Consider the following 115,343-nt stretch of genomic DNA (forward strand, 5'->3'; position numbering starts at 1 on the left):
ATATTACCCAGCTGGCACAGCAGCGTGCTCTGATAACCGCCAAGGATGTCTGCATTGAGCTTACTGCCTTTGCGGATACCTTCAAAGAAGTTCTGGATATGCAGCGCATCCAGGCTTTCGGCCGGGTTCATCAGATTCCGCGGATCAATGATGACCTGGTTCTTCACTTCCTTCACCACTTTATTATCCAGGTCATAAATCGTATAGGCGTTACCATCGATCACCAGCGAACCTTTTTCGCCATAGAAAATAACGCCAACAGAGTTGCCTTCCACCGTGCGGCCATTACAGCTGCGGCCTTCCCAGGTCATGCTGGTATTGTTTGGAAACTCCAGCGTGATCACCTGCGTATCAGGTGTTTCCCAGTCATCGGAATAACGGTAACGGCCCCCCGCAGAAGTTACGCGGCTGGGATAATCCACCCCAAGGCCCCAACGCATCAGGTCAATCATATGGGTACCGTTGTTCAGCGCTTCACCGGTACCCCAGTTCCAGAACCAATGCCAGTTATAGTGAATGAGGTTATCTTTTAACGCGCGGCGGGGCGCCGGTCCCTGCCACAGGTCATAGTTCAGCCATGCAGGAACTGCTATTTCCTTACCACGGCCAATAGATTCCCGGTTGTTGGTATACCATCCTTTGGCGAAGTAAGCGCGGCCGATAGTGCCGCCGTGCACTTCGCGGATAGCCGCTTCCACATTAGGCCAGGAGCGACGCTGGTTACCCATCTGGATCACCGTTTTATATTTATCAGCGACTTTTACCAGCAGCTCGCCTTCATGCGGATTATGGCTGCAGGGTTTTTCGAGGTATACATGTTTGCCTGCCTTCGCCGCCAGGATAGCAGCCGGCGCATGCCAGTGGTCCGGAGCGGCTACCACCAGGGCATCCATGTTTTTATTTTCCAGCGCCTTACGGAAGTCAGGCACATTATTCGGTTTTTTCTGTGTGATCTTAAACACACTGTCAATACATTTGGCCGCTGCGCGGGTATCCACATCAGACACCGATACCACCTCACAGTTCTGCTGGCGGGAATAGTTGTTCGCCAGCGCCAGACCGCGGGAGTTAACCCCCATCATGCCCACCCTTATTCTGTCGTTGGCGCCCAGGATGCGGGCATAGCTGGCTGCGCTGATACCGGGCAACATGCTACCCAGCATGACCGCCGCGGTGCCTTTGGTTGTTTTCTTCAGGAAGTCTCTACGGGACGCCTTCATAAGTTATCTGATTTATTGGTATTGGAATTACAGGTTTATATATTATTGACATTCGCCAGCGCAACAGGTTTTCCTCCTTTGCGTTTGCTTTCATCCGCTGCTTCCATAAAAGCCAGGATCTCCAGTGTTTCTTCCGGTTTCACCGGCGCTATGCCCGTACGGAAAAATTGGGCGATTTCCTGCAACAGCGGTTCATAGCCTTTAAAAGGTCCCAGCAGCTGGTTACCTTTTTCTCCGAAAACGCGGCCGCCGAAGTCATCGGGACTGTTGCGCGTACCTCTGAAAGTGCCGATACGCTCATCTGCCCACTGCCCTACTACTACATCGCTGCCGGGTGTAGCGAAACGGGTAACGGTTTTACACCCGCTGCCCATGACCGCAAAGAGCGTTTCTACACCGTGGATACCATACCAGAAAAGATCGGGATGTGTTTTTTCCAGCGCAGCCGGACTGAAAGTATCCGCGCCCGTTACTTTACCGATAGCGCCCTGCTGCACCTGTTTCACGCTTTCCATAAACCGCAGCGCGGAGGAAGAAAAGACAGGTGCGTTATATTTTTTCGACGCTTTTACGATAGCGATGCCATCGGCCAATGAGGCGGCCAATGGTTTGTCGATGAACACTTTTTTACCGGCCTTGATGGCAGGCATCGCTTGCGCCAGGTGCGGACGGCCATCATTGGATTCTACCAGTATCACATCCGATTTATCCAGCAGTGCCTGCATGGAGTCCACGATCTCCACGCCCATTGCTTTTACCTGTTCTATATATCCAGGCAGTCTTTTTTTATTGAGTTCTATATCCGGGCTTGTTTGCGGGAAGGCCGCTACTACGCGCATTCCTTCGAGTCCGGGCACCGTTACCGGGTTATTGAAACTTTTGGTGAAGGCAATGGCATGGGAAGTGTCCAGTCCGATGATGCCGATGCGTATCCCCTTCGTTTCCTGTACAGGGCTGCTGCCATACAAAGGCCGGAGGCTGCTGAGTAGCCCGGTCCCGATGCCTGCCAGCGCGGTATTACGGATAAAATTGCGGCGACTGCTTTTCATGTTGGAATTTTTACGCTTGCTTTTTTTATTTGATCGGGACGAGTTGATAAATGTCCTTTTTATATCGTATTAACAGTTGGCCTGTTATGGTAGTTTCAGTTGATCGCTGCGCCGCCGGAAGTATGGAAATTTCATTTTCCGGGTACGTACCCGAAAAATAGTTCTTTTTTTGACAACACCCAATGTTTTTTTATGGGAGAAGGATTTTTTTATTTTTCCGGAGAGATGATAAACGGTATAAAAACAGCCATCCCCGGACCAGGGCCCGGGGATGGTATATAAGCGGCGATTTAGCCGGTTATTTATTGTACATAGTCTGCAAAATACGAAGGGCCCATAAAAGCGTCATCCTTCTGTGAGTCTATAAAGTTCCTGTAGGAATAAGGTTTCCCCTGGTGCTCCGGCTTCTTTTTTTCGTTCAGATAGTTGCCATAATAGGAGAATCCGCCACCAGTGGTAGACCACTCCAGGAACACGGGACTTTGTTCACTGATGACCGTTAAATTACCGGTAACGGTTTTGTTACTATAATACGCCACGGTACTGTTGGTATTCCACAAATAATACAGACCGTCCTTATACCATACCTGGTTGGTAAAGTCTTTATTCCGGTAATGGAAATCGGTTTTACCCAGTTTTTCATTCAGCAGTTTATCTAATGCCTCTGTTGTTTTTTTTGTTTCAGTACGAAGTGCGTAACCGCTTATCTTATTATTTTCCTTCGTCAGGAAAAAGTCAACCTTATTGGCAAAGCCATTGTCACCTTCACCACCGGGACCCATGCTACCGGTAAAAGACTGGCCATACAAGTGCAGCAGGTCCGGTTGTTCACTGGAGTACTGGATACATTCACCTATTTCCATATCTTTTTCCAGCTGATGTTTACTGATAAAGCTGGTATCTGCCATAGGCAGCTGGAGGGCAGAAAGGTCAAAATTGCTGCTATTCTTACAAGAGAACATAGACACACACAATACGAGATACAGGAAATTTTTCATCATTTATTACAGGTTTAATCAGCAGGATGACTATCCTAATTTCATTCCCGGCTGAAGGGTTAGCGCTTAAAAGTATTACTTTTCCCGCTTTTTTTGATGAGTGGGTGAAAAATTTCTTTTCTTTCCGAAAGAATGTGCCTATCTTTCGGTAACGTACCCGGAAAAACGCCGGTTATCATCCAAAATCAGTACTACAGGGTATTTCATCCCACCACAGCCAATTTCAGCAACACATCCGAAAAACGCAAAAAATCAACCTGATGTCATCAACTGGAACAACAACGGAAAAAACGCCTGTTCATACACAAAATGGCGTGCAAAAAGGCAAACAATATAAAGCATGGTTACAGTCCCTCGGTCCCGGGTTGATCACCGCCGCGCTGGTATTCGGTCCCAGCAAGGTAACGATCGCCTCCATCATGGGCGCCAGTTATGGTTTCTCGCTGTTGTGGATTGTGGCAGTCGCCATCTTTTTTATGATCATCTTCACCACCATGGCTGCAAGAGTAGGCATCGCCACCAATGAATCGCTGCTCAGCACCATCAGCCGCAAATGGGGCACACCGGCACGTATCGCTATCGGTGTAGGCGTATTCCTCGTAACGGCTTCTTTCCAGGCGGGCAACTCCATCGGTGCAGGTATCACCCTGGCGGAAGCTACCCATACCAACAAAACCGTCTGGATCCTGCTTTGTAATGTAGCTGGTATCAGTATCCTGTTTTTCCGTGCTTTTTATAAGATGCTGGAAAAAATCATGATTGCCCTGATCATCATGATGTTGTTTGCTTTTATTGTGACCATGGTACTCTCCCATCCGCCGGTGGCCGGCATTGCTTCCGGCTTTGTACCTTCTGCGCCGGCCGGTTCACAGAAACTGGTCATCGCATTCATGGCCTCCTGTTTTTCTATCGTGGGCGCCATTTATCAATCTTACCTGGTACAGGAGCGGAAACGTATCCGGCCGGATGTAAAACAAACCGGTAAAGAAACCTTACCTGGCATGCTGATACTGGGTTTTATGAGCGCTACCGTCATGATCTGCGCCGCCACCGTATTACACCCGGCAGGCATCAAAATTTCTACTGCCACTGATATGGCCATTGCACTGGAACCGGTGTTTGGTAATGCCGCTTCCGCACTTTTTCTCATAGGCCTCTTCGGTGCGTCCTTTTCCTCCCTGCTGGGCAACGCCGCACTGGGCGGCACCTTGCTGGGAGACGCCCTGGGTTATGGCGGTCAGCTCAGTTCAAAAATGGTCCGTACTTTCATTGCCGTGATTATGCTCATTGGCGCCGGGGTAGCCATCACCTTCGGCAAACTGCCGCTGGAACTGATCGTACTGGCACAGGCGGTAACGATTTTCATTGTACCTTTCATCGGTATTGCTCTATTCCTAGTAGCCAATGATGCCAGCATCATGGGACCCATGAAAAATAAAACCTTTACCAATATAGCCGGGGCCGCCGGTCTGATTGTGATGCTGCTGCTGGCGATCAGCAACGCTATCACGCTGTTCTTTTCTTAAACCAACCATCCTGTTACCACGTATGAAACGTACCAGTATTTTCCTGTTGTTTTTTATCACGATACTCACCTCCATCAGCACGGTTTTCCTGATGAAGCGGAAAAAATCCGGGTTTCGTCAGCCCATCGAAGCTACGCTGCAACTGGATAAAACAACGTTGGGCATCAGCACCATTGTCTCCGATCTCAACGTTCCCTGGGAAATCGCCTGGGGACCGGATAACCAGATCTGGTTCACCGAGCAAAGCGGCACCATCAGTAAAGTCAATCCGCATACCGGGGAGAAAAAGCTGCTGCTCACCATTCCGGATGTGTACCGTCAACGTACACTGGGATTACTGGGCATGGCCATTCATCCTGATAAGAACAAACCCTATGTGTTCGTAGATTATACCCATCTCAACAAAGATTCTTCCATCGTTTCCCGGCTGGTGCGCTACACCTATACCGCCGATACGCTGAAAGATCCTTTGCTGCTACTGGAACTTCCGGGTAATACCGGCCATAATGGCTCCAGGGTGGCTATTTCCCCCGATGGTAAAGTATTGCTTTCCACCGGCGACGCCGCCCGCGATCAGAACGCGCCCGATACCGCCTCTCTCAACGGCAAAGTACTGCGCCTCAATATAGACGGCACCGTGCCGGCAGATAATCCTTATCCCGGTAACTACATGTGGTCCAGGGGACACCGCAACATACAAGGCCTTGTCTTCACCAGCAAGGGAACCCTCTTCGCTTCCGAACATGGAGATGCTACTGACGATGAACTGAACCGCATCGAAAAAGCCGGTTACTACGGCTGGGCGCGTATCGAAGGATATGCCGACCGCCCGGATGAAAAAGCCCATGCGGACTCCTTCCCTTTCATCGCACCGCTGAAAGCCTGGACACCTACCATCGCGCCGGCGGGCATCGATTACTACCATTCCGATAAAATTCCTGAATGGAAAAACGCTTTGCTGCTGGGCACCCTCAAGGCTGCCAGTCTGCATGTGATCCACCTGAACGATGCACAGGACGCTGTTACCGGCGAAGACATCCTGTTCGCCGGCAAGTATGGCCGCCTGCGTGATATCTGCATTTCTCCGGAAGGCGATGTATATATCGCTACCAGCAACCGCGACTGGAACCCTGGCAAAGGTTTTCCGTTACCGCATGATGACCGTATCCTGCGCATCGCTGCGCTGAAGCCTGGTCAGGAGATACCGGCTACGGCTACACGTGAAACCGCGAAATCCGCCCCGGTAGCGGCTACTGCTACCAGCGGCGCCACCTTGTATAAAAATTATTGCGAGGCCTGCCACAAACCAGACGGCAAAGGCGTTCCCGCTTCTTTCCCGCCACTGGCCGGAAATGTGTTAGTCACCGGAAAAGCAACACCGCTGATACAGACCATCCTGCATGGCCGTACCGGCAACACCAAAAACAAAAACAGCGCTTATGGCGAGCAGATGCCCGCTTTCAATTTCCTGAAAGATGAAGAAATCGCCGCCATCACTACCTATATCCGTAACAGCTGGGGCAACCATGCCGACAGTATTGGCGCGAATGCCATCACCAAAGAAAGACAACCCTGACACCATGAAACAACGCATTATCTTTACCGGCATCACCGCAGCCATGTTGTCCTGCGGCACCCATACACAAAAACAAACCGCCATGCACCTGATAGCATTAGATCCCGGGCACTTCCATGCCTCGTTGGTACAACAACAGATGTACCCCGGCATAGATTCCACTATCCATGTATTTGCACCCGGAGGACCGGAAGTGAAACAGTACCTGGCCAGCATTGAACGTTTCAATCAACAGACGGAACCGCTTGTACACTGGGCGACCGACGTATATACGGGTCCGGATTACCTGGAGAAAATGTTGCAGGAGCCACCGGGAAACATCATAGTGATAGCCGGTAACAACCGGCTCAAAGCCACTTATATACGTCGCGCTGTCAATGCCGGTCAGCATGTACTGGCCGACAAACCCATGGCTATCGACGCTGCAGGCTTCGACTCCCTGCAGGCATCCTTCCGCGAGGCAGCCACCAAAAAAGTACAGCTCTACGATATCATGACCGAACGGTATGAAATCCGGAACACCCTGCAACGGGAGCTATCCCAGCTGCCCGATGTTTTCGGCACCCTGGAAACCGGCACCACTGCTAATCCTGCGGTAGTGAAGAACAGTGTGCACCACTTCAAAAAACTGGTAGCCGGCAAAACAATGGTACGCCCCGCCTGGTATATGGATGAAACACAACAGGGAGAAGGGATTGTAGATGTTACCACCCACCTGGTAGACCTGGTACAGTGGACCTGCTTCCCCGGACAGACACTCGATTTCCACCACGACATCAAAATCGATAGTGCCCGGCGCTGGGCCACTACCATGACTTTCCAGCAATACGCAGACATTACGGGGCAACCACAGTACCCGGATTACCTGCTGAAGAACGTGGATAAAGACAGTATTCTTCATGTATATGCCAACGGCGCCTTCGATTACACCGTCAAAGGCGTGCATGCCAATATCTCTGTTACCTGGAACTACCAGGCGCCCGAAGGCACCGGCGATACCCACTATTCACTGCTGCGGGGTAGCAAAGCATCGCTGGTAATCCGCCAGGGTGCGGAACAACAGTATAAACCAGTGCTGTATATCGAGTCTGCGGAGCATCACAATACCGCCTATGCGAAAACCGTCGCGGACCATATTGCCTCCCTGGCCCAAAAATATCCGGGGCTGGCCCTCAAAGCCAACGACAACGGTTGGGAGGTGATCATCCCGGAAGCATTGGCTAAAAAACATGAAGCGCTTTTTGGTAAAGTAATGCAGCAATTCCTCGAATATATCCGGCATAACAATATGCCTGCCTGGGAAGTACCCAATATGCTGGCGAAGTATTATACCACCACCCAGGCGCTGGAACTGGCGAAAAAACAGTAAACCGGCATTGTAGTATATTTGGAAAATATAATCATCAACCGATATGAAGAAACAATCGGGCGAACAACCCCTCGGTGTCAAGGAAATTGCACGGAGGGCTAATGTCGCTATTGCCACCGTGGACAGGGTTATCCATAACCGTCCCGGTGTCTCCCCCAAAACTAAAAGTAAAATAGAGGCTATTATACGGGAACTGAACTATCAGCCCAATATACTGGCCAGACGGCTGGCATCACGGCATGTGCTCCGGCTGGCGACCCTGCTGCCGAAAGTGTCCTCGGAAGAAACCGATTTCTGGACACTTCCCGTAGCGGGTATTCAGAAGGCGGAAGAAGAAATCAAACAGTTTGGTGTTAAAATAGAACCCTACTATTTTGATCTCAACAACCGGAAGTCATTCGCCAAAGTAGCCAAACAGATCCTGAAGAATCCGGCTGACGGCATTTTGCTGGCTCCTTCCTTTATTGAAGAATCTGTTTCGTTTATTCGTTCCTGTAAGGAACTCAAGATTCCCTACGTTTTTATCAATTCGGATATCCCGCAACAGGAGAGCCTATGCTACATCGGTCCTGATCTTTTCCGCAGCGGCTACCAGGCCGGACAGCTCATCCACTACTGTACGCCCCGCGATACCCGTGTGCTGGTACTCAACGTTTCCCACGAAATAGAAGACCATCACCACCTGCTTCGTAAAGAAGAAGGGCTGCGGGCTTATTTCGCCAATACGGCAAGGCCGATCGTTAAAAAGGATATCCAGCAAACCGATCCCGCTTCTATCGAAAAAGTCTTGACCAAAGCCCTGCAACAACATCCCGATACACGTGCTGTTTTTGTTACCAATTCCCGTGTAGCGGCTGTTTCCCGCTTCCTCGAAAAAAGAGCGCGGAAAAACAAGGACCAAAACATCCTGCTCATCGGCTACGACTTCACCAAAGAAAACGTGTCACGCCTCGATCAGGGGCATATCGATTTCCTCATTTGTCAGCAGCCGGGCGAACAGGGCTATCGTGGTATCATGGCCCTCTACCAGCACCTCGTTATGAAAGTGCCGGTAGAGAAAACACATTTTATGCCGATTGATATTATTACGAAAGAGAATCATGCGTTCTATATCTAGGCATATACAATGTAGAAATACAATACCACGGCCGTAATCAGTCCCCACCATAAGGTAGGGTTGCGTAGCCCGCGTGATTGTTGCAACAGATCCGGCGGCAGTTTCAGGCTGTCGCGGTTCCAGATCAGTCCTTTCAACTCCGCTTCCGGTACAGGTTTGGTAACCAGGCTGACCGCCACACAAAGTGCAATGCAGCTCCAGAAAACAATGCCGGTACGGTTAAAGAATGGCATGGATGGAAAAATGATCTCCATGGCTATAGACATCGGAATGGTGAGTATGCCTGCCGCCAGCGCGCCGGCATGGGTAGTACGTTTCCAAAGGATGCCCAGCAGGAACATGGCTGCAATGCCGGGAGTAAACAATCCATATGCATTCATCAGGTAGAGGAATATCGGTTTTTTTGAGTGCGTCAGAAACAGTCCTGTACACAAAATACCGATCACAATAATCACGGCGCCGGCTATACGGCCAAAACGCACGGCTTCTGCTTCTGTCGCCTTTTTACGGAAATAAGGCAGGTAGATATCTACTGTCAGGATGGTGGTGCAGGAGTTAATGGCCCCGGAGAGATGCGACATCACCGCCGCTATCAGTCCGGCCATTACCAGTCCCACAAGTCCTGAAGGCAACAACTTCTCTACCAGCGTAGGAAACAGCAGGTCCGGCTTTTCCAGGTTGGGAAAGAGTTTAGGAGCCACCAGTGCCGGCACCGTGATAATGATGGGCACCAGGAATTTCAGGTAATCACCAAATACTACCCCCATACGGGCATGCCATTCATTTTTGGCAGCCAGTACCCGTTGTACAATAAACTGGTTGGTAGCGCAGTAAAATACGCTGATACAAAGCACACCGCCCAGGTACATCGTCCAGGGAAAATCCTGGTCATTGGCGGGTAGAATCAGGTCCCAGTCCTTCACGGTATCGGTAATCGCAGATACGCCGCCGGCTGCATTTACAGTGGCGATAGTCAGCGCAATTCCCCCCATCACCAACACTATCAGTTGTAGCATTTCGGTATAGATCACCGCCCGCAATCCGCCGGCAATGGTATAAATACCCGTGATGACCGCCAGTATAATCACACTGGTCATAACAGAGATACCTAATAAGGAGTGTAGTGACAGCGCGCCCAGATACAGTACCGCGCTGATTTCCACGAGTACATACGTGAGTAATATCAGGCCTGCATAAGTAGTGCGGGCGGCGGTACCAAAACGTTTCTCCAAAAACTCCGGTACAGTATAAAAACCGTTACGGATATAAAAAGGCAGAAATATCCATAACAGCGCATTAAATCCCATCAGGATAGCGCCCCATTCCATCGCGATGGCTACAAAGCCGCGGCTGTAAGCCACACCCATAGCTCCTACCAGGTGGTGACTACTAATATTGGCAGCAATGATACTACCGCCGATCATCCACCAGGGCAACTTGTCACCCGCCAGAAAATAATCGCGTTTAGTCTGCTGTCCTTTACGGGAGGCGTAGATACCCAGGCCAATAACGCCGAGGATATACACGCCGAAGATGACAGCGTCGAGCAAAGTCAGGTTAAGGTTCATGCGGTTTGAATCAGTCGTTGTGAAATAGTGGTGGCAGTGCGGATCAATCGTTCCAGCGAGCCTTTCTCAAAAGGTGTTTGCCATACCGCATAACTTTGATGGTTAAACGATGTTTCCGGTGGCAGGTAACCGGCATAACCATTTACAATATTCATCACTGCCACCGCAGCCGGCGCCAGCTCCCGCCGCAGTTCCAGCTGAAAATCCGAGTAGGCTTCATTAGGCTGCCCGGCGAGAAGGGTATTGCCCAATCGCCAGATCCACAGCGGCATTTTAGCGACAGCACCCTCTCCTACCGTTTTACGGATACCCCGTTGCCGCCATAAACGTTCCTTGATGACATGGTCTTCACAGATAGCCCAGGCGGCTTCTATTTCCGCCAGCGATGGCATCGGTTTCAGCGCCAGCTCCACCTGCACCATTTCCGCTGCGAGCGTGGTATCTGCGTCCGCCGGTTTCTTTTGCCAGATCGCCAGCGAGGCGCCGGATTCCACGACGCCGGTATAGATCAGTTCCGTATCAGGCGGTAACATGCCTTCCAACGCAGACAATACCGCGTATCCCAACTGCCGGCCGTAACCATCCGCCAGCGAGGTATCGCCGCTGTATTGTTCTGCAGGCGACAGTTCACCGGAAGCGCCTTGTAAAAAAAGACAGGGAGCCCCGGTAGCCCCTTCCACCACGGTACGCATACCGCCGATATAATCAGGCGATAATAACTGGTTATCCCAGGCCAGCGTGGTAGGGTGACAGGCATAGTTAACGATCGTGCCGATCGTATATCCTTCTCCGTTAGTAATGCGTCCTACCAGTAAAGTGTCATCTGCTGCTGCCTTCGGATTATAACCGACTACCAGGCGGTTGCCGCCTGGTTCGGGAAAATCGCGGTTAACAGCCAGATTACAGTGGCCATATTGCCAGGTGAGCGTAGCTGATTGAGCCGCAGCCATGGCTTCACGGGCGGCGTTGATAGCGCTTTCCTGCACCTGTTGCAGGAAAGGAATAATCAGATGCCCACCGGGCTTACCGGCATCTTCACTGAAAGTGCTGGGACCTGCATGGGTATGTGTCAAACAGAACATCAGCCGTTCTTCCGGCAGGGACAATGCATGCAGGATACCCTGCCGCAAATTTCTTTCATCCGCAGCGCTCTTCCACCATCCCAGGTCAGCGGAAATGAGGAGCAGCGGCGGCGTATCTTTGTCCGTTTGAAAAGTAACAGCCGTCAGCGTGAGCGGCATATGTACGCCAGCGGCCACATCATGTGTGGCAGCGCCCCAGTTGCGGGCAAAGATGCCCACCGGCGGCGTAATATCTGCTCTTGCAATGCCTATGATTCCGTGATAGTTCGTCATGTATTCGGTTTGTTACAAAAGAGACAAGCCACCATCCATCAGCAATACGCTGCCGGTGATATGCCTGTTTTCCGGATCACAGAGGCGCACCACTTCCCGTGCTACCTGCTGTGGTGTAATCAGCTGCCGTACCGGCGTTTTCAACCGCGCCTGCTCCTTTTGATCCGGTGCCTGTTCCCATACCACGCGGCTAAGACCGGCATCTACATATCCCGGTGCGATTTCATTGACCATAATACCGTGGGGGGCCAGTTCCAGCGCCATACATTTGGACAACATCCGCAGACCGGCTTTGGATACCGAGTAGGCCGGAATATGCGCATGCGCTACCTCTCCGGCCCAGCTGCCTGCAAATACCACGCTGCCGGTTATACGTTGTTCCAGCATACGGGCAGTGACAGCACGCGTTACATGGAAAGCGCCGTCCAGGTTCACCTGCAGCTCTTTGCGCCATTGTTCCGCCGTAACCTGGTACAGTCCCGCTATGGTGACGGTAGCAGCATTGGCGACTACCATACTCACCGGTCCCAATGCCGCCTCCGCAGCCTGTAGCCAGCGGTCTACCGCCACCGCATCCGATACGTCTACGGATGTATAATGACAAGGTACACCTATCGTCGTTAGTTCCTGCAGCAAAGGCGCGGCGGCTGCTTCGGGTTGTATATCCCCCAGCGCTACACCGGCGCCCTGCGCAGCAAACGCGAGGGCCACAGCCCTGCCAATGTCGCCCAGGGCGCCACTGATCAGGACTGTCTTTTTCTCCAATAGTTTTTTCATAACTGCTGTTTTACCAGTCTCCTACACTGCCATCTTTATAGAATGTCCGCTGTAACACCTCTTGTTGAAAAGGATGTTTTTTCACGGCATCTTCGTTAATCTCAATACCCAAACCCGGACGGTGATTAGGTTTTACGATCCTTCCTTTTTTCTCTACGGTAAAGCCTTCGCTTACTACTTCCTCGCGCCATGGCACATCGTTGTGCACACTTTCACAGATAGCATAGGAAGGGGTAGCAAATCCCAATTCGATAGAAGCCGCTGTACTCACCGGTCCCTGTGGGTTGTGAGGCGCCACGGCTACACGATACGCTTCTGCCAGCGCGGCTATTCTTCTCACCTCACTCAAACCACCGCAGTGGGTAATATCAGGTTGAATCACGCTTACCGCCCGTTTTTCCAGCATTTCACGGAAGGCGCTCACGCCTACCAGTCTTTCGCCACTGGCGATCGGTGTTTTCACCGCCCGCTGTATGCGTGCAATATCTTCCATCGTTTCCGGCCAGCAAGGTTCTTCAAAGAAATACAATCCATATGGTTCCAGCGCTTTGGCAAACTGCAGGCCCATCAGCGGACTGGGGCGCGCATGGCAATCCACCATGATATCGATATCTTCTCCTACCGCATCACGCATAGCCTTTACACAGGCTTCCGCATAACGGATAGGTTTCAAACCTTCCAGCGGCATAGTTTCCGGTACCGCCATGGATTTAAAAGCAGTGAAACCATCCTCCACAGCACGCTGCGCCAGTTCGCCGAAACGTGCGGCATCGTCCGGTCTGGTTTCATAGAAGTCTTCCATCTTACCACCACCTAAATGGCAATACAGGCGGATATAGTCTCTTACGCGGCCGCCCCATAACTCATGACAGGGAACGCCGTGTATTTTGCCCAGAATATCCCACAACGCGATATCGATACCACTGATAGCGGTGCCCCGCACGATACCGTTGCCATGCCAGAAATGCTGGCGGTACATCATCTGCCATAAATACTCGATACGGCGCGGATCTTCACCAATCAACAGCTGGCTGATATCTTCCACCGCTCCTACCACCGCTCTCGTATGCCATTCCAGGGTAGCTTCTCCCCATCCCCACAGGCCAGGCTGATCTGTTACGATTTTAATAAAGATCCAGTTGCGCATGCGCGCGTGACAAACCTGTGTTTCTATCGCCGTTATCTTCATAGCGCTGATAATATTGATTTGGTTTTTTCTAATGTTTCTTCAATGTCTTTGGTCGTATGGGCATATGAAATACTACCTTGTTTGATTGGTAACGGGAAGTTAAAGATTCCTTTTTCAATCAGCTTCAAACGGTATGCTTTATCAAACGCAAAATCATGGTGTTTCAATATATCATGATAATCCACCGGCATATGATCCATAAAATACACACAAAAAGCGGAACCTTGACGGGCCACATAAAAAGGCCGGCCGGATGCGCTGAAAACATCTTTCAAACCATCTTCCAGCAGCTGTCCCAGCGCGTTTACATGATCATATACCTTAAATTCAGAAGAAGCTAATTTTCGTACGGTGGCAATGGCGGCTGCCGTTGTCATCGGATGTGCGTTGAAAGTACCGGCGATCAGTACTTTTTTACTTTTCTCAGGATGAATAAAATAACCCATGTATTTTTTCTTTCCTGCAATAACACCCACCGGATAACCATTCGCCACGGCCTTACCGAAAGTACTGAGGTCCGGCGTAACGCCACACAACTGCTGATACCCGCCCAATGCATGACGGAAACCTGTTTTCACCTCATCGAAGATCAGCAGGAAACCATGTTCATCTGCCAGCCTGCGCAGTCCTTCCAGGTAGCCGGGTTGCGGTTTCACGATACCGATATTCTGTAAGACAGGCTCCAGCAAAATACCTGCTACCGGGTAACGTTGCAGGATATACTCCACTGAAGCGAGGTCGTTATAATTGATCACATGTACCAGGGAAGAATGTTCTTCCGGAATGCCGGCAGAAAGGGAATCAAACGGATATTCACCCGGACTTACCCGCTCTCCCACATCTGCGAGGCTGCTGATAACGTTGCAGGCAACATCGTTGTGCCAGCCGTTATATCCACCCTGCATGACGATAATATGTTTTTTACCGGTAACGGCACGGGCTATACGAATAGCATGATAGGTAGCTTCAGAACCGGTGGTAGTGATTTCGATGCTTTCCGCGGACGGTACACTGTTGCAGAAAAGTTCAGCAAACTCACCCTCCAGATTGGTAGGTCCGGCGCCCATTAACAGCGTTTCCTGGTCCAATGCGGCACGTACGGCCTTGTTTACATCGGGGTCGTTATGCCCCAGGAAAGACGCCGCAAAACCGGCCTGGTAATCGATGTATTCATTTCCTTCGAGGTCTTTTACCCGGCTGCCTTGTCCGCTAACAAAACAAATATTGGGATCTGACTTACGGTTCAGCGATACCACCCCACCGGGTATCCATTGTTCATTGCTCTTTAAAAGCGAGGATGATTTGGGCCATGCGTTCATAATAGCGATGCTGTTAAAATTTTATGTAAAAATCTCACCTATTCCCTGGTTCCGATGGACACCCCGTTAATACGGCTGTTTTTAATGACCGCACCGGCAGCTTGCAACAATAGGTTGCCTTTTATTTGCTGATGCCGGATGTCTACCTGGTTTATGTTGAGAGAATCGATAACAGTGTGTTGATCAAATGAAAACTGAGGATTGGCATAACGGCGCTCATCGCGGCTTACCTGGCCGATGTCCAGCCGGTCAATGATCGATTGTTTCACGCAGATAATGCCGTATTCCGTGGGGAACCACGCCTGTGTGGAACGGCCATATACATTGGCGCCCGACACATCTTTCACCCGTACGTTGGAGAAATAACCGGTCTTATCAAAAAGTCCGTAAAACAGGACAGACGCCATAGCGGTGTTACCATGCACTTTTTCAATGGTGATATCGCTCACCTTCCTGTTTTCAAACGTATAAAAAGCCACTCCTTTCAGCGTGGGAATAGAATCGTATATACTCTCAGGATTTATATTACGTACGGTTACATCCCGGTAATCGACCGCAGGGAAAGCGGCCATTTTGCCCTGGAAACACGCGCCGCCAGCGGCGAAAGCGATCATATCATCGTTGGTGAATCCGGAGATATTTTCGATGAGTACGTGGTTGCCACCACCGGTGACACCGTCGCCGTTTTGTCCGAGGGCACTGGTGCGTTGCGCATCTTTAAAAGGGTTCTGCTGAAAACGTACATCATGTATATGCACGGTATCACATTCCATATAGGCGATACCCCAGCTCCGGGTACTGTCTATTTGCAGGTTTCCCACTTCGAGTTGCCGTACTTTATAGAAAAACATACCGAAACAAAAGGCGGAACTATCAACCGTACTGCGAAGCGTACGTGTCTGCGTCCAGCCGTTGCCGTTCCATTTACCACCGGTGACTTTAATATGTACGTTACCGTTTACCTGGTCTTCGTTTTGTAACAGGTACTGATTACAGGAAGGCTTCAGTTCAATATAGGCATCGGGACTGGCCTCCAGCGTAAAATAAGAAGGCAGTTTGATGGGCTGCGCGATCAGATAGTGCCCCTTAGGAATGAATATCTTGCGTGTTCCATTCTTTTGGGCCTTTACAATTGCTCGCCGGAAAGCTTTGCTGTCGTCTGTTTTACCATCCGCCAGGGCACCATGAGCGCGCACATTGGTCACATGCTGGGCACGGGACATCATACTGCAAAATATCATTATGCCGCATAGTATGATTCGTTTAACTGTTTCTTTGCTGTATAACATCCTGTACGGTTGAGCGTATGATTGGTATTTGATTTTAATAGCCGTCGTTTTGTTTTAACACACCGGGTGTATATTGATCGATTTGCCGTTGTGGTACCGGAAAAACCGCCATGTTGGCTTTGGGCACGAGGGTTACTTTAGTAGCAGTGCTGGTAGCCGGATTGTAATCCCTTTCTTCGCTGGTCATCACGGTCATAAAACGACCGGTACGTACCAGGTCGGGCCAGCGTTCATTTTCGTAGGCCAGTTCCAGTTGTCTTTCCAGTAACAGGATGTCCAGGAAACTGTCTGCATTGGCGATATCAGCAGCGGTATAATCGTGAGTAGCGTCCCCGAAAGCCCGCTCCCGCACTGCATTCAGCTGTATCAGGGCATTGGCTTTATCGCCGGTATTGTACAACGCTTCTGCATAGAGCAGGAGCACATCAGCCAGGCGTAACACCGGCAGGTCCTGCCCGGAAGTGGCGCCGGTAAATTTGGTAGCATATTTTTTCACGTAAGGGCCCCATGCAGGCGGATCATTGGGAGAGGTAGCCTTTACCACATAATCGGAAATAGTGGATGCTTTACGGCTATCACCGGCGATGTATTTTTTATTGAGGCTCCAGGAAGGAAAAGCATACTGGTTACCTGATCCCACGATACCGGCAATACCGCCTATAGGCGCAAAGTCAATACCCAGGGAGTGCCCGTTGGCGCCATCGGTATATTTGATTCCAAGGATGATCTCTTTATTGTCTTCTGAAGCCAGGCTCCACAAGGTGGCGAAGCTGGGTTCCAGCTGGTAACCGAAATCGCGGACTGCTTTTTCCAGGTAGGTTTTGGCATTTGCCCAGTCTTTACGGTAGATATATACTTTACCCAGCAGCGCCGTGGCGGCGCCTTTGCTGGCACGGCCGCGAACAGCGGTACCCGGCGCTGGTAACAGGTCAATGGCGTCTTTCAGGTCGGATATAATCAGCTCATAAATCTTGTCGGCCGATTCCCGCGGCATATTTTTCGCTTCGCTGATGGTAGGTGTTTTAGTCACCATTGGCACACCACCATATAATTTCACCAGGTCGAAATAAAACAAAGCACGCATGAATTTAGCTTCACCGGTGAATTGTTCCTTTTTGCCGGAGGCATAATCAGTCGGACGGTCAATGTTCTCCAGCACCGCGTTAGCGCGGCCGATACCATAAAAACATTTTTCCCAGAAATCGGCTACGGCGGTATTATCAGCGTTCACCGTCAGGTAATCCAGGTCGTTTACGCCAGGCATAGCGGTCCCCATGTACAGGTTATCGCCAGGCATTTCCATCAGCAGGTAGTCTTTCGGTTTACGGTCCTGCATACTGCTGTACACGCCGATGACTGCCTGGTCCATATCGTTGGACGTTTTATAAAAATTGTTGGTGGTCAGGGAAGAATCCGGCGTCATATTCAGCAGGCTGTTGGTACAGCTGCTACCTGCAAGCGCCAGGAGTATCACCGGTATATAAAGTTTGTTCTTTTTCATGGAATACGCTTTTGTCGGTTAGAAGTTAAAATTGAATCCCAGTGCGTAGATACGGCTAAGGGGTTCCGCACCATAGTTAGCGCCCGGCATGCTGGCTACGCCGTTCACCTCTCCTTTCGTATAACCTTCGGGGTTATATCCATGAAATTCTTTTTTGGTGAAGATGAACAGGTTGCTGGCAGAAAGGTATACCCGGAAGTTAGTCACCCGTAGTTTGCGGATCAACGTTTCAGGTAGGGTATACCCCAGGTTTACGTTACGAATAGCGAGGAAGGAGGCGTCTTCTATATAAGCGTCAGACATAGTCTGGAATCCCAAAGTATTGAGCGCGCTGGCAGGCACCTTGCCATTACCGGGATCGGAGGCAGACCACCACTGATTCTCTACCAGTGAGCGGCGCATAGCGCCCAGCAGGGAACCCTGGTAGAACTGGTTTTCATAGTTGTACATTTTAGCTCCCAGTGATGCCTGCATCGCGATGCTCAGATCAAAATTATTGTAAGAGAAATTGTTCACCATTCCAAGGATGGCCTTCGGCTGGAAGTTGCCCAGCAGCTGTTTATCGTTGGCATCAATTTTTTTGTCGCCGTTGGTATCTTCGAATTTGGGGTTACCCGGGCGGGAACCGGCGATACCCGGATTAGCAGCGATATCCGCGGCATTCTGGTAGATACCGGTGATTTTGTAACCGTAGTAGGAGAACATCGGTTCACCTACGCGGAGTATCCAGTTCATATTGGAAGAAGGGTCTGCCACGATCACGTTGTTCACACCGCCCAGGTCTTCAACTGTATTTTTGTTACGGGAATAGTTAAACGAAGTTTGCCAGTTGAACTTACCCACAATATTGCGGGTATTGATTTCAAATTCTATCCCGCGGTTACGGATTTCGCCAATGTTGGTCATGGTGTTGTTGAAACCAGTGGTAGCCGGCACCGGCATGCTGTACAGCAAATCGTAGGTACGTTTGTCGTAGTAATCAAACACGATGTTGATACGGTTGTCGAGCACAGACAGTTCAGCGCCCAGATCTATACCTTTGGTTTTTTCCCAGCCCAGCTGGCTGTTGGCATAGCTGACAGGCGCCTGACCTTTGGTAACCACGTTACCCGGTGAATAGAAAGTATTGCCCATCAGACCGAGGTATTGAAAGTCGCCGATATTGAAGTTACCCGTTACACCCCAGCTGGCACGCAGTTTCAGGTCGCTGACAGGTTTGAAGTCTTTCAGGAAGGATTCCTGTTTCACCCGCCAGGCGGCGGACAGGGAGGGGAAATAACCCCAACGGTTATCCGGACCAAAGCGGGAACTGGCGTCTGTACGGATAGAAGCAGACAACAGGTATTTATCTTTATAACCGTAGTTCACACGGGTGAAGTAGGAAATAAGGCCCCATTTACTTTTAAGTGTGTTGCTGTTGGGCGCCAGGGTAGCGTTGCCCATCGTATGTACGATATCGTTATTGTAACTGCCGGCAACCGCGTAGAGGTTTACCGATTTGCTGTCATTGCGCTGATAGGAAGCACCGGCAATGGCTGACAGATCGTGACCACCTTTAAAAGTAGTGTTGTAGCTCAACACGTTTTCATTGAGCACATTGATATTGTTACTGGTAATATCGGTACCGGAGTTTTTAGCGGCGCTGGTAGCCCAGGAAGCCTGGAACTCGTCGCGGTTGCTGAAGTCCATGGTAGTACCGACAGAGGAACGGAAGCTCAGTCCTTTTGCCAGGTTTAATTTCAGATAGGCTTCACCGATATTGCTAAAGCTGCTGCCGTAATATTCAGAGCCCTGTAAGGTAGCCATTGGATTTACCTGCCCGGTTACCACGGCGCCCCAGTAGTCGCGCGCAGTGGGATAGGTACCATTAGCCCGCTGTACTTCTACAAAAGAAGGGTATTTGGAATAGTTAGGAATTTCGGAAGGGTTGTAGCGGCGTTTGGAATAAGAGGGACTGAGCATAAATCCGACGCTTACTACTTTACTGGCCTGTACGTCTACATTAGCACGGATACCATAGGTTTTAAACCAGGTGTTGGTCATCGTGCCTTGTTCATCCTTATAGGTCGCCGCCACATAGTAGGTAGCTTTATCCGTGCCGCCGCTGGCGGAGATGTTATAGCTCTGAATCGGCGCGGTACGCATTACAGCATCCTGCCAGACAACATGACCGGTTTTCAGCACATCGCTAACCTGGTAGGCAGCGGGTCTTCTGGCATCACCCCATACCGGCAGGGTTACATCGCCGTTTACCCAGGCATATTCCCGGTTCTGGTATTTTACCGCGTAGTTGTAATAATCATCGCCGGTGAGCCAGTCGTTGTGAACGATGGCTTTACCCAGACCGGCATAACCGTTGAAGTTAAACTTCGGTTTACCGGCTACCCCTTTTTTCATGGTAACGAGGATAACGCCGCCGGCTGCACGGGAACCGTAGATCGCAGCAGAGGAAGCGTCTTTCAGCACTTCTACCGACTGTACATCGTTCATGTTGATCATACCAAGGTTACCGCCGGGAATGCCGTCGATCACGATCAGCGGATCGTTGCCGGCGCTGATAGAGCCGATACCACGGATGCGGATGGTGGGGGCCGATCCTACCTGGCCGCGTGACTGGGAGATGTTTACCCCTGCCATACGACCTACCAGTGCGGCTTCCGGCCGGCCTGCCGGCATCTGGTCCAGTATTTTATTTTCCACTTTTGCCACGGAGGCGGTCACGGAACTTTTCTTTACAGCGCCATAGCCGATGACTACCGTTTCATTCAGGGTAGTTTTATTTGGTGAGAGGGAGATAAAAATGTTGTTACGATTGCCTATCGCCGTTTCTTTTTTGTCATAACCGATGTAGGTGAAGGAGAGCACATCTCCACTGGCAGCACGGATCGTGAAGTGACCTTCGGCGTTGGTAGAAGCGCCGGTTTGTGTGCCTTTGATAAATACCGTAACGCCCGGAAGCGCGGCCTGCGTAGCACTGTCCAGCACAGTCCCCTTGATTTCCCTGACCTCCTGTGCTATCAGCTTTTGTGGTTTGCAAAGACCTGCGACGAGCGCCAGCAGGGTTGCAAATAGGTAAAGGTGTGTTCCTTTCATAATTCTGGTTAGATAAAATGTTAGATAATCCCGCGCGCATGGCTGGCATGCACCGGTGCTGTTGACATATCACCTGCCGGATACAGATTTAAAAAGCAGGATGAGTTTTTCGCGTTTCATTCACCGCTCACTGCCCTGCTGATGGCAAGAACACATGTCGGCATTACAGGTTGATAATACGGGCGCGACTACACGCTGCGCTGGCACCGCCCGCAAGTTTCACATAACGTTAGCTTTGGTACCGACCAGGAATAGTCAGTCGCTCGCTACTCTGTTTACAAATATATTCAAATTTTGTAAACAAAAAAATATTTGCGAAAAATTGAAAAGAGGGGGAAATATGGAGATGCTATCTGTCAGGAAGGGGGTTACTCTACTTCCAGGGTAGTTACTTCTCCCCGCAGCAAATGCTTTACCAGTGCTTCTTCCGCCTTTTTAATGTCTTTATTTTTCAGGGCTTGCAGAATAGTACGGTGTTCTTCGTCGGTTTGCTCATAGTCATCCATCTGTACCAGCATTTTGCCCAGCTTCATATGAAACAGGGGAATATTGCTGGACTGGTACATCTCCATCAGTTTGGCATTACCTGCCAGGGAAATGAGGGTTTCGTGGAATTTCATATCGGCTTCGCAGGCGCCGCCCATGTAGCCGCTTTTCACCATATTGGAAAAATCGTCACAGATCTTCTCCAGGGAAGCGATTTCGGGCTTACCGATTTTCTGGATAGCGATGCGGATAGCACCCAGCTCCAACAGCTCACGCAGTTCCCGTATCTGGCGGATATCTTCGGCTGTCATGGACTTTACGAAGTAACCACCCTTCTCTCCAAACACTACCAGGTTCTCACCCAACAACCTTGTCAGCGCTTCGCGGACTGCCATACGGCTTACTTCCGTCTTCTTGGCCCATACATCTTCTTTCAGGCGCATGCCAGGCACCAATTGATTGGAAAGTATCTTACGACGCAGCTCTACATACACTTTATTGGCTAATGAATCTGTCTTCATAGTAAATAATGTAAACGAAATATTTATTCAAAAGTAAACAATTTTGGGATAGCTATATGGGTTTAGCAGTTACCGCTCCCAAAATTTACAAAAAACTACTGCTTTTCCGCCATCAGCTGCTCAATATATTCCTTCAGCCGGTGGCTGCTATAGTTGGCAGCCCCTGTTTCCCGGAAAACGATCCGGCCTGCTTTGTCAACAATCAGCGTGGTAGGCAGGGTACCACTATAGAGATTACGAGGTATTTCTCCGGCCTGTAACGCTACGGGCAACTGGTAACCATGCTCCTTCATAAAGGCAGCGGCCTTCTCCGGCTGGCTATCTGCATCCACTATCAGAAATACGATGCCCGGATTATCTTTCCAGCGCAGGTACAATTCGTTCACAGAGGGCATCTCCGCCCGGCAGGGAGGGCACCAGGTAGCCCAGAAATTAATGAACACCACTTTGCCTTTCAAGGCCGACAAAGCTACCGGCGCTCCAACAGCATCACGGAAAAGCATCTCCGGCGAAGCGATAGCATCTGCCTTATTTTTGGGCACAGCAGGCTGAAACAACCCGACTTTCATCAACTGTTGCAAAAACCAAACTTTACCACCGGGGATAAATACAATGCCCAGCAACCCTGCAAAAAGCAGCGTATAAAGGATGTTGGATAAAGAGAAAGAAGAACGGCGCATAGCCGGCAAGATACTAAAAATACCCAGGCCGGAGGAGCCTGGGTACAGCTATCAGCAGATTACATCTTAGCGTTTGTTACGCCAGGTTCCGCTATTAAGAATTAAACAAACTAGCACCTGGTTTCCGTTTCAGGGCCAGGCTGGTATTGCGGGTCCAGGTATTTCGCCAAAGAATTGTTGATAATATAATTCCAACCGCCTGCAAAGCTCTCCCTGGTAAAAGATTTCAGATGTTGCGGGAAAGTTTCCAGTCCCTCATGGGTCAGTACCAACTTTGTTTGATCGCCTTCCGGCTGTAGTTCAAAAGTTAATAACGACTCTCCTTCATAATTATCATATTTCCAGGTGTAAGCCAACCGCTTATTTGGTTCCACAGCTGTGACCCTGCAACGATGAACATACTCCACCCCATTGTCGCTAGCAGCGAAAGAAAACTGAAAGCCTACTTCCGGTTTAAAATCGGATACATCAAAGTACCATTGTTTCATTTTCTCTTTGATGGTCAATGCCTCCCAAACTTTTTTAACAGGTGCATTCAATAGCCGTTCAACGACCAGTGGCTGATTTTTCATAAAAGCGTAGTTTATAGGTTTATATTATTTGCTTCTCTTCTTCTTTTTCTTCCCATCTTCCGTCAGGAAAGCTTCCAGGGCATCCAGTTTATGGTTCCAGAACTTACGGTAATGCTCTACCCATTCTGACACCTCTTTCAACTGCCGCAGATCAGCCTGGCAATGGCGTTCCCGTCCTTGCTGCCGGATAATCACCAGCCCACATTCCGTTAATATTTTCACGTGTTTGGATATCGCAGGCCGACTTACATCAAAGTGCTCCGCTACCATATTTAGGCTCAATGACCGGTCTGCCAGCAGATGAATAATTTCCCTTCTGGTGGGGTCTGCTATTGCCTGAAAAACGTCTCTACGCATACTGCTAATTTTTATCTGTAACCATTCAGTTACAAATATAAGTAACCAATCGGTTACAAAAAAATTTTATCCGGAAAAATTTAGTGTCGGCCACCGGGTACAGTTGGGGCGAGGCGTTACGTATCAACCCATAACAAACAAAACCCCCACAGGTATAAAACCTATGGGGGTTATATTTATCCGCTCTAATCTACACATCTATTCTCCGCCAATCATGGCCATCAGGACTAATCATGAAAATCATAATTCCCTGATCCTACCTTGTACACCGCATATCCATCTTCCATCTTCACAAACTGAATATCCTTATTGTCCGCTACAGGCTTCCCTCCTTCTTTCACATTCTTCGCATCTTTCGTTGGTACATACACGGTAGCCTCGGTATTAACAGGGACGGTTATACGCCATTTAAAAGCGTTATCTGTTTTCTCCCAGTTGCTTCGTATCATACCATAACCAGAATGATAAGCGGCATCCACTTTCTTCAGATCACCTACCACCAGTGGTTTCATGATGATCTTTTTAAAACCGGGTGCAGCAGGATCTGGTTGTATAGCACCTAAATGCTGATAGTACCATACTACCAGATCGCCCAGCAGCATAACGTGGTTACCGGAGTTCATGGCCGGATCAGCCGTATTACCATTCCATAGCTCCCATATGGTGGTGGCGCCTTCTTTAGCCATGTAGCCCCAGCTGGGATAAGTAGTGTTAGTGGCCAGTTGATAGGCGATGTCTCCCCTTCCGTAATTGGTGAGTGTACGCATCAACCATTCCGCGCCTACCAGACCGGTACTGATATGCCCCTTATAATCCTGGAGCGTTTTATCTGCGATATGCCGGAACACTTGTTGCTGCTTCGCTTCCGGCGCCAGTTGATAGGCCAGTGAGAAAATGTTCGCTGTAGGCGTATTGTTGGCATAAAAGCCGCCATCATTGTTGAGGAATTTTTTATTGAAGGCTGTTTTTACTTTTTCGCCCAAATCTTTGAAAGTCGCCACATCAGCGGTATTTCCTGTGAGGGTAGCAAAACGTTCCATCAGCGTAAGCAGATGATAATAAAAGGCCGTACCCAGAAAATCACCGGCAGTTTTACGGGCCGGATCTTTGGAATGGATCAGCTCCGGTGATTCCGGCGGCATACACCAGTCGCCGTAGGTGTCTTTGGTGAGGATATAGTCTTTCATATACTTATCCTTCATATAAGCCATCCATTTTTTCATAGAGGCATAATGCTTACGGATAGGCTGATCATCTCCATACTGCTCATACAGCAGGTTGGCGATAATCAGGTAAGCGGCAGGCCAGGTCATGTTATCAGAGTACATACGCCAGTAGGAAGGCGCGACGTCAGGCACACTACCCTCAGGCTTTTGGGTATCTTCAATATCCTGCAACCATTTAGCATACAACAAATGATTATCGAAGATAAAGCTCTCTCCTCTTGCGCCTACGGCGCGATCACCCAGCCATCCCATGCGTTCGTCGCGCTGCGGGCAGTCAGTCGGCATACCCCGGTAGTTACCCCGGATACCCCAATACGCGTTTTTATATACCTGGTTAATCACTTCATTGGAAGTGGTAAACTGGCCGGTAGTGGCCATATCATCATACACCACCCGGCCTTCGATGGCCGCGAGATCCGGTTTTCCAGGGTAACCGGTCACCTCTACATAACGGAAACCATGATACGTAAATCGCGGTTCCCACACTTCTGTGCCGTTACCATTCAGTGTATACTTGTCCGTTACTTTTGCAGAACGAAGATTGGCCATATACAGTGAACCGTCGTCGTTGACCCTCTCGGCAAAACGCAGCGCTACCTGTGTTCCACGGGAACCTTTCACTTTCAGCTGAACCCATCCTACAAAGTTTTGCCCCATATCGTAAATAAAAACACCGGGTTTTATTTCCTTTATTTGCTGTGCCTTAACGGTATCCATTACACGAATATTATTATTCATCTGTGCCACCAGCAGGTCGCCAGGCTTGGATACCAGTTGCACCGGCAGCCAGGAAGCGGCATTAAAACCGGGTTTGCTCCATCCGGGCATTTCTTTGGTAGCATCATATTCCTCTCCGTCGTATTCGTTATTGGCGCCCACAGGTCCTGCTGCCGTTACTTTCCAGCTGTTGTCGGTGACAATTTTATCGGTAGACCCATCTTCATACAATACATTTACCTGGCAGATCATTTTCGGATACCCGAAATTGGTGATGGGCGGTAAACCGGAGCCATTGCCTCTCATGCTGAAATACCGGCCGTTACCGAGGACAGCGCCAATGGTGTTATCTCCCTGCTGCAGCTGGGAAGTGATGTCGTACGTGTTATAGAACGTGCGTTTGTTATATTCCGTAGGACCGGGCGCCAGCACATCTTTGCCGGTTTTGCCACCGTTGAGGTATAACTCATACAACCCTACGCCGCTGATATAAGCGGTTGCTTTTTTTATTTTTTTAGAGAGATGGAAATCTTTTCTGAGATACCTGGCGCTGAGCCGGGTAAAGGTATCGGTCGGTTTATCCCCTGCGAAGGCGCTATCCAGGCCTATCCATATCGCCTGCCAATCGGATGGCTGCAGCAGTCCCATGCTCCAGGAAGCCGGTTCACTCCAGGCCGATTCTTTCCCGTCGCTGGTCCATACTTTTACTTTCCAGAAACAGGCATCACCACTACCCAGCGGTTTACCGGCATACACTACGTTGAGCGACTGATCTGAACTTACTTTACCGGAGTTCCATAAGTCCGCCTTATCTGCTTTCAAATCAGCCAACGAAGAAGCTACCATCACCTGGTAAGCCTGTTGTTTCAGGTTACGTTGATCGCTGTTGATTTCCCAGCTCAGCCGGGGCGTAGTAGCATCAATACCAAGCGGGTTTTCACGGAATTCACAACGCAAACGGGTAAGCGCCGAATGGCCTGTTTGTGCGGTACAGGCAACCGTGATAAACAATAACAAAAGAACATACTGTCTGATCATGATAAAAAATTTAGAATACTATTGCGGATTTTGAGTCAGGTTATCCAGGTTGATATCAGTCTGTGGAATAGGCAACAGCAAACGATTAGCGGTTACCTGGTAGGCATTGCCCGGTATATAATTTTTCTGTTGTTTTTCGCGTACACCGTGGGCATTCATGATTTCCACCGCCTTACCGGTACGTACCAGGTCGTACCAACGATGGTTCTCAAAGGCCAGCTCCACTTGTCTTTCATGATACACCGCTTTCCGGAAATCCTCCTGGCTGGCTATATTCAACGCTGGCACCGCATTTCCGGCAGTCTTTTGTGGCAAGCCTGCCCGAAGGCGCACCTGGTTTAACAGATCAAATGCTTCTCCGTTGGGTACAAAAGCCTGTTCATTCAAACATTCGGCGATCATCAGCACCACATCAGCATAACGCAGTAATGGGAAATTATCGTTGGTACGTCCTACTTCCGTAAAGCCGTGATTAAATTTTTTCACATAAGGTATCGCTACAAAAGAGCCATCAGCCGCCTTGTATCCTTCCGCCAGGGATATGTCCCTGCGCTTGTCGCCCTGCTCATAGGCACTGATCATATCTGCCGTTGGTATGTTCCAGCCGGAACCGCTGCCGTTAATGCTGGTCTTGGTATCGCCGGTAACCGCGCTGCCGGAAGTATACGGCGCAAATATGTACATAAAAGTGCTGAACAATCCTGTCTGCGAGCCCAGGTACTGGATCTCAAAAATCGATTCCGCCCCGTTCTTTTTTCCCGGATCAAAATTATCCGCGTAATTGGGCAGCAGGTTGTAACCTGTTACCTTCTTCAATGCTGTCAATGCTTCACCATACTGGTGGCGGGTAAGGTACACCTTACCCAGCAAGGCCCAGGCAGCGCCGGCAGTGGCCCTTCCTACCGCAGCGCCGGTATAGGAAGCCGGCAGCCTGGCCGCGGCATCGGTCAGGTCTGCGATAATGCGTGCATATACATCGTCCACCGAAGCCCTTCCTTTAGACAGCGACCCGCCCGGAGCCACCACCGCATGCTCCCGCAGCGGCACCCCTCCGAACTGACGTACCAGGTTAAAATAGTGAAAAGCACGGAGAAATTCAGCTTCTCCTGTATATTGATCCTGTTTACCGGCAGAGAAACCTGACTTTACATTGGGTATGTTGTCCAACACGTCATTGGCCCTCGAAATACCGACGTAACTGTTTTTCCAGAGATTGGTGATACACTCGGCGGTAGCGCCTACCAGGAACTCATCCGCAAACTCCCATTGTTCATGCCCTCTGTCGGCGGTATTGTACTGGAAAGCGGTATTGTCGGAACGCATCTCGCCGAAAATCCAATAGCTTTCAGATCCCAGCGGTTGCAAAATATTATAGGCGCCGTTGACCGCCTGTTCTATCTCCGCCTCCGATTTATAGAAAGAAGCGCCGTTGATGGACGTTTCCGGGTTAAGGTCCAGGAAACTCTTACCACAGCTGCATAAACATATGCTGATACCTAAAAAATAACGAAGCCTGTTCATAGCAACACAATTTTTCTGTTAAAAAGACAGGTTAATACCCAGGGTGTATGTTCTTGCCAACGGATAGTTGGTAAAATCTTCTCCCGGCGTTAATGCCGTGCTGGTAGCGTTTCCAGACACTGTTTTACGGCTCACTTCAGGATTGGCGCCGGAATAGCCGGTGAACGTATGCAGGTTCTGTACGCTGGCGTATAACCGTGCCCGTGAAATAAAGCGGGTACGCTGCAACCATTGTTTGTTCAGATTGTATCCCAGCGTGATGTTCTGTATACGCATAAACGAGCCATCTTCCACCCAGGAGGAGTTTACATCCCGGTAAATCACACGGGCGCCGTTGGTGGTAGGCGTTTTACCATCTCCCGGATTCTGGGGAGAACGCCAGCGGTTCAATACGCTCCTGTCGGTATTAAAAATACCATCGATATTCTGCAGGTATTGGTTAGCTGTTTTTAATACCTGTCCGCCCTGCGCTCCTACCAGCACAATACCGAGGTCAATGCCTTTAAAAGAGAAGTTATTGGTGAGGCCCCATACAAACTTAGGATTCGGATCACCGATGATCGCAAAATCATTCACCGGCTCAATGATACCGTTGCCATCCACATCTTTATACTTAATAGAACCCACTACAGAAGTGACATGTTTGGGCGATTTATCCAGGTCAGCCTGATCTTTATAAATCCCTTCCACTACGTAACCGTAAAACAATCCTACGGGCTTCCCTACTTCCGTGATATGCGTAAAGGAGCCTTCCCCGCTTCTGCCGCTGTAGATAGGATCGTTCCGGTCGTTCAGCGCCAGCACCTTGTTCCGGTTGAAAGCGATGTTCGCGTTGGTGGTCCAGGTGAAAGCCCCGGTGAGGTTTTCACTGTTCACCCCAATCTCCAGCCCATGGTTCTCCACCTTGCCGGCATTGATGATCACATTGGTATAACCGGAAGACAAGGGTATCTCTGAATTATATAACATGCCTTTGGTGATACGTTTGTAATAGTCTACGGTAACGCTTACACGATTACGCAGGATACCCACGTCGATACCCGCATCCAGCTGCGATGATTCTTCCCAGGTGAGATCCGGGTTGCTAAGGGAAGAAGTGGTACGGCCGCTTGCTATCTGGCCGCCCAGCACATAGTTGTTAGTCACCACATTAGACATATACGTATAGTTGCCGATGTTATAGTTACCGGACAGTCCATAGCTTACACGGGCTTTCAGGTCGCTAAGCCAGGACACCTGTTTGAGGAACGGTTCTTCCGAAGCTCTCCAGGCCACTGCCGCTGAAGGGAAGGTACCATAGCGGGTATTGTACCCGAAGCGGGATGAGCCATCAGAGCGGACCGTAGCGGTGAACAGGTATTTATCTTTAAAGGCGTAGTTTATCCTCCCGAGATAAGAAAGGATGGCCCATTCCTGTACATCCTGGGAGTAGGAAGGAATGGTAGCCGCCGCCCCGATGGGTTTTATCAGGTCATCCGGATAGTTGCTGGCATTGATCACCAGCACATCTTCCCGGGATTTCTGCGCTGTATAACCCAGTACCACGTTCAGGGAATGATCTTTATGGAAAGTACGGTCGTAGGTCAGCAACATTTCCCCCAGCCAGTTAAGGCCGTTGGCCTTGGATTGGGAAGAATTCGGGATACTGGGCGGCGGATTGTTCACCCCACCCAGGAAAGAAGGATTGAAGACAAACGTAGATCCATTACCGTAGCTTACGTTAAAACTGCCTTTTGCTTTCAGTCCGGGGATCACTTCATATTCCGCATAGGCCGTGGCCAGTCCTGTCAGCGATTTGATTTTGGTAGCGCCATATTGCAGGGAATTCAGCGGATTGGCCGCGTTAAACATACCGGGCGAATTGATATAGGGCGTGCGGTTGCCGTTTTTGTCGTATACCGGTATCAGTGGACTTAACCACAGGCTACGGGTTAGCACGTCTGTAAAACCGTTCTCAAAATCATTGACAGACTGCGTATGATAGGTAGGCGCCAGGTTAAGGCCTATTTTTATTTTCCGCCCGATATTACTTTCTATATTAGCCCTAACGGTGTAGCGGTCATAGCCGGTATAGCGCAGTACCCCGTCCTGTTTAAAATACCCGAAGGAGAAATAATAGCGGGTATTGTCAGAACCGCCACTAACGCTGACGGTTGTATTATGTTGCGGCGCCTTGCGTAGTACAGTGTTGTACCAGTTGGTACCTTCGCCGTACTGCTCCGGGTTCCGGTATTCAGCCGGGATATCCGCATCGGTCGCTGTTTGTCCGCGGGAGGCAAAATCATCCACGATGATATCTTTTCTGAACTGGGCAAACTCGCGCGCATTCAGCATCTGCGGGCGGCCTTTCTGCGGCACCTCCTGGAAACCATAGTAGCTGTTGGCCTGTACCAACGGCTTGCCCCGCTGTCCTCTTTTTGTAGTAACAATAGCTACACCGTTGGAACCCCGGCTACCGTAGATAGCCGTCGAAGAAGCATCTTTCAGGATGGTGATGTTATCGATATCATCCGGGTTGATGAATCCCAGCGGACTGGCTTGTTGGCCGAAGCTGGCTGCGATCGGGAAACCATCGATGACAAACAACGGATCGCTGCTGGCGCCGAAAGAGCCGGAACCGCGGATTTTAATGGCCGCTCCGCCGCCCGGGGTACCGGAAACAGTGCTGACCTGTACGCCGGGAATCTGTCCGGTCAGTTTCTGGTCTACTCCCGCTACCGGCAGGTCCTGCATTTGTTTGCTGTTCAGCGTAGCCACCGCACCGGTCAGGTCTTTCTTTTGCCGGGCACCGTAGCCGATGACCACCACTTCACTCAAGCCTGCCGTATTGGACTGCAGCTGAATATTCATGACCGGCTGGTTGCCCACCACCACTCTTTTTTCTTCATAACCTATAAAACGGAAAGCCAGTGTTTCACCAGGCGAGGCCATAATCGTATAGGCGCCCTTTGCATCGGTTTGGGTACCGATCGATTTTCCGATTACCTGCACCGTAACACCGGTTAACACACCCGATGCGGAATCCGATACGATGCCGGTAATCTTTTTCTGCTGGGCCAGTACCAGCTGGCAGCACAGTAATGGCAACAGACCACATAGCCAGGCACGGCGGTGCCATTGCCGTAGACGTGCATAACGTTTAGACATAACGTGAAATCTTAGGTTAGACAATAAATTTTCGACTATCGGACAATTTTCAGGCACAACTGTCCCGGCACGGGCTACAGCACCGTGTAACAGCAACGGTTATACGACGAATATTCTTCTATGGAACCAGGCTATGGCAGCCTGTTGGTTGATGTTATCATTGGCTTTTCCGGCATAACGTGGAATTTTAGTATGCAGTAATATGAAAGGTAATTTAGAACAAAATTCCAGGGCAACTATCCTGTCCCATGCTGAGATAGGTAAAACAATGGGTGGAGGCATAATTGTTGGAGCCTTTTGGAGGTATCAATCTGTGGAATTATGGGGCCATCATTAGCAGCAAGCGGACTCGTTCCGGCACAGCATCAGGGCGGACAATCCAATACCAGCTATCGTCATCGTACCGGCAGTGAAGAAGCAGCCATCGTGCTATACGAAGTGGCGCGGCGCAGACTGCTCGACATCAATCACTGGCACCTGCTCAGCGGACCTCTCAGCGGCCGGTTCCAGCTGGTTACCCCTGCCGGGGCGTTATTGAACCGCAGGGCACAGGAAGGCGATTATATCCGTATCAGTCTCCCTGGTCCGCGTACGCAGACCGGTCAGGGTTACGACTGGGTACAGATCGAAGAAATCCTCAGCCAGGAAAGACGTTATACCGGTATTCGCGTACGTCCGTTGCCGCTGCCACAATCAGCGGACCGGGAGGCAGCCCATTTTTTTAAACATTATGCTACCAGTTCGTTTATTGTAGAGAAAAACGGCCTGGAAATAAAAGCAAGTGTCTATGGCAGAAACGAAATTCCCAATACCGGTGTGCGGCGGCTCCTGGACAAGGTGAGAAATTTATTAACCGGTATAGGCGCCATCCTGGGACTATCCAAAGCCCAGTGGGGAGCCCTGGTAAAAGGTATTGTAGAAGGATGACAAACTATTTATATAAATGCTGGTCCTGTATATAATCGATACCGTGTTTTTTCAGATAACGGACGCCCCACTCACTCACAAATTCGTATAGGGGAGCCAGTGACTTCCCTTCTCCCGACAGGGAATACATCACGCGGTAAGGTTTCCTTGAAACTACCTGCTTTGTTATCAGTAGATCCCGTTCCAGCTCCTTCAACTGCTGGCTGAGCATTTTTTCCGATACGCCCGGTAAATTTTCCTTTAAACGCGTGTAACTGCTTTGCTCCTGCCAGTGCAAATGCGACAATATCAGCAGTTTCCATTTACCACCAATAAACCCCAGGGTAACGTCCACCGGGCAGGTATACTTTTTATCATGCAACGTGATCATACGGTTCCCTACTTTTTGGTAAGTTGTTGCTCCCCACACCTATCTTCCCTACATTTGACAGCAAATTAACAAGATGGCAGCCGATAAAAAAATTCCTACTTTATATGAATGGGCCGGCAGCATGCCCGCATTTGAGAACCTGACTAACATTTTTTACAGCAAAGTACTGCAAGATCCCTTACTGGAGCCTGTTTTTAAACACATGAGCCCGCAGCACCAGCAACATGTGGCGCACTTCATCGCAGAAGTATTCGGTGGGCCAACTACTTACAGCGAGGGCGAAGGATCTCACTATCAAATGGTACAGAAACACCTGGGCAAACATCTTACCGAGCAGCACCGCAAAAGATGGGTAGAACTGTTACTCCAAACCGCCGATGAGCTGGGTATGCCGGATGATCCGGAGTTCCGGTCGGCTTTTGTGGGATATTTGGAATGGGGAACCCGTATTGCGGTGATTAATTCGCGGGAAAATACATTGGAAATGGATGAACAGCAGCCGATGCCGAGATGGGGCTGGGGAGAGACAGGAGGACCGTATGTGCCGTGAGCGAACGGCCACACCCTTGCAGGGTATGACCGCTAATGGTTTCTATTTTTGTTTTTCCTTCAGATCAGCCAGTTCCTTTTTCAAAGAACCAATTTCCTGTTGCAGGCCATCTACTTTCTGATTCAGTTCCTGCATAGCCTTCACCAACAGGGCAACAGTATTGGCCTGGTCAATACCCAGGCGTTGTGGCGCCGCCATTTCTTCCGGTGCATCTTCTGCTATAAAACCGATATGGGTAATGGCATTCTTATCGGCCTTATACTTAAATGTCTGTACAGCCGCACTATTCAGGATACTTAACGCAGACTTTTCAAATGGCTGAATGTCCTTTTTCAGCTTGCGTTGAGAAGATTGATAAATTCCCAGTACTTCCAATTCCCCGTTAATTTTTGTGGCTCCATACTGGCTGACATAGAGAAGTGTGTCTTTGGTGGCACCTACCTCTTTCACAAACGAAATCCTCGAACTATCCAGCGTAAAGAGCAAAGCATTAGCGGCCTGGGACCAGCTCATCCGGGCACCGGTATTCCTATCGGCTTCCAGCTGAGCAACGCCACCTGTTGCAACCGCACCAAATTTAACTCCTGTTGAACGTATAAGCATATACGAAGAATCCGTCATACCGTTCCTTGCCCGGAACAGCAACGAACGTCCGCCTGCATCCAGCGTTCTATCGGCCGTTAGCGCTCCGTCTGTTGTATATATATTGTTGCCGCCGGTGATAAACTTCAGTCGTAGATTACCGGCAGTATCTGTAGATAACACACCATCGCCGGCCAGGGTATTTTTGTATTTTCCCAATACCACGCTGTCTTCGATTTTTGCCGTACCGCTGATCCACAAGTGGGCCATCTTTTGGGCGCTGTCTTTCTGGTTTTGGATAAAATTGGATTCCGCGTAATCTTTAAATAAAACCTCCCGCCACTCGCTCCAATGCGGTTTAGTATCATCTTTTACACGGAAGAAAACACCATTGGGCCCCCATAGTTCGCCATCCCAGTTCACCGCCATATCAAAACCTGTACTACCGTTACCTACCATTAAACCATTGTAGTACCGCATATTTCCGACGCCCTGAAACGCCTGCCTCGATAAACGGGGCATGTCCAAACCGGAATAAATATCATAACCCACCACCTTAAACATAGGCCATTGTTGAAACGGCGCGATGGTAGAATCCTTTATCTTCCAGTAATTGGTACTTTTCAGGTCATAACGCTCATCGCCCCACGGACTTAAATCCAGGGTATCCTGCCCCACGATAGACAAGGTATTGGGCCCCGTCATTTTCAGCCGTAGCTTTCTAAACTCCGTGCGGCCCATTCCTTTATTAAACAGGAACCCCTGCGTATGCTGGGTATGGTTTTCAATAATTAGTTCAGCCGTATCGCAGGCACTGTATATCCGGACACTGTCGGCCCGTATCTGGTAGGTTTGCTGCGCGTGAAGCGCCGTGTTCCATCCTGTAATTAACAAACATAATAACCACCATCGTTTCATAGTTCTCATTTATAGGGATTCATTATTTCTTTTCTGCCAGCAACTGTTTCACCAATGCTTTCAACTCAGCCACCTCCTGTTTTAAGGCTTCATTCTGTGCACTAAGTTCTTGTACAGCTTTCATCGTGATAGCCAGGGAACTGTTGGTATCGAAACGGTCTCTTTTTTTGGTAGAAAAATGCCAGTCAGTGTTATCCGCAATGATACCGACCCTTACATTTTCTTCCTTATCATCTTTATAAATAAATTGTTGGATGCTCACGTTATTCAACAATGACAAGGCATTTTCCCTAAACGGGTGGATATCTTTTTTGAGGATAGCTTTGGAACCCTGGAAAAAGCCGTTGGCGGTGAGGTTGCCGTTGCCGTCACGCAGTGCAGCACTATTGGCGACAGCGGTGACCTGGGGATTGAGATTCCCGGCATGCCATAAGACGTTGTCATTTGTTGTCCAGGTTTGTATGCTATCATTCCATAACAGTATCCATTTTTGCGTTGTTTGTTGATAGAATCCACCATTATTATATTTATCAAATAAAATAGAAGGTACTTTGCTGCCATAGGAAAAGTTAAGTCCAGACCAGTATCCCCAACTTCCATCCAGAATCCAGCTTCCAAAATTGTATACATTGGTATTGGTACGGAGGCCAAATATCTTTCGTTCATCCGGTGTATTGGAGGAGATGTTGATTTCACTTCCCAAAAGATAAGTGGGAAGATACGTTTTCGCAGAACGGTCATATCCCTGGAGATAGGTGCCGCCACCGAATGTACCAACTTCCATGGATTTACCTTCTCCGCTGTTATACCAGCCTTTAAAGCGGCCCATCTGATCACAATCAATCTGCTGTGCGAAATTATGATTACCTATTTCAGCGTTGTAGAACATTCTGTCCTGCTTTGCACCGATATACCCAACTCTTTTATGGGATGGTTCATAAAGGCTGATATAACCAGACTCGGTGGTAAGTCCGGGGCATAGTTCAACAGAACCGATGCCCGTAGTGCCTCCCACGATAGAGTGATCGCTTACCCAGAGCGCTCCTTTTTGTGCAGTATTTTTCTGATTCCATATATATTGCGGTGCTCCCTCGCTGGTAAGATATTTCCTATCCGCATAATCCTTAAACACCAACTCCCGCCATGGGCTCCAGGTAGTGCGGTTATCATCTTTTCCGCGGATAAATGCGCCTCTTACACCCAGGTCCTCCGTGTCCCAGTTAACCGCCATTTGATATCCCTTATTGCCTTCCAGCACCGTATGCCCCACGTAATAGTCGCGTGTAGCCGGGCTGATCCCTGTCGACTGCTCTGAGGTAAGTGGCATATCCGGAGAGTGGTACGCCCCGAAACCCGTTACCTTCCAGGGGTTAAAAATTTCGGGGCCGTAGGTCTGTCCTGCCGGGATAACATAAAATGGCGAGAACGGTGCATATACCTGGGTCAGCTTTCCGCGTTTACGGTAAACGATATTATCACCTTCGCGGTAGACCGTATCAATACCACCAATACCTGGCAGTGTACCCAGATCCAGTGTATCCTGTCCCGTTATAGCGATTTGGGTATCTCCTATCTTTTCCAGGCGTACTTTCCGAAACTCCGTACGGCCCGCACCTTTGTTATAGAGGAAGCCGTTAACTCCCTGTGTACGGTTTTCAATAATCAGTTCCGCCGTATCGCAAACGTTGTAAATACGGACACTATCAGCCCGGATCTGGTAGATTTGCTGGGCGCAAAGTGTGCTTGTCCATCCGGTCAGTAACAACAATAGTAATTTCTTCATAACAATCATTTCTTCTCCTTCAGTAATTGTTTCAACAGGGTTTCCAGTTGCATTACCCGTTGCTGCAAAGCTTCGTTCTGTTCACTGAGTTCCTGCACGGATTTCACCAGCAGGCCCACTGTGCTGGCCTGGTCCACTCCGCCTCTGCCGGGAATAGATATTTCTTCCGGCACTTCATCAGCGATGAAACCTACATTTACTTTACCGGTGGTATCTGCTTTAAACCGGAATGACCGTACCTGTGTTTTTTTCAGGATAGGCAATGCCGCATACGGTAACGGCTGTATGTCTTTTTTAAGGCTCCTTAACGAAGTCTGATAAAAAGAAGTTGCCTGCATCTGGCCGCCGATATAGGCGTTGCCGGCAGCATCTGTTCTTAGTCTCCAGGTATGGGTACCACCGTTAACAAACCCAATATCATTGTTGGCGTCTGCATAAAAGCAACCACGTTCGGCGCCCTCGCCTGTTTGCAGGGAAAGCCAAACTGAATTAACAACCCCTTGCTCGGCGCGGATTGCCCAGCTATTGGGACTGTCGTTGAACAGGTATCGGTAACTCGGTGTATAAAGCCCCGTATTCTCTCCTACACGCACCCAATTCTCTATTCCCAGATGACCGTTGTTGTCCGTTTTAATGGCAACGTTGGTTCCTTTTATGGCTACCGAAAGATTGCCTTCATGCCATATTTTATACCAGGGTTTCCAGATATTCGCATCTCCATTTCTTACCCTGAAAGCAATTTCATTGGTTTCGTTATAACTGGCATTCAACTGGCAATCGTAACCACCGTTCAACCCACCAAAAGACAATAGCGGTCCATGATATGGAGTATTACTCATGTAAGAAAAAGTAGATCCCTGGTAAAAATGATCGGCATTCATACCATCTGATGCTGGTATACTAAAATAGGATTGTCCTATTGGCCGATTGAGGTTCCAGCCATTCCACACCGGCTTTCCCATATAGCTAAAGCGGTTAGAGGCTAATGAAAGTACATCTGTTTTAACAGGATCACCGTAGCCCCAGCTTCTGAATATCCATCCTTCGTCCCCGTTATCTCTGGATTCAAAAATCAGGTTACCCGACGGCGTGTCTTGAAATGATTCGACAAATATTTTCCAGGTATCTGTATTATATCCCCAGTAGAGCCCATTCGTAGAGTCGCTCCTGGAGGATAGGAACTGAATATTATTCGTTAGCGTATACCCCCTGTCTGTAATACTTTGAAGTGTTTCAGGACCCAGAAAATTCCGCACTGCTTCGGCATTAAATGCCCGAATATAATTGTCGTAGCTACCGAAGAGCTTTATAGGAGTAACAGACTCTATTGGAGTATCCGTATTAAAATGGGTAGCGAATATCTGTCCGTATTGATTACGCCGGGGGATAGTATTGGGCACCGCCTCCTCACTCACATTTAACGCCGGAGCATACACGTTATACGTCAATCCTCTCTTTATATAGGTAATATTATCTCCATTGCGGTATATCGTATCCACTCCGCCAATACCCGGCAGCGTGCTTAAGTCCAGGGTATCCTGTCCGGTGATGGCGATTTGTGATTGACCGATTTTCTCTAATCGTACCCGGCGAAATTCAGTCCGGCCGGCGCCTTTGTTATACAGGAATCCACGGGTACCCTGGGTCCTGTTTTCTATGATCAGTTCCGCAGTATCGCAAACATTATATATGCGGACACTGTCGGCCCGGATCTGGTAAATTTGTTGAGCATGGGCACCCTGTACCAGCAATATTGCTACCATCAGTAAATAGAAGTATTTCATAGGTAATATTTTATTCACAACCATCTCCATATTCAAAAAGCTCAAAATAGCTACCATCACTAAACTTGTAGCGATACGTAAGCTTACAGTAACTTTTTCCGTTCTTTATGATGAGTTCACTGTTCCACAGTGTCTTCTTCGCCGTCTCACACACACCATTGATAACCTTTTGATCAAAACCATTGCAAACCGGCGCCACCGCTTTAGGAACCAGTTCCTGCCATACCGGCAACCGGCCATTAGCAGGCAACTTTGTCTCATCGATACTCAGCCATAACTTCGCATTGGCGGACGTGATACAGGCGTTATCCTGCGGAATCGCCGCGAGGTTCAACGCTGTAAAATATCCCTCCGCTACCTTCTGACGGATTTCATTATGGGTAACGAGATAATTATTCTGCGCCACCCATACTTTATGCACATTCAGGCCGATCACTAATGTGGCAGGTTGTAGTTGTGCATAGGCGCCCTGCATCAGCAGGATGGGTAATAACAATGAAAAAATATGTTTCATAGGATGATCAGGATTTTTTTTGTAGCAGCTGCTGAATAAGCTGTTCCTGCTGTTTCAGTTGCTGCTGCATATCTTTCAGCTGTTGCTGTAAATCTTTTAACTGTTGTTTTAAAACAGCTTGTTCTTCATTCAGTTCCTGTGCTGACTTTACCAGTAAGCCTACCGTACTCGCCTGATCCACTCCACTTCTTCCCGGTGTAGCTATCTCCGCCGGCACTTCATCTGCAATAAAACCAATGTTGGTTTTCCCGGTACTGTCAGCTTTGAACTTAAACGAACGGACCTGGGCTTTCATCAGTACCGGCAAGGCAGCATACGGTAACGGCTGTATGTCTTTTTTCAGGCTTCTTAATGAAGTTTGAAAGAAAGAGGTTGCCTGGACTTGTCCGGTTACGTAGGCATTACCAGCGGCGTCCGTTCTCAGTCGGTATCCCTGCGCCAACGCGTTAACAATACCCATATTGCCCGTACCATCAGCGTAAAATCCGCCGAGGCTATATCCACCTGAATTCTGTAACTCCAGGAACATCTCAGCGTTGCCCGCCTCTGGTCTAAATGACCAGATCACGGGTGTTCTGGGATAAAAGTGACTGCCGGCAGCAGTATAAATACCGGTAACAGGCGCTACACGTATCCAGTTATCCAGGCCGAGGTAACCATTGGCCTCCGTCCGGAGAACCATATTAGCTCCTTTGGTGGCTACTTCCCCATCATGTATAAACCGTCTCCAGGTATCCCATGCCTGACGATCACCATTTCGTACGCGGAAAGCAATCAACCCGCTACTTCCATAATCTGCATTAATCTGACAATCATATCCTCCGTTCAATCCTCCAAATGATAATAAAGGGCCGATATAGGGGGTACTGGCGCCATACGAAAACGTAGCGCCTTGTGCAAAATAATCCGCGCTGGTACCATCATCAGGATGTAATCTGTAATTGTGCTGCACCAGGGGACGGGGCGCATTACCGGAATGCCAGAAGGTAACATCCTCTCCATGATTACCACGGCCTTTGAGACGCAGGTAATCATCTGAATATAACGTCCAGCCAAAACGATTCGGCCGGTGAAAACCGATACCGGGGTTATTAGCAGACCTTAGCTCCAGATTACCCATATGATAGGCTTCATTGTCAAAAACGTAGTCATTTACAATGGCTCCCTGCCCTTGTATCTGGAAGTTGGCAATCTGTTTGGCGGTATCGTTTTTAATGTACCCGTTGTCGGCAGCGTCTCTAAACAATAACTCACGCCATGCCCCCCAGGTCTGCCTGGTGTCATCTTTGTTCCGGAGAAATGCCCCCAGGACACCCCTTTCTTCACCGTCCCAGTTAACCGCCATCTGGTATCCACGGCCATTTGACAGGACAGTATGCCCCGTATAAAATTGCCTGGCCTCTAATGGCGCTGTTTTTAGCCGTTCCGCTACAGGCGGCATATCCGGAGAGTCATAAGCATCAAAACCAACCACCTGGTTGTTGGCAAAACCTTCCACACCGGTAGCTCCCTTATGCGGAACAAAGACAAATGGAGGTAATGGCGCATATACGCTGTAAGACTGTCCGTTTTTGATATAAACAATATCATCTCCCTGGCGGGAAATGCTTTCAATACCACCGATGCCACTTAAAGTCCGGAGGTCTATCGTATCCTGTCCGCTTATGGCAATGCGGGAGTCGCCTATTTTTTCCAGGCGTAGCCGGCGGAATTCCGTACGGCCCCCACCTTTGTTGAATAGGAAGCCCAGCGTGCCCTGCGTCCGGTTTTCGAGAATCAGTTCAGCGGTGTCACAGACGTTGTAAATACGGACACTGTCAGCGCGGATCTGGTAGATCTGCTGGGCACGGGTGGTGGCGGTTAAGAGAACAATGGTGATGAATGGGAATAGAAATTTCATGGTATAGGAAATAGGGATATACTTGTTTATTTATACTTCCTGATATATCTTCAAAATAAAAAAAAAGGTCTCAGAGTTTTTTTCTCCAGGAAGTTACATTGCAAGGTTAAATCTCTAGAACATTTGAAGCATATCGAAGCATTCTTATACGACATGACTCTTGTTGAACGCTGACAATGGAAATACATAAGGTATTTTACACATTAAATCTAATAAAAAAAGAAAGATTTAATTGGCTCGAATTGTAGTCCTGACATCTTTCGTTCCAAATAAAGACGGTAAAAATTTGCGGTGGCATACAAATCTATTCCATACTTAGGAAACGAAAACAGATCAACCTTATCAATTAATTCCTTTTTCAAATACACTTCATCAGGGTAAACCGCAAATAGACTTTGCCTCTTAATCTGCAAATATCTTTCCTCAAAGCGCTGCCTATCCTCCTCTTCTATCAATATATCGCTATCCACAAAACCTTTTGCTATAAACCGGGACTTAGCATAATCTATAAAATCATAAAAATTATGATCAAATAAATTCACCCAGTAACTTCTTGACAACTTTTTTTTATTTAATGCATTAATCCTTAAGGATTGTTTAGGAGGAAGCTTAAGTTCCTGTATCGACAACAGTGCTTCTTCACTACATATAAGTCCTTCATGGCAACCGCAGTCGATTACATTTAAAAAATCCGTAAAATTTGCCCCTGCCACAACTTTAATCCCACTAGTCACTTTAGACAAATCTGAAAAATAGCTTATATCGTCCGAATCGACACCTTCAAAATAGCTAAAACTAGCTTGCGGAAAGACCCCTATTTCTAACGGATCTGTAGAATAACTTATGCGATAAATATCACCTTGTATCATAGCATTATAATTTTCTTCCTGATTCATTTAGCTCTCGAAAATATTCATTTATTCTTTTATCAACTTTATTTTGATCTTGCATTATTTCCTCAAAAGCATTGATAATTTTTTCGTTCATTTTGCTAACTCTCTGTCGAGCTTCACCTAAGGTGATTATGGAGTTTTTAAGATCGTCGTTTATCAATGTTAACGTATTTGCCACATACTTGTTATACTCCGGATGACTTGCATGCATACCATCTGTCAAACCTCTGGTTGAACTGTATTTTGGTAGAATTGTACCATTCTCAAGTCCTTCAATATCAAACAATCCAGCTTTTGTTAATTTCTTAACCAATGGATGATCAGCCAACCCTTTGGGTATTATATGATGAATCTCCCATGAAGATGAAAAATCAGCCCACTTCGTTCCGAATTTTTTAGCCGCTTTGTCAAAGTTACTAATAAACTTGTCCTGAAGGGTACCTTTAAGTTTGCCAAGTTTAACACCCGGCAGGAGAACTGCGGCAGCGTCTAACCCTCCTGCCACCATTACATCTTTCTTAGTGGCTTTGGGGTTTATCAGAGCAAATAACGTACTTCCTCCAGGAAAGAAAGCGACCAAATTCCCTTGTAGTTCTAAGACCTTCTCCGATTTCTCGGCTATATCAGCGACTGCAGCACGCCCACTCGCTAATGATGACTGCCGTTCTGCCTCTGCCTCCCGATCGTTTGAGTGATTACCTCGAACTGAAATAAACATTCGGACAAATCGACTCCATAGAGAAGCAAGGCCCTCTTCGGCTCCGTTCACATCAACAAAGGCAATTGGCTTATTTCCCGCAAAAGAGTATGGTGTATAATGTGGGTACTGTTTGGTCAAAGGATCTACACTCAAAAACCGTCCTGTTCTCGGATCATAAATCCTCATTCCATAATCCTGCTGGTTCCCCTCTCCTTTCACTTCATTATCATTCTCCTGCCCATTAAATCCATAACGATATCCACCACCCGCACTCCATTTCCTACCCGCCATCATCATCCCAAACGGATAATAATCCTGGGCAGATACAATATTCGCTTCGTAATGATCAATCACGCCGCCTGTACCGGCAACTGCTCGTTTGTCGTCTCCTACAGTAGCCAGAACATTCCCCAGGTGGTTACCCAATTCAAAGAACTTATCTCCTCTGGTAAATGTAGTAAAAGTTCCTGATCCCAGTGTACCTAGCCGCACAGATGTAGGTGGCTCTGGATTATCGACCAAGGTAGTAAAATTACTAATCCCCAGTCTACCGCTACCATACAGATGCGTTTCTGATTGTGTCAGGTGACCGTTATTAACAGCTGTATTACCAGATTCATACACGCTCATCACATTGCCTGAAGCATCCCACACATACCGCGTAAGACGGTCTCCCACCTTTTTGCTGATACGGTTGCCAGCTACGTCATAGGTATAATAAATCTGCGTGTTATCATCTTTGGTTATCTGGCTGATTTTACCATAAACATTCCATTTAATGGAAACACCAGCCTGCTTGTCATGAACAAGGTTACCAATACTGTCATAGGCATAGTTATTATCATCCTGACTATCAATATCGATATCGTATTGTTCTTTCGCTACCTGGTCTTTGATATGCAGTAACCGGTTGGTACCATTAGTATAAGTGTAACTCAACTGGTCCATTTCCAGGGGCTTACCAGCCCATGTTTTATTACCGTTACGGTTATAGTCCCGGATGTTACCATTCGGATCGTAGGTAATCCGCTCTGCAAAATCATCCACTGTTATGGGAGACCAGGTATTGGTAGTGACATCCAGGTTATGCGCCGCCTTCATTGCTTTGAGGCGGTTCAATATATCGTAGGTATAAGTATAGAACAACGGTACCCCTGCTTTCGGCAGATTCACGGTCATACCGGCGATGTTACCATTATACAGGGCAGGGAGACCGGCTCCCGCGGAAGCAAATGGCTTCACAGCCGGGTCCAATGGCTTATAGTCGTTATCACCAAAGTAATGTAGGGAGAAACCAAACGCATCTTTAGCGGTAATGCCGTTGGCAGCCCCATCATGGCCCATATCAAAACTGGGTGTGAGGGCGGTGCTGTTCACGCCTTTCAACCAGCCCTGCAACGTATAGGCGTAATCGAGGCCCTGTACCTGTTGCTGACCGATCACCGTTCTTGCCAGTGGTCCGTGTTTATAGTATTGATACCTCGCGTCTTTTTCCCAATACACGCTGTCACGGCTTGTTTCCACATCTGTCAGCCTGTTCTCAGCATCATAGGAGTACCGGTGATAGAAGGCATCCGGCATGCCGCGTTGGTAGCTGACATTATTCACCTTACCGCTAACCAGGTCATACCCGTAATCGATACGTTTGAAACGGTTACCATCGTTACCGGGACCGTTATTGTATTCCTGCACCAGCGTACGTACGTTACCGTGAATATCATAACTGTAGAAGCTGGCGGATGCCTGGTTACCAGGCAGGGTATCGGTAATACTGTTATATACCGCGCTCCAGGAAACCCGGTTACGCAGGTTGGTCGCCTTCAGGATAGGTCCGTCGCCTGTATAAGGCAGATCATATACAGTACGGGTGATCTGTGACCGGTTGCTGCCGGCATTTAATACCCACTGCGCCAGATCGGCTGCACTTCTGCTGATGGCATCATTCATCGGCGAACTGCTAAGCAGCTCCCCTACTTCTGTAATACGGCCTAATCCGTCGTACAACGTATAACTGTATGCGTTATTCTGCGCCTGTTGCAGGTTCTGGGAAACCGCCAGTCTGCCCAAACGATCGTACCAGAAATGAGAAGTTCCACCATCGGGGCTATGCTGTGCCACCACCTGGTTGAGGGTATTATACCGGTAGTCGGTGATCAGTCCATGCTCCGGAGTAAGCGATTGACCGGTCTTTCTGGCATTGGCTACCCGGTCTGTCCAGTCTTTTGAACGGTCAATTTTCACACCGGCTGGAGGCACCGTTTTCACCAGGTTACCTGCCTGATCGTAGTAATATAGCGTATGCTGGTATTCTGCGGAGGTATAGGATACCGCGAACTGCTCCAGTTTATCCGCCCCCAAAACGGCGCTGATATAGGCGATATCAAAATCATTACGGATAGAATCCCGGTAGATGAAGTACAACTCCATACCCTTGGTTTCCGACATGATGGTAGTGTCTGAACAAGCCGTAATTTCCGGTACTTCTATTTCTTCAAAGGCGCTGGTAACATTACCACAGAGCATCGGTCCGTCGTATACGAGGAAACAGCTGTCGATACCCGGACAACCCTGGGCAGTGATGATCGGAGTTGTCAACAGGCCTCTGAGCGCTACCGTACTGATATTGTTGGTATTGAGGTTGACGGTAGTCTGTGTTGCAGGGGCTTTCAGCACCACATTACTCCTTATATCAGTAACAACGATATTCTCCGTGGCATCATTACAACCGGTACGACCTTCTTTATTAGCCCGCATCAGCAGCCCATGATTTTTAGCCGCCTGGGATTCACCAGCGGCAGCGTAGGTACCGTCGGGATGTTGTACCACACGGCGCACCTGTTCGGTCTGACCATTGATAACACCGCGGCGGTTCCATTCCAGGTTGTTACCTGCATTGAACTTATACCAGTAAGCATCGATATTGGCATGAGCGGCTATTACGCCACCATCGGCTGTAGCGGCGATGGTCCAGGAGTCAGGATCGGTTTGCCCTATTGCCGGCATCGGTAGCTGACGGGCAGCGGTAATACCGCCGTTTTCAGCAATATCCATCAGGACACTGTTGTTCCCACTGCTCAGGGCTAACTTGTAACCATCTGAAGCAGCAAGGATATTGCCGGTAGTATTGGCTTTACCGTCAATGTCATATTGCTGGGAACTGATCTGCTGACCATCTTCTTTATTGATTTTCAAAATCACCGCATCGTAATCGCTGCCTTCCATAATGGAGCTGGCTGCAATCAGGGTATTCCCCCTTTCCGTCAGACTGATATTTTTACGGGTTTGAGAAGAGCCGGTTTGTTTCATCCAGCGTAATTCCCCTGTATTCGTGAGTACACCGGTTACCCAGTCGGTGGCAGCTGTACCGGTACGGCGAAGACCCGCCAGTGCAATATCTCCTTCAGCTGTCTCCAACACATCTTTACCTTCACCACCATGGTCCGAACCAAAGTCAACGACTTTATTCCAGAGCACATCACCATAGGCATCTACTTTAACCACCAGCATGGCCCCGTTATCATAACAGTTGGAGTTGGTGGTACCAATGGCAATGTAACCGCCATCGCGGGTGGGCGTGATCTTGTTGAAAACATCGTACATATCGCCACCATAAGTCCGGCCCCAAAGCAGGTCACCGGTCTCGTTGGTTTTCACGATATAGGCGGCCACAATGTTGTTGATAGTAGTAGAACCGGCCATGACAAAACCATTATCGGATGTTACCCGGACATCCCGGAAAATGCTGGCATTACCATTCATAAACGTGCGCACCTGTTGTTTGGAGGCGGCGCTACCCGGTACGCAGACCATCTTACCGCTGCCGGAAGGCACCTTACCACAGCTGTCGATGAATTTCAAATACTCCCAGGCTTCCATGGTATAACCTAAACGGTTATTCATATACTTCGCAAACAACAGGTTAATGCTCACCTGTACAGAATCCACGCTACCCACCGCCGGTTTCAGACCGGGATATGTGAGCTGGAAAGTTGTCACCAGTGAGTCCGTTACCTTACAAGGAACACAAGACGGCGCCACCCCACAATCCAGGAAGGCCGGGATACTGATCGGTTTGGAGTAATAGGTACAATGGTCGTTTTTACTTTCGTTACAGGCATTGATCACCTGGTCCAGTGTATACTGGGATATTTTAATATTCCTTACCCGTTTCAAGTAGGCGGCCAGTGTAGTGTCTGCACTTCCTTTCCGCTGTTGGTACTCCATCTTCAGATTTGCCAGGTTTTCACACTCGCAGTCTTTTGGCCGGGTATATTTGCCGGGATCACCCATAGCCACCTGCTTGTCATAGGGTCTGGGTATAGTGATTAATTCGGTATTGCAAATTAATGGATCTGTGATCTCATGTTTATCATTATAGTCTTTTAATACCTCCTCAAAAGAATGATAGCGCGGATTCTTAGCCGCAGGGCTTACACTGCTGGCGCCACGTGGGTGGGCGCTGTCAGAACCAGCCTTACATACCGCCACCATCTTCTCCATGATCTCTTTCAGCGCTGTAGTGTCATACTTACAAGGGGCTAGTTGTTTCACCCAGTTGGCCACATAAGCGCGACAGTTACTTTCATACAGGCTATCCATCTGGCGCTCCAGCTCCTGCCTATCCTTGACCGTGATCGGTATATTAGCCTGCCTGGCGGCATCGGCCGCATTATTGAAACGGGTTGTTTTTCCCCAATTGATTACTGTTCTGGCATCATAGGGGCACTGCTGCCCATCCAGCCATTCCAATATGTACTGGCGCCGGTAAGCCAGATACAGGTTACGGAAACTCCGCCAGGCCATGTCCAGGTCACCTGCACACATGATGCTATCGTTAAAGGCATAGGCGTTATTCTTGTAATGCTCGGCACACTCGGGAGCTTTGTTCACACACATCACCATCTGAGTGGCAGCAGCCCAAAGAGAGTATCCCGGTTGAAACACCTTCAACTTATTTTTCATACTCGCTGCGGCTGGTGCGGGCAGCGGGTCTGGCGTTACAATAGGGAAAACCGTCATCTCACTCATTCCCATCGGGTTGAGGTAACCTTTCTGTTTGGCTTCCGCGTAACTATCTACTTTCTCAAAATCCTTAATCCACCGCTGCGCGCTTTCAATACGCCGCATAGCCTCCAGCTTACAGTATTCGGGGTGAAAACGGAGCAGGGTATTAGCCCAGGAGGGCTGAAAAGCATTGGCAAAATCCGCCGGGGTTAATGTTTGGGGAGTAACAAGTTTACCGGTTACCGGATCTGTGACTGTCATTGGTTCACCTTTTGCATTCAGATACTGAAGGCTCTCATGATTATAACGACCAGTTCCGTAAAAGATAGAATACACTTTGTCTGCCTCCGCTGATCTGGCATATTGGCCGGATGGCGGCGACACATCCTGCAACATGGCCTTCAATATATCATCCTGTTCTATCTTCGCGCTATCGCAGGTACCACAAGCAGGGCCACAGGGCAGTTGCTGGTATTCCAGTTTCTTTTTGCGGATCAGCGAGTCCATCGTGATGCACTCACTACCCGGCAGAAAGATACTGTCACGGTAAAAATCCATTACCTGTTTGCTTACTATCAACTGTTTGGTGACGATATAGGAACCTTTGGGTAACAGCTTCTTAAACGTCGCCGTGATAGGCGCAGGTGCCTCGCAATTATTCGTCAGCTGAAGCGCGTTATAGTTCTTTAAGGTGATCACATAAGGCTCTCCACCCAACCGCTGATTGAAGGCGTCGTCGGTGATGGTGATCTTCAGATCATAAGAACCAATATAACAATGCTCCAGCCCGTTGCAATCCTTTTTCTTTAATACCGGCGGGGTCAACTGATAGCTAAACGTATAGTCGCCAGGTTTAGGCACCAGCAAGGCATATTGACTTTCCAGTCCTCTTTCGCTGATGGTGTTTTTACCGGCGCCGGATAAACTATCGGTTACATGCTCTGATATTTTGTTATCCAGGTCTTCCAGGTTCAGGTTGTCTGCACGGCCTGCCAGCGCGGTAGCAATCGTTCTGCCATGCATATCCGTATAGCTCACGGACACCTGTCCATTAGCATCGGTCACCGCATTCTTGAAATAATGGGAGCTAAGCCCTACTTCTGTCCCGAACATGGCATCCAGTTCCTCCTGGGTGGGCGTATTGTAGGAATACTCTGTTTCATGACCACTCCCCAGTTTGAAAGTAGGTCCAACTCCACTCTGACGGCTGATGCGGCCGGTATTGTCCTGGGTATAGGAAGTTTCTGTGAAAGCAAAACCTTCCGCGTCCGGAATATATTTATTTAAGGGATAATTGTTCTTATTCGCCGGGGAATAGTACCAGTTAGCCCCACTGGTGGTATCCATAGGTGCGGCAGCGGCATTCAGGAAATCTTCCTCCCTGGCCAGATAATCATACTGGTCTTTGTCGTATTCCTGCCGGTTCAGGGCGGAGTTCAGGTTACGGGTATATTTGATCACCTTGTCCAGCGTAGGCGCCGGCAGTACCTGAATGACCGGCCTTCCCTGATAGTCATAAAAAGATTCAGCAGCCGTGATTGTATTGGTGGTATTCTCTTTGGTAACCGTCTGTCTGCTACGAAGACTACCATCAAAATATTGTACTACTACTTTGCGTTTACCGTCTTCCGCGAAGGAAATGGATGATTGCCAGTTTAACTTTGATTGATGACCATTGAAAATAAATTTACCAAAACCAGAACTATAGCTGCTGCTCCACGCCGTCTCCCAGCGCACATCATTACTCTTCTCCTGCACCGCCCTCACCCGGAAATACAGCACGCCTATTTTATCATACAAAAGCGGTATCGCATAGGTATTGCCCGGTACGGTAACGCGTGTCGTATTGTTGGCGAAAATCTTTGAAGCCATGACCGGGTTACCGTAACGACCGGATTCCAGCGCGCTCGAATCTACATAGGCCCACTCCAGGTCGTATACATCGGCCCCCTGAATCGCCGGCCAGGATACCACTAGCTCATCCGGCTCCGGTACATCCGGCGTTGTCAGATATACTTCCTTCACCGCATCCAGGTTGCATTCCAGCTTATATTTGGGATGCACCTCCATCTCATTGTCCAGCACCAGCACAGGGGAAATATCTTTCCCTGCGGTATGGGTAATGCCCATCACCTGCACCCTTACCTTATGCGCATTGTTGAACACAAAGCTCCGGCGCATGGTATATGTTCCGGCCGTATCATAATTAATCACAAAATCCTGATCGGTATAATTCTCGCCTCCGGTAGCGCCGGTATAGAAAACACGCGCTTTGAGCGTAGCTGTAAAAGGTACCCCAATGTAAAAGTTGCTGTGTTCATTGAGCCGGAATGTAACAATATTCCGTACCAGATAAGGGGTATCTAACTTGGGAGTAAGACCGGCATCAAAATAAATACTGTCTTGTATCGCCACCACAGAATCCTTCACCAGCTGACCGCGGGCGCCTTCCAGTGATTTTTTCAATACGATACCGGTACCAGTCTGCGCCTGGCTTTTGTTCATCATCAACAGTAGCAGTAACAACCAGCTTAAGCGGGATACTACTTTCAGCAAAATAGGTTTCATATATTTCTATAGGTCTGGGGATGCTTTAAATACCTGGTATCCGCTAAACGCCGCCGCCGGCTCGAGCGTTGTTTCCGTTTTACGGAAATAACGCAGTTCATCAAAAACAGCCATATCAGGTTTATATTTTTTATCCTGGGTATAGGTAACGCGCACAATGGCATAGTCGCCAAACTCCTCATCTTCGTTACTATGCCCGCTGCCAAAACGTTGTAGCTGGTTAGCTGGAATGAGATAACGCATTTCTGTCAGATAACCGCCGGCCATATCCCGTTTTACATCCAATGATATAAACGGAAGACCGGGGAGAAATTCTGCATGGAAGCTCCGTTCATTATCCTGCTGAATAACAGACCAGCTCTTTACTGCTGCAACGGGGAACCCCGCCTGCATCACTTTCAAGGTCTGATCACCACTGCGGGGTTTTGAAACATGCATTTTTTTCATGGTGGATTGCAGGATGATATTATACCGGCCATTGGTGATACTGATGCTGTTTCCCATGGTATAATAGCACTGCCCGTCAGCTACTTCCAGCCTTCCGGTGGTGGAATCAACGATCTTCTCCGGTTTGAGAGCTGAGGCAAAAGTATAGCGCATATCAAAAGCATACTGTTTACTGGCATATACCTTAAACATGACTGCCATCTCAGCTGCCAGTCCGCCGGTATCGCGTTGCAAAGGCTGCGCATATAACGGCGCCGCATAAACGATCACCAGCAACAGAAATAGGGTATACAAGGATTTTTTCATCATTGCGCGGTTTCTTTAAGGAGTGCGCTCCTGGTTTCTTTAATTGTTTTAACACCACGCTCCGTTTCTTTCTTTACCCGGATCAGGGTACCATCGTCATCATACTCATAGAGGGTGGCATAGTTATTCTCATCCAGTTCGGCCATCAGTCGCAGGTTTACAGGGTCGTACACGAAAGACTTCATGTTGGCGTTGTAGGGATGGATCCGGAGATCGTCGTAATATACGTTCACGTTATTTTTAGGTACAATCACCACGTTAAAAGCGGTGGAACCTTTCGGCACGTCAATCACCCCTTCATATTGTTGCCATCCATCGATGATGGCGCCTTTAGGCTGTGCCGTAGCAGTAACCCTCACCGGGCCGCCTACCAATAACGTGATTTCACTACTGGTATAGGTGGTGCACTTACAATCCTGTTCTTCTTTTACCCATACACTAAACAGGAAACGTTTACCCGCTACCGGTGAAAAATCAGGAACCAATACACCGGGATTCAGTCTCACTGCCTTTAGTACCGTCATGTTACATTTTTCTGCCTGCTGGAAGTCCGGCGCTGTCAATTGCCGGTCACTGTCAGTTACCAATGCAGATAACATAATACTGTCGCCTTTGGCTGCTTTCAGGCTATACCGGCCGGTATGGCTCTGCTCCGTGGATAATTTATTTTTGTAACGGGAGAAGTTAAAATGACGGCCTACAGGGCAAGGATCGTCTCCACAGTTGCCAGCCACAAAACTGTAGTCCTCGAAGCCATCAAAGCCTGACTCACGGTAACGGCTATTCTGTACTACGGCTACCGGTACAGCACCGTCATAACCATATAACCCGGCGTTATATCTTCCCAGCGGATCCTTGTTCTCCAATTCAAATCCCTTTTTACTGAAAACGGTACTTTCTGCATTCCATACCCAGCGGGTGGTATCCTTCCGGGGCGTCCAGGAAGCAGTCTGTTTTTCCCAGAAGTTCATGAAGTCGTTGTAGGCGCCGTCTTTCCGGATATCCGTTTTCACCCCCGGATCCGCTTCTGCCCTGGCGCCGTAGTAGACATAACTGCGGAAAGGACGCCAGTTGCCGAGTAAACCGTGGATATAGGGATTGACACTGGTATCGGTTACTGCGCTATAGCAGCGGACGGTATAGGGTGCCACTTTCATATCAAATTCACCCTTAATAGGTTGCCCACACAAATCGGAGTTGATAGTAACCTTATACTTACCAGCCCAGGAAGAATCAATATTGTAAATAATCGGATTTTGTATACTTTCTTTTATCTGGCCATTAGGAAATTCCCACCGGTATTGTTTAGCGCTGGTGGGTAGGTTAATTGCCTTCAAATAGGCAGTGTCACCCACACAGAACATGGGTTTGTCTGTTGTGATGATTTGATAGGTGGCGAAGTCCAGAATCTGAACATCCTGGACGATAGCATTTCCACAGTTATCCACTACCCTGATGGAATAGTTGGTGTTCTTCATGAGTGAATAACGACTATTGGATGTAAAGTAACCGGTAGTATTGCTATCAAGGAACGGACCGTCCTTACCTTTACCTTGTTCTGCCAGCTTATAGGTATAGGTGTTCAGGCCGCTATAACCACCTGCCGCAAAAACACGAATGGTACCCGTATTAGGAGCAGCCCCGGGGCAGACATAACCTAGCGTGGTGCGGCGGTCAATACTCAGTTCATTAGGCAGGTTATATTGAATTTTTTTTACGTTAACAATACGGTCACCGGGGTACGGACTCGCTCCGATTGCAATTCTATAGCTACCCGGTACAGAGACGGTAAAACTCCCGCCATTTCTTATAATAGCCCATTTTTGGTCAGGACCGTCAACGATGCGATAATAAACATCACTATCAGTCCTTCCTCCAAATGTTTTAGTTCCATTTGGTGTTATCCTCAAACCGCCACAAGTCTGTTGACTGGTGATGCTCCAGTTATATCTGTAAACATCCTTTTCTGCTACAACAAAGGGTACATCATGAACGCCACAGGAATCAGTTATCCTGAATAGATAACTTCCAGGCGTAAAATATTGAGGAGATGTATCCGTTGACTCACTTATGTAAAAGTATCCGGGTGATGGCGGATTATCCCCAAAATCCTTATAATATTTCATGTAGGAAGGGCTTATCAATTCCACCTTAGTATTCTTCTCCCATGTTCCCTGCTTAAAAATACCAAAGTTGGTTGCTCCCTCCTGCCCCATCGCACCCAAGTCATCAAATAATCTAACCAGGTATAACGCATCGGCCGAGATAGTTATGCCAGTGGTCAATTTCATACCATCTGCCGCCGTCATTTCGGCTGAAATGTAACCAGGATCCATGTTCTCAATCGTACGCAAAATGGTGCTGGTACTGTAGGACCATAGGGTATCATAATAGGATAACTGCCGGTCATTATTTGTTATTTTTATAGATACCGGAAAACAAAGCAGGTCTGCTCTACCTATTTTATATGAATAATCAATCTTACCGTTACATTCGAGCTTATAATCATTGGCTATATTTACTTCATAAAACCATGAATCGTAATAGGCGGTGTCTCCACAATCCGATTTAATGTGAAGCCGTATTGGTTGCCCATATACTCCCTTCATCGTTGTGCCAGGAGGCAGCATAACTGTATCCTTTTTTATAGTATTCTCCTCAAAAGGGCGGAAATTCTCGATTGGGCCATTGCCAAAAGAATAAGTGTAGGTAAAATGTGATCTAAGTTCCTTCCTGTCGTAAAAAACAGGAGTCCCGGTGACATAGACCTTACAGTTATTTACATCCCCGGATATAGAAAGGGATCTGGTCACTGACAAATTTGCTTTCACTACTTTAGTACTATCCACAATCTTTAATGAGCCGCAAGCGTCCTCAGTAGAAATTTTAAACTTACCTTCGTTTAAATTCGGGATTTTAAATACGCGGTTACTTGTAGTAAATGTTCGTGGACCGGTATACGCAGCTGGTACATCTAAAAGACTCACTGTAAAGGGAGCATTTCCATCTACCAAACGACACTCAATTTCACCAAACGCACATTTACCGATAGTCGGCTGAGTTGACGATGTGAACAGTTGCAGTTCTTTCGCAACTCCCGGAACGCGTACCTGCACGGACTTAGACACAGGAATTCCATTACAAACCGCCTCTACCAATACTTCGTAAGTCCCAGGAGACACCGTCGTAAATACCGAACTTGTACTTTTTACTACCTCAGTGATACCACCGATAGGTTTAAGACTATACAACAAACTCCCCAAGTTCGTTTTATCCGATCCTGTTAATGTAATGGCAATCCTGCCATTGGCTATGCAGGTAGCGCTGTCAATCTGCGTCTGGATATTCCAGTTTTCGCACTGTGCCCAGGTTTTTGTGTTTCCTGCCAGGAAACACAAAACAGAAAACGTCAGCAGAATATATAATCTGATTCTTTGCATACAATACATTTGTTACACCAGTACATCATCATTATTTCCGGCTATAGACACATCTAAACTGCCGCTTAACAGGTATCTTGCGTTTGTCATCCATGTAAAATGCTGCCGGCAAGTCCACCTCCAGTTGAAGAGTTTCGGTAATGGAATACTGCCAGCTCTTATAGTGCAGGGGAGCACGCCCATCCCTGGCGGGTTCCCATAACACCAGTACATAAGACTCCCATCTGCAGCTATCTCTCTCGACCCCTCCGCTGCCAGTGATGGTACATTCTCCATCCTCCACTAAAAGCGACAAAGGGATCTGGCTGCCAGCCATACGGATAGAATCTCCGGTAGTCCAAACTTTACGTTCCAGCACCTTATCATCTCCCTGGCTAAACAATGTAGAGACAAGCCTGGTAACTTCCCAATGCCCCCGCATATCGGTCTTTACCGGCGCAATCTGTGCATATCCGCTCACGAACAACAGCATCAACCCGGTCAATATGATTATTATACGTGTATTCATCTCCGTTAAATTATTTGTAAGCACATTCTTTAAATGAATTCTTTTTATCTTCTACATGCCAGTTCTGTTTATACTCTGTCATGGAAGCGCTGAGAATCTGTTTATCCTTGTTAATCTCCAGCTGATATGCCCCATTATTCCATACCAAAGGGCTCTTCATCATCGTCACTGTACCAATCTGGGCCTGGATATTTTTACGGCCGGAACGTATAATCTTCATTGTTACATCATTGCCGGTAAAGGGCGTACCATCTGCTGTCACGAAATAAATATCCGGAGCGCCGCCATTGAGCACATTCGCATCCAATGCCCATATTTTACCGGAGCTGGGGAAAGTCGCTAATACGGAATCACACTCATCACCAGCTACACGATTACGGGAATAAGTGATAATTTCATCACCGGAAGTAAAGTATCGTTTCACCTCCTCTGCAGACAGTCCCTTTTCAACTCTCCCCCCTTTCACATACACATTTTTAGCGGTGGTATTAATATTCTTATAAGCGCCACTCATCCCATCATAGGCCCAGTGAGCCGGATAACTGAACTGATAGGTGGAATCCCCGAATTCGTTCTGGATCGAAGTCAACAACACATCCCCTGTTTCTGCATCATACAACAGGTTACGGGTCACCACCCTGCTCCCGTTCTCAATGGCTTCTACCCTTTCCAGGATGCCATGACGATGAATGACTTTTGTTATGGCAACAGAATTAAAGATATTCTGCTCACTCTCCGGCATGGGAAACGAGGAGGGAACAGGTATCGGCAGGAAACCAATCTTGAAAGCGTCAAGGTCCACTACTACGTTAGCCGCAACACTTTCAAATGTCTGACGACGCATATCTGTCATCAGTTCCACGTCTTTGCCAATGAAGGAAGGAGTTATGTTACCTGATTTATCGATAGCCAGTACTTCATTGTCAAGGTGCTTCTGCAGAGCATCTTCCCGGTCAACTTTATAGAAATAGGTAGTCGATTTAATCATCTGCGGCGACTTACCAGCGGTATAAAATTTCTGCGACCGCATTTTGCCATGCATATCATTCAGTTCTATTTTGAAACCCTGGCTAAGCGCGAGGTAATAAACAGCATCAACGTTCAGCACACTGCCCAGCCGGGGCTTATACATCGCTTTGCTGTAGGGACGTTCAATTTCTGAATTGGCTACAATGGTTGGAAAATCATAACTGGTATAGAAACAGGTCTCTTCATATCCTTTAGCAGAACGGACATTTTTGGAATAAATGGACTTCGTCTGTACTTTACTGTATCCTACAGATGCCGCAGGGAAGAAAGCCTCACCCAGTGGTGTTTCCACGTAGCTAACCGTCGTTGGCGCTAATGATGCCAACTGATCTTTATACAATACCGGCGTATGCCAGGGGTTCTCCTCTCCGCCCAATATAGGCTCATAGGTAGCTACACCACTGCTGATCTGCCTTTCCTTGCCATCTGCCTGAATGGTAGTGGTATAGGTATATTCTGTACCGTATTTCGATTCCTTCTGACCCGTCATGGCATTCCAGTGGTCATAAACCTCTATACGTTTTACACGAAGGCCCCCACCATACTTCTTATATAACGGATCATTTAACCTGGCGTGAGAACGTTTCAGATCTACTTTCATAGCCCAGCCATTGCTGCGGGCGGTTGCATCAAATTTTCTCAGCTTGGCCGGCAGGTTAATTCCCAATTCGGTGATCACCTGTATGGCTTTTATAAAGTCCATATCCGGCATTTCAGAATCCGGAAATGCTTTGGAAGGCAGGTTCAGTCGCAGGAACTGTACAGCAGACTTGGCCAATGGACTATACTTCCCGCCCTCATCACCATTCGCTTTCAGTGGGCGTAACTTGACAAAGATGGTTTTGCCATTGTTGATAAAACCATAATCATTGCTGTCGAGAAAAGCGTAGCAGGGAACATACTCATATCCTGATCCATAGGCATCGGAAGGCATTTTCACATGCAACCGGAAAAAGACAGTATCGTGCAACTCCGACAGGTAGTTATCAAAGACTTCCTTATTGGAAGTAACAGGCAACTCCGCATCAAAAGCCACATACATATTATCCGAAGAACCGATAAATCTGGAATCATACAGGTTATCGGTAAGATCGTTGATTGAATTCGGCCTCGAACCCGAGAAACCGGCTATCCGTGTCATCTTGGCGGCGCGTCGATGCTGCACATAGGCATAATCGTCCGACTCGTACGTAATTTTCATGCGGCCGCCGAAAGGCAGCTTGATAGAATCCAGCGTCCAGGCAGCGGCATTTTTGGCAGCAAGAACACTATCCTGTAAGGCATAGGGCATTTCCACATTGCTGATAGGGCTGTTATCTGTATAGCCCGGATTGTGCCTGGGATCTTTATAATTACCCCACCTATCGTACGACTTACTGTTGTATCCCGGATTGTTGCCATTATAGTGGAATTCATAAGCATTCTGCCTGTTACGGGCATCATTGGTCTTGCTTTCATTTCCGTTATAGGAGAACCAGAGCTTTTTCAGTGTAAGTTTACCAGCAGGATTTCCTGTACCGTTCACCCCCGGACATAACTCATACGTATAATCGAAATGGACCGTTTTCACCGGTTTAGCATTGGCAGCATCTTTCAGGTACTCCGCTTTTACATATAAGTTGATTTCTTTCAGTCGTTTAACTTGTTTGCTGCCCAATATTTTGGTCCCATCGCGGTTAATGGGCAGTAAATCATCCCGGTCCGCAAGTGTAAATATGGCAATCATATTTTTAGACTCAACGGAATTCAGGTACCAAAGCTCTTTTTCACCATATACATAACTGCCTTTGTCATCCCGCCAGTCCGTTTTCAGGCCTTCATTATAGGTAGCGGATTTCGTATAGGGAGACCGCCATTTATAAGGATTATCAAATCCTGCCGTTTTCGTATAGTTAAACTTAACAGCATTTCCGGCATCATCATCTGTAATACCGTCCCCGGTGATGTCTACATAATCCGGCGATACGATACCGGTTAAAAGAAAAGAGTGGGCATATGCCGGAATTACTTCCTTACTGAAGTAGTGTTCATTTCCCTTGTTATTGGTAGTGGAGTCATCACGGTTGTTACCATTGACGGCATTGTAATCCACAACACCTTCTGCCGCGTTGGCATTGGCTTTATCCGCCGAGAACGTCACTTCTTCCTGCGCGAAATTATAAACAGGTAACCCATATACATATCGTTTGCCGTCTCCATTGAGCACGCTCACTTCGGAGATATGATGCGGCTTACGGAAGCTGTTTATGCGTTTCTCCTTATTCAATTTACCGGGAACTACATCAAAGTTGTCCGGGGGATTAGGTTGGAAAATATCATCATCCGTAACAGAAACATTACCACATTGCCATCTAACATCCAGAAAACCATCTGCGTCTGTGTTGACGTAATACACCTCCACATCATACATCTTTCCCTTTTCAAGGTTGATTTTATAGTTTTCGTCATGATTCTCCTCTCTTCCGTTCCAATCCCGCGCAACGTCGGATAAATCTGTTCCATTTATTTTGATGTACAGACGATCATTAAACTGGGCCCAAACGTTATAAACACCGGTCGCCGGAGCTCGCATCCGGTATTTATTGATCATCCAAAAATAGCCCCTTGGTATATTGATAGAAGGCGCCAATGGCCTCAGTTTATCTACCCCCCAGAAGGTATTCCCACTTTGAATACAATCTCCTAAGCGTAGTCCGTCTTTACCCCAATATTCAGTATACATCCCCCGCTTCTCCTCCGGATCACCCGCATACTTCGTATTACAATTATCAAACGTATACTGGTTCTCCTTATAGTTCTCAATGAACCGGGTTAACCCTGCTTCACTCGCATCTTTGGCGTTCAGATAAGTAATCAGCTGCGTCCTTTTGTCCCGCTCTGCCTTACGGGCTTTACCTGCCGGGATGGGGAACAAACCGGTATGTTCACCGTTTTTATAACGGTAAAGATTACCCGTAGTGCCGATATTCCGGCTCGCGTCACCGGAAAGTTGTGCAGTTACTATATCATCTCCACCTACCGCATCATAAAATGCTCGGGGATTAATAGACATCTCACCAGGATTTCTGAAATAAGAGGCTTCATAATTCAGGTTCGAAGAGGTAAAAGCCAATTGTGTGGCCAATTTATTGTCTGCCTGCCATGCTTCTGTGGTGGTATTGGAAGAGGTCATATCCAGGTTGGCGCCAAGATGGAAAAGATCACCAAGACCAAAGTCCAGCCCACCGGTAAGTGAATTGTCCTTCGTTCTTACATAAGGGTCGTACATATAACCAACATCGCTGCGATAGGCTCTGAACATGCCGCCGGTACCCTCCCCTGAGATCGAAAATACATCATAGGTGTAAGCGGGAATAGCAATGGTTTTCAGCGCTTCTTTAACAGGCAGCTCCCGCTCCCGGTTGAAATCGAGCAACGCTTCGGGTCTTCTCGCAGCATCTTCATAATGCAGATAACCAAATGCGGGTAACTTGCGTGTCTGATCCCCTGCTGCGATCGTTTGTTTAAGCTGATAACCCACGCCAAATATATTGTAGTGGACACCACTCACTTCAAAACCGAACGCCAGTTTACCGGTAAACATACTGTTCGTATAGGGCATCCCGATAGCCGGCGTAGCACTGGGATAAGCAAAGGAAATCTTACTGGAAGCCAGGCCGGTAAAAGTGTATTTTCTATTTTGTTCAGTAAACATCCTTACGCCACCGGAAAACTGCAGTGCTTTCATGCCGGAGCGGGTGTTATAGGTAGAGCCAATGGACACATTACCGATAAAAGAGCCTCCATCGCTGTGTTTGAGGGTAGAAGTCTGAACATCCAGACTGGGACTGATACTAACACCATCGGAGGTACTGTTGGAAAGTCCCATCCCCGCTGTCAGGGAACCGGCGCCCTGTATACCTACACTCAGGCTCGTACTAAAGCCCACCTCGGCTCCCCAGCCCCGGTAGGTATTATAAAAAGCGCTGGCAGAAGCGGTAAAACCACCCTGAATACTATCCACCACTACTTCTCCTACCTTCTTCAGGGGAAACCCAAATAACTCAGTGGTTACCCCCAATGTCCCTCCCGTAGTTACGTTAGGGTTGATAGACATCGTTTTGGTGATCTGGTCTTCTCCATTAAAATCATCCGGAATACCACGCATATTTCTGGTAACGGAACCAGGGTTCAGGTTCCATCCCAGTCCCACCCAACTCGCTTCCTGGTCCATGGAAATACCACTGTTGTAGCCTAACGCCAACGGATATCCGCCCACGTCCATCAAGGGTATGCCGTAGGAGAAATCGCCGGTAAAAAGATCTACCATGTTATCACTTCCTACTGAGGTAAAAGACGTAGCCTCCGGCTGCGTAGGCCCGCCATCTGCTTTTTCCACAGGCACAGGCGCTATTTTTCTATGCTCCGGTAAATCCGGAAGCAACGGTATCCTTTCACGTACGGACGTTCCCGTTACCGCCACCGGCCACCGGCCAGCACGCGTTCCCGCCAGCGCATAGCCCGGTACCACGGTTTCTGCATACATTATTGCCAGCAGAAAGCACGCTATTACTTTCTTCCGCTTTTCAGCAATCGCCAGTATCATTTCACTTTATTTTATAGGTATAGGGTGTCGGTTTCAATCAGTTTCCTTTGTTGTAGATGAATTTCAGCTGCCAGTATTCTCCACGGGAATTTAGCAAGCGAAACAGATACGAACGCCCACTGGATAAACCACTGCGCTCCAATGGCACATCGAAACGATTATGCCCGCGTATAATCTTCAACAGTCCTTCATCTACCGGCCGTTGACCGGTTTCCAGTGGTATGATTTCATAACGCAGCGTACTGTCAACAGCTTCATTGGTATAACTTACATGCAGTATCCGTCCAGTTCTCACTACAGCGCCATCCAACTCTTTTTTCAACTCCACATAAGCATCCGCTGGTTCCTGACCGGGTTGAGGCAAGGACTTTACCCTGAAAGTCCACACCTCTGTCTGCGCGGCAAACAACCTTCCATTACGCGCGGTAACTGACCAGGCATATTGCCGGCCGGTATCCAGCTGCACAGCGCCGGAGGGATAGTTGGCAAAAATATTCCGCAGCCCGGGTGCCCGATACACCGGAATATTTTGCTGTATGGCTTCCTCCGGAGATTGATTGGCATATACCTCTGCCAAGGTCAGGTCATAGTTCAGATCGTTGAACAAATTCAACGGAGCCGGTGGTATCCATGAAAACTGCGGCAATCGTGTATCCAGCTCACTGCTGTTCGCCGGCATATTCAGCAACGGCGGGCTCACCGGCTCAATGGTAAACGGGATGCAGTCCTCTCCGGGCTGGTTACCGGATTTATCGCCTTCTACTACCATACTGTAACAGGCCATATAATTACCGGCAGGAAGAAAACCATTGGCGCTGCGATCAATCGCGGCAGAAAGGTATTCATACTGCACCGGCATAAAATCCTGCAACTGCAGCTGCCGGGCGCCTTTATTCAACGGGATAGTACGGGTAATGCCGGTCAATAGCGGTTGATTAGTCTGCGGGTCAGTAAGACGCATTGTGATACGTATGTTCAACGGCGCATTGGACGCAGATACCACCACAATATTCCATAGCTGGGCTTTCAGCATCACGCCCGCCGGTGGCAGCTGTATCGTCATGCTAACCTGGGCGGCTACACGCCAGGATAGTCCTATGGCTAACAACAGGAATAGGGATCTTTTCATACAATATTTTTAAAATACTCTGGTATAGGTTAATCGGCCGGTTTCATTGGATACCAGCTGCCTGTTCACACCTGGTACAAATCCTTTATCCGCCATCAGCGCTATTTCTCCCACCTTCGGAATATTAATCCTCGTATTGGCAGAATAGCCGGTTTGCTGCAATTGATATACTGTCTGATAATTATATTTAACACCACCGCCAATCTCCAGCCAGTTGGTAATCCTGTATTGAATTCCCCCATCGGCTCCATATAAGGCATAGTCCTGGTTAGTAGCGGAAGATAATCCTCCGTTCAGGGTAAACTTCCCTATAAACACAGTGTGACTCAGCAACAGGTTGGTACTATTGAAGTATACAAAATTACTGTCTGCCTGCCGGTTATAAAACCGGGTACCTGAAAAAATGGTATTCATATTGGCCCGGCCGGACTGATAATTATAACTCGCGGTACCGGACATCGTATAAAACAGGTTCTCTACAAACCGGTCATCACTCAGTTTCATCAGCTGGGAAGTAGGATAATAACCTACAGATACTACCGGCCATTTTTTCCTCCGGAAAGTGGCTTGTATACTCTTAAATACTGTACTGCTACGATAACTGCTGTGTTCAAAAATACTGGTGTACACATTTTGTTTCAAACTACCGGTAACTATCAGTTGCTGCTGAAAGAAAGGCTGGTCTACTTTTATCATCCATGCATTTTGTGCAGCTCCTGAAGCATACAAACTGAACGACTGGAAATTGGCGCCCATCCGCTTAAACATGGCATTGACCCTCGTTTTCGACAATGGTATAAAAGAAAAACCGCTAACAGCATAAGCTTCATTACTGCGATCTCCGAAACTGGCCATGCTGCTACCTAAACCACTATGTTGCTGTTTCCGCTCGTAGAAAGGCAATGATGATTTCGCCACTTCTCCAATCAGGTAATTATTCCGGTCTATCTGCCAGCGGCCTTCCAGCGACATACCCATGATCCGAAAGTCCGGCATTTCTACTGCACCATTACCCGGAGCAGTCGTATTAAAATTGTATACCTGCTTTTTACCGGTATAAAAAGAGAGGATAATATGATTGTCATCCCGCTGCCCCACACCGGCCCGGATAATATTCAGATATTGTCTTATCCGGTTATCGTTTACAATAAAATCGCGGAAACGATAATCCACAGCACCGGTTGCAAAGGCAATATAGTAGGATGGGTTAAACTCAGCCTGCCCCCCGGTGATACTGATATTTTTAGCGGTTAATTCGGAATAGTCTACCATAGTACGTCCTATTCCTGCCGATTTTATGGCCAGCAACGTCTTATAACCCTTTGGTAAAATACTGTCCGGTAGATTCATCGCTTCCAGGTCCTGCATGAGCTCCCGCGGGTTTTTACTGTGTTGCAATACATCCATCAGGTATCCCTTTTTGGCTGTATAGGTCTGCTGTTGTTTCGCATACAACTTCTCCGTTACGGCAAACGTTTTCTCCAGCGAGTCCAGCTTTTTTTTCTTCTCTTCATACAGCGCCAGAAAACGATCATCAATGGAATCTCTCTCTATAGCAGATTTCAGACTATCTACCCTTTTGCGCACCATACCTGAAATAGTAGATTTATATCCTTCCGGCGTTAATACCCGCTGCAACGAATCGTTGACCTGCTGCCGGAAAGCCTTTTCCTTCAACTCCACCATCCGCTGTAACTGTGCAGGTGAATTAAACCAATACCGTAGCTTGTTCAACTCATCCCATTGCTGGTCCAGCTTCACCTTCAATCTTTCAAGCTCCTGTATCTGCTTGCGTTTTCCGGCATCCCAGTCACGCGCTTTCGCTAACAACAACTGCCGGAAATCCTGCTGTGTGTACCGGAAATTAATACCGGTAATATCCCTGAACAGATAAGAATTTCCTCTGTTGGTATTAAGTGTCAGGTGAAGCGGGTAACGGTCTTTTACCAGGATATCCAATGTAGTCTGAAGGGTATGCTGATAGATCTCTTTTTCAAGATAAGGCGTGTCTGTATGAGACTGATAATAAAAGTCATACATCACATTCCCATGTATACTCAAAAAAGGTGTATGTATGGGTACTACAGGTGCGGCAGGCGGTAGCTTTCGTTTGATAGCGACCAACCTGGTGTCCCCTCTTGGCTGTTCATACAACATCACCAACACGGGCATTTTCATTTTGCATCCGGTATGAATGAAGTAATAACCAGTATCCGAAACCTTATTTTCTACAGGAAGATGAAGCTGCGCAACACTGTCCAGCGTAAGGAATAGGGACGATAATAACAATATAAATACTACACTTCTCAAAAACGATCCACTTCGTGGGCTATTGGTTAACAAAAATAGGTATCAGGACTTTTATTCTCTTATGGGCAAATCTATAAATTAATTTCAGATAAAAAAATTATCGCATGAAATATTTTTCCCTGTATCACCATAACACATTTTTCATAACACTAAGTTAATCTACCAAATCAACACCTCCCCATTTAACACCAGATAATTTTTACCAGTATCAATATCCGTCAACATACTAATGTAACTTTTCCCTGCAGCAAAACGATCCACTACAGATCTGCTCTTTGCATCCATCTTCCATACAGAATCCCTGTCAACCAAAAACAGATAGTTATCTACAACCCCCAACTGTGGCTCACCCACAACATCGAAATCAGCGCTCCAATTCACCTGCAGATGATTGTCATCAATACTTTTTACAGTAACTTTTCTCCTATCTGCATCCTCCTTCAGATGATAATCAACTGAATAAACTATCAGTGCATGATGACATCGTATAACTTTGTTGATATCAGCAGTAAATTGCTGACCACCGATTTTCTTTCCATCCTTTTTATCCAGCTTCAACAGGTTATTGCCTGTTTTAATGATGAATGAATTCCCTTCATTTATCATATCGAGCGGTGTAGAAGAGGATTGTTTATAAGTAGTTTTATAACTCCATCTTTCTTTTCCAAATGTGTCCACAGCAACTAATTGTATACTGTCCGATGGAAACCCATTTCCTGCAATAAGTGTTAAACCCGAATCTATAGGAAAAGAAATATTACCGGATAGTGGATTTACAACACTGGCATTATCCTGATAAAACTGAACCGTATTCGTCTTAAAGTCTAAACGGCTGGTTCCATACGTCCCTTTTAAGTAATACAGCTGGTTGTTTTTCGAGATGATATCACCCGCGTTCAAAGAGCGGTCAGGAGAGAACGAATAGGATGTCTGAACTTTTTTATTGAAATCATAAAAAAACAAATCATGGGGATGGTACACTGAGCAATAAATCAACCGGCTTTCATTAAAGTCAGTTAATATTTCATAATACCGGAGTTTACTAATCTCCAATGAAGCAATTGTTTGCTTTTGGGGAATATCAATAAGCGTTAAGGTGGGATGATCATTTTTCGCTGTCGTGGAAATAACCAGCACCCGCCCTTGCCGTATCTTCATACCAATGGGCCGCTGACCTTTTTCTAAAAGGTAGTTGATGTTCAGAGAATCATTACTATGCTTTAAAAAGATTGACTTTTCCATGCTCACACCACAACCCCAAAGCAATCCCGGTAACAAACTTAAAACGATAAATCTTAAGTACATAGGCTCAAACAAAACCATCCCCTAAAAATATAAAAATAATCTAATATTACCTAGCAGTACAAATTATAGATATCTTTATCCGCCACCGATCCTTTTATAATCAGAACACATGAAAAAAATGAAACGCCTCTCCTGGCTGTTGCTGTTGCTTTTTAGTCAACCGGGCTACAGTCAGCAAAAACAACCCAACATTATCTTCATCTTTTCAGATGACCACGCGTATCAAACCATCAGCGCTTATGGCAGTAAACTGGCGCAAACGCCTAACATCGACCGTATTGCAAAGCAGGGCGTATTGTTCCGTAACGCCCTGGTGACCAACTCCATCTGCGGCCCCAGCCGGGCCACATTGCTGACAGGCAAATACAGTCACATCAACGGCTATACGCTCAATGAAAAGAAATTTAATGTGGGCCAGCAACTGTTCCCTAAACTGCTGCAGCAACACGGGTACCAGACTGCCTGGATCGGTAAATGGCACCTCGGTAACCTGCCGGAAGGCTTTGATTTCTGGCGTATCCTCAATAACCAGGGTCAATACTACAACCCGGACTTCATCGGTCCCCGCGATACTACGCGCGTGGAAGGTTATGTGACGAACCTGATCACGCAATTCTCGGTCGACTGGCTTAATCACCGCGATACTTCCAAACCGTTCTTCCTGGTGGTAGGTGAAAAAGCGACCCACCGCGAATGGCTACCCGATATACAGGACCTCGGCGCCTACGATGATAAAACCTTCCCGCTGCCGGCGACTTTCCGCGATGATTACAAAAACCGCATCGCCGCCCAAAATCAGGATATGACCATCGACAAAACCATGCGCCTGAAGGAAGACCTGAAAGTACATGCTAACTACGAAAAAGGCATCTATGGCCGGTTTACGCCGGAACAGAAAGCTGCCTTCAAAGCGTATTACGAAGGAAAAATCAGCAAGGAATTCGATGAGAAAAATCTCAGCGGCGATGCACTGGTGGAATGGAAATACCAGCGTTACCTGAAAGATTATCTCTCAACGGCACGTTCGCTGGACCGCAACATCGGCGCCCTGCTCGATTACCTCGACAAAAACGGGTTGGCGGAAAATACCGTGGTGATCTATGCATCGGATCAGGGCTTTTATATGGGCGAACACGGCTGGTTCGATAAACGTTTTATGTATGAAGAATCACTCCGTACACCCTTCATGATCAAATATCCGGGCGTCACCAAAGCCGGTACCAGCGTCAATCAGCTGATGCTCAACATCGACTGGGCGCCTACTATCCTGCAGATGGCCGGTGTACCGGTGCCTGCGGATATCCAGGGCACCTCTTTCCTCCCCCTGCTGCAGAAAGATCCGAATAAAGTGGCCTGGAGAAAAGCGGCGTACTACCATTATTACGAATTTCCCGAGCCGCACCACGTATATCCGCACTTCGGTGTTCGCACGGAACAATATACACTGATACGTTTCTATGGCGCCGGCAACAGCTGGGAACTGTATGATCTGAAAAAAGATCCGCACCAGGTCGATAATATCTATGGCCAAAAAGGAACGGAGAAAATTACAGCCGATCTCAAAGCTACCCTGGAAAAGCTGATCAGGCAATACAACGACCAGGAAGCATTACAAATACTGCAAACACATTAACACCCTACCAGTCACGCAAAGCACCTTGTTTTGCGTGACTGCTCTCCGCTAAAAATCCGTATCTTCAACGGATGAATTACCAACCCAGCACCTGGCACTTCAATATTGGAAACCGGAAAAGAGCCGCCTGGGGCGTTGTAGCATGTGTCTTCGTTATGATGGCCCTCATCATCCCCGGTCTCCTGCTTAACCTGCATATCACTATTGTTATCGGCGTTACCGTTGTCGCCGGATTAACATCGATCCTGCTGATGGTTAAATGGATGTGGCAAAAAGAGACGCTGACACTCTATCACGACCGTATCGAATCAGCCCTGCACGGCGTCATTTATTTCACCGATATCCGGAAAATTACCACACCCTGGATAGCCGATAGCGCCGCCATTAAACTACACCTGCGCAAAGGTTCAGTTGCCTGGTATATGACCCGTAACCCGCGTGCGTTTGTTCAAAATACACCGGAAGATGTGTTAGCGTTTGAAGATTTCCTGCGGCAGCTGGAAGCTGCACTCGGCAAACAGGAAAAAAAACAGGTCAGGACCGGTAATGACAGCCCTTCTCCCGCTGCTCAGCTGGAGCAGATCAACCAATCACGCCGGCATCAAACGGGCCTTATTATCGGTATCTCATCCGTGTTTTTATTGGTAATAGCCATACGGGCTTGTGCTCCGCTATGGCGTGAACCTAATTTCAAACGCATGAAAGCCGCTTCAGAAGAGCGTTTTCATGCCGGCAAACAAAAAGTGGATGCTCTGGTCGCACAAAAAATACAACAGGAAGGCGGTGCTTTCCTGTATACTAACGACCACGCAGCTACGATAAAATTATTCCCGTATATCCACACGGATAACCCGCTGAACATAGACCTGTTCCAATACACGGAAGCCAATAAGGATATCGCAGCTATCCTTCAAAACCCGGATTCCGTACAACTCGATATCTATATCATCAGTGGCGACTCCAGTATCCGCCGGATGCGGTCAGATACTGCCAGCCGGCAGCTTTTTTTCCGTACCTACGATCCTGCACAACATATCCGCCCCCTGGGCACGCCCCCGGGCGATACTACCGCCGCCGAAAACTACCCGGTATTTGATAGAATCTGGCGTATCCCCCTGCAGGATACCAGTAACCTGCACCATGCCATGGAACGCAGCATCCCCGGCATCAACATCATGCTTAGCCAAATCAGGCTACGGCCCTCTTTTTATTTTTACATGACCGGGAAAGTAAAGCAGGGAATGAATGAACCCGCCTTCAGAGAGGCCATCATCACATTGAACCAGTTATTGCATCAAAATAAAGTGGATACCAGCACTTTTATCACCACCCGGATCTAAGCATTTTCTTGACAATTCCGGGCAAATGGCTTAATTTCGCCTGTTGTGAGAGAAGCCGCATCAGCTTTGCCTTGATGCGGCTTTTTTATAGATAGTTATTTTCAAAGTGATATGAAGACATACTTCCGACTTTTAGCTTTTGCCAGACCGATTAACAAATTCGCCATTCCCTATCTCCTCTGCACGCTATTGTCCATTATTTTCAGCACGCTGAACCTGGCGCTGCTGGCCCCCCTGTTGGCTACCATCTTCAGTAATGTAACCAAGGTGCCACCTGAACCGAAAAGCTGGGTAGACATTTTCGCGGTTTTTAATTACTACACCGCGGTCGTTTTTAATAAATACGGCGCTGTACAAACGCTCCGCTTCGTATGTGGCTGTATCGTAGCATCCGTACTGCTGGGTAACCTGTTCCGCTACTTCGCGGACAAAACCATGGAAAGTCTGCGTATCCACACCCTGCTCAACCTGAGAAGATCTGTTTTTAACAACGTGATGAACCTCCACCTGGGTTATTTCAGTAATGAACGCAAAGGCGACATCATCTCTAAAATAGCGAGCGATGTGCAAACGGTACAATATACCGTAACCGGCACCCTGCAGGTGATCTTTAAGGAACCGGTTACCCTCCTGTTTTACCTGGTGATGCTGTTCATCATCTCCTATAAACTGACACTGGCTTCTATGCTGGTCATCCCCGTAGCGGGCTTCATTATCTCCAAAATAGTTAAAAAGCTGAAAGAACATGCGGTAGAATCGCATCGTACCTACGGCATAATGATCAGCTACCTGGATGAAGCCCTGCACGGTATCCGTATCATTAAGGCTTTCAATGCGGTGAAGTATACCACCGACCGTTTCAACGATGAAAATGTCCGCTATTCAAAAATTGTCCGCGCTATGGCCAGAAGACAACAACTGGCCCCTCCGGTATCAGAAACACTGGGGGTGATGATGGTGGCCGGTATCGTATTGTATGGCGGTACACTGGTACTCTCCAATCAGGGCGACCTCAGCGCTGCCGCCTTTATTGCCTACATCGCGCTTTTCTCCCAGGTAATGCGCCCTGCTAAAGCAATCTCTACTTCTTTCTCCAACATCCACTCAGGTGTGGCCGCAGGTGAACGCGTACTGGAACTGATCGATGAAAAACCAGCTATTGTGGATGCCCCCGATGCGGTAACCATCAAAGGCTTCGAAAAAGAAATTGAATTCAGGAATGTATCTTTCGCCTATGGCGAGAAAGCCATTCTCAAAAATATTAACCTGGTTATCCCGAAAGGCAAGACAGTAGCACTGGTAGGCCCTTCCGGCGGCGGTAAATCCACCATGATGGACCTCATCCCCCGCTTCATACAGCCACAATCCGGTGAAATCCTGATCGATGGCGTGAACCTGCAAAAGGTAACCATGGAGTCCCTGCGCGACCAGATGGGCATGGTTAACCAGGAGTCTATCCTGTTCAACGACAGTATCTACAATAACATCGCTTTCGGCAGACCGGATACGCCGCCCGAAGCAGTGGAAGCTGCCGCCCGCATCGCCAACGCACATGAATTTATCATGGGGACGACAGATGGTTACCAAACCAATATCGGGGATAAAGGCTCCCGGCTCTCCGGTGGACAAAGACAACGCCTCTGTATTGCACGCGCCGTACTCAATAACCCGCCGCTGATGCTGCTGGATGAAGCCACCTCGGCACTCGATACGGAATCCGAAAAAATGGTGCAGGATGCGCTCAATAATCTCATGAAGCATCGTACTTCCCTCGTCATTGCCCACCGCCTCAGTACCATCCAGAACGCCGATCTCATCGTTGTACTGGAAAACGGAGAAATCGTGGAACAAGGATCACATTTCGAACTATTGGCTGGTAACGGCCTCTACAGAAAACTGATCGACATGCAGACCTTCACTAAAGAGGAAGTATCAGAACAATAAATAAATTATAAAAAATATACATACTAATATAACCGTATGTATATTTACAGTCATGATCAAACCCAACACTATATGCCTGATAACGGCACACTGTTGAGCCGGACCGGCGCTGTTTGATACGAATCTGAAATGCAGGAGGGGAAAGATGTGGACCTCTTTGTACGCCACTGGTATTTACTATTACCGGTGGCCTGGCTCACCGATACGCTCCTGCTATGGTTATGCATCGTGATAACAGTGCCGCTGGCAGAACACCTGACCAACTGGTTTAAAGCCCATCCCGGTAGGCAAAGCGTGGTCACTGGCCCTAGCCGTTCAACTCATGTGGGTAAAAAATTGCCGGGAAGCCGGCTATCTGTATGATACTTGTTTACCGGTCGGTATGATGGGTTCACGGAAAGAACAGACATGGGCTTCGTAAAGAAACACCCCAGCTCTTACCGCACCAATCGGTGGAAGATTGTAAAAACAGTGTTACTGCTGATTTTAGTGATTATAGCCGTTTGTACAGTAGGTAATCCCTCTCTTTAACGTGTCCAGATAAACGCGGTAGTTAACATTCTCATGAACCCGGTCATTCAGCGGATGGTACAAATGATAACAAACCGCTTTCATCTTTACCTTCTTCTGACTCAAACCAGAATTGATAAAACGGGCGGCCAGTTCAATATCTTCATGGCCCCACCCTTTTAGTTCATTATTATATCCGTTTACCCGCAGGAAATCTTTTTTCCAGAAAGCGCAGTTAGCACCAATAAGATTGCGGGAACGCTTGCTTTTCTTGATCAGTAATGGCGCCAGCAAAGGAATACGCAATGCGTTGAACCGGTTCTTGACCCCCCGGTCAAATGCTGTTACTGTTTCAAATTCACCAGACCGCAGGAAGTAACGGGTACGCTCTTCCGGTAATAATACACGGCTGCCACGGATATAGAACCCTTCCTCCGCCTCACTGATATGGTCCCTGATGAAATTTTCATGAAGCACAATATCACCGTCAATCTGAATAATATAATCAGACTTGGTTCCGGTGATGGCTTGGTTGATGATGATGGTTTTCCTGAAACCTTCATCCGGATGCCAGAAATGTTTAACCGGAATGTCAGTACTCCGTTTGAATGCTTCAATAACATATCTGGTAGCGTCCCCCGATCCATCATCTGCAATGATTACCTCGTTCGGCAAAATGGTTTGCCGCAGCACACTTCCCAGCACTAGTTTTAACGCTTCAGGCCAATTGTAGGTAGTTACCAATAAGGCCACGGACATGCTATCACCCATATAATCTGAATCTTATATTATTTTTTAATTTCTTTTTTGAGCCGCGTGTCGGTGCAACTGTTACTTGTTTGGTTTAACGCCTGCCTCCTGCCGTTTATTACAGCTGCAGTCCCGCTTACCTGGCGGTAAAGGTAGCACGGATTGCTGCTATCAGCGAAAATTGTAGGTCTTCTCTTTGTCAGTGTCACACCGTTTGTTTAACAATCAGTCATTCTCTATTGTAAGCTAACGAATTAAGGTCTTCATATGTTACACATACATTTGAACAAAGGTTAAATTTCAGAATAATGGCAAAGTTAACTATAATGATCACAATGATAATGAGCGTATTTTATACATTTATTTCTGTGACCAGTTAAAATTTACGCTGCTAAAAATATGGCATTTTTATGCAATTTATAATTAATTATTACAATGACATAATAATTTTTTACCCTGCATCTACCTACCGGTTTCCTGGTAAAAGAAGATCATCTCCGCAACTTTCATGCTAACCTCACTATTCTCCCGTGTCTATCTTGCGAACAAGTTCCTCCCGCACCGCGGCCGGCACATTGGACAACAACCGGTAACCGGTTGCCTTTTCAATGTCTGCTATAGAGGTCAGATAGGCCGACCATTTCGTGTTGACCTGGTTATCATTGGGCGTATTCACCGCAATAATCCGGGTTTGCCGGGATATCCGCTTTAAATCATTATTCCCCTCAGGTAACACCACAATCACTTTCCAGATACGGGCCGGCACATTCACCCGGTTGCCTCCTATTTTTTTAGACATCCCCTTACTACCGGTGCCGCCCGTTCCATAACTCCCCATAATAACATATACCTCATTACCGGCTTTTACCAGGGACCGGGTGTAACTCTCCAGATTGGACCATAAATGCTGGTTATGATTAGGCGCCTGCGGAATCATATTCGTCATCAGAAATGTAGCCTCATTGGCTTCCCGGGAAGCGGTACGGTCTCCCGACGGACAGTTATGCCCCCGGTCAAATCCGCTGCCATTGTAACTGAACTGCGTTACCTGAAACCAATCTTCCGGCACATCTGCATCCGGACGGAAATCATTCCCCCTGGCCATACTACCCAAGTCATCGGCAGTAATATGCCAGCTTACCCAGTTCGGCGTGCCGTTATCCCGGTTATACGACAAGATATAAAAACCTTTGTCCATCAGGTAATTGTTGGGCACTACCAATGCTGTAGTCGCATTGCTTGGATTACCCAGCAACAGATTATTGTCATCCCCCGGCACGGCCCCTGCTCCCTTTTCCGGTTTCACCACCGGCGCCTCTTTACCACCGGTACTCACCCGGAACCCATCGAAATTAAGACGGCTATCCTTATCTGTTTTCTTTATCCTGAAACGAATCGTTTTTTGCGTGGAAGCTGTAAAAGTGATAGGCTGTAAACGATTACTGCTTACGCTTACCGCATCCCCCACTTTCGTAAAGCGCTGCCCCTGATTCACAGATGCCCATAATTCCCAGGTACCTTGCTTGTCTTTTCCATACAAAGCATATTGCAGTGTAACCGTCACCGTTCCACTCACAGCAATATCAAAATCCATCGTGGCCATACCATTATCACGGATACGCAACGCCTGCTTGCCTGCTTTATGGTCTTCATCCAGTCCACCGGTTACCGCATCTTTAAATATCCAGTTACCGCTGGATAAACTCACTGTCTCAGCATTATAATTGGTCTTACTGCCTTTTTCAAAATTTTCCTGCAACAAATATTTGTTGCGCTGCTTTTTTCGATGCGATTTGGCGGCAGTCTTACGGGGAGGTTCTTTTTCCTTTCTCCCGGCTATTTTCCGGGAACAGGTTGTCACTGCAAAAGTGATCAGTATCAATATAACGGCTACGGCTAAACTATTGTTTTGCTTACTCTTTCTGTTGGGCTTCTTCTTTGGCATAGGGCCGCGAAGATAAGAACTTTGACGTACATGATTGTTGCTGATTTCACTGATTTGAGCAGATGTAAACAGAGATGTAATCGAAGATGTAAGCAGAGATGTGATCGAAGATATCAGCGAAGAGGATCAACATGTAAAAGAGCTTGCCACATAAATGGCAAGCCCTTTCCACAGGCTAATTATCTTGCTAAAATCTTCACAAACATTTCTATAACATCTTCGCTCACACCTTTGCAAATATCTTCGTTAAGGTCTTCGCTCACATCTCCCCAAATCAGCGAAATCAGCAACAATCATGTCCAACATAGTTCAGTTTAGAAAAACAACTGCGACAACACATTCGTCGCATCGTTCGTTTTAGGTTTTAATCCCAGAAATTTTGTGTACTGCGCGGCGGTTAGCAACAATTTCAGTTTGGAGAAAAGACCTCCCTGCAAACCGGCAAACTTAGACGCATAAGATGCGGGATTAGTTTGTTGCAATGGCATAATACCGGCCTTCTGTTTCAGAAAATTAGTCAACAGGTTAGACACCTTTGGCTGCTGTACTGCCGAAAGCCCCAATGCGGGCGTTAATTTCTGAAGAATGCTACCGGCGATGCCACTGGTATTAATCAATGGATTTTGTGTGGTACCAGCTGCATTTTTTGCCTGGTCCAATATACTTTGAGCCTGCACGGAAGTGGCAGTAAAAAAACAAACACATAACATCGGAAGGAGTACCTTTTTCATGTTGCAGGTAGTTTTAAATGAAAGGAAATGAAGGGTGACAGCGTATACACCATAAATATAACAATAAAAACCATGCATTTATCTGGCCGGAACTAATAAAAATTTGTCCCAGATGCACAAATCAGCCAACGGAAACCATCCTAATATTGTACCCGCAATTCGCGAGTAACACTTGCCTTTGTTTTATACCTGCACCATGTACGAAGAACGAATCAAGAGAAGAGACTTACAACAAAAGATCATCAGCGCCGAACAAGCCGCCACCTTGTTTAAAGATCAGATGGTGGTTGCCTCCAGCGGTTTTACCAAAGCGGGCGACAGTAAAGCGGTATTAAAAGCACTGGCATCAGCAGCTCCTGCTAATCCTCTCAGAATAACGCTGCTCACAGGGGCCTCCCTCGGTCACGATACAGACGGGGCCCTCGCTGAAGCAGGCATACTACGCAAACGCATGCCCTTCCAGGTGGATCCGGCATTGCGCAAAAAAATCAACAGCGGCGATGTGCTTTTCATCGATCAGCACCTCGGCGAAAGCGCCATGCTCGTGGAAGAAAAAATCATTCCCCGCGTAGACATCGCTGTGATAGAAGCACTGCTCATTGAAGAAGACGGCAGCATCGTACCCACCACTTCGGTAGGCAACTCCGCTGCTTTTGCAGCGGCAGCGGATAAAATCATTGTGGAAGTCAACCTGTCGGTCCCCCTGTCTGTATACGGAGTACACGACATCTTTTCTGCCGGGATATGGCCACATAAACAGGTCATCCCTATCATGGAAGCAGGCGCACGGGTAGGCCGCACGGCTATTCCGGTAGATCCAGGAAAAATTGTGGCGATCGTGCTGACGACCACCACCGATAGCCCGGCCTCTATCAATGAAAGAGACGAAAAAACTACCGCTATCGCCGGTCATCTGCTGGATTTCTTTGCACATGAAATCAGCAAAGGCAGACTATCACATTCCCTTCGCCCGCTACAATCGGGCATTGGCAAAGTAGCCAACGCTGTCATGGAAGGTTTTATGGATGGTAATTTCCACCACCTTTCCATGTACTCTGAAGTAATACAGGATAGCGCCTTCCACCTCATCGATGCCGGCAAACTGGAAGTAGCTTCGGCTTCATCGATCACCGTATCGCAAGCATGCTATAACAGGGTTTTCAGCAACTTTGACAAATACAAACGGCATATCGTATTGCGGCCACAGGATATCAGTAATGCGGCGGAGGTAATACGCCGGCTGGGTGTTATCAGCATCAATACAGCCATCGAATGCGATATCTATGGAAATGTCAACTCCACCCACATTGGCGGTACGGCCATGATGAATGGGATTGGCGGTTCCAACGACTTTGCACGCAATGCTTACCTGAGCATATTTGTAACACCGTCATCTTCCAAAGCCGGCAGTATTTCGCACATTGTGCCAATGGCTTCTCATATAGACAATACAGAACATGATGTAGATATTATAGTAACAGAGAACGGTCTGGCCGACTTACGGGGACTAGCCCCCCGGGAGCGGGCCAGACTGATCATATCCAAATGCGCGCATGCCAGCTACCAGGACGAACTGAACAACTATTTTACCAATGCCTGCAACCACGGAGGCCACACCCCTCACCTGCTGCAGGAGGCGCTTAGCTGGCATAGCCGCTTTAACGAAAACGGAACCATGCTTAGAACTGTTCATGTATAGTGTGTGTGAAAGGATGAAAAAAAGAAACCGGCTCTTCACTGCGAGCCGGTTTTCTTTTTATAATGCCGGTACTTATCATTTTCTTCTATAAGGGCATCAATATTATTATTGTGCTAACAGAACACGGGAACAAAAAGGTTATTCTATTTTTACAGCTTGATCTAAAACCGACAGACTGTGACACAAGAACATACCCGATCCGGCTATTTTTTCCTGATATTAATTCTGGGAACCCTGACGGCGCTGGCGCCATTTTCCATAGACATGTACCTGCCGGGGTTTCCGGCCATTGCTAAAAGTTTCGGTGTAGAGCAGCCCCGCGTGGCCCTTTCTCTCTCCAGCTTTTTTATTGGTATCTCCGCAGGTCAGTTGCTGTATGGTCCGCTGCTGGACCGCTTTGGCCGTAAAACGCCGCTCATCCTGGGCCTGCTGGTTTACATCGCAGCCTCGCTGGGCTGCGTATATGCATCTACGCTCAACAGCCTGGTGATACTTCGTTTTATTCAGGCGCTGGGTAGCTGTGCCGCCACCGTGGCCTCAGTGGCTATGGTGCGGGACCTCTTTCCGGTAAAGGAAAATGCGAAAGTATTTGCCCTGCTGATGCTGGTCGTGGGCGCCTCCCCCATGCTGGCACCCACCATCGGCGGTTATGTAACCGCCGCTTTCCACTGGCATGCAGTGTTTATCGTATTAGGCGCCATGGGCCTGCTGATCCTGCTGGCCGTTATCTGGTGGCTGCCGGAAAGCTATAAACCAGACACCACATTGTCCCTCAAACCGGGGCCCATCATTCAGAGCTTCTGGACGGTGGCCACTACACCACAATTTTATACCTACGCCTTCACCGGCGCCATCGCTTTCTCCGGCCTGTTTGCCTACGTTTCCGGCTCTCCCCAGATCTTCATGGACGTATACCACCTGGATGGTAAAACATATGGCTGGATCTTCGCCGGACTCTCCATAGGCTTCATCGGCTGCAGCCAGGTCAATAGCCTGTTGCTCAAACGATACGAAAGCAAACAGATCGTACCGGTAGCGCTGACTTTACAGGGTATCATATCTATCATACTGGCTTTTAGTGCCTGGAATAACTGGCTTAGCCTTACCAGCCTGCTGGTGCTGCTGTTTCTTTACCTCTGCTGTATGGGCTTTATCAATCCCAATACGGCCGCCCTTTGCCTGGCTCCTTTTACCAAAAACGCCGGCACAGCCTCCGCCCTGATGGGCGCCCTGCAAATGGGTATCGGCGCCATGGCCGCTACCATCGTCAGCCTGTACGATAGCCACAGCTCCGTGCCACTGGCCCTTACAATGTGCGGCAGCGCCCTCATCGCCACCCTGGTACTGTTTGCCGGTCGTGGCCAAATCAAAAACACCGTCGCCGCCGAAAAAGGCAGCGCCGTTCTATCCCACTAGAAAATTCCATCTCCCTGGCAGCAGGGAGATGGACTTACGCCAATTTTCTCCGATATTTACATCAGTATTGCCCTGTTGCTGTAAGCCCAATGATTACCGGAAAAAAGATTTCTCCGGATGAAAGAAAGATGCTATTTTATCAACATATTTAAAAGGTGGATAGAGAAGCCGCTGTTTTGTTTGAAAAAAACCCGATTTTGATATAGTACTTTTCACGGCGATACCCTGTTTTAAATAATGGCAGTTTATCTCCGGCATAAATAACCATGACTTTCAAACTGACCTATTCCAATAAGGAAGGATTATGTAGTTACATGTGTTTAATCGTATTTTTTTATGGACGAACAAAATACCCTCAAGCCCACACCAGAACGGAAAATACTACTGATAGAACGAGACGACCAGTATTTTACTCCATTGGAACTGATTCCGGAAGATTTTAATGACACCGTGATCCGCTTTGCGCGCCAATACTTCAAGCAGGACAATGAGTGTGACATGTTCTGCCAGAATATTAAAGTGAGAGATTTTTCTATCTGGCACCACGAAGTGCTGGCTAAGAAAAATATCCTGCTTATCCCGTATTCCCCCCGTCATATCCTCGCCCTTCATTTTAACCAGGCAGACGCCGTGGTAGCCAATATTTACGGCAGAGGCAACTTTGACATGGTCGGAAGGCAGATATGCCTGTTCAACCTCCCGGAACAAATGCATACCGTTCCGGTAATCCCCGGCGGACAAATCAGCAGCTTTCACATCAACATCATTCCGGGGTGTATGGGGGCCCTGGTACGTGAATTCCCGGAACTGAAAGGCCTGCTGACCAAAAAAGTCACGGACCAGGCCGAACCCCTCAATCAGCGCGATTGTACCACCAACGTCGCTATCCAGCTCCTGCTGGATGTGATTAAAAGCTGCCGCCTCATAGAAGACCAGGCCGAATGCCTGTTACGCCGCTGCTGTGTATCTATTTTTGCCAATTACCTCTGTCAGGATGCCACCCCGGAGAATATCCGTCGCCCGGTAGACGATACTGCCCTGTTAAAGGTGTTCGACTACCTGCAAAACAACGTGCACCTGGAATGCCCCCTGCGGCACACCGCTTTTGTATTTAACCTGCCGGCCGTAGTGCTCGCAGCCGCCTTTGAAAACATGTTCTACATTTCCCTGGAAGATTTTGCTTTCCAGCAGAAAATGCTGAAAGCCTATCATCACCTGGTGTATAAAGATATTACCATGGCTGAAATAGCCCGGAAAATAGGCCTTCCGGATGAAAAAGCCTTCCTCATCGCATTCACGAACTATTTCCATTGCGATCCGGTATATATCCGGCACGCCCAATGACCATGTCCTACCAAACTATCCGCTGTCGCCTGAAAATTTCAGGCGACAGACGGAAGTACTTCTTCTTTTTGTTTCCTTTGCACAAATTTTGTTTTCATGCGTGCATCGCTGCCAGCGTTCCTCCTGTTGTTATTATCCATTTTATCCCAGGCTCAGTCCTTCTCCGCTTTCACAGATAGCATCCGGCAGCACCATCATATCCCGGCCCTCGGCTATGCGGTAGTGTCATCAGATGCTATTATTGATATAGGCATGACAGGTGTCGGAAATATTCATACAGCCAGCCCCGTTACACCGGACCACCAGTTCCGCAATATACAGGCTGAGGATACGCCAGACATCGTCGACCACCTGCTGCAGGCCCTGGAAAAAGAATATGGGTATTAACTTTTAAAACAAGCTGCCTTGTATCACCGCCGGCGGCACCGTTGGCGGGAATAAACCCGCGATCGTAAAAGGTTGTTTGCTGCTGGCATGCACCTGCTGCGTGGTACCCAGGAAAAAATGCAGATCGCTGTGTTTGGCGTATTCAAACAGGTATTTTTTTCTGATCTCATGAACAGCTTTCAGCTCCTGCTGAGGCGTGCTGTTCTTTTTTACACTTTTCCAGTACAGCGATGCCAGCTGCCAATCCTCTACGGGTAAAGTGAACTCCTCATTCTTGCTGTCAATAAAACGATAGGAAAATTTGTAAGGCAATTTCTTCATCACGCTAAACGGATCTTCCGCCTGCTCCACAAACCGGCCACTGTTTTTCTCTTCCTCCAGCTGCGCTATCCGTTTGCTGTCCCATTCCCGGTCTGTTTCTTCTACTATAAAATCAAGTATCCGCAACGGTTTAAATACAGCCAGCGAGGTATAAAAAGCTTCATGCTTTGCTTCTACAATCAATGTAGACATGTCCTTGTATACTGTCTTTAACACTACGGCTTTCCGCTCGGCCCAATGGTCATCCGTTCCCAGGTGACCGGTTACCATTACCGGTGTGTCTGCCACAGGCCGGAAACTTTCCAGCCTGAAATCCCTGGTATGGCGCACCAGGTCAAATTTCATCCAACTGTAGAGCTGATATTGTTCATCGTAATTTTTTTTTGAAAACGGAATGGGATATATCCTGATAAAGCTGCCATCTTTGGTAAAACCGGCTATACTAATTTGTTCATCATAATGTGAAGATACAGTGGGGTAACTTTTAACAGTGATCAATACTTCTATCACGGGCATGCTCGAATGTTTTATAAAATACCAAATACAGCGGTTATTCTTCATGATTAACCATCCCCAAAACTAAGGTTTCTCCCTGAAAAAAACATCAGCAAACCTGTGCATCATGATGATATACACCAGGTTGTGTCTTGGGTTATCCGGTATTTTTTTTATCTTTAGCCCGATTATATAGTCTGTGTGGGATAACCTAAACCTATAACCTGCCGGGGCTTTACGCCCTTTTTTTGTTCTTGATGGAAATTTTTTCAGGCAGACATTACTATTTTCAATCTATATTCTTTAACTGGCATTATCTGGAAAGCTATGAACACTTTTACAATTATTACGGCTTTAATCACTATCAGTGCGCTGATTTCCTACATCAATAACCGGTTCATCAAACTACCCGGAACCATTGGTGTGATCGTGGTTTCACTGCTGCTATCTTTATTGATCCTGTTTACCGGTAAAATTTTTCCTGACGCCTATACGTTCATTAAAGATCTTACCAGCAGCATCGATTTCACCCAAACCCTGCTGGATATTATGTTAGGCTTCCTCCTCTTTGCGAGCGCCCTGCAATTCGATTTCCAGAAACTTAGGGAACAACGGTACCCCGTATTGATACTGAGTACCATCGGCGTCATCGGCTCCACGTTTATTTTCGGCTACCTGTTATACTGGGCTACCGAACTGCTGCACATCGAACTCCCCCTGCTGTATTGCCTGCTGTTTGGTGCACTCATCTCCCCTACTGATCCGGTGGCAGTGATGTCGGTACTGAAAAAATCTAAAGTACCGTCTTCCCTGGAAACCATCATCGGCGGCGAATCCCTGCTCAACGACGGCACTGGCATCCTCCTGTTCGTGATCCTGAAAGAACTGGCAGTGCAGGAACAGGCGCACGTATCCTTTGCGCACACTATGTCCCTATTCTCTCAGGAAGTATTCGGCGGTATCCTGCTGGGCGTTATTTCCGGCCTGGTAGCCTACCGCACCATGAAACGGGTAGACGATTTCCAGATCATCGTAATGGTGTCCTTATCCATGGTGATGGTCATTTCAGTACTGGGCGCCATGCTGCATGTGTCTATCCCGCTGGCTGCCGTTTCCGCAGGCCTCATCCTGGGTAACACCTCATTGGGTACCAAACAATCTGAAGACATGCAGAAGTACTTCCATAACGTATGGCACCTGATAGACGAACTATTAAACACCATCCTCTTCGTAATGATAGGCCTGCAAATTGTGGTGATGCCGTTCCTCAAAAACTACTGGCTCACCGGCCTCTTTGCAATCGTATTTGTACTGGTAGCCAGGGCCATGAGTATTTATATTCCTTCCTTACTGCTGAAACGTTCACTGAAAACAACCTATAAAGGCATTACCATCCTGGTATGGGCCGGTCTTCGTGGGGGCATTTCCGTGGCACTGGCTATGTCGCTGCCGGAGTCCCCCTACAAGGAAATTATCCTCTCCGGTAGTTACTTCGTGGTATTATTCTCCATCATCGTACAGGGACTTACCCTGAAACGGGTGGTGAACAGGATGATTGCACAATAACGCATGAAAAGAATGCCAGGACGAAAGCCCTGGCATTTTTTTTCAACGTACTAAATACCTTACCTTGTAAATAAAATACCCGACAACGATGAGCAAATGGGAAAAAATAAGAGCTGATTTTCCGGTATTCAATAACTGTACTTACTTCTTCACCAATGGAGGAGGACCGGTCAGCAAGTCATATGTAGCCAAAGCCCAGGAACTGCTGACAGCCCAAAGTGAGTTGGGCCGTGGTGTCATACCCGCCTGGGATGCCGAAGTCGAAAACATCCGGGCTATGCTGGCCCGCACCGTCGGCGCCACACCTTCAGAGATCGCGTTTATTACCAACACCGCCCAGGCCATGGGATCACTGACGGGCATGTTCCCTAAGACGTTTGAAATCCTGACCATGAAAGATGATTTCCCCACCAGCTTTGTTCCGTGGATACATCATGGTCATACCGTGCGACTGGTAGAACCGGAAAAAAACGGGGCCATCCCGGTCAGCCTTATTGAACAACACATCACGCCCAACACCCGTATACTGATCCTCAGCCACGTAATGTTCCGTTCCGGTTACCGGCACAACCTGGAAGCCATCGGCGCCTTATGCAAAAAACACGGCCTGATACTGATTGTAGATGCCACCCAGTCCTACCCCATCAACGAGATAGATGTGAAGGCCTGCCATATCGATATACTCATCTTCCACACCTACAAATGGGCAGCAGCAGGTTATTGCAGCGGTGGTATGTATGTATCCCGTCAACTGCTGGAAAAATACACACCCGCCACCATGGGCTGGTACAATGTTACCTATCCTAATCCGGACTTTGATACCACACAAGACTATACGCAGTTTACGCCTAAGAAAGACGCCACGGTATTTGAACCGGGAACACCCGCTTTCGTGAACATCCTGTTACTGGGAGAGGCCATGCGGACGATCGAAACTCTGGGCATTGCAGATATTAACGCCTATGTACACACGCTGATCAGCTACCTGCATGAACAAGCGGCGAAACATGGCATAGAAGTGTTGTCCAACTTTGAACCACAGCATGCTTCGGCTATACAGCGACTGAAAATAACACCGGAACAATTCCTGCGACTGGAGCAGCACAAGATCATGGCCCGTTATAAAAACAATATGCTGACGATCGGTATCAACTTCTACAATAATAAGGCAGATATTGATGCCATCTTTGCTGCACTGCAATAGGCCTATACTTTCAAGCCCCCGAACATACTGAACAGGATGATGCCCAATACAATCAGGGTAATCACCACGTAGAGCCGGTCTTTTTCCACGGCAAAACCTACGAGGGAGAAAAATACGCGCAGTATAGGCGTAGCCAGTAATATCAGCGCACCAAACTGAATCACGGCGGAGGGCTTGAATGTAGCCAATCCGCGGAAAATACCGCTGAAAGTAGTGTATTCTTTCCCTTCGCCGGTAAAAGTGCTGTAATCCGGCATACTGTCGGCGCCATGCCTGGACAGGTACATCACCCCGCCTACAAAAGCAATGGCACTGGCAGAGATAACGCCGGTACGCAGCACCTGGCCTACAAACAAAGCGATATCACGGTCGCCGGTTAATTTTCTGATCAACTTCATAACTGTTGCTTAAAACTGGTGATGTAATCCGTTGTAGATCATTTCCAGCGCCACAAAAGAGATGGCAACGCAGAAAATGTAACGCAACGTTTTCGGATTCAAAACAGTGAGTAACCTGGCGCCGGTAAATGCACCTCCCAATACGCCCAATACCACCGGGAAAGCAATACCCGGATCAATATAACCCCGCTGCAGGTACACTACGGCACTGGCCGCAGCGGTCACGCCGATCATAAAATTGCTGGTGGTGGTACTTACCTTAAACGGTATCTTCATGGCCCCATCCATCGCCAATACTTTCAAGGCGCCGGAACCAATACCCAGTAACCCCGACAACACACCGGCGAGCAGCATGATGGAAAAACCACCGCCGATATTGGTGAGTTTATAGGATACTTCTCCCTGCGGGGTAGGATAACTGCCATTCAGTTTTAATACATAGGATAAACGGCTGCCTTCCTGTAAAGCATGTTCATGTTTTTTACGAACCGTCATCAGGGCAGAAAATATCAGTACTACCCCAAAGAGGACAGCAATGGTATTGGTAGGTGTGAAAACCGCTATCAACGCGCCTCCCACGGCGCCCAGTGTGGTGGCTATTTCCAGGAACATGCCCAACCGTACATTCGTGATCCCTTCTTTGATATATGCCGATGCCGCTCCGGACGAATTGGCAATAGAGGCCAGCAACGCCGCTCCTATCGCATAACGGATGTCTACATGGAATACCAGCGTTAATAATGGAATTACGACCACGCCTCCGCCCAGCCCGGTCAGTGACCCTAAAAGCCCCGCTACATAAGCACCTGCCAGGAGTATCAGGCTAAAAATAAGTATGTTCATCTTTCGGAATGTTTAGTAGTTGTTGTCGAGGATATCTTCCATAGCCTGCCGTGAGAGTTTGATATTCCCGCTCTTAATCGCTTCAAAGAGTTGTTCATGCAGATGGTGACTGATAGCAAAATGACTGATGCTCTCCGTATCCCTCTTAGCAAAAAAATCCCGGATCACCGCCGTGAAGCTACGGTAGAGGTCTGCCAGTACATGATTACCGCTGGCTTTGGCAATAGCCATATGAAAAGCAATATCAGCCTCCATACAATCGTGGTACTGTTGTCCCAGGATAGCTTTTTTGCGCAGGTCCAGGTACTTCTTCATGTCCGTCAGCGCCGCTTGGGTATGATGCTGCGCTGCCAGCTTCACTATTTCATAGTCCAGCATACGCCGTACCTGGTTGATTTCCTCAAAATCAGCCCGCCGCAGACGCTGATCCAGCGATTCTGTTTGTACTGATTCATTCACATAAGTGCCTGAGCCTTGCTGTACCCGCAGTATACCCGACATAGCCAGGGTTTTTATCGCCTCCCGGATGGTGGAACGGCCAACGGCATACTGCACCATTAATTCGGGTTCTGTAGGTATCTTTTGTCCGGGTTTGTAAATACCCTGGGAGATGTCTTTCTGAATAGCGTTGATCACGCGGTTGGAAAGTTTCGATGTCTGGTCCATAAATGTTTCATTTACCGATGTCGGCACAAAGGTATGATGTTTATTTAAAACATCAGATGTTTTAATGGGAAAAATAAAAAACCGCCTCTGCTGTGTAGAGGCGGCCAGGTACAAGCATGATCCGTATGCTTTAAAAATCAATCCATTAGAAATCAAAACTATCCGGGTTCGGGCCAAATCTTTGTTCACGGTCCAGCGCGTCAATAGCAGCCACGTCTTCCGGCGTAATCTCAAAATTAAATACTTCGGCATTGGCGATAATACGCTGCTGCCGGATACTTTTGGGAATAGTCACCACGCCTTTTTGTAAATCCCAGCGCAGCACCAGTTGCGCTACTGATACGCCGTATTTTTGAGCGAGAGACACCAGTTCATCTACTTTAAATGCATTACCCTGCATCAACGGGCTCCAGGCCTCGAATTGAATATGATGCTGGCCACAGAAATCAAGCAGCGATTGTTGTACGAGGTATGGGTGGAACTCCAGCTGATCCACCATCGGTAATACCTTAGCGCTCTGGAACAAATCCTCCAGGTGATGTTGCAGGAAATTGCTCACACCAATCGCCTTCACACGGCCATCGGCATACAGTTGTTCCAACGCCCGCCACGTTTCTTTATACTGCCCTTTTACCGGCCAGTGTATCAGGTAAAGATCGAGATAATCGGTCTTCAGTTTGCTCAGGGAATCATCAAAAGCTCTCAGGGTTTTATCATATCCCTGGTCAGCATTCCAAACCTTACTGGTAACAAAAATATCCTTGCGGTCTGTTTTATTATTCGCTATCGCAATACCTACCCCTTCTTCATTTTTATAGATCGCGGCGGTATCGATATGACGGTAACCTGCATCCAATGCATAGGTAACGGCATCTACTACTTCCTGCCCTTCATTTGTCTGCCAAACGCCTAATCCAAAATAAGGCATATGCACACCGTTTGCCAGTTGTACGGTACCTGTAAGATCTGTAATCTGCATGGTCTTCAAATTTATATTAAAACAATACACAAATGTACGGGCCCTGCATCAAACAACACCGGTACAATCCGGTGATTTTTCTGTAAAAGTATGAGACATATCATCTGCACGCTTTGTCGGTATTGTAGAAATAACTATATTTGCATCGCAAAAAATAACTTGCAAAACAGATGAAACATACCTTTAAATATCAGACAGGCAGGAAAAACAATTCCGTTATCAGAGCGGTAATTGCAAGCACCCGCATTGTCTTTATTCAAGACGGGGAGGCAAATCCAACCCGGATATAAGAGGTACATCAAACAGTAATAGCTCCCAATATCATACTGGAGGCCTCTTTACCCGAAGAGGCCTTTTTATTTTGTCTCCCCGTAGAATACCGACTTTCCTTTTTACATGCTGTAAATGATCACTGCCATATGAAAGTATTGATCAAAACAATGACTGTATACATCCGGCCACACCGGTAATGTCTGGCATACTATTGCATTCACGCAAGGCCTCCCATTACCGCATGAGAGGCTTTTTTATTCCATTTTTTAAAGAAGATTATATGAGACAACAACTGTCCCGATTCAGAAATATAGGTATCATGGCGCATATCGACGCCGGTAAAACAACACTCACGGAAAGAATGCTGTATTATACCGGCCTTACCCATAAACTGGGCAATGTGGATGAAGGCAATACCATCATGGACACCGACCCCCAGGAAGAAAAACGCGGCATTACCATCTCTTCTGCCGCTATCACTACTTACTGGAATTATGCGGGCAATAAATACCAGGTCAATATTATTGACACGCCCGGCCACGTGGACTTTACAGCAGAAGTGGAACGGTCCCTGCGGGTACTCGACGGCGCCGTTGCCGTGTTCTGCGCCCGCTCCGGCGTACAACCGCAATCAGAAACCGTTTGGCGCCAGGCCGATCATTACCGCGTGCCCCGCATCGCTATGATCAATAAAATGGACCGCCAGGGTGCCGACTTCCAGCGCGTTGTCAATGAAATACGGGAACGGCTACACGCAAATGTGATTCCGCTGCAACTGCCCATCGGTCAGGAAGACAGCTTCATAGGCGTAGTAGACCTTATCCGTATGAAAGCGCTGCTATGGCATGATGATGATGGTAAACTGTTTGAAGAAACAGCGATACCGGAACAGCTGCTCGCGGCAGCCACTGCGGCCCGTCAAACGATGATAGAAGAACTGTCGCTCCTGTATGAACCGCTGCTGGAACAATACACCAGTACGCCCAACCAGGTGAGCGAAAGCCTGCTGGTGGAAGCGATGCGTTACGCTACGCTTCACATGCTGGCCGTGCCCGCCCTCGCAGGCGCTGCATATAAAAACAAAGGTATACAGCCCCTGCTCGATGCCGTGATAGCCTACCTGCCATCTCCGGAAGACATCCCGGTGATACAGGCAACAGACCCGGATACTGATGAACCGGTCAGCATATCCGCTACCCCGGAAAACAACGTGGCGGCACTGGCTTTCAAAATCATGGTAGATGATTACGTAGGCAGGTTAACGTTAGTACGTGTATACGCCGGTAGTTTACGTACAGGCGACATGCTCCGGAACAGCCGCACCGGCCGTACCGTACGCATCAGCCGACTGTTGCGCATCATGTCCGATAAATATGAACCCGCTGCGGAAATCATCGCCGGCGATATCGGCGCGGTAGTAGGACTCAAAGACGTAAAAACAGGTGATACGCTCGCACACCCCGATCACCCGGTACTGCTGGAACGCATCAGTTTCCCTGAACCTATGATCGGTTACGCGGTGGAAGCCAAAGCGGCTAAAGACGCCGATAAACTGGGAGAAGCGCTGGCAGGACTGCTGGATGAAGACCCCACCCTGTCTGTTGAAGTGGATAAAGCCTCCGGGCAAACCATTCTCAAAGGCATGGGCGAACTGCACCTGGAAGTGGTACTGGAAAAACTGGCTACCGAATACCAGCTGCAGATTAACAAAGGCGCACCGCAGATTGCGTACAAGGAAATATTCACGCAAACCGTTACGCACCATGAAGTGCTTAAAAAACAAACCGGTGGATCGGGCAACTTTGCAGACATCACGTTTGAACTGTCACCCCGTGAAGACGGTAAACCAGGCCTGGAATTTATCAACGATATCAAAGGCGGCGTGATCCCGAGGGAGTTCATCCCTTCCATCAGCAAAGGCTTTGAAGCAGCGATGAAAACCGGTCCGCTGAAAGGATACCCCGTACATGCCATGCGTATCCGGTTGCTCGATGGTAAAATACATACCACCGACTCCCATGCGCAGGACTTTGAACAGGTAGCCATGATCGCCTTCCGCAACATTGCAGGCCACGCCGGTCCTAAAATGCTGGAACCGGTAATGTCCGTGGAAGTGACCACACCGGAAGAATATACCGGCGCCCTCACCGGCGACATCAACAGGCGCCGTGGCGTAATCCGTCACATGGAAATCAAAAACAACGTGCAGGATATCACTGCCAGCGTACCGCTGGCCGATCTTTTCGGTTATGTAACGGTACTGCGTACACTCTCTTCCGGACGCGCCAACGCGTCGGTAACCTTTGAAGAATATCAGCCGGTCAACCGCTGATGATATACACAAGAAAGCCCTGATGCTGTAAGTATCAGGGCTTATCACAAAAAATAAAACAGAGAGGGTTGACCTCTCTGTTTTATTTTCAATTCATTCTTCGCTTCCATCTCCGCTAATCAGCGTAATCAGCCATAATCATGATCATCACAGTTTACAGTTTTGATGATAATCAATCATCTCTATCGGCTCATTCGTTATTTCGATGCCTTTATAATACGCTTCAACTTCATCCAGCACCGCTTCCACTTCGTCCACTGTTTTCTGTGTCACCAGCCGGCTGCGGAACTCTTTGATATTAGGCAACCCTTTCAGGTAATTGGCGTAACATCCTCTCATTTCATTGATGCCTACTACGGGTCCTTTCCATTCTACGGAAAGGCGCAGGTGTTTTTTGCTGACGGCAATACGCTCTTCCAGTGTAGGTCCGGCCAGTAATTCACCGGTTTTCACATAATGTTTGATTTCGCGGAACAACCACGGATAACCGATTACAGCTCTGCCGATCATGATACCATCCACACCGTAGCGGTTTCTGTACTCCACCGCTTTCTGCGGAGTGTTAATATCACCATTGCCAAAAATCGGGATATGTATACGGGGATTATTCTTCACTTTACCAATAAGGGTCCAGTCGGCTTCTCCTTTGTACATCTGACAGCGGGTGCGGCCATGAATGGCCAATGCCTTGATACCGACATCCTGCAGCCTTTCTGCCACCTCTTCAATGTTTTTGGTATCATCGTCCCATCCCAGGCGTGTTTTAACCGTTACCGGCAGCTTTGTGGCCTTTACCACGGCGTCAGTGAGTCGCACCATCAAATCGAGGTCTTTCAGTACACCGGCGCCGGCGCCACGGCCAGCCACTTTTTTTACCGGACAGCCAAAGTTGATGTCCAGCAGGTCGGGATTGGTGACATCCACGATTTTAGCGGCCATAGCCAGACTATCCTCGTCGCCCCCGAAAATCTGGATACCTACCGGCCGCTCATACTCGAAAATATCCAGCTTACGGCGGCACTGGATCGCATCGCGGATCAGGCCTTCACTTGATATAAATTCAGTATACATCAGGTCCGCCCCGGTGTCTTTGCAGACAGCACGGAAAGGCGGATCGCTCACATCCTCCATGGGAGCCAGCAACAGTGGGAAATCGGGCAGTGTTATGTTGTCAATCTTAACCAAAATCTGTATTTTCAGGAGCGCAAAGATACAGCATTTTACGCCAGGGCTAAAAGCCACGGAATAATATGTTTGTCAAAAAAATCCTCCCTTCCCCCGGCTCGGGAACGAATATTGATGCTCCCAAAAATAAAGCTCATGGAGAATTTCGATGCAATTGTAATCGGCTCAGGACAGGGCGGCAATCCCCTGGCGAAGAAAATGGCGGAGAAAGGATGGAAAATAGCCCTGGTAGAACAACGGCAGCCCGGTGGTACCTGTATCAACGACGGCTGTACTCCCACCAAAACCATGATTGCCAGCGCACGCATAGCACACCTGCTGTCACGCAGCGACACCTGGGGCATCCGCAACCAGGGCTATACCGTGGACCTTCCCGCGATCATAGCCCGTAAAAATGAAGTGGTGCAACAATTCAGAAATGGAACCGTTAAAAACCTGGAAAAAGCCGGGGTTACAGTACTAATGGGCACCGCCGTTTTCTCCGGCGTAAAAACGCTGACAGTCACCATGCACGACGGCAGCATCCGCGAACTAACGGCAACACATATCTTTATCAATACCGGCGCAGCCCCTTTTATCCCGGAAATACCCGGCCTCCGGGATGTGCCCTACCTCACCTCCACCAGCCTGCAGGAAGAAGTGAAAGTGCCACCTGAACTGATTATCCTCGGCGGCGGCTATATAGCCCTTGAAATGGGCCAGCTGTACCGGCGTTTGGGCAGTACGGTCACCATCGTGGAGAAAAGCGCACAGCTCATGTCTAAAGAAGATCCAGATGTGGCAGCAGTGATAAAAAAAATACTGGAAGCGGAAGATATCGAAGTGTACACCGCCACCACCACGGAAAAAATCAGCGGTACACAGGATCATATTGAAGTACAGTTACAAACCGCGGGTAAAAGCCATATCATCACCGGTACCCATTTACTGGTGGCTACCGGCCGCAATCCGCAAACGGCTGCATTACAACTCAGTAAAACGAATGTCACCCTGGATGAAAAAGGATATGTACAGGTGAATGATCAACTGGAGACCAGCTGCCCGGGTATCTATGCGATAGGCGATGTGAAACCCGGCCCCGCTTTCACCCACATCTCCTACAATGATCATCTCATTCTTTACAAAAACCTTTTCGAAGAAGCAGAACTCAGTACTAAAACCAGGCAACTGCCCTATTGTATGTTCACCGACCCGCAACTCGGACGTATCGGCTTATCCGAAACCAGCGCCCGGCAGGCCGGGTACCCGGTAAAAGTAGCACATCTCAGTATGGACAAGGTAGCCAGGGCCATCGAAACCGGTGAAACAGCAGGATTTATGAAAGCCGTCGTACATGAACATACTGGTCAGATCCTGGGCGCTGCAGTCATCGGTACGGAAGGCGGTGAAATCATGTCCGTACTGCAAATGGCCATGCTGGGCGGTATAACGGCAACGCAACTACGGGATATGATTTTCGCTCATCCCCTCTACGCCGAATCACTCAATAACCTGTTCATGACACTGGAAAAATAACGGTCAATATGAGTATAATTTTCCCCAACACCGTCTATTTGATATTATGATTAAAGTATCGCATGTTTCAAAAAGTTTCCGTCACGGTAAAAATGCAGTCAATGACCTTTCGTTTGAAGTTCAGCCAGGTGAAACCCTCGTGCTGCTGGGTACCAGCGGCTGTGGCAAAACCACGACGCTGCGCATGATCAACCGCCTCCTGATACCGGACCAGGGAGACATTTTTATCGGAACGAAAAATATCAGAACGGAGTCCCCCGAAAACCTGCGCCGTAACATAGGCTATGTATTGCAGAACACCGGTCTATTTCCGCACTACACGGTACTGGAAAATATCAGCATCGTACCACAGCTGCTGCAATGGGACAAATCCCGTATCCGCAACAGGGCACTGACGCTGATGGAAAAACTACGGCTGCCGCCTGCCACCTACGCTCACGTATATCCGCAACAACTCAGCGGCGGTCAGCAACAACGGGTGGGGCTGGCCCGCGCACTCGCTGCCGATCCACCCATACTGCTGATGGATGAACCTTTCGGGGCACTGGACCCGCTCACCCGCATCAGCGTCCGCAACGAATTTAAACTGCTGGATGAACTGAACAGCAAGACCATCATTCTTGTTACACATGATGTGGAAGAAGCATTTGAACTGGGCAGCCGTATCTGTATCATGAACGAAGGCCGCATCCAGCAGATGGGCGCCGCTACGGAGCTGCTGTTTAACCCGGCCAATGATTTTGTGCGGCACTTCCTCGACAAACAACGGCTGGAACTGGAGTTGAAGTCGCTCCGCCTCCGGGATATATGGCCTTACCTGGATGGCAGCAATAGCGGAAACGGCACGCTGCTTTCGGCCGATACCAACTGTTGGGACACGCTGGAATACCTGATACAGGACAAAGCCGGCAGTACTTTCAGGAATGAAGAAAAACAACTGGATGGAAACATTCTGATGAATGCTATCAACGCTTATAAAAAAACAGTCAGCCAGCATGGACACACCTGAAACGTTTTTGGATTTTGTCCGGCAGCAGTCCGGTAAACTGCTGGAACAAACCCTCACACATACCGGTCTTACGTTTATCTCTGTACTGATAGCCGTCTGTATTGGGGTACCTGCCGGTATCCTCATTTCCCGCCGTCAAAAACTCGCTGGTCCTGTATTAGGCATTACCGGTATCCTGCAAACCATTCCCAGTATTGCCTTACTGGGATTTATGATCCCGCTGTTGGGCATTGGCCCCAAACCCGCCATCGTGGCCCTGTTCCTTTATGCGCTGCTGCCGGTGGTCCGGAATACCTACACCGGCATTCAGGGTGTAGATCCGAACGTGATGGAAGCAGCAACCGGCATGGGGTTGAGTCCACGGCAACTATTGCTGAAAGTACAGCTTCCATTGGCAATGCCGGTGATCCTGGCCGGTATCCGCACGGCTACGGTGATTAACGTGGGCGTGGCCACCCTGGCGGCCTACATCGCTGCCGGCGGCCTCGGTGAATTTATCTTCGGTGGTATCGCACTCAACAATACCCATATGATGCTGGCGGGTGCAATTCCGGCGGCCTTGCTGGCCATCCTGTTCGACTGGGGACTGTCGCGCCTGCAACGCCTGAATATGCGCAAAGCGCGTAAAACCACGCTGGTATTGCCGGCTATTTTGTTGCTGCTGTCTTCTTTTTACCTGCTGCCGGAAACCTATAATAGTCGCCTCAAAGCGGGCTTTACCCCTGAATTTATGGGCCGTAAGGACGGCGCTATCGGACTGGGCACCGTTTACGGTCTCCACCTCCGTACCCTTGTTATCAGCGATATGATCATGTACAAAGCGGCCTATGAAAAGAAGCTGGATGTCATCAGCGGCAGCAGCACCGATGGCCGTGTAAAAGCCTTTGATCTGGTGGTTTTGGAAGATGATAAACATATTTTCCCACCTTACTATGCCGCACCGGTCGTCCGGCAGGCTGTGCTGGATAAATACCCCGAATTGGCGCCGGCACTGGACCAACTCTCTGGTACAATTAATGATAGCATCATGACGGAGCTCAACTACCGGGTGGATTATCTCAAACAAAATCCGCAACAGGTAGCGAAAGATTTCCTGGTATCGGCCGGTCTCTGGAAACCAGCCCGAAACGGTACCAAAGGCGTCATTCGTATTGGCGCCAAAATCTTTGGCGATGGCTATATTCTGGCCAATATGTACAAAATGCTGATCGAAGGCTATACCGATCTGACCGCCACTACCAAAACAGGCCTTGGCGGCACTAAAATCGTCTTCGATGCATTGGTCAATGACCAGATAGACATGTACCCTGAATACACCGGCACCGGCCTGCTGGTGATACTGCAGGCGCCGCAACAAACCGTCGACAGTATCATCGGTGACAGCCAAAAGGTATACGACTATGTGAAGGAAGGGTTTGCCAGGCAATACCAGGTACAATGGCTGAAACCCATCGGCTTTAACAATACCTACGCGCTGATGATGCGCCGGGAACAGGCTTCCAGGCTACACATCAGCAGCATATCAGATTTAGCAACATATGTGCATCATTAATAACCACCAGTATCATGCAACTGAAAAAAGATTATCTCACAGTACGCAAACGAACGGAAGATATTTGTGCACCACTTAAAACGGAAGACTATGTAGTACAACCAGTGGTAGATGTAAGTCCGCCTAAATGGCATATGGGGCATACCACCTGGTTCTTTGAAACGTTCATACTCATACCTAACGCAAAAGGCTATACGGAATTTGACCCGCAATATAACTTTGTCTTTAACAGCTACTATGAATCTGTCGGCGCCCGCGTGATCCGTACCGACCGGGGTAACCTAAGCCGCCCGGCCGTGGAAGATATCATACGCTACCGCCGGCATGTAGACGAAGCCATGCAAACCTTCCTGGAAACACCACCTACACCTGAACTCGAAGCACTGATTACGCTCGGGCTCAATCATGAAGAACAACACCAGGAATTGTTATACACCGATATCAAATATATCCTGGGCCATAACCCGCTTTTTCCGGCTTATGACCCTGCTAAAACATCGCCTGTTACAACAAAAACAGCCGGTTCATGGTTAGAGATGAAGGCAGGGACATATGAGATCGGCTTTCCCGGTAACGGCTTTTGTTTTGACAATGAACTGGGCCGGCATAAAGTATATCTCGGCGACTATAGCATCAGTGATACACTGGTGACCAATGCAGAATACCTCGACTTCATACAGGCAGGCGGTTACCGCGATTTTCGCCACTGGCATGCAGAAGGATGGGACTGGGTAAAGAAAAACGAGGTTACCATGCCGATGTACTGGTACAATATCAATGGCCAATGGATGCATTATAACTGGCAGGGATTACAACCCCTCCTCCCCGATGCACCGCTGTGCCATATCAGCTTTTACGAGGCAGCCGCCTTTGCCGCATGGAAAGGCATGCGCCTGCCAACTGAATTTGAATGGGAAGCCGCTGCACCACAATTATCATGGGGGCAGCGCTGGGAATGGACGGAAAGCGCCTATCTCCCCTATCCCGGCTTTACCAAAGCGCCCGGCGCCATCGGCGAGTACAATGGTAAATTCATGGTAAACCAAATGGTTCTCAGGGGTGGCTCTGAAGTAACGCCCCCTCATCATAGCCGTATCACTTACCGCAACTTCTTCCATCCTTCCCTGCGATGGCAGTTTACCGGTATCAGGCTGGCAAAATAGGCTTTTATCTAAAAAGATTGCGTATGCAAACCACTGTAATTCCAGGCCATACGGTTCTTTGTAAAAGGAAACCGGTGACCGGCACTTTTTATCAGGAAGTAATAAAGGGACTCAGCGCACCACAAAAATACCTGGACTCCAAATATTTTTATGATGCGGAAGGTGATCGCCTGTTCCAACAGATCATGCAATGCCAGGAATATTATCTGACCGGTTGTGAAATGGAAATATTCGCTACCCGCGCCGGTGAAATAGCTGCGGCACTGGCACAACAAGCCGGTACCTTTGATGTAGTGGAACTTGGCGCCGGCGATGCCACCAAATCCATTCATCTGTTACGGCAGCTGCTCGCCGATGGTACAGATTTTACCTATTTCCCCATCGATATTTCGGCCAATGTGATCCAACAGCTGGAGCAACAGTTGCCGGTCATGCTGCCGGAACTGCGCATGAAAGGGCTCAACGGAGAATACTTCCACATGCTTGAACAGGCTAATACGTTTAGCCATAAACGAAAAGTAGTGTTGTTCATGGGTGGTAACATCGGCAACTTCGATACGGCAGCCGCACACGATTTCTGCCGGGAACTCAGGGATTACCTGCGCCCCGGCGATCTGCTACTCACCGGCTTCGACCTCAAAAAAAATCCGCAGGTGATCCTTCGCGCCTATAACGATAGCGCGGGCATCACCCGTGCGTTTAACTTCAACCTGCTTACCCGTATCAATCGTGAGCTGGGCGCTGATTTTGACATCACTCGGTTCGAGCACTACCCCACTTATGATCCGGGTACCGGTGCCTGCAAAAGTTATCTGGTCAGCCTGGAAAAACAACAGGTGAAAATTGGTAGTGATGTATATATTGATTTTGAAGCGTACGAACCACTATATATGGAGATCTCACAGAAATATTCGCTCGAAGATACAGGTCAGCTCGCGCTGAAATCAGGATTTCAGCCGGTGGGACTTTTCTTCGACAGTAAAAAATGGTTCGTGGATGCGCTCTGGAAATGCCTGTAAGCAGCTATTTCCAGGCATTTAACAACCGGCGTATGGCTACGATCTCACCGGTATGATAACTGGTGTGGTCAGCAATCAGTACCGCTTCCCGGAAAAGATGCTGCCCGTCGCCATAAGGAAAAGGAGTGAACAAGTCCGCCTCCGGCGCTTCCAGCAATTCTATAAACGCATGCGTGTCGGCCTTGATCTGGTCCAGGCTCTTCTGCCATACATGATCATTGGCCGGCGCCGGCGATGCAGGCCAGTAACCTTCCGGCCAGCGGGGTGATTTATAATCGGCATCCCGGCTAAACTCCAGGATGTCGGCCTGCGTAATGCGGATATGTTCTACCAACTGCCAGATACTATAGGGCAGCTGTTCCGGTACCACGCCCCGCAAGGCGGCCGGCAAACCTTTCACCGCATCGGCAAAAGTCACATGCGCATTGGCTTTTAATAATAATTCCTTCAACGTTTTTACCATCTCCTTTTTAACGTCCATCATAACACAGTTTAAATTAGTTTACGGATCATTCCGGGAAATATAAACCCATGAAAGGGCAACATACTATACCAATACAATTTTCCTGCTAAACCTTTCGCTTTAAAGGAAGCCGTCTGTACCAGCCAGCCGTCTTCAATACAAAACTCAAGCCGGGCTTCACCGGGAACCTTCATTTCCGCTTCCAGTAACAACCTCCCCGCTTCCCGGTCCGCTACCAATACCCTCCATACATCCAGGTAATCACCGGCCTGTAAATCGGATGGATGCCTGCGCCCCCTTCTTAATCCAGGCCCCCCTACCCACTCATCCAGGTAACCACGTAATACCCACATCCAGTTGCCGTAATACCAGCCCGTCTTTCCACCGATGGCCCATATCCTGCGTAATGTAGCCTCCCTGTCTGTTATCTTCGCGATGCGCCTGTCCTGAAAATACGTCATCAAAATCTAAAAAAAATTATCATCTTTGCTATGCCATTATCACTCCGAATATAAAAAAATCTCCTAACTCCTTGTAAATCCTACATTTTAGTTTGTCAACCGTTCTTCGATAACAAATGCTTAACAGCGTTTACGAAATTGAATATCCGCTATAAACGCCACAAATGCGAACTTAGCCATCATTCAACAGCATACACCAGCCGTACAACACAGTTTGCGGCCTACAACAAAACTGACAACCAATACACTAACCCAGAAAGCTATTCACCTACTCATGTACTTAAACAGCTGATGCAGGTAATTAAGACCGGATTTAACCAAATCCAGCGGAAACTCGCACTTCTCCTTATAGGATGTTGTGCCTGCGCGACCCTGCACGCGCAGCATACCATCAAAGGAACCGTCTATCAGAAAGACACCCGAAAAACGCTCCCGGGCGCTACGGTCATGCTCTACGATGAAAAAGCCCGTGTAAAAGCCCAGACACAGACTGATGAACACGGCAGCTTCATCATCGAAAACGTTCACGTAGGCTTCTATCGTCTGCTGGTGAGTTTTATGGGGAACCGTACCGAAATGATTCCCGTAGAGATCAACCCGAGACAAAAAACACTCACGTTCGGCTATATCCAGCTGTCTCCCAGTATTAGTCTCAGCAGGGTAGAAGTTAAGGCGGACCGACCGCTGATGGCGATCCGTAAAGATACAATTGAATTTAATGCCAACGATTTCTCCACGCTCCCCAATGCCAACATGCATGAGCTCATTGACAAAATTCCAGGGCTCACCATGGATGACAACGGGAACCTTTTCTACCTGGGCGCTCCTATCAAAGAATTGTTCATTGACGGAAGGTCGCTGCTTCAAAATATGAGCAATGCCAAACGTGTCATGGAAATATTGAAAGCCGACCTGGCTGATAAAATCCAGATATCGGATAAAAAAAATATCAGCGGCATCGCGGAACCAGGTAAAAATGAAAAAGTACTGAACATTGTGGTGAAATCGGAAATGAAAAAAGGTGTCAGAGGTACTGTTACCGGTGGCTATGGTACACATGACCGTTACAACGCCGGCGCTACCTTTAATATGTTCCGCAAAAAAATTACCGTACTCGGAGATGTACTCGCCAACAATAACAACACCCAAAGCGATGCCAGCACCAACTACGCCGGCGGCTATATGAATAACAACCAGGGTACCAATAAAATATTTAACGTCAATACCTACACGACAATGGAGGTCTCTAAAAAAATTAAATTAACAGTGAACCTCCGGCACCGGGAGCTGGATATGACCAGCAGCGAATTACAGGAACGGGAAAATATTTTCCGGGACAGCAGTACCTTCTATCATAGCAACACTCAAAAACACCTGACTTCCAAAATCAATGGCGGCGAAGCTTTCCTGGAAATGCAACCCAATACCAACAACAAAATTATTGTGGCGGCAAACATACAACGGGAAACAAAAAAAATAGATAACAACCGTCTCTATAATACAACCGATAGCCGCCAGGATACACTCAACAGTGGTATGCTACACAACCTGGACAGCGCCGTCAATAAATCCATGGATGTAATAGGCAGCTACTCCCATAAATTCGGAAAAACCGGACGCGTACTGTCTTTACAGGCCGGCTTCAGGAAATCCTGGCAATACAGCTACCAACTCAACGCCAGTGAGAACGATGTGTTCTTACCCATTTTTAGTGCCGATACCCTCAATCAAAAAGTGTCTCCTAAAAATGAGACCACCGTGGCGAATGCGGCCGGAAGCTACAGTGAACCTATCGGAAAATACTGGACACTCGGACTGGCATATACCTACGATGGACTAACCACCAACAACCGGCAAAACACATCAGACTTCAGCAATACATGGCACAGTTATATTCCCAATGACTCACTGTCCTACCGGTTCCATAGCGTTATTAACAATCACGTAGTAAGACCGGCACTGACCTATAACAAAGGGAAAGTAATGGTAATCGGATCAGCGGGGCTTTCACTTAGTACACTCAACAGCGACAACTACACTACCGGCAGCAAATCCGTACGGCATACGACCTACTTAAACCGCAACCTCAACGCCGTTATCAAACTGGACCCTTACAAAACGCTCAACATAGGCCTGATGGGAATGACCATGCCGGTAGAGGCACAAATGTTATGGCCAGTCAATAACAACACCAACCCGCTGTATGTACAACTTGGAAACCCAAATCTGATCAATAGCTTCGTCAATATGCTAACAGCTATGTATGTTTCCAACAGTATCAAAGGAGTAGCCTTCGCCCATAACCTGTCAGGACAATATATTCAACATGCATTTTCAACAGCGGTATATACTGACTCGCTAGGCAGACAGGTAAGTATGCCCATCAACGTATCCGGCAACTGGGGTATATCAGATAACAACATGATCGGCTTCCGGATCAAACATCCGGGTATCACCGTCAACTATGTCACCAGTGTCGAGTACAACAGAACGGCTTCGCTCATCAATCACCTCAACAATATCACCAAAAAATATTCAATCGTTCAAATACTCGCCGCCTCCTTCACCTGGAAAAAAATACTGGAACTCACCACCAAACTGGGAATGGACTACAGAGGCAATATGCTTTCCCTGCAAAACGATTACTATACGGACTTTATCCAATACTCCCTGTCATTGAATGCCAATGCCTGGTTGCCTATGGATTTCAATGTTGGCGCCAATGTGCAGTATACCAATAACACGGATGCAAAAGCACAATTCACCCTGCTCAATGGCTGGGTGGGTAAAACATTTCTGCCCGACAGAAAACTGTCGGTTAAATTGTATGCATTTGACCTGTTAAGGCAAAATAAAACCGTGGTGGCCTATTATGGCGCTACTTACCGGGAAAGGCTGGAAACCACCAACCTGTCCCAGTATTTTATGCTAAGTCTTACCTATAGTTACGGCCGGAAAGGCGCCCAAAATCCAGGGCAACGGATACCCGGACTAATGCGTCCATAAGGCTCCGCCGCCGGCGACCGTTACCTGTAACTGCTGTTGCCGGCGGAAACCGTCCAATTGCGCATAGGCGGACTCCATCGTCAGATCGTTCAATACCGCGTATTCTTTAGTGGTTAATGCAGGGAAATAGGAAAAAGTATCCAACCCGCGGAGATACGTGCGTGGCTGGGCTTCGGGGTACAACTTATGCAGCGCCGTGGTAAACACAGGGTAAGGTTTGGCGCCATATACCAACTCTCTGCCGCCCGCAGCATTCACCAGGAATATTGAAGGAAATCCTCTCACCCCCATTTGCTGACGCAGTAACAAATCCTGCTCAAACAACGCTGGCGCGGTATGATCAAAATCCTGTTGCAGCCGGGCGGTATCCAGCTGAGCATAAGCAGCAGCCTCCATGACCGGCTCCACACGGGTAATATTCTTTTTTTGCAGGAAAAGCATTTCCCGCAGGCGACGCAGGAAAATAACACTTTTGTGTTCATCCTGCAGCTGAGCTGCTTTAAACCAGATCGAAGGCGGATAAGAAGAAGGTAACGGATCTTCCAGCCATACATTACCATCTATCGGCATTTCGTAATGTCCGGCCACCTCTTCCCAGTGATGGGCTACATCTGACGGACCGCTGATACCGCCGGAGTTATAGACGTCCCAGGAGGGCAACAGCCCGCCCATATGGTAACGGATATCGAGCAAATGACCGTATTCCAGTTTCAACCGGCGCCATTGAGGCTCAATACCCCAGCAGGTGGAACAGATCGGGTCCGTAAAATAAATCAACTGTAACGGCTTGTCAGTTGGCAATGTCGTATAGTCCTGATGGTTAGCAGTGAGCGCGCCGGGAATCTCACATACACCGGTGGACGGGTCACAGAATAAAGGTGCTTGCATGATATAAAAACGTAAAAACGGGAAGGTACAAAATAAAAAAGAAGGTCTGCATACACGCAGACCTTCTTCGCTATTGTAACAGGAAAAGATTAGTTGGCTGGTTTCTCCAGTAATTTGAAGAACTGATCCAGTTGCGGCAGGATCACGATCCTGGTCCGGCGGTTAGCGGCACGTCCTTCCGGCGTATCATTGGATGCTACCGGCTGGAATTCGCTGCGGCCCGCTGCCGTCATCCTCGCAGCTGGTATCTGATACTGGTTCTGCAGAATACGTACCACAGAAGTCGCTCTCTTCACGCTCAGGTCCCAGTTGTCGAGCAATACATTCGGACGGTAAGGCACGTTATCGGTGTGACCTTCCACCATAAACTCAATTTCAGGCTGATTGATCAGTACTTTGGCTACTTTGCCCAGTACATCTTTCGCCCTGTCGGTAACGTCGTAGCTACCGCTCTTAAACAGCAGTTTATCAGAGATGTCAATATACACCACCCCTTTTTCTACCTTAATGTTGATGTCTTTATCGTCCATATTACCGATCGCTCCTTTCAGGTTCATCACCAGTTGCATGTTGAGGGAGTCTTTACGGGAAATGGCAGACTGCAGGTCTTTAATATAAGCATCTTTTGCACCGATGTTATCCAGTGATTTTTTAATGCTTTCCGCCTGTGAATTGGATATAACGGACAGCTCTTTCAGGTGTTCCAGCATCTGTGAATTGTTGCTTTTCAACTGTGTCTGTTGTTCCTGCAGGTTGTCCATCTTGTCTTTGTAGGCAGCTGCAGCTCTGGCGGCTTCTTCTTCACATCTTTTGCGCTGGTTCTCGCTTGACCTGTACAGACTGTCCAACCGGGCATATCTTGCCTCCGATTCTCTCAGTTTCCTGGGTGCAGAGCAGGATGCCATGATGGTAATCAGTGCCACAGGTAAGGCTAAGTGTACTATCCTCATAAAATAGATTTTAAATAAAATTAATCTAACAAATAAAATATATAAAAATTGGCAGAGGTTCAATGGAGGATGCACGAAAATAACAAATAACAAGCCGAAGAATACAGGCATTAAGGAATTCTAATACAGTTGCATTAAACTAGTTTTTCATATCTTCAGTTAACCCCTGTAAATTCAATTCCTTAAATGAACCCATAAAAAAAAGTTAATATTATACTAATAACAAGTAACTTGGCAACCAGACGTATATTGCTGATATCTATTTTCCATTAATTGCTGTAAAATGTATGAGAAAGGTGGTTTCTTCGGGTCAACCAACAATAAAGGAAATTGCAAAAAGGCTGAATATCTCTGTATCTACCGTATCAAGGGCTTTACATGACCATCACAGTATAGGATTGAAAACCAAAGCCAGGGTAAAAGAACTGGCTGCGGAACTGAATTATGAGCGAAATCAGACAGCTGTTTATTTTCAGCAGGGGAAAACTTTTACCATCGGTATCCTGTTACCAGAACTGTCTGAAGCCTTCTTTTCCAGTGCTATCAGTGGTATAGAAGATACCGCCTACAGTAATAATTACACCGTGTTGCTGGGACAGTCGCACGACGACGAAGACCGGGAAAAACAGATCATACAGAGTATGAAACAACACCGGGTAGACGGTTGCATTGTATCTATCGGAAAAAATACCCGTAACTACGAACATTTTGAAATGCTGCGCCAGGCCCGCATTCCGGTGGTCTTTTTTGACCGGGTGCCCGACCTGCCTAATATCCATGCGGTTTCAGTTAACCTGGAATCAGGCACGATACAAGCGGTAGATTTCCTGCTGAAAAAAGGTCACCGCGTTATTGGTATGATCAACGGTCCGGAACAGCTGGTAGCCAGCAAGGAAAGAGCCACCGGCTACATCAAAGCCCTGCGCAAACACCGCCTCAAATACGACCCGGAACTGATTGTCAACGCCGACCTCACTGCTGCCGGCACCGACAGCGCGATGGAATACCTGCTGTCCCTGAAAAGAAAAGTGACGGCCATAGTTACCTTCAACGACTACGTGGCCATGGATGCGGTACAATACGCCCTTAAAAGAAAACTGGAAATAAATAAAGACATTACTTTTGTATCTTACGCCAATACGCCGGTCAGCGGATACACTGCTTTCCCACCAGCTGCCTCGGTAGAACAATTCCCCTATGAACAGGGACAGGCGGCTACAAATATGTTGTTGTCGCTGCTGAATGGAGAGCATCCGTTGAACGACTATACCAATACTATTATGGAGTCTCAACTGGTGATACATAACCGGTAAAACCGGTCTTATTTTGGCGATAACCTTGCCACAGTAGAGCACCGTGGCACAGGCTAATCGACCTCATTGTTCGCTGTTCTGTAATTGCTGCTTTTGGAGCTATCTATTTTCTGTAATTGCACCACTATTTTAGAGAATTCTTTTCATATTCCGCGTACGCAAACGCTTGCGTTATCCGCGCAAGCGTTTGCGTAACACCTCAAAAACGTGCTTTTCTCTCTCTTTTCCTGTATCTTGTCCGGTGCTAACCAATAATCACGTATGATGAACAAAACGATGCTATCCCTGACAGCACTGCTATTATGCTGCTGCAGCCTCTTTGCTCAAACGCCCACTCCCCTTGTTTACCACGATGCGATGGAATTTCCTGTGATCGGAAAATACCACGGCGAACACAACTACAACCGGTTGCCCGCGAAATATGAAAAAACTGTCCGGCCTGTTGTCTGGAACCTGAGCCGCAACGCCGCCGGTATTGCCATCCGCTTCCGTACCAATGCTACCACTATCGGCGCCCGCTGGAAAGTACTCAACAACACATCCCTGAATCACATGACAGCCACCGGCGTGAGAGGCCTCGATCTTTATGCACTGGTGGGTGATAAATGGCAGTTCGTTAACAGCGCTATCCCGGAAAATAGTTTCAACTCTGAACGTACCATCCTCAAAAAAGGGGATGGCGCCTGGCGCGAATACGTGCTGTTCCTCCCCCTCTACGATGGTGTAGATTCACTCGCTATCGGTGTGAATGCCGGTGCGGCAATCGAAAAACCACAGCAGTCCCTGCTGATGGATAAAAAACCAATTGTATACTACGGCAGCAGCATCGCACAGGGCGGCTGCGCTACCCGTCCGGGTATGGCCTATACCAATATCCTCGCACGTCAACTGCAACGCCCGATCGTTAACCTCGGTTTCAGCGGCAACGGCATGTTTGAAACAGCCGTCGGCGAAGCGATCTGTGAAACAGACCCTTCCCTCATTGTGATCGATTGTAATCCGAATACGGCGCCTGAACTGATACATGAGCGCGCAGTAAAGCTGGTAGAGCAAATACGCGCCTGTAAACCGCAAATACCACTATTGCTGGTGGAGAACTTCACGTATGAGCATGCTTACTTTGAAAAAGACATCATGGACATCGTATACCGCAAAAGAGCGGAACTGAAAAAAGCCTACGACGATCTGAAGAAAGCCGGCGTTAAAAACCTGCACTACCTGGGCGGCGAAGGTTTCCTGGGCGATGACCATGAAGGCACGGTAGATGGTGTACACCCTACCGATGTAGGCATGGAGCGCTTTGCAGCGCATATCTATCCTACGCTGCGTAAACTTACCAAAGGCCAATAATGTTTATATGCCGGATGATCATGTTGACATATGTTAATTTCTCTATTTAATGAATGTTAAAATTATCATCCGGCATTAGCTCTCTCATCCTTGCTAATGCCCACGTCAAGCCCTCGTCCCTCACCCGGCTGATTTTGCCTCCTACCCGTTCCAGCCCCGTCCTGCGCAGTTATCCGGCCAAATGAGCGAACTTTATAAGGCAAAAAATCTATTCATCTACAAAATCTTAAGATTATGAAAAAGATGATGATTTATCTGTTAGCCACAGGAATTGGTGTGTTTGCAGCTGTTCCTTCCCATGCCGGCGATACCATGCACCGGCACAGGACAAAAGAGGAAAGACGGGAAGCGAGAGCCGAAAGGAAGGAAGCCAGGGCTGAAAAAAGAGAGGCAAAAAGAAGCGGTATGGTCATGCACAATGACATGGCCAGTCCAATGCCATCCACTACCAACAATACCATGCGGTATCCAGAGGCAGCATTGCCGGTAATGGAAGACTACATTCCTTCCAATATTATGTCCAATCTGAAAACAACCTACGGCTCAGATCTGTATGATATTACTTCCATGAAATGCACCAGTGGAAGTGATTGTTATACGGTACGCGTTATCAAAAATGGCGTTGTACAATCTTTCGTAGTAAATGCGGATGGTAATACTGTTGTACAATAACAGTTTTATTATCTCCTGTTCAACAACCTGACCGGCACCGGCCAGGTTGTTGTTTTTTACCCTTCCTGTAGTTTTATCGTTTCCTTGTTTTTTAGTTTATATATTGGGCGCCAGTATTTATTTTAAACCCACGATAGTGAAAAAGAAATTTCTTGTACTCGGTAGCCTGATCCTGGCTTTTTGCAGTGCTATGGCCACTCCGGCGGATAGCATCCGGATCAAGGGCATACCCTATCCCTGTAGCTGGATTAACACACCGCAAAACTTTAATGTGGCTGGAGACAGCCTCACCATCACCGCCGCCAATGGCTCCGATTTTTACAATTATCCCGGCGGTAATTACAACATCGCCACGGCGCCTATCCTTACCTTCAAACCGGATGAGAATTTCGTGCTCACCGCTAAAATCAGGGTGGATTTCAAAAAAACATATGACGGCGGCGCTATCTATGTGATGGCGGATTCCACACAATACATCAAATTCCTCTTTGAAAACAGCCACTACGGAAAATTCGCAGTCTGCTCCGGGGTAACCAACACCTATACGGACGACAGCAACAATGCCACCACTATTAAAAATGAAGTATACTTCCGGCTGGCGAAATCAGGGAATATGTTCGGCCTTTTTTATTCTCCCGAAGGGAAAACCTGGGAAGCCATACGCCTGGTCAATTTTGTACCCAAGGCACCCATCAGAATAGGCTTCTCCTCCCAATCACCACTGGGGGAAAACTGTACCAGTGTTTTTTCAGAAATCACTTACACACCCGGCACCTTTAAAGATGCTAAAACGGGCGGTATGTAGTCTCGCAAAGGCGCAAAGCAGCAAAGCGCGCAAAGTTTTTTTGTTAAGATTAATAAGAAAGCAAAGGAGCGAAGATCAACATTTTGATTTTCGCTCCTTTGCTTTCTTAATATTCGCTTATATCATCTTTGCGCGCTTTGCTGCTTTGCGCCTTTGCGAGACTACTTCAGCTGTGCATCAAAATAATCAGTGATCTTCTGCATTAAATGCACCCTGTCTTTACCCAGCACATTATGCAGATGGCCAGGGTATACAAAATAATCTACCTGTACACCATTATCTACGCAGGCTCTCAGGAAGTTGATGGAATGCTGCCAAACCACTACGTTGTCATTGGTACCATGAATCAGCATCAGATGTCCTTTCAGGTTTTTGGTTTGGGTAAGCAGATTGGAATTGGCATAACCTTCCGGATTCTGCTGCGGTGTATCCATATAACGTTCGGTATACATCACTTCATACATGCTCCAGTCAATCACCGGTCCGCCGGCTACCGCCGCCTGAAACACGCCGGGATGGCGCAACATCAGCGATGTAGTCATAAAGCCGCCGAAGCTCCAGCCATGTACGCCCATCTTCTGTTGATTTACATAGGGTAATGATTTCAGGTAGGCGACACCCTGCAGCTGATCATTCATTTCCACGGTGCCCAACTGCCGGAAAGTAGCCTGCTCAAAAGCCATACCCCGGTTGGCACTGCCCCGGCCATCCATGGTAAATACGATATAACCACGTTGTGCCATATACTCGTACCACAAATTACCACTGGCAGGGAACGTATTACGGATCAACTGTACATTAGGCCCGTTATATAAATACACGATCACCGGATACTGACGGGTGCTGTCAAAATTCAATGGCAGTATCAGTTTACCGTAAAGCGGGGTACCATCATCGGCCTTCAGCGTTACCTGCCTGATTTCCGGCCGTTTGAAATTTTTCAATGGATCTTCCGCCTTCAGGATAGTCTCCTGGTATTTGCCGTTTAAGCCGGTAATCACCGCGGAGGAAGGCGCATCTTTGGAGGTGTAGGCATCCAGCACATAATCACCTTTACCACTTACCTGTATGTCGTGCCATCCCGCTGCCTGGTCCAAACGACGCATGGCAGCGGTTTTCAGGTTAACGGCATAGGCATGTTTTTCCATCGGGCTTTCTTTTGCCGCGGTGATAATTATTTCATTACCAGCGCTATAAAAACCTTGTAATTCATTCACTACCCAGGCGCCTTTGGTCAGCTGTTTCTGTAACTGTCCGGCAGTGTTGTAAAGATATAAGTGCGTATAGCCGTCACGGTCACTCCACCAGATAAACTGATCGGGTTTGCCCGGCACAAAAGTCAACGGGTGAGAAGGATGTACATATTTGGGATCCGTTTCTTCAAAAAGGGTTTTGACCAGTTCACCGGTAGTGGCGCTGTATTGATTCAGCCACAGGTGGTTCTGGTCCCTGTTGAGCAAGGCTACGTAAACAGACTGCTGGTCAGGCGCCCAGGTAACGCAGGTCAGGTAATGATCCGCCTCCCCTGTTGTTTTCAGGAAGATAGTTTTACGGGTAGAAGGCTGATATATGCCTAATGTAACTTCGTGGGATTTACCGCCGGCCATGGGATACTTGATAATATTGGCATGTGCAGGCACTACTGACCAGTCGATAACCGGATAATCATTTACCATCCGTTGGTCCATCCGGTAAAAAGCAACGAGATCACCCTGCGGAGAAAAGAAAATACCCTTATCGATGCCAAACTCTTCACGGTGCACACTTTTACCGTTCACGATGTTGATATCTGTATCCTGGGTGATAGGCTGTTCCTGTCCGTCTGCAGTACGCAGGAAAAGATTATTCTTAACAGTATAGGCTATTTGGCGGCTTTTAGGATTCACCGTTACATTTTCCACGCCTTCGGGCAGCGTGCACCAGTTGCTGAAAGAGATCATCCGGTCGGTTACCGTGCCGCCGTACAACACATTACCGATGGCGAACCAGGCATGGCTGTTGTCTGTCCAATGCAGGGCAGGCAAGGCACGCAGGGGGCGCTGGGAAAAAAGTTGCTGGTTGAGCGTGTTTAGCGTCAGCAGGGTATCAGTAGTGGGTAAGGCCCTGCCGCCTAATACGGTGTATTTCACCCAGTATTGCTGGCCGTTGGCAGCTATAGCCCTGGTATAGGCGTTTTCACCGGGCAACCATTCAAACTGTTTCAATCGTTCCGGCGCCAGTTCTGCACGCAGCCCGTTGGTGGCCTGTGCCATGGTGTACATCTGCTGCTGGGCATGTGCGTATTGCGCACCGCCAGCCATACAACCTGTCAAAAGCAATATCAATCCTCTTTTCATCCTTACATTTTAAGGTTCCAAATGTAAAGAATTACGAGGTATGCACCGCCGTTAGGGGAGCTATGCGGACAAATATCAGGATAAAAGGAGGAAAAGATGTGGGGTGGACGGGGTATCAACCTTTATTCATCACCAGGTTGCGTTGTATCCATTCTCTCTCTTCAGGCAATAGGTATTCCGCCCTCTTTTCAGTGATCCAGGAGAAAGTCTTTTTCACTTCGCTTTTAACAGTACGGAAACGGAACAAAAATTCCATGCCCAGCATCAGGTCAGTAAAGCCGTTTTTGAAAGTTTCCAGCGAAAGGCGGCCACTGGTGCGTCTTTTAGACAACAATTCTGTAATGCGGGTGATCACGGCCTGTATGGCGCTTTCATCTGCATACTTATAAATCGCCTCCATCGCTTCGGATTTCAGCTGACCACGCAGCAGGCAGCGGGCGTAAAACAATGCTTCCTTCTCTTTCTCAATATCCGCGATGGTAGCAAATGCCAGTCCTTTTACATCCTGGCGGGGGTGTTCCAGCAAGCGTTTGAGAGCAGGGATACTTTTTTTGGTCGCTACTTTATGCAGCAGTAATACTATATAATATATATCATATTCATTTACAGTCCTTTTTAAAAGATTTAACGCCCAGTCTTCTACGTTCGGGTTATTAGTACCCCGGAGGGCAAATAAAGCGGAGCGGCGCACATTGTTATTGAGCGACAAAGTATTGTTCAACAGCGGGTCCAGGTTCATATAACCCGGAATCTGCGGACCACGTTCCAGGTCCTGCTGAATAGCGGTTATCATATCCGGCTCCTGTTCTATCCGCAGGCGGTCCAGCATAAACCGGATCACTTCCGGATCATTGGTATTCCTGGAAAGCTGAATAATAATAAATCCGGCGGCACGACGTTTTTCCTTGTCTGTTTCTGTAGTGATATATTGGTACAGAATCGGCACGTAGGCATGATTGGCCAGCTGTTCGGCCTCCCGGAGCGCCTGCCAGCTGATGGTTTGGGTGTCGTTCAACTGTTCCGAGCGGTCGCATATACGTGTGACAAGGTTAATGAGATAATCATTCATCCTGAGTTATTTTGATCTGCTATCCCACTGTTTTCAATTATCATACCAACCTGAACAAAACCGGAAAAGGGCCGCAGGAGGGCTTCATCAATTAACAGTTTTATGTTACATTTGCCCCTGTATTTTTGGACAGGTTTTGATACTGAATAGAACGTAAAGCATGCACATATTACTCAAAAACGTAAAGGTTATAGCGCCTTCTTCTCCCTTTCACGGGCAGCAAAAAGACATTTCCATTCAGAACGGTATTATCCAACAGGTGGGCGATCACCTGGAAGATGCACGTGCCACGGTGATCTCTGGTGAGAACCTGCACGTATCCGCAGGCTGGATGGATATTTTCGCCCATTTCTGCGACCCCGGGCTGGAGCACAAGGAAGACCTGCGCACCGGCGTAAAAGCTGCTGCTACAGGCGGTTATACCACGGTGATGGTAGTGCCCAATACCCAACCGGCCCTGCATACCAAACCGCAGATTGAATATGTGCTTAGCCAAACCCGTCACGCTGCCGCTACGGTACTGCCTATCGGCGCTATCACCAAAAACCTGGAAGGCAACGGCCTCGCCGAAATGTATGAAATGCAGCAAACCGGCGCCGTAGCTTTCTCCGACGGCCTTAAACCGGTACAGTCACCCGGCCTGCTGCTCAAAGCATTACAATATATCAAAGCCTTCGACGGTACGCTGATTCAACTGCCGGACGACCAAAGCATCTCCGCGCATGGCCTCATGCATGAAGGGATCTACTCCACCCAACTGGGTATGCCCGGTAAACCGGCCCTGGCAGAGGAACTGATCATACAGCGCGACCTGGAACTGGCCCGCTACACCGATTCCCGCATCCACATCACGGGCGTAAGCACCCGCAAATCCATAGAACTCATTGCCGCCGCTAAAGCTGCCGGTATCAAGGTAACTTGCTCCGTTACTCCTTACCACCTGTCGCTCACCGATGGACAGCTGGTATCCTACGATTCCAACCTGAAGGTAAACCCGCCGCTGCGCAGTGCAGATGACGTGCAAGCCATACAGGAAGCAGTGGTGCACGGTACGGTGGACTGCTTTGCCACCCACCACGTACCCCAGGAATGGGACGCCAAACAGGTAGAATTTGAATATGCCAAAAATGGTATGATAGGCCTGGAAAGCAGCTTCGGCGTCATCCGCAACTACCTGCCGCAGCTGCCGCTGGAACAACATATTGTTATGCTGACGGAAAAACCGCGCGCCATCTTCAAACAGCCGCAGCCTGCCATCCAGGAAGGCGCCGCCGCTAACCTGACGATCTTCAACCCGGCAGCGGAATGGGAATTTACCAATGACCATATCGCTTCCAGATCAAAAAATTCGGCTTATATTGGCAGTACACTGAAAGGCAAGGTTATTGCCACTGTGAACGGTCCTATTTTTCACGTCAACAAATAATCCTATATGCAACAGTCATCTAATCCCGGGGTGAAATGGGGTATCATCGCCGGCGTTGTCCTTATTTTGTTGAATGTACTGTCCTGGATTGGCGGCACCAGCATGATGTTTTCCTTCTGGAACGGCATATTTCAATTGGCATTAATTATCGTTTTTGCGGTGTTGGCCGGAAAAGAAAGTAAAAAACAGGCCGGTGGTTATATCGGGTTCAAAGACCTGCTGAAACCACTGTTCACCACCTTTATCATCGGTACCCTGCTGATGGCTGTTTTCCAGTTCATCCAGTTTAAATTCATCGATCCCAAACTGGCGGATGCCTTGAGAGACCATACACTGTCCACCACGGAAAGTTTATTGAGACGTTTCGGCGCCCCCCAGGAAGAAATAGACAAACAGCTGGACAGTATCAGCGCCACCGATTTTGGTGTAACGCCTGCCAAGTCCCTGATGAATTACCTGAAAGGCCTGATCTTCTATTTCGCCGTATCTGCTATTATAGCGCTGATCCTGCGTAAGAAAGCACCGGAGGGCTTACAGAAAGATGCACCCGGGCATAAACAATTATAATACTATTCTATCAAGATGAACATATCCGTAATCGTTCCTTTAAAAAACGAAGAAGAATCACTTCCTGAACTGGCTGCCTGGATTGAACGGGTGATGCAGGAGCATCGCTTCACCTATGAGGTCTGGATGATCGACGATGGCAGTACCGACAGTTCCTGGGAAGTGATCCAGCAACTGGCCGTAAAAAACCACTGCATCAAAGGCATCAAGTTCCAACGCAACTATGGTAAATCCGCCGCTCTTAACGAAGGCTTCAATGCCGCCCAGGGCGATGTGGTAATTACCATGGATGCAGACCTGCAGGACAGCCCGGATGAAATACCGGAACTGTACCGCATGATCGTGGAAGATGGTTATGACCTTGTCAGCGGCTGGAAAAAGAAACGTTACGATAACGCGTTCACCAAAAATCTGCCGTCTAAATTGTATAACTATACTACCACCCGTATGAGTGGCGTAAAGTTGCACGATATGAACTGCGGCCTGAAATCCTATCGTAAAAAAGTCATCAAGTCCATCGAAGTATACGGAGAAATGCATCGCTATATACCGGTAATCGCCAAATGGAACGGTTTCCGCAATATCGGCGAAAAAGTAGTGGAACACCGCGCCCGTAAATACGGGGTCAGCAAATTCGGGCTGGAACGTTTTATCAACGGCTTCCTCGACCTGGCCTCCATCATGTTCATCGGTAAATTCGGGAAACGCCCCATGCACCTCTTCGGCGCATTGGGTACCCTGTTCTTTTTCTTCGGCTTTATCATCGCGTTTTACCTGGCTTTTGCCAAAATATTCTACGATAAATACAACATGACAGACAGACCTATCTTCTTCCTGGCCCTGCTCTTCATGATCATCGGTTCACAATTGTTCCTGACCGGATTTATCGGCGAACTGGTTACCCGCAACGCCCCTGAAAGGAATAGTTACCTGGTAGAGGCAAGACTGGACAAAACAAACTAACCTAATGGGCCGTACTAAAAAGAAAATACTTATTCTCGGCACAGCCTATCCCTTCCGGGGTGGGCTGGCTGCTTATAACGAAAGACTGGCGGAAGAGCTGCAGCTAACAGACGATGTGGAAATATTCACGTTTACCGTGCAATATCCCGGATTTCTGTTTCCGGGCAAAAGTCAGTACTCTACCGATCCGCCGCCTAAACACCTGAAAATACAGCGGCTCATCAATTCCGTTAATCCGCTCAACTGGCTCATCGTAGGCCGTAAGATCCGGAAGATGAAACCTGATATCATCATCTCCAAATACTGGTTGCCCGTCATGGGCCCTTCCCTGGGCACCCTGCTCCGGCTGGGTAAACGCGGCAATACCAAGGTAATCGCCGTATTGGACAATGTGGTGCCACACGAAAAAAGAGCCGGCGACGTAGCTTTTACCAAATACTTCCTGAAACCGGTGGATGCTTTCATCGCCATGAGCCAATCCGTGCTCGATGACCTGCGGGTGTTTGAGCCTGCGAAAAAAGCATCGCTCATCCCCCACCCGATCTACGACAACTACGGTACGCCCATCTCTAAAGCGGAAGCCCGTCAACGGTTACAGCTGCAACCGGGTAAACGTTATATCCTGTTCTTCGGTTTTATCCGCCAGTACAAAGGCCTGGACCTGCTGCTGAAAGCTATGGCCGACGAACGGATGAAGAAGCTGGATGTGCATGCGATCGTAGCCGGTGAATATTATGAAGACGCCGCTCCCTATCAGCAACTGTTACAGGAGCTGCAACTGGGCGACCGGGTAATGATGCATACCGATTTTATTCCTACAGATGCGGTAAAAAACTATTTCTGTGCGGCCGACCTCGTTGTACAGCCTTATAAAAGCGCCACGCAGAGCGGTATCTCACAGATAGCCTATCATTTTGAAAAACCGATGGTAGTCACCCGTGTAGGCGGTCTGGTTGAAATGGTCCCCGACGGCGTAGTAGGCTTCCAGTGCGATCCTGAGCCAGCTTCTATTGCCGCCGCCATCGAAAAATATTTCGTGGACAACAGGGAGGCTGATATGACTGCCGCCCTGCAAATAGAAAAACAACAATACTCCTGGTCGCGCCTCGCCCGGGAAATTCATACATTAGCAGCATCCTGATTATCCGCTTAAAAAAGTAAAAAATTGATCTACAGAAGTAAAGCACCATTACGTATAGGCCTGGCCGGTGGAGGCACCGATGTAAGCCCGTATTCCGACCTGTATGGCGGCGCCATTCTCAACGTTACTATCTCGTTGTATGCCCGCGCTTCCATAGAACCATTGTCTGATGGAAAAATCATTTTTGAATCCGCCGACAGAAAAGAACAACTAAGTTACGACGCCGTATACCCGCTGCCGTTAGACGGCAAACTGGACATCCTCAAAGGCGTTATCAACAGAGTACAAAAAGACTATGGCGGCCTGCCATCCTCCGGTTTCAGGCTCACCACCTACGTGGACGCTCCTCCCGGCTCCGGCCTGGGCACTTCCTCCACTTTGGTAGTAGCAGTGCTCGGCGCCTTCGCCGAATGGCTCAAACTGCCACTGGGGGAATACGATATGGCACACCTCGCCTATTCCATTGAACGGGAAGACCTGCAACAGGCTGGCGGCAAACAAGACCAATATGCGGCCACTTTCGGCGGCGTAAACTTCATGGAGTTCTATGGTGGCGATAAAGTGATCGTGAACCCGCTGCGTATCAAAGAAGTACATCTGCATGAACTGGAAAACAATCTCGTATTGTTTTACACCTCCACCAGCAGGTTGTCTTCCACGATTATCTCCGAACAACAGAAAAATGTGAACGACAAAAAGGACGATTCCATTGCGGCCATGCACCACCTGAAGGATCAGGCCGTGATGATGAAAGAAGCCCTTTTGCGTGGCTCCATCGATAAAATAGGAGAAATCCTCAACTACGGTTTTGAATATAAAAAACAGATGGCCAAAGGGATCACCAACCCTCAGCTCGATGAGATCTACGAAGCGGCCCGCAAGGCAGGTGCCAGCGGCGGCAAGATCTCCGGTGCCGGCGGTGGCGGCTTTATGATCTTCTACTGTCCGAAAAACACCCGTTTTAAAGTAGTAGATGCCCTCAACAGCTTTGGTGGAGATGTAAAACGTTATACCTTCACACATCATGGTATTCAAACCTGGAGTATCTAATCTTAAAACAATCCGACATGAAAACAAAAATCGCCCAGACCATCCGTGAAAGCATTGCCGTGAAAGAAGCTATTTGTCAGGATGAAAGGCTCTTACATACCATCCAACAGGTAGCCGAAGTGATCGGCCTCAGCCTGAAACAAGGCCACAAAGTGCTGTTCTGCGGCAACGGTGGCAGTGCCGCCGATGCGCAACACCTGGCCGCGGAATTCTCCGGCCGTTTTTACAAAGACCGTGAACCGCTTTATGCAGAAGCCCTGCATTGCAATACGTCTTATATGACCGCCGTAGGCAACGACTATGGCTATGAACATGTATATGCCCGCATGCTGCGCGGCATGGGCCAGCCCGGCGATGTGCTGGTAGGCCTTTCCACCTCCGGCAACTCCTCCAATATCCTCGAAGCCATGAAAGTGGCGCGGGAAAAAGGCATGATCATCGTGAGCCTCACCGGCGCTACCGGCGGCAAAATGAAAGAAGATGCTGACTACCTGATCAATATCCCTTCCACTGATACGCCCCGTATCCAGGAAGCCCACATCACGGTAGGCCACATCATCTGCGAAATAGTGGAAAATAACCTCTTCGGCGAATGAGTATGGAATGTATCGTACTGGCCGGAGGCCTGGGCACGCGCCTACGAAGCGCCGTAGCTGACAAGCCCAAATGCATGGCACCCATCGGTGATAAACCTTTTCTGTACTTCCTTTTACAATACCTGCACCAGCGAGGCATCCGCCATGTGGTGCTGTCACTAGGCTACCTGTCTGAACAGGTGATAACCTGGTGCCGGCAAACACCACTGCCGCTACGTGTATCCTTCAGCGTGGAACAGGAACCACTCGGCACCGGCGGCGGCATTCTGCATGCCCTGCCGCTGCTGGAAGGCGATCAGCTGTTCATCGTCAACGGTGACACCTTCTTCGATGTGGACCTGCTGGCAATGGTCCGGTTCAACCGCAACAACCCAAGTCCACTAACGCTGGCTCTGAAGCCCATGCAGCAGTTTGACCGCTACGGCAGCATTGTGCTCAGCGCCGGCAATAAAATTGATGCGTTCCGGGAAAAACAATACTGCCACCAGGGCCTGATCAACGGAGGCATCTACCTGACCAGCGCCACTTTCCTTCAAAGCCTGTCATTGCCGGTGAAATTCTCTTTCGAACAGGCAGTGCTCGAACCTCAGGCCGCCCAGGGTAACCTCAACGGCTATATCAGCGATACCTATTTTATCGACATCGGTATACCGGAAGACTATAACAAGGCGATCGATCATTTTTCCAAAATATAAATATGTACCTTTTTCTTGACCGGGATGGTGTTATCAATGATGAAATAAAAGACGGGTACGTGCTCAATCCCGGCATGTTCCGCTTCAGCGAAGGCGTGCTGGAAGCGGTGCCGCTGCTGGCCCAACACTTTGAACGGATTTTTGTGGTGACCAACCAGCGCTGTATAGGACGTGGCCTGCTTACCGTTGACGGCCTGCATGAAATCCATGCGCAAATGCTGGCCGCGATTCGGCAGGCCGGTGGCCGGATAGACCACATCTATTTCTGCCCCGACGTGGAAAGCAACAGCCCATGCCGCAAACCCAACGCCGGCATGGCCACGCAGGCAAAAAACGATTTCCCGGAAATTGATCTCACCCAAGCCGTCATGGTAGGCAATACCCTCAGTGATATGCAGTTTGGCCGTAACGCCGGCATGCAGACCGTGTTTATCGCTTCTACCCTGCCGGACACGCCTTTTCCCCATCCGCTGATCGATAAAAAATATCCCGACCTGCTGCGGTTTGCACAAGACATACAATAATTTAAAGCCAGAACCGTATTATAGATATGATAAAAAAAATAATACTGTCACTGTTATTCCTTGTACCAACCGCCGGTATATGGGCG

The 115,343-nt window shown here is 48.2% G+C and carries 84 protein-coding genes (2 of these 84 running past the window's edge); 36 read left to right on the top strand and 48 right to left on the bottom strand.

Annotation, left to right across the window (positions count from 1 at the left end; all coding sequences use genetic code 11):
* The 3 genes from ICL07_RS03880 to ICL07_RS03890 all read right to left on the bottom strand — a co-directional run.
* Positions 1-1,220 carry the 5' portion of a Gfo/Idh/MocA family oxidoreductase gene (locus tag ICL07_RS03880; RefSeq protein WP_188086623.1) on the bottom strand. Its footprint begins 121 nt before the window's first position, so the window shows 1,220 of its 1,341 coding nt (coding positions 1-1,220); its start codon is at positions 1,218-1,220; its stop codon lies off the left edge, out of view.
* A 35-nt stretch (positions 1,221-1,255) separates the two neighbouring features.
* A complete protein-coding gene (locus ICL07_RS03885; RefSeq protein ID WP_188086624.1) occupies positions 1,256-2,269 on the bottom strand; it encodes a Gfo/Idh/MocA family protein in 1,014 nt (337 codons plus the stop codon).
* Between the two features lie 302 nt (positions 2,270-2,571).
* Positions 2,572-3,270: a hypothetical protein gene (locus tag ICL07_RS03890; protein ID WP_188086625.1), complete on the bottom strand. Its 699-nt coding sequence runs from the start codon at positions 3,268-3,270 to the stop codon at positions 2,572-2,574.
* A gap of 257 nt (positions 3,271-3,527) precedes the next feature.
* Here ICL07_RS03890 and ICL07_RS03895 point away from each other — a divergent pair, with 257 nt between their 5' ends.
* Genes ICL07_RS03895 through ICL07_RS03910 form a run of 4 tightly spaced genes read left to right on the top strand, consistent with a single transcriptional unit; the run spans position 3,528 to position 8,855 of the window.
* The gene (locus ICL07_RS03895) at positions 3,528-4,793 is read left to right on the top strand and encodes an Nramp family divalent metal transporter (RefSeq protein ID WP_188086626.1); all 1,266 of its coding nucleotides are present in this window, start codon (positions 3,528-3,530) and stop codon (positions 4,791-4,793) included.
* Between the two features lie 22 nt (positions 4,794-4,815).
* Positions 4,816-6,369 (top strand): PQQ-dependent sugar dehydrogenase, encoded by a 1,554-nt coding sequence (locus ICL07_RS03900; protein ID WP_223151740.1) that lies wholly within the window; start codon positions 4,816-4,818, stop codon positions 6,367-6,369.
* A 4-nt stretch (positions 6,370-6,373) separates the two neighbouring features.
* Positions 6,374-7,738 carry a putative oxidoreductase C-terminal domain-containing protein gene (locus tag ICL07_RS03905; protein WP_188086627.1) on the top strand — a complete coding sequence of 455 codons (1,365 nt, stop codon included), beginning with the start codon at positions 6,374-6,376 and terminating at the stop codon, positions 7,736-7,738.
* Positions 7,739-7,781: 43 nt separating this feature from the next.
* Positions 7,782-8,855, top strand: a complete 1,074-nt coding sequence (locus ICL07_RS03910; protein ID WP_188086628.1) for a LacI family DNA-binding transcriptional regulator — start codon at positions 7,782-7,784, stop codon at positions 8,853-8,855.
* On the opposite strand, the gene ICL07_RS03915 is transcribed toward ICL07_RS03910, so the two are convergent.
* From ICL07_RS03915 to ICL07_RS03985, 15 genes are all read right to left on the bottom strand, one after another.
* Positions 8,852-10,423, bottom strand: coding sequence for an SLC5 family protein (locus ICL07_RS03915; protein WP_188086629.1), 1,572 nt, complete (start codon positions 10,421-10,423; stop codon positions 8,852-8,854). The two genes, ICL07_RS03910 and ICL07_RS03915, sit on opposite strands and share 4 nt — an antisense overlap.
* On the bottom strand, positions 10,420-11,778 hold the full coding sequence (locus ICL07_RS03920; RefSeq protein WP_188086630.1) for a hypothetical protein: 1,359 nt from the start codon (positions 11,776-11,778) through the stop codon (positions 10,420-10,422). Before ICL07_RS03920 ends, ICL07_RS03915 begins: the two co-directional genes overlap by 4 nt.
* Positions 11,779-11,790: 12 nt before the next feature.
* Positions 11,791-12,555 carry an SDR family NAD(P)-dependent oxidoreductase gene (locus ICL07_RS03925; protein ID WP_188086631.1) on the bottom strand — a complete coding sequence of 255 codons (765 nt, stop codon included), beginning with the start codon at positions 12,553-12,555 and terminating at the stop codon, positions 11,791-11,793.
* A gap of 10 nt (positions 12,556-12,565) precedes the next feature.
* Positions 12,566-13,744 (bottom strand): galactonate dehydratase, encoded by a 1,179-nt coding sequence (gene dgoD, locus ICL07_RS03930; protein WP_188086632.1) that lies wholly within the window; start codon positions 13,742-13,744, stop codon positions 12,566-12,568.
* Positions 13,741-15,063, bottom strand: a complete 1,323-nt coding sequence (locus ICL07_RS03935) for an aspartate aminotransferase family protein (RefSeq protein ID WP_188086633.1) — start codon at positions 15,061-15,063, stop codon at positions 13,741-13,743. Before ICL07_RS03935 ends, dgoD begins: the two co-directional genes overlap by 4 nt.
* A gap of 38 nt (positions 15,064-15,101) precedes the next feature.
* Positions 15,102-16,289: a glycosyl hydrolase family 28-related protein gene (locus ICL07_RS03940; protein WP_188086634.1), complete on the bottom strand. Its 1,188-nt coding sequence runs from the start codon at positions 16,287-16,289 to the stop codon at positions 15,102-15,104.
* Between the two features lie 97 nt (positions 16,290-16,386).
* Positions 16,387-17,853, bottom strand: coding sequence for a RagB/SusD family nutrient uptake outer membrane protein (locus ICL07_RS03945; protein ID WP_188086635.1), 1,467 nt, complete (start codon positions 17,851-17,853; stop codon positions 16,387-16,389).
* 18 nt (positions 17,854-17,871) lie between these two features.
* A complete protein-coding gene (locus ICL07_RS03950; RefSeq protein ID WP_188086636.1) occupies positions 17,872-20,946 on the bottom strand; it encodes a SusC/RagA family TonB-linked outer membrane protein in 3,075 nt (1,024 codons plus the stop codon).
* Positions 20,947-21,314: 368 nt separating this feature from the next.
* Positions 21,315-21,953, bottom strand: a complete 639-nt coding sequence (locus tag ICL07_RS03955; protein WP_188086637.1) for a GntR family transcriptional regulator — start codon at positions 21,951-21,953, stop codon at positions 21,315-21,317.
* Between the two features lie 95 nt (positions 21,954-22,048).
* Complete coding sequence (locus tag ICL07_RS03960; protein WP_188086638.1) at positions 22,049-22,633, bottom strand: TlpA family protein disulfide reductase; 585 nt, start codon at positions 22,631-22,633, stop codon at positions 22,049-22,051.
* Positions 22,634-22,743: 110 nt separating this feature from the next.
* Positions 22,744-23,205 carry an SRPBCC family protein gene (locus ICL07_RS03965; RefSeq protein ID WP_188086639.1) on the bottom strand — a complete coding sequence of 154 codons (462 nt, stop codon included), beginning with the start codon at positions 23,203-23,205 and terminating at the stop codon, positions 22,744-22,746.
* A gap of 24 nt (positions 23,206-23,229) precedes the next feature.
* Positions 23,230-23,562, bottom strand: coding sequence for an ArsR/SmtB family transcription factor (locus ICL07_RS03970; RefSeq protein WP_188086640.1), 333 nt, complete (start codon positions 23,560-23,562; stop codon positions 23,230-23,232).
* Positions 23,563-23,789: 227 nt separating this feature from the next.
* Complete coding sequence (locus ICL07_RS03975) at positions 23,790-26,543, bottom strand: glycoside hydrolase family 78 protein (protein WP_188086641.1); 2,754 nt, start codon at positions 26,541-26,543, stop codon at positions 23,790-23,792.
* A gap of 18 nt (positions 26,544-26,561) precedes the next feature.
* Complete coding sequence (locus ICL07_RS03980) at positions 26,562-28,064, bottom strand: RagB/SusD family nutrient uptake outer membrane protein (protein ID WP_188086642.1); 1,503 nt, start codon at positions 28,062-28,064, stop codon at positions 26,562-26,564.
* Between the two features lie 18 nt (positions 28,065-28,082).
* Positions 28,083-31,211: a SusC/RagA family TonB-linked outer membrane protein gene (locus ICL07_RS03985; RefSeq protein ID WP_188086643.1), complete on the bottom strand. Its 3,129-nt coding sequence runs from the start codon at positions 31,209-31,211 to the stop codon at positions 28,083-28,085.
* Positions 31,212-31,532: 321 nt separating this feature from the next.
* Here ICL07_RS03985 and ICL07_RS03990 point away from each other — a divergent pair, with 321 nt between their 5' ends.
* Positions 31,533-32,138, top strand: a complete 606-nt coding sequence (locus ICL07_RS03990; protein ID WP_188086644.1) for a hypothetical protein — start codon at positions 31,533-31,535, stop codon at positions 32,136-32,138.
* A gap of 4 nt (positions 32,139-32,142) precedes the next feature.
* Here ICL07_RS03990 and ICL07_RS03995 read toward each other — a convergent pair whose 3' ends face one another.
* Positions 32,143-32,508, bottom strand: a complete 366-nt coding sequence (locus ICL07_RS03995; protein ID WP_188086645.1) for a winged helix-turn-helix transcriptional regulator — start codon at positions 32,506-32,508, stop codon at positions 32,143-32,145.
* Between the two features lie 73 nt (positions 32,509-32,581).
* On the opposite strand from ICL07_RS03995, the gene ICL07_RS04000 reads away from it, so the two are divergent.
* A complete protein-coding gene (locus ICL07_RS04000) occupies positions 32,582-33,058 on the top strand; it encodes a group II truncated hemoglobin (RefSeq protein ID WP_188086646.1) in 477 nt (158 codons plus the stop codon).
* A 42-nt stretch (positions 33,059-33,100) separates the two neighbouring features.
* Here ICL07_RS04000 and ICL07_RS04005 read toward each other — a convergent pair whose 3' ends face one another.
* The 14 genes from ICL07_RS04005 to ICL07_RS04070 all read right to left on the bottom strand — a co-directional run bounded on the left by ICL07_RS04005 (position 33,101) and on the right by ICL07_RS04070 (position 64,781).
* The gene (locus ICL07_RS04005) at positions 33,101-34,558 is read right to left on the bottom strand and encodes a tail fiber domain-containing protein (protein ID WP_188086647.1); all 1,458 of its coding nucleotides are present in this window, start codon (positions 34,556-34,558) and stop codon (positions 33,101-33,103) included.
* Positions 34,559-34,580: 22 nt separating this feature from the next.
* Complete coding sequence (locus ICL07_RS04010) at positions 34,581-36,341, bottom strand: tail fiber domain-containing protein (protein WP_188086648.1); 1,761 nt, start codon at positions 36,339-36,341, stop codon at positions 34,581-34,583.
* Between the two features lie 5 nt (positions 36,342-36,346).
* Entirely contained in the window at positions 36,347-38,125 is a 1,779-nt protein-coding gene (locus tag ICL07_RS04015) for a tail fiber domain-containing protein (protein ID WP_188086649.1), read from the bottom strand.
* Between the two features lie 10 nt (positions 38,126-38,135).
* Positions 38,136-38,639 carry a hypothetical protein gene (locus ICL07_RS04020; RefSeq protein ID WP_188086650.1) on the bottom strand — a complete coding sequence of 168 codons (504 nt, stop codon included), beginning with the start codon at positions 38,637-38,639 and terminating at the stop codon, positions 38,136-38,138.
* A 7-nt stretch (positions 38,640-38,646) separates the two neighbouring features.
* Positions 38,647-40,539, bottom strand: a complete 1,893-nt coding sequence (locus ICL07_RS04025; RefSeq protein ID WP_188086651.1) for a tail fiber domain-containing protein — start codon at positions 40,537-40,539, stop codon at positions 38,647-38,649.
* 209 nt (positions 40,540-40,748) lie between these two features.
* Positions 40,749-41,435, bottom strand: coding sequence for a hypothetical protein (locus ICL07_RS04030; RefSeq protein WP_188086652.1), 687 nt, complete (start codon positions 41,433-41,435; stop codon positions 40,749-40,751).
* Positions 41,413-49,704, bottom strand: a complete 8,292-nt coding sequence (locus ICL07_RS04035; RefSeq protein WP_188086653.1) for an RHS repeat-associated core domain-containing protein — start codon at positions 49,702-49,704, stop codon at positions 41,413-41,415. Before ICL07_RS04035 ends, ICL07_RS04030 begins: the two co-directional genes overlap by 23 nt.
* 6 nt (positions 49,705-49,710) lie before the next feature.
* Entirely contained in the window at positions 49,711-50,460 is a 750-nt protein-coding gene (locus tag ICL07_RS04040) for a LolA3 family protein (RefSeq protein WP_188086654.1), read from the bottom strand.
* Positions 50,457-52,367: a hypothetical protein gene (locus ICL07_RS04045; RefSeq protein ID WP_188086655.1), complete on the bottom strand. Its 1,911-nt coding sequence runs from the start codon at positions 52,365-52,367 to the stop codon at positions 50,457-50,459. Before ICL07_RS04045 ends, ICL07_RS04040 begins: the two co-directional genes overlap by 4 nt.
* A gap of 1,561 nt (positions 52,368-53,928) precedes the next feature.
* The gene (locus ICL07_RS04050; protein WP_188086656.1) at positions 53,929-54,405 is read right to left on the bottom strand and encodes a hypothetical protein; all 477 of its coding nucleotides are present in this window, start codon (positions 54,403-54,405) and stop codon (positions 53,929-53,931) included.
* Positions 54,406-54,415: 10 nt separating this feature from the next.
* Positions 54,416-60,019: a PA14 domain-containing protein gene (locus tag ICL07_RS04055; protein WP_188086657.1), complete on the bottom strand. Its 5,604-nt coding sequence runs from the start codon at positions 60,017-60,019 to the stop codon at positions 54,416-54,418.
* Between the two features lie 37 nt (positions 60,020-60,056).
* Entirely contained in the window at positions 60,057-61,148 is a 1,092-nt protein-coding gene (locus ICL07_RS04060) for a hypothetical protein (protein WP_188086658.1), read from the bottom strand.
* Between the two features lie 9 nt (positions 61,149-61,157).
* Entirely contained in the window at positions 61,158-63,326 is a 2,169-nt protein-coding gene (locus ICL07_RS04065) for a hypothetical protein (protein ID WP_188086659.1), read from the bottom strand.
* 291 nt (positions 63,327-63,617) lie between these two features.
* Positions 63,618-64,781: a hypothetical protein gene (locus tag ICL07_RS04070; protein ID WP_188086660.1), complete on the bottom strand. Its 1,164-nt coding sequence runs from the start codon at positions 64,779-64,781 to the stop codon at positions 63,618-63,620.
* A gap of 91 nt (positions 64,782-64,872) precedes the next feature.
* Here ICL07_RS04070 and ICL07_RS04075 point away from each other — a divergent pair, with 91 nt between their 5' ends.
* The 4 genes from ICL07_RS04075 (at position 64,873) to ICL07_RS04090 (ending at position 70,043) form a co-directional block, all read left to right on the top strand.
* On the top strand, positions 64,873-66,396 hold the full coding sequence (locus ICL07_RS04075; protein WP_188086661.1) for a sulfatase family protein: 1,524 nt from the start codon (positions 64,873-64,875) through the stop codon (positions 66,394-66,396).
* Positions 66,397-66,467: 71 nt separating this feature from the next.
* A complete protein-coding gene (locus ICL07_RS04080; protein WP_188086662.1) occupies positions 66,468-67,736 on the top strand; it encodes a hypothetical protein in 1,269 nt (422 codons plus the stop codon).
* Positions 67,737-67,847: 111 nt separating this feature from the next.
* Positions 67,848-69,680, top strand: coding sequence for an ABC transporter ATP-binding protein (locus ICL07_RS04085; RefSeq protein WP_188086663.1), 1,833 nt, complete (start codon positions 67,848-67,850; stop codon positions 69,678-69,680).
* A gap of 129 nt (positions 69,681-69,809) precedes the next feature.
* A complete protein-coding gene (locus ICL07_RS04090; protein WP_188086664.1) occupies positions 69,810-70,043 on the top strand; it encodes a hypothetical protein in 234 nt (77 codons plus the stop codon).
* A 123-nt stretch (positions 70,044-70,166) separates the two neighbouring features.
* Here the strand turns inward: ICL07_RS04090 and ICL07_RS04095 are convergent, their stop codons facing one another.
* The 3 genes from ICL07_RS04095 to ICL07_RS04105 all read right to left on the bottom strand — a co-directional run bounded on the left by ICL07_RS04095 (position 70,167) and on the right by ICL07_RS04105 (position 73,616).
* Complete coding sequence (locus ICL07_RS04095; protein WP_223151741.1) at positions 70,167-70,961, bottom strand: glycosyltransferase family 2 protein; 795 nt, start codon at positions 70,959-70,961, stop codon at positions 70,167-70,169.
* Between the two features lie 499 nt (positions 70,962-71,460).
* On the bottom strand, positions 71,461-72,885 hold the full coding sequence (locus ICL07_RS04100; protein WP_188086665.1) for a DNA/RNA non-specific endonuclease: 1,425 nt from the start codon (positions 72,883-72,885) through the stop codon (positions 71,461-71,463).
* Between the two features lie 314 nt (positions 72,886-73,199).
* On the bottom strand, positions 73,200-73,616 hold the full coding sequence (locus ICL07_RS04105; RefSeq protein ID WP_188086666.1) for a hypothetical protein: 417 nt from the start codon (positions 73,614-73,616) through the stop codon (positions 73,200-73,202).
* Positions 73,617-73,812: 196 nt separating this feature from the next.
* On the opposite strand from ICL07_RS04105, the gene scpC reads away from it, so the two are divergent.
* The 4 genes from scpC (at position 73,813) to ICL07_RS04125 (ending at position 78,462) form a co-directional block, all read left to right on the top strand.
* The gene (scpC, locus tag ICL07_RS04110; protein WP_188086667.1) at positions 73,813-75,315 is read left to right on the top strand and encodes a succinyl-CoA:acetate CoA-transferase ScpC; all 1,503 of its coding nucleotides are present in this window, start codon (positions 73,813-73,815) and stop codon (positions 75,313-75,315) included.
* A gap of 177 nt (positions 75,316-75,492) precedes the next feature.
* Positions 75,493-76,731: a Bcr/CflA family efflux MFS transporter gene (locus tag ICL07_RS04115; RefSeq protein WP_188086668.1), complete on the top strand. Its 1,239-nt coding sequence runs from the start codon at positions 75,493-75,495 to the stop codon at positions 76,729-76,731.
* Positions 76,732-77,067: 336 nt separating this feature from the next.
* Positions 77,068-78,075, top strand: coding sequence for a helix-turn-helix transcriptional regulator (locus ICL07_RS04120; RefSeq protein WP_188086669.1), 1,008 nt, complete (start codon positions 77,068-77,070; stop codon positions 78,073-78,075).
* Positions 78,076-78,171: 96 nt separating this feature from the next.
* A complete protein-coding gene (locus ICL07_RS04125; RefSeq protein WP_188086670.1) occupies positions 78,172-78,462 on the top strand; it encodes a hypothetical protein in 291 nt (96 codons plus the stop codon).
* A gap of 3 nt (positions 78,463-78,465) precedes the next feature.
* Here the strand turns inward: ICL07_RS04125 and ICL07_RS04130 are convergent, their stop codons facing one another.
* The gene (locus ICL07_RS04130; protein WP_188086671.1) at positions 78,466-79,299 is read right to left on the bottom strand and encodes a hypothetical protein; all 834 of its coding nucleotides are present in this window, start codon (positions 79,297-79,299) and stop codon (positions 78,466-78,468) included.
* Positions 79,300-79,605: 306 nt separating this feature from the next.
* Here ICL07_RS04130 and ICL07_RS04135 point away from each other — a divergent pair, with 306 nt between their 5' ends.
* Both ICL07_RS04135 and ICL07_RS04140 read left to right on the top strand, forming a co-directional pair.
* Positions 79,606-80,844 (top strand): cation:proton antiporter, encoded by a 1,239-nt coding sequence (locus tag ICL07_RS04135; protein WP_188086672.1) that lies wholly within the window; start codon positions 79,606-79,608, stop codon positions 80,842-80,844.
* 88 nt (positions 80,845-80,932) lie between these two features.
* Complete coding sequence (locus ICL07_RS04140) at positions 80,933-82,048, top strand: aminotransferase class V-fold PLP-dependent enzyme (protein WP_188086673.1); 1,116 nt, start codon at positions 80,933-80,935, stop codon at positions 82,046-82,048.
* A 2-nt stretch (positions 82,049-82,050) separates the two neighbouring features.
* Here the strand turns inward: ICL07_RS04140 and ICL07_RS04145 are convergent, their stop codons facing one another.
* The 4 genes from ICL07_RS04145 to ICL07_RS04160 form a co-directional block, all read right to left on the bottom strand.
* Complete coding sequence (locus ICL07_RS04145) at positions 82,051-82,446, bottom strand: DUF1634 domain-containing protein (RefSeq protein ID WP_188086674.1); 396 nt, start codon at positions 82,444-82,446, stop codon at positions 82,051-82,053.
* A gap of 9 nt (positions 82,447-82,455) precedes the next feature.
* Positions 82,456-83,289 carry a sulfite exporter TauE/SafE family protein gene (locus ICL07_RS04150; RefSeq protein WP_188086675.1) on the bottom strand — a complete coding sequence of 278 codons (834 nt, stop codon included), beginning with the start codon at positions 83,287-83,289 and terminating at the stop codon, positions 82,456-82,458.
* 12 nt (positions 83,290-83,301) lie between these two features.
* Positions 83,302-83,955, bottom strand: coding sequence for a FadR/GntR family transcriptional regulator (locus ICL07_RS04155; protein ID WP_188086676.1), 654 nt, complete (start codon positions 83,953-83,955; stop codon positions 83,302-83,304).
* 145 nt (positions 83,956-84,100) lie between these two features.
* Complete coding sequence (locus ICL07_RS04160) at positions 84,101-84,934, bottom strand: aldo/keto reductase (protein WP_188086677.1); 834 nt, start codon at positions 84,932-84,934, stop codon at positions 84,101-84,103.
* A gap of 553 nt (positions 84,935-85,487) precedes the next feature.
* Here ICL07_RS04160 and fusA point away from each other — a divergent pair.
* The gene (fusA, locus tag ICL07_RS04165; protein ID WP_188086678.1) at positions 85,488-87,539 is read left to right on the top strand and encodes an elongation factor G; all 2,052 of its coding nucleotides are present in this window, start codon (positions 85,488-85,490) and stop codon (positions 87,537-87,539) included.
* A 147-nt stretch (positions 87,540-87,686) separates the two neighbouring features.
* Here fusA and dusB read toward each other — a convergent pair whose 3' ends face one another.
* Entirely contained in the window at positions 87,687-88,724 is a 1,038-nt protein-coding gene (gene dusB, locus ICL07_RS04170) for a tRNA dihydrouridine synthase DusB (RefSeq protein WP_188086679.1), read from the bottom strand.
* A 135-nt stretch (positions 88,725-88,859) separates the two neighbouring features.
* On the opposite strand from dusB, the gene ICL07_RS04175 reads away from it, so the two are divergent.
* From ICL07_RS04175 to ICL07_RS04195, 5 genes are read left to right on the top strand one after another with little or no spacing between them, the layout of a single operon-like run.
* Entirely contained in the window at positions 88,860-90,239 is a 1,380-nt protein-coding gene (locus tag ICL07_RS04175) for a mercuric reductase (protein WP_188086680.1), read from the top strand.
* A 46-nt stretch (positions 90,240-90,285) separates the two neighbouring features.
* Positions 90,286-91,248, top strand: a complete 963-nt coding sequence (locus tag ICL07_RS04180) for an ABC transporter ATP-binding protein (protein ID WP_188086681.1) — start codon at positions 90,286-90,288, stop codon at positions 91,246-91,248.
* Positions 91,235-92,800, top strand: coding sequence for an ABC transporter permease/substrate-binding protein (locus ICL07_RS04185; RefSeq protein WP_188086682.1), 1,566 nt, complete (start codon positions 91,235-91,237; stop codon positions 92,798-92,800). Before ICL07_RS04180 ends, ICL07_RS04185 begins: the two co-directional genes overlap by 14 nt.
* Before the next feature lie 14 nt (positions 92,801-92,814).
* Positions 92,815-93,963 (top strand): ergothioneine biosynthesis protein EgtB, encoded by a 1,149-nt coding sequence (egtB, locus tag ICL07_RS04190; protein WP_188086683.1) that lies wholly within the window; start codon positions 92,815-92,817, stop codon positions 93,961-93,963.
* Positions 93,964-93,986: 23 nt separating this feature from the next.
* Positions 93,987-94,982: an L-histidine N(alpha)-methyltransferase gene (locus ICL07_RS04195; RefSeq protein ID WP_188086684.1), complete on the top strand. Its 996-nt coding sequence runs from the start codon at positions 93,987-93,989 to the stop codon at positions 94,980-94,982.
* Positions 94,983-94,986: 4 nt separating this feature from the next.
* Here the strand turns inward: ICL07_RS04195 and ICL07_RS04200 are convergent, their stop codons facing one another.
* A complete protein-coding gene (locus tag ICL07_RS04200) occupies positions 94,987-95,466 on the bottom strand; it encodes a DinB family protein (protein ID WP_223151742.1) in 480 nt (159 codons plus the stop codon).
* Positions 95,467-95,474: 8 nt separating this feature from the next.
* The gene (locus ICL07_RS04205) at positions 95,475-95,906 is read right to left on the bottom strand and encodes a DUF2867 domain-containing protein (RefSeq protein ID WP_188086685.1); all 432 of its coding nucleotides are present in this window, start codon (positions 95,904-95,906) and stop codon (positions 95,475-95,477) included.
* A 291-nt stretch (positions 95,907-96,197) separates the two neighbouring features.
* On the opposite strand from ICL07_RS04205, the gene ICL07_RS04210 reads away from it, so the two are divergent.
* On the top strand, positions 96,198-98,912 hold the full coding sequence (locus ICL07_RS04210) for a carboxypeptidase-like regulatory domain-containing protein (RefSeq protein WP_188086686.1): 2,715 nt from the start codon (positions 96,198-96,200) through the stop codon (positions 98,910-98,912).
* On the opposite strand, the gene ICL07_RS04215 is transcribed toward ICL07_RS04210, so the two are convergent.
* Together ICL07_RS04215 and ICL07_RS04220 are read right to left on the bottom strand one after the other, a co-directional pair.
* Positions 98,898-99,800 carry a DsbA family protein gene (locus ICL07_RS04215; protein ID WP_223151743.1) on the bottom strand — a complete coding sequence of 301 codons (903 nt, stop codon included), beginning with the start codon at positions 99,798-99,800 and terminating at the stop codon, positions 98,898-98,900. The two genes, ICL07_RS04210 and ICL07_RS04215, sit on opposite strands and share 15 nt — an antisense overlap.
* An 89-nt stretch (positions 99,801-99,889) precedes the next feature.
* Positions 99,890-100,750: an OmpA/MotB family protein gene (locus ICL07_RS04220; protein ID WP_188086687.1), complete on the bottom strand. Its 861-nt coding sequence runs from the start codon at positions 100,748-100,750 to the stop codon at positions 99,890-99,892.
* 287 nt (positions 100,751-101,037) lie between these two features.
* Here ICL07_RS04220 and ICL07_RS04225 point away from each other — a divergent pair, with 287 nt between their 5' ends.
* From ICL07_RS04225 to ICL07_RS04240, 4 genes are all read left to right on the top strand, one after another.
* Positions 101,038-102,063: a LacI family DNA-binding transcriptional regulator gene (locus tag ICL07_RS04225; RefSeq protein ID WP_188086688.1), complete on the top strand. Its 1,026-nt coding sequence runs from the start codon at positions 101,038-101,040 to the stop codon at positions 102,061-102,063.
* Positions 102,064-102,324: 261 nt separating this feature from the next.
* Positions 102,325-103,413, top strand: a complete 1,089-nt coding sequence (locus tag ICL07_RS04230; RefSeq protein ID WP_188086689.1) for an SGNH/GDSL hydrolase family protein — start codon at positions 102,325-102,327, stop codon at positions 103,411-103,413.
* 234 nt (positions 103,414-103,647) lie between these two features.
* Positions 103,648-104,085: a hypothetical protein gene (locus tag ICL07_RS04235; protein ID WP_188086690.1), complete on the top strand. Its 438-nt coding sequence runs from the start codon at positions 103,648-103,650 to the stop codon at positions 104,083-104,085.
* A 136-nt stretch (positions 104,086-104,221) separates the two neighbouring features.
* Positions 104,222-104,890 (top strand): DUF1349 domain-containing protein, encoded by a 669-nt coding sequence (locus ICL07_RS04240; RefSeq protein WP_188086691.1) that lies wholly within the window; start codon positions 104,222-104,224, stop codon positions 104,888-104,890.
* Positions 104,891-105,051: 161 nt separating this feature from the next.
* Here ICL07_RS04240 and ICL07_RS04245 read toward each other — a convergent pair whose 3' ends face one another.
* Positions 105,052-107,226 carry a S9 family peptidase gene (locus ICL07_RS04245; RefSeq protein WP_223151744.1) on the bottom strand — a complete coding sequence of 725 codons (2,175 nt, stop codon included), beginning with the start codon at positions 107,224-107,226 and terminating at the stop codon, positions 105,052-105,054.
* Between the two features lie 115 nt (positions 107,227-107,341).
* Entirely contained in the window at positions 107,342-108,295 is a 954-nt protein-coding gene (locus ICL07_RS04250) for a HEAT repeat domain-containing protein (RefSeq protein WP_188086692.1), read from the bottom strand.
* 160 nt (positions 108,296-108,455) lie between these two features.
* Between ICL07_RS04250 and ICL07_RS04255 the strand changes: the two genes are divergently transcribed.
* The 9 genes in view from ICL07_RS04255 to ICL07_RS04295 are tightly spaced (at most 26 nt apart) and all read left to right on the top strand, a layout consistent with a single transcriptional unit that may run on beyond the window.
* On the top strand, positions 108,456-109,721 hold the full coding sequence (locus ICL07_RS04255; RefSeq protein WP_188086693.1) for a dihydroorotase: 1,266 nt from the start codon (positions 108,456-108,458) through the stop codon (positions 109,719-109,721).
* A gap of 6 nt (positions 109,722-109,727) precedes the next feature.
* Positions 109,728-110,288, top strand: coding sequence for a DUF4199 domain-containing protein (locus ICL07_RS04260; protein WP_188086694.1), 561 nt, complete (start codon positions 109,728-109,730; stop codon positions 110,286-110,288).
* Between the two features lie 15 nt (positions 110,289-110,303).
* A complete protein-coding gene (locus tag ICL07_RS04265; RefSeq protein ID WP_188086695.1) occupies positions 110,304-111,251 on the top strand; it encodes a glycosyltransferase family 2 protein in 948 nt (315 codons plus the stop codon).
* Positions 111,252-111,255: 4 nt separating this feature from the next.
* On the top strand, positions 111,256-112,392 hold the full coding sequence (locus ICL07_RS04270; RefSeq protein WP_188086696.1) for a glycosyltransferase: 1,137 nt from the start codon (positions 111,256-111,258) through the stop codon (positions 112,390-112,392).
* A gap of 24 nt (positions 112,393-112,416) precedes the next feature.
* Complete coding sequence (locus tag ICL07_RS04275; protein ID WP_188086697.1) at positions 112,417-113,442, top strand: GHMP family kinase ATP-binding protein; 1,026 nt, start codon at positions 112,417-112,419, stop codon at positions 113,440-113,442.
* Positions 113,443-113,459: 17 nt separating this feature from the next.
* Positions 113,460-114,038, top strand: coding sequence for a D-sedoheptulose-7-phosphate isomerase (locus ICL07_RS04280; RefSeq protein WP_188086698.1), 579 nt, complete (start codon positions 113,460-113,462; stop codon positions 114,036-114,038).
* Positions 114,035-114,733 carry a nucleotidyltransferase family protein gene (locus tag ICL07_RS04285; protein ID WP_223151745.1) on the top strand — a complete coding sequence of 233 codons (699 nt, stop codon included), beginning with the start codon at positions 114,035-114,037 and terminating at the stop codon, positions 114,731-114,733. The genes ICL07_RS04280 and ICL07_RS04285 overlap by 4 nt, the downstream gene beginning before the upstream one ends.
* A 2-nt stretch (positions 114,734-114,735) precedes the next feature.
* A complete protein-coding gene (locus tag ICL07_RS04290) occupies positions 114,736-115,257 on the top strand; it encodes a D-glycero-alpha-D-manno-heptose-1,7-bisphosphate 7-phosphatase (RefSeq protein WP_188086699.1) in 522 nt (173 codons plus the stop codon).
* Positions 115,258-115,283: 26 nt separating this feature from the next.
* Positions 115,284-115,343 carry the start of a hypothetical protein gene (locus ICL07_RS04295; RefSeq protein ID WP_188086700.1) on the top strand. It continues 915 nt past the right edge of the window, so only the first 60 of its 975 coding nucleotides appear in the window; its start codon is at positions 115,284-115,286; the stop codon falls past the right edge of the window.

Origin of the sequence: Chitinophaga qingshengii (assembly GCF_014529935.1) — a bacterium.
Lineage (GTDB): Bacteria > Bacteroidota > Bacteroidia > Chitinophagales > Chitinophagaceae > Chitinophaga > Chitinophaga qingshengii.

What these genes read in the sequence shown, in the direction of transcription:
- ICL07_RS03885 (WP_188086624.1), bottom strand. Translation starts at nt 2,269, where the DNA reads ATGAAAAGCAGTCGCCGCAATTTTATCCGTAATACCGCGCTGGCAGGC.
- ICL07_RS03890 (WP_188086625.1), bottom strand. Translation starts at nt 3,270, where the DNA reads ATGATGAAAAATTTCCTGTATCTCGTATTGTGTGTGTCTATGTTCTCT.
- ICL07_RS03895 (WP_188086626.1), top strand. Translation starts at nt 3,528, where the DNA reads ATGTCATCAACTGGAACAACAACGGAAAAAACGCCTGTTCATACACAA.
- ICL07_RS03900 (WP_223151740.1), top strand. Translation starts at nt 4,816, where the DNA reads ATGAAACGTACCAGTATTTTCCTGTTGTTTTTTATCACGATACTCACC.
- ICL07_RS03905 (WP_188086627.1), top strand. Translation starts at nt 6,374, where the DNA reads ATGAAACAACGCATTATCTTTACCGGCATCACCGCAGCCATGTTGTCC.
- ICL07_RS03910 (WP_188086628.1), top strand. Translation starts at nt 7,782, where the DNA reads ATGAAGAAACAATCGGGCGAACAACCCCTCGGTGTCAAGGAAATTGCA.
- ICL07_RS03915 (WP_188086629.1), bottom strand. Translation starts at nt 10,423, where the DNA reads ATGAACCTTAACCTGACTTTGCTCGACGCTGTCATCTTCGGCGTGTAT.
- ICL07_RS03920 (WP_188086630.1), bottom strand. Translation starts at nt 11,778, where the DNA reads ATGACGAACTATCACGGAATCATAGGCATTGCAAGAGCAGATATTACG.
- ICL07_RS03925 (WP_188086631.1), bottom strand. Translation starts at nt 12,555, where the DNA reads ATGAAAAAACTATTGGAGAAAAAGACAGTCCTGATCAGTGGCGCCCTG.
- dgoD (WP_188086632.1), bottom strand. Translation starts at nt 13,744, where the DNA reads ATGAAGATAACGGCGATAGAAACACAGGTTTGTCACGCGCGCATGCGC.
- ICL07_RS03935 (WP_188086633.1), bottom strand. Translation starts at nt 15,063, where the DNA reads ATGAACGCATGGCCCAAATCATCCTCGCTTTTAAAGAGCAATGAACAA.
- ICL07_RS03940 (WP_188086634.1), bottom strand. Translation starts at nt 16,289, where the DNA reads ATGATGTCCCGTGCCCAGCATGTGACCAATGTGCGCGCTCATGGTGCC.
- ICL07_RS03945 (WP_188086635.1), bottom strand. Translation starts at nt 17,853, where the DNA reads ATGAAAAAGAACAAACTTTATATACCGGTGATACTCCTGGCGCTTGCA.
- ICL07_RS03950 (WP_188086636.1), bottom strand. Translation starts at nt 20,946, where the DNA reads ATGAAAGGAACACACCTTTACCTATTTGCAACCCTGCTGGCGCTCGTC.
- ICL07_RS03955 (WP_188086637.1), bottom strand. Translation starts at nt 21,953, where the DNA reads ATGAAGACAGATTCATTAGCCAATAAAGTGTATGTAGAGCTGCGTCGT.
- ICL07_RS03960 (WP_188086638.1), bottom strand. Translation starts at nt 22,633, where the DNA reads ATGCGCCGTTCTTCTTTCTCTTTATCCAACATCCTTTATACGCTGCTT.
- ICL07_RS03965 (WP_188086639.1), bottom strand. Translation starts at nt 23,205, where the DNA reads ATGAAAAATCAGCCACTGGTCGTTGAACGGCTATTGAATGCACCTGTT.
- ICL07_RS03970 (WP_188086640.1), bottom strand. Translation starts at nt 23,562, where the DNA reads ATGCGTAGAGACGTTTTTCAGGCAATAGCAGACCCCACCAGAAGGGAA.
- ICL07_RS03975 (WP_188086641.1), bottom strand. Translation starts at nt 26,543, where the DNA reads ATGATCAGACAGTATGTTCTTTTGTTATTGTTTATCACGGTTGCCTGT.
- ICL07_RS03980 (WP_188086642.1), bottom strand. Translation starts at nt 28,064, where the DNA reads ATGAACAGGCTTCGTTATTTTTTAGGTATCAGCATATGTTTATGCAGC.
- ICL07_RS03985 (WP_188086643.1), bottom strand. Translation starts at nt 31,211, where the DNA reads ATGTCTAAACGTTATGCACGTCTACGGCAATGGCACCGCCGTGCCTGG.
- ICL07_RS03990 (WP_188086644.1), top strand. Translation starts at nt 31,533, where the DNA reads ATGGGGCCATCATTAGCAGCAAGCGGACTCGTTCCGGCACAGCATCAG.
- ICL07_RS03995 (WP_188086645.1), bottom strand. Translation starts at nt 32,508, where the DNA reads ATGATCACGTTGCATGATAAAAAGTATACCTGCCCGGTGGACGTTACC.
- ICL07_RS04000 (WP_188086646.1), top strand. Translation starts at nt 32,582, where the DNA reads ATGGCAGCCGATAAAAAAATTCCTACTTTATATGAATGGGCCGGCAGC.
- ICL07_RS04005 (WP_188086647.1), bottom strand. Translation starts at nt 34,558, where the DNA reads ATGAAACGATGGTGGTTATTATGTTTGTTAATTACAGGATGGAACACG.
- ICL07_RS04010 (WP_188086648.1), bottom strand. Translation starts at nt 36,341, where the DNA reads ATGAAGAAATTACTATTGTTGTTACTGACCGGATGGACAAGCACACTT.
- ICL07_RS04015 (WP_188086649.1), bottom strand. Translation starts at nt 38,125, where the DNA reads ATGAAATACTTCTATTTACTGATGGTAGCAATATTGCTGGTACAGGGT.
- ICL07_RS04020 (WP_188086650.1), bottom strand. Translation starts at nt 38,639, where the DNA reads ATGAAACATATTTTTTCATTGTTATTACCCATCCTGCTGATGCAGGGC.
- ICL07_RS04025 (WP_188086651.1), bottom strand. Translation starts at nt 40,539, where the DNA reads ATGAAATTTCTATTCCCATTCATCACCATTGTTCTCTTAACCGCCACC.
- ICL07_RS04030 (WP_188086652.1), bottom strand. Translation starts at nt 41,435, where the DNA reads ATGAATCAGGAAGAAAATTATAATGCTATGATACAAGGTGATATTTAT.
- ICL07_RS04035 (WP_188086653.1), bottom strand. Translation starts at nt 49,704, where the DNA reads ATGAAACCTATTTTGCTGAAAGTAGTATCCCGCTTAAGCTGGTTGTTA.
- ICL07_RS04040 (WP_188086654.1), bottom strand. Translation starts at nt 50,460, where the DNA reads ATGATGAAAAAATCCTTGTATACCCTATTTCTGTTGCTGGTGATCGTT.
- ICL07_RS04050 (WP_188086656.1), bottom strand. Translation starts at nt 54,405, where the DNA reads ATGAATACACGTATAATAATCATATTGACCGGGTTGATGCTGTTGTTC.
- ICL07_RS04055 (WP_188086657.1), bottom strand. Translation starts at nt 60,019, where the DNA reads ATGATACTGGCGATTGCTGAAAAGCGGAAGAAAGTAATAGCGTGCTTT.
- ICL07_RS04060 (WP_188086658.1), bottom strand. Translation starts at nt 61,148, where the DNA reads ATGAAAAGATCCCTATTCCTGTTGTTAGCCATAGGACTATCCTGGCGT.
- ICL07_RS04065 (WP_188086659.1), bottom strand. Translation starts at nt 63,326, where the DNA reads ATGAAAATGCCCGTGTTGGTGATGTTGTATGAACAGCCAAGAGGGGAC.
- ICL07_RS04070 (WP_188086660.1), bottom strand. Translation starts at nt 64,781, where the DNA reads ATGGTTTTGTTTGAGCCTATGTACTTAAGATTTATCGTTTTAAGTTTG.
- ICL07_RS04075 (WP_188086661.1), top strand. Translation starts at nt 64,873, where the DNA reads ATGAAAAAAATGAAACGCCTCTCCTGGCTGTTGCTGTTGCTTTTTAGT.
- ICL07_RS04080 (WP_188086662.1), top strand. Translation starts at nt 66,468, where the DNA reads ATGAATTACCAACCCAGCACCTGGCACTTCAATATTGGAAACCGGAAA.
- ICL07_RS04085 (WP_188086663.1), top strand. Translation starts at nt 67,848, where the DNA reads ATGAAGACATACTTCCGACTTTTAGCTTTTGCCAGACCGATTAACAAA.
- ICL07_RS04090 (WP_188086664.1), top strand. Translation starts at nt 69,810, where the DNA reads ATGCAGGAGGGGAAAGATGTGGACCTCTTTGTACGCCACTGGTATTTA.
- ICL07_RS04095 (WP_223151741.1), bottom strand. Translation starts at nt 70,961, where the DNA reads ATGGGTGATAGCATGTCCGTGGCCTTATTGGTAACTACCTACAATTGG.
- ICL07_RS04100 (WP_188086665.1), bottom strand. Translation starts at nt 72,885, where the DNA reads ATGCCAAAGAAGAAGCCCAACAGAAAGAGTAAGCAAAACAATAGTTTA.
- ICL07_RS04105 (WP_188086666.1), bottom strand. Translation starts at nt 73,616, where the DNA reads ATGAAAAAGGTACTCCTTCCGATGTTATGTGTTTGTTTTTTTACTGCC.
- scpC (WP_188086667.1), top strand. Translation starts at nt 73,813, where the DNA reads ATGTACGAAGAACGAATCAAGAGAAGAGACTTACAACAAAAGATCATC.
- ICL07_RS04120 (WP_188086669.1), top strand. Translation starts at nt 77,068, where the DNA reads ATGGACGAACAAAATACCCTCAAGCCCACACCAGAACGGAAAATACTA.
- ICL07_RS04125 (WP_188086670.1), top strand. Translation starts at nt 78,172, where the DNA reads ATGCGTGCATCGCTGCCAGCGTTCCTCCTGTTGTTATTATCCATTTTA.
- ICL07_RS04130 (WP_188086671.1), bottom strand. Translation starts at nt 79,299, where the DNA reads ATGCCCGTGATAGAAGTATTGATCACTGTTAAAAGTTACCCCACTGTA.
- ICL07_RS04135 (WP_188086672.1), top strand. Translation starts at nt 79,606, where the DNA reads ATGAACACTTTTACAATTATTACGGCTTTAATCACTATCAGTGCGCTG.
- ICL07_RS04140 (WP_188086673.1), top strand. Translation starts at nt 80,933, where the DNA reads ATGAGCAAATGGGAAAAAATAAGAGCTGATTTTCCGGTATTCAATAAC.
- ICL07_RS04145 (WP_188086674.1), bottom strand. Translation starts at nt 82,446, where the DNA reads ATGAAGTTGATCAGAAAATTAACCGGCGACCGTGATATCGCTTTGTTT.
- ICL07_RS04150 (WP_188086675.1), bottom strand. Translation starts at nt 83,289, where the DNA reads ATGAACATACTTATTTTTAGCCTGATACTCCTGGCAGGTGCTTATGTA.
- ICL07_RS04155 (WP_188086676.1), bottom strand. Translation starts at nt 83,955, where the DNA reads ATGGACCAGACATCGAAACTTTCCAACCGCGTGATCAACGCTATTCAG.
- ICL07_RS04160 (WP_188086677.1), bottom strand. Translation starts at nt 84,934, where the DNA reads ATGCAGATTACAGATCTTACAGGTACCGTACAACTGGCAAACGGTGTG.
- fusA (WP_188086678.1), top strand. Translation starts at nt 85,488, where the DNA reads ATGAGACAACAACTGTCCCGATTCAGAAATATAGGTATCATGGCGCAT.
- ICL07_RS04175 (WP_188086680.1), top strand. Translation starts at nt 88,860, where the DNA reads ATGGAGAATTTCGATGCAATTGTAATCGGCTCAGGACAGGGCGGCAAT.
- ICL07_RS04180 (WP_188086681.1), top strand. Translation starts at nt 90,286, where the DNA reads ATGATTAAAGTATCGCATGTTTCAAAAAGTTTCCGTCACGGTAAAAAT.
- ICL07_RS04185 (WP_188086682.1), top strand. Translation starts at nt 91,235, where the DNA reads ATGGACACACCTGAAACGTTTTTGGATTTTGTCCGGCAGCAGTCCGGT.
- egtB (WP_188086683.1), top strand. Translation starts at nt 92,815, where the DNA reads ATGCAACTGAAAAAAGATTATCTCACAGTACGCAAACGAACGGAAGAT.
- ICL07_RS04195 (WP_188086684.1), top strand. Translation starts at nt 93,987, where the DNA reads ATGCAAACCACTGTAATTCCAGGCCATACGGTTCTTTGTAAAAGGAAA.
- ICL07_RS04200 (WP_223151742.1), bottom strand. Translation starts at nt 95,466, where the DNA reads ATGATGGACGTTAAAAAGGAGATGGTAAAAACGTTGAAGGAATTATTA.
- ICL07_RS04205 (WP_188086685.1), bottom strand. Translation starts at nt 95,906, where the DNA reads ATGACGTATTTTCAGGACAGGCGCATCGCGAAGATAACAGACAGGGAG.
- ICL07_RS04210 (WP_188086686.1), top strand. Translation starts at nt 96,198, where the DNA reads ATGCAGGTAATTAAGACCGGATTTAACCAAATCCAGCGGAAACTCGCA.
- ICL07_RS04215 (WP_223151743.1), bottom strand. Translation starts at nt 99,800, where the DNA reads ATGCAAGCACCTTTATTCTGTGACCCGTCCACCGGTGTATGTGAGATT.
- ICL07_RS04220 (WP_188086687.1), bottom strand. Translation starts at nt 100,750, where the DNA reads ATGAGGATAGTACACTTAGCCTTACCTGTGGCACTGATTACCATCATG.
- ICL07_RS04225 (WP_188086688.1), top strand. Translation starts at nt 101,038, where the DNA reads ATGAGAAAGGTGGTTTCTTCGGGTCAACCAACAATAAAGGAAATTGCA.
- ICL07_RS04230 (WP_188086689.1), top strand. Translation starts at nt 102,325, where the DNA reads ATGATGAACAAAACGATGCTATCCCTGACAGCACTGCTATTATGCTGC.
- ICL07_RS04235 (WP_188086690.1), top strand. Translation starts at nt 103,648, where the DNA reads ATGAAAAAGATGATGATTTATCTGTTAGCCACAGGAATTGGTGTGTTT.
- ICL07_RS04245 (WP_223151744.1), bottom strand. Translation starts at nt 107,226, where the DNA reads ATGAAAAGAGGATTGATATTGCTTTTGACAGGTTGTATGGCTGGCGGT.
- ICL07_RS04250 (WP_188086692.1), bottom strand. Translation starts at nt 108,295, where the DNA reads ATGAATGATTATCTCATTAACCTTGTCACACGTATATGCGACCGCTCG.
- ICL07_RS04255 (WP_188086693.1), top strand. Translation starts at nt 108,456, where the DNA reads ATGCACATATTACTCAAAAACGTAAAGGTTATAGCGCCTTCTTCTCCC.
- ICL07_RS04260 (WP_188086694.1), top strand. Translation starts at nt 109,728, where the DNA reads ATGCAACAGTCATCTAATCCCGGGGTGAAATGGGGTATCATCGCCGGC.
- ICL07_RS04265 (WP_188086695.1), top strand. Translation starts at nt 110,304, where the DNA reads ATGAACATATCCGTAATCGTTCCTTTAAAAAACGAAGAAGAATCACTT.
- ICL07_RS04270 (WP_188086696.1), top strand. Translation starts at nt 111,256, where the DNA reads ATGGGCCGTACTAAAAAGAAAATACTTATTCTCGGCACAGCCTATCCC.
- ICL07_RS04280 (WP_188086698.1), top strand. Translation starts at nt 113,460, where the DNA reads ATGAAAACAAAAATCGCCCAGACCATCCGTGAAAGCATTGCCGTGAAA.
- ICL07_RS04285 (WP_223151745.1), top strand. Translation starts at nt 114,035, where the DNA reads ATGAGTATGGAATGTATCGTACTGGCCGGAGGCCTGGGCACGCGCCTA.
- ICL07_RS04290 (WP_188086699.1), top strand. Translation starts at nt 114,736, where the DNA reads ATGTACCTTTTTCTTGACCGGGATGGTGTTATCAATGATGAAATAAAA.